The sequence below is a fragment of the Streptomyces sp. NBC_00647 genome (assembly GCF_045207245.1).
Taxonomy (GTDB): Bacteria; Actinomycetota; Actinomycetes; order Streptomycetales; family Streptomycetaceae; genus Streptomyces.
The window spans coordinates 2,750,601-2,865,943 of sequence record NZ_CP109040.1 but is presented as its reverse complement, the minus strand read 5'-3'; the positions used below and the strand labels follow the sequence as shown (position 1 = coordinate 2,865,943).

Sequence of the window (115,343 nt, the reverse complement as noted above, 5' to 3'; positions counted from 1 at the left end):
CAGCTCGATGAACCCTCCGGCGACGGGCAGTTCGGGGTGACGGCGTCCCAACTCCCCTACGAAGGAGCGGAAGGCCTCGGCTCCGGCCTCGTCCCGGGTGCCGTGTCCGGCGATGAGCAGCGCGGGGGGCGGGGTGGTCACGATGTCTCCTTGGCGGCCGAGGTGGCCTCAGCGGTCGTCGAGGCCTGGTCGGCCTGGGGAACGGGGTGGTACAGCAGGGCGTTGAGTGCGGCGGCCGCGACCGCCGAACCGCCCTTCTCGGACACGTTGCTGACGGCGGGAAGGCCGCTCTCGCGGAGCGCGGCCTTGGACTCGGCCGCGCCGACGAAACCGACGGGCAGACCGATGACGAGCGCCGGGCCGGCGTCCAGCCGCAGCAACTCCTCCAGGGCGGTGGGCGCACAGCCGATCACCCACAGCGCGCCGGGCCCGACCTCCTCGTACGCGAGCCGGACGGCGTGCGCCGAACGCGTGAGACCGGGGCCCGACTCGGCGTCCTTGAGGCGGCAGACGGTGGACCGGCGCGTGATGCCCGCCGCCACCATCTCGACGTCCACCACGACGGGTGCCCCGGCGTGCAGCGCCGCGTGCGCCCGGCGCAGGGCGTCCTCGTCGGTGACGAGGTCGTCCGCGTACTCCAGGTCCGCGGCGGAGTGGATCACCCGCTCCACCACGGCACGTGTCAGCGGCGGGAAATGCGAGGTGTCCAGGCGGGCGCGCAGCCGCCGGAAGGACTCCTGTTCGATGGGGTGCACGATCCGGGCCTCGGGGAACACCTGGCTCACTTGGACTCCTCCTGCCAGCGGTAGCCGCGCGGGGTCACCATGCGCCCGGCGATCTCGCGGGTCGCCGTGTTGCCCACGGTCACCACGGTCATCATGTCGACGATCGCCGGATCCAGGGACCCCAGCGTCGTGACCCGGCTCGACTCGTCCGGGCGGGAGGCGTTGCGCACCACACCGACCGGCGTCGCCGGCTCCCGGTGCTCCGCGAGGATCGTGAGCGCCTTGGGGAGCTGCCAGTCCCGGCCCCGGCTGCGCGGGTTGTAGAAGGTCACGACGATGTCGGCCTCGGCCGCCGCGCGCACCCGGCGCTCGATGACCTCCCACGGGGTGTGCAGGTCGGACAGGCTGATCGACACATGGTCGTGGCCGAGCGGTGCGCCCAGGATCGCCCCGGCCGCGAGCGCCGCGGTCACGCCCGGCACCCCGACGACGTCGATGTCGTCGGACGCCTCGGCCAGCGCGGGCGACGCCATCGCGTAGACGCCCGCGTCACCGCTGCCGATCAGGGCCACCGCCTGTCCGCGCCGCGCCTCGGCCACCGCCGTGCGCGCCCGCTCCTCCTCGGCACCGAGCCCCGACTCCAGGATCAGGGTGCCGGGCCGCAGCAGGTCGCGGATCTGGTCGACGTACTGGTCGAGCCCGACGAGCACCGCGGCCCGCCGCAGCTCCGCCGTCGCGCGCGGCGTCAGCAGATCGCGGGCTCCGGGGCCGAGGCCCACGACCGCGAGCCGCCCGCGGGCCGGCCGGCGCACCACCGCGCAGGTCGCCATCGCGGGCTTTCCGTCCGCCCGCACCGACTTCCGCTTGGGGACGAGGAGTTCACCCCCGCCGACGAGCGCGGCGGCCTCCGCGACGGACGGGGTGCCCACGGCGGCGAGCGGCGCCTCGGAGGGGTTCGGGACCGCCACCGCCGCCAGCTCCTCGGCGCTGTACGTGACGACCGGAACCCCGAGCCGCGCCGCGGCCCCGACGATGCCGGGCTCCTCGGACTTGGCGTCGACGGTGGCCAGTCCGGCGACCGACCGCACGGAGAGTCCGGCCTCCCGCAGAGTGCCTTCGACGAGCCCGAGGACCTCCTCCACGGGCGCGCCCCGGGAGGCGCCGACACCGACGACGAGCGACGGCGGGCGCAGGACGACCTCGCGCGCGGCAGGTTCCCGGTCGCGGTCGGAGATCCGAAGGACGGCGGCGCCCGACTCCGCCGGGCTCCCCACGTTCGGCGGCAGCGCGGGCAGCGGCCAGGGCGACTCCGCCTCCAGCACCACGGGTTCACCGTCCAGCATGGCCCGCGAGACCGTGGCGAGATCGCCTTCCACGGGGAAGCCCAGGGTGTCGAGACCGGGTACCCCCACCGCGTCGGTCGCCGTCGTCACCACCGGCTCGGCGCCGAGCAACTCAGCGACCTCGCGGGCGAGTTCGTTCGCCCCGCCCGCGTGACCGCCGACCAGCGACACGGCGAACCGTCCGGCCTCGTCGACGCACACCACCCCGGGGTCCGACCCCTTGTCGACGAGGAGGGGCGCGACGAGCCGTACGACCGCGCCCGTGGCGAGGAAGCACACCACCTGGTCGCACTCCGCGAAGGCCCGCCGCACGGCGTCCGCCACGGACCCGTCGTAGACCCGGGCACGCGTGGACCAGGCGGCGGCCAGCCGGTCACGGGCCGCCGCGCCCGCCGCCGTGGCGGAAATCAGGCCGATCACTGGGGGACTCCTTCGGTACGGGCCGGAGGCCGGAGGCCCCACAGCACAAAAACGGGATTGGTCGCCGCGAGCCGGGAGACGTCTCCCGGCAACGGGGCGAGCCGCGACGACTGCAGCAGGACGCCGTCGCAGGTGAACCCGGCCGCGGTGAGCGCGTCCCGCGCGGCCGGCACCCGGTCGAGCGAGGCCATGGCGATCACGACGGCCCGCCGGGCCCGGCGCGCGCAGACCGTGACGATGGCGGGCAGTTCGCGTCCGCCGCCGCCGATGAACACCGCGTCCGGATCGTCCAGGTCGGACAGCACCGTGGGCGCGGCCCCGTGCACGACCCGCACGTCCACGCCGTGCGCGGCGGCGTTGGCGCGGATGCGGTCGCAGCCGTCCCGGGTCTTCTCGACCGCGGTCACCGCGGCGCCGAACCGCGCGCACTCGACGGCGACGGAACCGGAGCCCGCGCCGACGTCCCAGACCAGCTCGCCGAGCCGCGGTCCGATCCGGGCCAGCGCCAGCGCCCGTACCTCGAACTTGCTGATCATCGAGTCGCGGTGGGCGAACTCGTCCTCGTCCAGGGCCCATCGGTCGGGCCCGGGACGCGGCCCGGCGACGGTCCGCACCGGAGCGAGGGCACGGGACTCGTCGAGGCACAGCACGACGCTGACCGCCGTGCCCCAGTCGCGGGCGGCGGCCTCGGCGGGCGTGACCCGCTCGACGCGCTCGCGCTCCGGGTCGCCCAGGGCGCTCGCCACGACGAGGACGCGCTCGGCGCCGCGATGGACGAGCGCGGCGCCCAGCTCGGCGGGCCCTGACCCCGGGCCGGTCAGCACGGCCACTTTGGGCTGCGACCGGCAGATCTGGACGGCCGTACGCAACGCACGCCCGTGCGCGCTGACCACCACCGCGTCGTCCCAGGGCAGCCCGAGCCGGGCGAAGGCGGTCGCCACGGACGAGACGCCGGGGCGCACGTCCAGCCGCTCCGCCCCGAACCGCTCGGCCAGCGCCCGCACGATCCCGAAGAACCCGGGGTCCCCCGAGGCGAGCACCACGACCGGGCCCCCGCGCGCACCGCCGTCCGTGTACCGCTCGATGCGGTCGAGAGCCGGGGACAGCGGGCCGAGCACGACCCGTTCGGCCCGCTCGGGCAGCGCGGCAGCCGCCAGATGCCGACCGGCACCCACGACCAGCCCGGCCCCGGCGAGCACGCGCCTGGCGTCCGGGGACAGCGGCGCCCCCGTGCCCGTACCGACGACGGTGATCACCACGGAGCGGTCCGCCGGGACGACGGACCCTCCCTCGGTACCGATCGACTCCCCCTCCGCGCCGACTACGTCGACGTTCACGACGCGGGACCCTGCGCACTGCCCCGGCGCGCCGCGCGCAGCTCGGCGCGCGCCTGCGGGTCGGCCTTGCGGAAGCCGTGGAAGTGGCCGGGGTGGTAGAGGTGCGAGCGGGTGCCGCTCGCGTCGAGCGCCGGGCCGACCAGGAAGAGGGTGTGCTTCCAGAGCTTGTGCTCCTTGACGGTCTCCTCCAGCGTGCCGATCGTGCACTTCACGATCAGCTCCTCCGGCCAGGTCGCCTGGTAGGCCACCACGACCGGCGTGGTCGTCGGATAGCCGCCCTCCAGCAGCTCCCGTACGAGCTGGCCGCTGCGGGCAGCCGACAGGAACAGCGCCATCGTCGTGCCGTGCTTCGCGAACTCCCGTACGTCCTCCCCGGGCGGCATCGGCGTCTTGCCGCCGCCGAGCCGGGTGAGGATCACGGACTGCGCGACCTCGGGAATCGTCAGCTCGCGCTGCGCGATCGCGGCGACGGCGGAGAAGGACGAGACGCCCGGCACGATCTCGGTCTCGATGCCGAGTTCGGCGCACCGGTCGACCTGCTCCTGCGTACCGCCCCACAGGGCCGGGTCGCCGGAGTGGATCCGCGCCACCCGCAGGCCTTCGGCGCGGGCCCGCTCGTACACGGCGACGACGTCCTCCAGCGACATCGTCGCCGAGTCGAGGATCTCGGCGCCCTCGCGCGCGTGGTCGAGGACCTCGGCCTGCACCAGGCTCGCCGCCCAGATCACGACGTCGGCGTCGGCGATGGCGCGCGCGGCGCGGAACGTCAGCAGGTCGGCGGCGCCGGGGCCGGCACCGACGAAGGTCACTTTGCCGGTGGGGGCATCGGCCATGGGAATCGGTCCTCTCCTACGAAAGATCTCGGGTGCTGCGACAGGTGCTGCGACAGCTTCAGTGGGCGTGGGGTCGTCGCCGGAGGTGCGCGAACGGGGGTTGATCGGATAGCAAGGGCCTATGGCGGTCCTCGTCGCGCTCGGCGCGTTCCTGATGACGCTGGCCGGCGGCTGGACGGCACAGCGGGTGACCGACCGTCGCCATCTGGTCCTCGGCCTGGCCGGCGGCCTCATGCTCGGCGTGGTCGGCCTCGACCTGCTCCCGGAGGCACTGGCCGCGGCGGGCACCGAGGTGTTCGGTGTACCGGCCGCGCTGCTTCTCTTCGTGGCCGGATTTCTGCTGGCCCATCTGGTCGAACGCCTGCTGGCGCACCGCCAGGCCGCGCACGGCGGCGAGGAGAACGACGGACGCGCGCCCGAGGTGGGCCTCACGGCGGCCGGTGCCATGGTCGGCCACAGCGCGATGGACGGCGTCGCGATCGGCGCCGCCTTCCAGGTCGGCGGCGGCATGGGGCTGGCGGTGTCCCTCGCGGTGATCGCCCACGACTTCGCGGACGGCTTCAACACGTACACGATCACGAGCCTGTACGGGAACGCCCGCCGCAAGGCCCTGCTCATGCTGTACGCGGACGCGGCGGCCCCCATGATCGGCGCCGCTTCCACCCTCTTCGTCACCATCCCCGAGCCGCTGCTCGGCGGCTATCTCGGCCTGTTCGGCGGCGCGCTCCTCTACCTCGCCGCCGCCGAGATCCTTCCGGAGGCGCACCACGAGCACCCCGCCCGCTCGACCCTGCTGTGCACGGTCGCGGGCGTGGCCTTCATCTGGCTGGTGGTGGGCATCGCGGCCTGAGCCGGCGCGCGCCGCCGGGTGTGCCGGCCGGGCCCGGCGCGCCGAGGCCGGGCGGGACGCCGTACGGGCTGGAGTCGCTCGGCGGGCGTGGGTGCGGGTCACAGTTTGCCGCCGCGTTTCCCGTCGCGGCGCGCGGGCGCGATGAGCGTCGAGAGGTAGGGGAGCGGCTCCCCGTCGAGCTCGCCCGCCGACCGGATCGACTCGTCCTCGAGGCCGAGCGCCGAACCCCAGACGGCGTCGTCGATCCGCCCGCTGTCCCGCAGCGCCTCGGCGACCTCCCGGGCCTGCCGCCCGAACTTGTACGCCACCACCGTGCCCGGCCCGTTCAGGGCGTCCTTGAGCACGGCGGCCCCCGCGGTCACCGGGACGAGCGTGAGCGGCTCGGTCCCCTCGGTGAGAACGGCCCCGGACCGCGCGGCGAGGTCCTGCATGGCGGTGATGCCCGGCACCGTCTCCACGACCGTGCCGGGAACCAGCTCCCCGATGGTGTGGGCGAGATAGGTGAAGGTCGAGTACACGTTGGGGTCGCCGATGGTGGCGAAGGCGACCGTGGCGTGCCGGCCGAGAAGGTCCGCCACCCGTGCGCCGGCGGCGTCCCAGGCGGCCTCGCGCCGGCCCCGGTCGCTCCGCTCGTTGAGCGCGAACACGACCCGGAGGACCTTCTCCTCGGGCACGTAGTGCAGGACGGTCGCCTCGGCCCGCCCCCGCTCGCCCGTGTCCATCACGGGGACGACGACGACCTCCGCGGCGCGCAGGGCGTTGACGCCCTTGACGGTCACCAGCTCCGGGTCGCCGGGGCCCACCCCGACTCCGATCAGCTTGCTGCTCATGACGTCAGGCACCTCTCCACGAACCGACGGGCCACACCGGGCTCGGACGCCCAGTGCGTGTGCAGATAACTCGCGTGCACGCCTCGCTGCACGAAACCTTCGACGCGCCGCTCCGGCGCGCGCACCCCCCAGGCGGGGGCCGCCCCGGCGCCGGGCTCCACGACGGTCCGGTGGAACTCGTGCCCGCGCATCCGGGTGCCGGCCGGGGCGAGCGCGCTGTCGCTCACGGCCACCGCGTCCCGGTAGCCGAGGGTGAGCCGCTCGTGCATCCGGGCCACGGCGTCGATCACCCCGCACATCGGCCGGCCGTCGAGTTCCCGGGCCAGGTACAGCAGTCCGGCGCACTCGGCCGCGACCGGCGCCCCGCCGAACGCCAGCTCGGCCACGGCCTTGCGCATCGGCTCGTTGGCGGACAGCTCGGGCGCGTACACCTCGGGAAACCCGCCGCCTATGACCAACCCGCCAGTCCCTTCGGGCAGTTGCTCGTCCCGGAGCGGATCGAAGGTGACGACCTCGGCCCCGGCGGCGGTCAGCAGCTCGGTGTGTTCGGCGTAGGAGAAGGTGAAGGCCTCCCCGCCGGCGACGGCCACCACGGGGGCCCGCTTCCCGTCCGGCCGGGTCGGGTGGTCGCGGTTGGGCGAAGCGACGGTCCCAGCCGCGTCCCAGGCCGCACCCGGCAACGCTCCGGCACTCCGTGCCAGTGCCATGAGCGCATCCAGATCACATCCGTCGGAGACCTGCGCGGCCATCGCCGCAACAGCGGCCTCCGCCTCCGGGCGCCGCTCGGCGACCGGCACCAGCCCCAGATGGCGTGACGGCGTGTCGACCTGCGGAGCCCGCCGCAGCACGCCGAGCACCGATACCCCGGACGCGTCCAGCGCCTCCCGCAGCATGGCCTCGTGCCGGTCGGACCCCACCTTGTTGAGGATCACCCCCGCGACCCGCACCTCGGGATCCCAGGAGGCGAACCCGTGCACCAGCGCGGCGACCGACCGCGACTGCGAGGACGCGTCGACGACCAGCACCACCGGCGCCCGCAGCAGCTTCGCCACGTGGGCCGTGGACGCGAGTTCCCCCTCGCCCGCGGCCCCGTCGTACAGCCCCATCACGCCTTCGACGACCGCGAGATCGCACCCGCGCGCCCCGTGCGTGAACAACGGCCCGATCAACTCGGCGCCGCACAGATAGGCGTCGAGATTCCGCCCCACACGCCCGGTCGCGAGCGCGTGATACCCGGGGTCGATGTAGTCCGGTCCCACCTTGTGCGGGGACACGGCGAGCCCCCGCGAGGCGAAGGCCGCCATCAGCCCCGTGGCGACGGTGGTCTTGCCGCTGCCCGAGGAGGGCGCGGCGATGACCAGCCGGGGAACGGAGGACCTCACCACTCGATGCCCCTCTGCCCCTTCTGGCCGGCGTCCATCGGATGCTTGACCTTGGACATGTCGGTCACGAGATCGGCCAGTTCCACCAGCTTCTCGGGGGCGTTGCGTCCGGTGATCACCACGTGCTGGGTGCCCGGCCGGTCCCGCAGCACCGCGACGACCTCGTCGGTGTCGATCCACCCCCAGTGCATCGGGTACGCGAACTCGTCGAGCACATACAGCTTGTACGTCTCGGCGGCGAGGTCCCGCTTGACCTGCTCCCAGCCCTCGCGGGCCTTCTCCTCGTTGTCCATCTGGGCGTCGCGCTGGACCCAGGACCAGCCCTCGCCCATCTTGTGCCAGTCGACGGTGCCGCCCTCGCCGGAGGCGCCGAGCACGCGCAGCGCGTTCTCCTCGCCGACCTTCCACTTCGCCGACTTGACGAACTGGAACACCCCGATGGGCCACCCCTGGTTCCAGGCGCGCAGCGCGAGCCCGAACGCGGCGGTGGACTTGCCCTTGCCGATCCCCGTGTGCACGACGACCAGCGGCCGGTTACGACGTTGACGGGTCGTCAGGCCGTCGTCCGGTACGACACTCGGCTGCCCCTGCGGCACTACGCGGCCCTCCTCGAAGTCCCCTGCACATCCCGTACCAGCCCGGCGATGGAATCCGCCCGCAACGCGTCCAGCGTCACCGGTGCACCGCCCAGTTCCCCCGCCAGCCGGCCGGCGAGCCCGAGCCGTACCGGCCCGGTCTCGCAGTCGACGACCACCGAGGCGACCCCGTCGGCCGCGAACAGCCGTGCCGCGCGTTCGGCCGTGGCGACCGGCTCGGCCCCGCCCGTGGCGCGCCCGTCGGTCACGACGACGACCAGCGGACGCCGGGCGGCGTCCCGCAGCCGCTCCACCCGCAGCACCTCGTGGGCCCGCAGCAGCCCGGCCGCGAGCGGCGTCCGGCCGCCCGTCGGCAGGGACTCCAGCCGGGCCGCGGCGGCGTCCACCGAGGAGGTGGGCGGCAGCGCGACCTCGGCGGCCGACCCGCGGAAGGTCACCAGGCCCACCTTGTCGCGCCGCTGGTAGGCGTCGAGCAGCAGCGACAGCACGGCGCCCTTGACCGCGCTCATCCGCTGCCGCGCCGCCATCGACCCGGAGGCGTCCACGACGAAGAGCACGAGGTTGCCCTCGCGGCCCTCGCGCGTCGCCTGCCGCAGATCGTCCCGCCGCACGACGAGACCACGTCCCGACCGTCCCCGCGCCAGCTGGTGCGGGGCGGCGGCCTGGACGGTCGCCGCCAGATGCAGCTTGGTGAGCGCCCCCCGGGGACGCCGCGACCCGGTCGTCCGGCCGTGCTCGGTCCGCGCGCGCGAACGCCGCCCGGCCGCGCCCTCACCCAGTCCGGGCACGCTCAGCATCTTCGTGCGAAAGGGCTCGGCGGCCCGTACGGGCGACTGCTCGCCGGCGCCCTGACCGGCCGGGGTCTGCCCGTCGTCCGACGGCTCGCCCTGCGCGGGGACGTCACCGGCGGGGGAGCCGTCGTCCGGCCCGTCCTGCGGCGGCTGTCCGCCGCCACCGGGACCGTCCGGATCCGGGTCGGGGTCCGGCTCGTCGTCCGGCCCGCCGTCCGAGCCGCCGAACTCCTCCAGCGTCTCGTCGAGCTTGTCCTCGTCGAGTCCCGGCGCGTCGAACGGGTTGCGCCGCCGCCGGTGCGGCAGCGCGAGCAGCGCCGCCTGCCGCACGTCCTCGGCGATCACCTCGGTCCGGCCCGCCCACGCGGCGAGCGCGGTCGCGGTCCGCGCCATCACGATGTCGGCACGCATGCCGTCCACCTCGAAGGCGGCGCAGGTCGCCGCGATCTGCCGCAGCGGCCCGTCGCCGAGCCGTACGGAGGGCAACAGCGCGCGGGCCGCCACGATCCGGGCCCGCACGGCGGACTCCTCGTCGGCCCAGCGCGCCGCGAAGGCCGCCGGATCGTCGTCGTGGGCCAGCCTGCGCCGGACGACCTCGACCCGCTGGTCGGGCTCCCGCGAGGCCGCGACCTCGACCGTCAGGCCGAACCGGTCGAGCAACTGCGGCCGCAGCTCGCCCTCTTCGGGGTTCATCGTCCCGACGAGCAGGAACCGCGCCGCGTGCCGTACGGAGACACCCTCGCGTTCGACGTACGAGGCGCCCATCGCGGCCGCGTCCAGCAGCAGATCGACCAAGTGGTCGTGCAGCAGGTTCACTTCGTCGACGTACAGGATGCCGCGGTGCGCGTCGGCCAGCAGTCCGGGCTCGAAGGCCTTCACGCCCTCCGAGAGTGCCCGCTCGATGTCCAGGGCGCCGACCAGCCGGTCCTCGGACGCGCCGACGGGCAGTTCGACCATGCGGGCCGGACGGGTCGTGGACGCCTCCACCTCGTGCGGCCCGTCGGGGCAGGCGGGGTCCGGGGCGGCCGGATCGCACGAGAAACGGCACCCGGTGACGACGTCGACCGCCGGCAGCAGCGCCGACAGGGCGCGTACGGCCGTCGACTTGGCGGTGCCCTTCTCGCCTCGGACCAGCACACCGCCGACGGCGGGTGACACGGCGTTCAGCAGCAGCGCGAGCCGCAGGTCGTCCTGGCCGACCACCGCCGTGAACGGGAACGGGGTACTCACTGGTCGTCGCCCTCCAAGTCGCCTTCGAGCTCCAGATAGGTGGCGCGCAGCCGCTCCAGCGTGTCCGCGTCCGGCTCGGCCCACAGCCCGCGCTCGGCGGCCTCCAGGAGCCGTTCGGTGATACCGCGCAGCGCCCACGGGTTGGACTTCTTCATGAAGTCCCGGTTCTCCGCGTCGAAGACGTACTCCGCGCTGAGCTTCTCGTACATCCAGTCGTCCACGACCCCGGCCGTGGCGTCGTACCCGAAGAGGTAGTCGACGGTCGCCGCCATCTCGAAGGCGCCCTTGTAGCCGTGCCGCCGCATCGCGGCCATCCAGCGCGGGTTGACCACGCGGGCGCGGAAGACACGGTGCGTCTCCTCGCCGAGCGTGCGGGTCTTCACCTGGTCGGGCACCGCCGAGTCACCGACGTACGCCTCGGGGCTCGCGCCCGTCAGATGGCGCACCATCGCGACCATGCCGCCGTGGTACTGGAAGTAGTCGTCGGCGTCGACGAGGTCGTGCTCGCGGGTGTCGACGTTCTTCGCCGCCACCGCGATCCGCCGGAACGCCGTCTCCATGTCCCCGCGCGCGGCCCGCCCGTCGAGCCCGCGCCCGTAGGCGTAGCCGCCCCACACCGCGTACACCTCGGCGAGGTCGGCGTCCGAGCGCCAGTTGCGGGCGTCGATCAGCGGCAGCAGACCGGCGCCGTACGCGCCCGGCTTGGAGCCGAAGATACGGGCCGTCGCGCGCCGCCGGTCACCGTGCTCGGCGGTGTCCTCGTCGGCGTGCTTGCGCACGTAGTTCCGGTCGGCGGGCTCGTCCAGCTCGGCGACCGCGCGCACCGCGTCGTCGAGCAGCCCGACGACGTGCGGGAACGCGTCCCGGAAGAAGCCCGAGATACGGACCGTGACGTCGATGCGCGGGCGGCCCAGCTCGTCGAGCGGGACGATCTCGAAGCCGGTCACGCGCCGCGACGCGTCGTCCCACACCGGGCGGCAGCCGAGCAGCGCGAGGATCTCCGCGATGTCGTCGCCCTGCGTGCGCATCGCGGACGTGCCCCAGACCGTCAGCCCGACGGACGTCGGGTAGTCGCCGGTGTCCTGGAGGTAGCGCTGCACGAGGGAGTCCGCGAGGGACTGCCCGACCTCCCAACTGAGCCGGGAAGGAATGGCCTTGGGGTCGACCGAGTAGAAGTTCCGGCCGGTCGGCAGCACGTTGACGAGTCCGCGCGTCGGCGAACCCGACGGACCCGCCGGGACGTAACCGCCGTTCAGCGCCTTGAGGATGTGCCCGATCTCGTCCGTCGTCCGTGCGAGCCGCGGCACGACCTCGCGGCAGGCGAACTCCAGCACCGCGACGGCGTCGGGGAGTTCGACGCCCAGCACCTCGCGCACGAGCGCGGGGACGGATGCCGTGTCCCAGCCACGCTCCTCCATGCCCAGCGCCGCCCGGCGGCACAGCTGCTCCAGCAGGTCGATCGCGTCGGCCGCCGTACGGGCCGGGCCCTCGACCAGGTCCGTCAGCTCGACGGGCACCTTCACCGGAGCGCCCGGCTCGGCGAGCAGTTCCTTCTCCACCAGGCCGAAGTACTCGGCGAGACAGGCCCGGAGACCCGGCAGCGCGTTCGCCGCGCCACCCCACACCTGCGAGGCGCGCAGCACGGCGAGCACGAGGTTCACCCGAGGCTCGGCCTCCGGACCCCCGCCCAGGATGTGCAGGCCGTCGCGGATCTGCACGTCCTTGATCTCGCACAGATAGCCGTCGATGTGCATCACGAACTCGTCGAAGTCGCCGTCGTCCGGCTGCTCGTCGACGTGCAGGTCGTGATGGAGCTCGGCGGCCTTGACGAGGGTCCAGATCTGCGCGCGGACCGCGGGGGCCTTCGTCGGGTCCAGGTCGGACACGAGCGCGTACTGGTCGAGGAGCTGCTCCAGCTTGGCGAGGTCCCCGTAGGTGTCGGCGCGTGCCATCGGAGGTACGAGATGGTCGACGACGGTGGCGTGGCCGCGGCGCTTGGCCTGTGTGCCCTCACCGGGGTCGTTGACGATGAACGGGTAGACCAGGGGGAGTTCGCCGAGGACGGCGTCGGGCGCGCAGCCGCCGCTGAGCCCGAGGCCCTTGCCCGGCAGCCACTCCATCGTGCCGTGCTTGCCCATGTGTACGACGGCGTCCGCGCCGAAACTGTTCTCCAGCCAGCGGTAGGCCGCCATGTAGTGGTGCGAGGGCGGCATGTCGGGGTCGTGGTAGATCGCGATCGGGTTCTCGCCGAAGCCGCGCGGCGGCTGGATCATCACGACGACGTTCCCGAACTGCAGGCAGGCCAGCACGATGTCGTCGCCGTCGACGTAGAGCGAGCCCGGCGGCTCGCCCCAGGCCTCCAGCATGCCCGCCCGCAGCGCGGGGTCGAGCGTCTCGAACCACGCCCGGTAGTCCGCGAGCGGCACGCGCGCCGGAGCGGCGGCGAGCTGCTCCTCGGTCAGCCACTCGACGTCGTGCCCGCCGGCCGCGATGAGCCGGTGGATCAACTCGTCGCCGTTGTCCGGGTATTCGGTGAGGGCGTAACCCGCGTCCCGGAGGGCGTCGAGGACCCGTACCGCGGACGCGGGCGTGTCGAGACCGACCGCGTTGCCGACCCGCGAGTGCTTGGTCGGGTAGGCGGTGAAGACGATCCCGAGCTTCTTCTCCGCGTTCGGCTTGTGCTTCAACAGGGCGTGCCGCAGGGCGATTCCGGCGACCCGCGCGGCCCGCTCGGGGTCGGCGACGTACACCGGGACGTCGTCCGGACCCTGCTCCTTGAACGAGAACGGCACCGTGATGAGACGGCCGTCGAACTCCGGGATCGCGACCTGCATCGCCGCGTCCATGGGGGACAGGGCCGCGTCCGAGGCGTCCCAGGCGCTCTTCGACGAGGTCAGGCAGAGACCCTGGAGGACGGGGATGTCGAGGTCGGCGAGCGCCCCGATGTCCCACGCCTCCTCGTCGCCGCCCGCCGACGCCTGCGAGGCGTGGGTGCCGCCCGCCGCGAGGACGGTGGCCACGAGCGCGTCGGCCCGGCCGAGGATCTCGTACAGTCCCGGGTCGGCTCCGCGCAGCGAACCGCAGTACACAGGGAGGGCGTTGGCGCCGCGTGACTCGATCGCGTCGCACAGCGTGTCGACGAACGCGGTGTTCCCGGACAGCTCGTGGGCCCGGTAGAACAGCACGCCGACGGTCGGCCTGCCCTCGACGAAGGCGCGCTCGCCGTGGACACCGAACTCCGCCGACTTCCGTGGTTCCTCGAAGCCCTCGCCCGTGAGCAGCACGGTGTCGGAGAGGAACCGCGCCAGTTCGGTCAGGTTGGCCGGCCCGCCTTCGACGAGATACCGCAGCGCCTCCGCCACCACACCCGCGGGCACCGACGACTCGGCCATCAGCTCGGCGTCCGGGACCGACTCACCGCCGAGCAGCACGGTCGGGATACCGGACGACTTCAGGAAGGCCAGCCCGTCCTCCCAGGCGCGCTTGCCGCCGAGCAGCCGCACGACGGCGAGGTCCGCGCCCTCGACGAGCGCGGGGAGTTCGCCCGCGACGTCCACCCGGGTCGGATTGCCGATCCGGTAGGCGGCGCCGGAGGCGCGGGCCGCCAGCAGATCCGTGTCGGCGGTCGACAACAACAACACTGTGCTCATGCGGGCGCTCCCGGTGGAATGAAAGGCAGTCCTTGCGGCGCGCCCGACTCGATGAGCCGCCACAGCGCGTCCGTGTCCGCGTGTTCCTCGATCAGATCGCCGAGCCGGTCCAGCTGCTCCTCGCGCAGCGCCGCGAACGACGTGTCGGCCGCCGGCACGAAACGGCGGCCCGCGGCGGCCGCCACCTCGCGCAGGAAGGCCCGCCGGAAACCGTCCGACTCCAGCGAGCCGTGCCAGTGCGTGCCCCAGACGGCGCCGACCCGGCACCCGTCCAGGCTGTGTCCCTGGCCATCACGGAAGAAGGCCTCGCCGCCCGTCACCTCGGCGACGCCGTGATGGATCTCGTACCCCTCGACGTGCTCGCCGAGGGCCTCGCCGACCGGCCGCGTCAGGGTCTTCTCCCGCGCGAACCGCACGCGCACGGGGAGGAGTCCGAGCCCGTCGACCTGACCGGCGCGCGACTCGACCTCGTCCTCGATGTGTTCTCCGAGGAGCTGGTAGCCACCGCAGATGCCGAGCACGGGCCGCCCCTCGGCGGCCCGGCGCGTGATCGCGTCCGCGAGGCCGCGCTCGCGCAGCCACTGAAGCGCCCTCACCGTGCCCCGGGTCCCGGGCACGACGACCAGATCCGCGTCGGCCAGTTCCTCGGCCCGGTCCACGAACCGCACGACGATGCCCGGTTCGGCGGCCAGCGCGTCCACGTCGGTGAAGTTCGACATCAGCGGGATCGCGCAGACGGCGACCCGCAGGATGTCCTCGCCGACGGGGGAGGAGACGGCCGACTCGCGGACGGCCCCGCGCAGCGAGACGCGCAGTCCGTCCTCCTCGTCGATGCCCAGACCGTGCTGGAAGGGCAGCACGCCGTACGAGCGCCGCCCGGTGAGGCCGTGCAGCATGTCGAGGCCGGGCTCCAGCAGGCTGACGTCTCCGCGGAACTTGTTGACGAGGAACCCGGCGACGAGAGCCTGGTCCTCGGGTGACAGCAGGGCGACCGTCCCGAAGAACGAGGCGAACACACCGCCCCGGTCGATGTCACCGACGACGAGCACGGGAAGCCCCGCGTTCCGTGCCACCCCCATGTTCACGATGTCGGTGCGCCGAAGGTTGATCTCGGCCGGGCTGCCGGCTCCTTCACAGATCACCGCGTCATACGTGCCCCGCAACTGGGCCAGACAGTCGAGGACGGTCCCGAGGAGTGCTTCCTGGCGCCCTCCGCGCAGCCTGTCGCCGGGGGACCCGGCGCCCGACAGCGATTCCGCCGCGGACCCGGCCGTCCCGAAGAAGCCGCGTGCGCTCATCTCGCCCACCGGACGGCCCATCAGGACCACCTGACTGCTGCGGTCGCTGCCCGGTTTGAGCAGCACGGGATTCATCAGCGCGGTCGGCTCCACCCGGGCGGCCTGTGCCTGCATGGCCTGCGCCCGCCCGATCTCGGCTCCCTCGCGCGTCACGAACGAGTTGAGGGACATGTTCTGCGCCTTGAAGGGCGCGACCTTGACACCCTGGCGCACCAGCCACCGGCAGATCCCGGCGGTCACGACGCTCTTGCCCGCGTCGGAGGTGGTCCCGGCGATCAGCAGCCCGCCGCTCATGCGGTGCGCCCCTTCCTGGTGAGCAGAACCGTGAGCAGAACCCGTCCGGCGGCGCTCACGCCGAGCGCGAGCCAGCCGACGCGGCGGGAGAGCCGTACGGCCCGCTCGATGTCGTGGAGGTGGACGGCGCGCCCCGCGTCGTTGAGGACGGGACGGTGCTCGACCCGGCCCCCGTACGACAGCGTGCCGCCGAGCCGGACGCCGAGCGCTCCGGCGAACGAGGCCTCCACGGGGCCCGCGTTGGGGCTCGGATGCTTGCGGGCGTCCGTGCGCCAGGCGCGCACGGCGCCGCGCGCGTCGTCCCCCGCCGCGGCCGCGAGGACGGCGGTGAGCCGGGCTCCGGGCCAGCCGGCGACATCGTCGAGCCGGGCGGAGGCCCAGCCGTAGCGCCGGTACCGGGGGGACTTGTGCCCGACCATGGCGTCGAGCGTGTTCGCGGCGCGGAAGGCGACGAGCCCCGGCACACCGCCGACGGCGCCCCAGACCAGAGCGCCCACCACGGCGTCGGAGGTGTTCTCGGCGACGGATTCGACGACGGCACGCGCGATGCCGTCGGCGTCCAGTGCCTGCGGGTCACGTCCGCACAGATGCGGCAGCCGTTCCCGGGCGACCTCGATGTCGCCGGCCGCGAGCGCGCCGGCGACGGCCCGCGCCTCACGGCCGAGGGAGGTCCCTCCGACGACGGCCCAGGTGGTGGCGGCGATCAGCGCGGCGGAGGCGGCAGGCGAGGTGCGGACGGAACGACGCGCGAGTGCGGCCAGTCCGGTGGCACCGCCCACGCAGACGGCCGTGTGCAGGGCGCCCCACCCGCGGTGGTCCCGCCACAGCGCCCGCTCCACGGACGCGGCGGCCCGCCCGAACGCGGCGACCGGATGCCCTCGGCGGGGATCACCGAGCAGCAGGTCGCCGAGGAGGCCGGCGGCGGCGCCGTACGCGAAGACGCGATCGGCACGCACCGGGTCAGCCGGCCGTGGGGTGGAGTGGAACCCTCGTACTCAGCGAAATGGGCAACGGGCAGGCGCGCATGGCGATATGTCCTCACTCAGGGTGTCCACGCCCTGGTTCGACGAGACCGGCGGTGAGAGTTCCTGGCTCCCGGGGAGTTTCTTCCCCGATGACAGTGGCGGGACCGCGCCGGATTCGCACCGGCTTCCTCTCATGCCGCCGTACTTGGCTCCGGCAGTCCACCACGGGGCGAGAACGGCAGTCAACTGGCTGTTGACCTGCGGAGGGAGAGTGTGCGAAGGCCCACATACGCGTGGGGTGCGGGACGGTGTTCCGTCCCGCACCCCACGTGAAGTGCTGCCCACCGCGGCCCTGTTCCGGGCCGCTCGTTCCGGGTTACTTGGTCATGATCAGGGAGATGCCGTACACCACCGCCGCGGCGCAGGCCGCGAAGCAGACGTACGCGCCCGTGGCGGCCGCGACCGCGGAACCGCCCTGGGCCGACTCCTTCTTGGAGAGTCCGGCGACGCCCAGGGTGAAGAGGGCGACGAGGGCCACGGTCACTCCGAGGCTGACCCCGAAGACGGAGCCGAGGGCTGACCAGTCGATGTGCATGCTGTTCCTTCCTTCGGTTCTCAGGCCACGGGGGACGGCGCCGACGGGGCCGCCGTGGGCTCGGCGGGAGCCGGGATGGTGGCCGTGAGGTCCTCGGCCACGGTGCCGGCCGGGGGCGGGGTGACGGCGGCGATGGCCGTGGTCACCACACCGGCGGGCTCTTCGGCGTCGTTCACGTTGGTGTGGTCGATCACCTCGCGGCGCGAGCGGCGCCAGATCGCGAAGCTGGACCCGACCAGGAAGACCGCGACGAGCGTGGTGCCCCAGGCGCCGAATCCGGTGACCCACTCGGCGAGCGCGCCGACCAGGGCGGCGGCGGGCAGCGTGAGGATCCAGGCGACGACCATCCGGGTGGCGGTGGACCAGCGGACCACACCGCCCTTGCGGCCGAGACCCGCGCCCATCACGGAACCGGAGACCGAGTGCGTGGTGGAGAGGGAGAAGCCGATGTGCGAGGAGGCCAGGATGACCGTGGCCGCGCTGGTCTGGGCCGCGAAGCCCTGCTGCGGCTGGAGGTCGGTCAGGCCCTTGCCCATCGTGCGGATGATGCGCCAGCCGCCCAGGTAGGTGCCGAGCGCGATGGCGAGACCGGCGCAGAGGATGACCCAGACCGGCGGGTCGGAGTCGGGAGCGACGGCGCCACCGGCGACCAGGGCCAGGGTGATGATGCCCATCGTCTTCTGCGCGTCGTTGGTGCCGTGGGCCAGCGAGACCAGGCCCGCGGAGGCTATCTGGCCGGCGCGGTACCCCTTCTTGGTGGCCTTGGTGTCGGCGTTACCACTGAGCTTGTACGACAGCCGGGTGGCGAACATCGCGGCCAGGCCGGCGACGATCGGGGCCGCGACGGCGGGGAGGAGCACCTTGCCGACCAGGACGTCCCCGTGCACCGCGCCGGTACCGGCGGAGGCGATGGTGGCGCCCACCAGGCCACCCATGAGGGCGTGCGAGGAGCTGGACGGGAGTCCGACGAGCCACGTCACCAGGTTCCAGAGGATCGCGCCGACGAGGGCGGCGAAGATCACTTCAGGCTGGATGCCGGATTCATCGACGAGGCCTTTGGAGATCGTGTTGGCGACCTCCACCGAGAGGAAGGCGCCGACAAGGTTCAGAGCGGCGGACATGGCCACCGCGACCTTGGGCTTGAGTGCGCCGGTCGAGATGGTGGTGGCCATCGCGTTGGCGGTGTCGTGGAAACCGTTCGTGAAATCGAACACGAGAGCGGTGACGATCACGATTCCGAGGAGGAGCGTGATGTGTTCCATTTACCCAGGCTTCTGTTGGACGTCAGTGGCAGGGGGACCGTAAGCAACCTGGGTGAACGGAAGATGAACTGGGGCGGGCTTCATGGTGACCCGAACGGCGAATCGCCCCTCCGCTTGCGCCGAAGGGGCGACGCCGTGGGTCGAACGGATGCGGAATTCCAAGCTCCGGTCCGGGTCGCTACCCCCGGGCGAGCCGCTCGAGCTGAGCCCGGGATCCATGGAAGAGATTCTGGTCACCCGGCAGGCTGCCGCCGTTGTCGTACTGCCAGAAGGTCCACACGGACCAGCCGGCGGGCAGTGTGCCGGGGTCCGCCGAGCCGTAACGGGCCAGCCACAGGGCGTGATTCGAGGCAAAAGCCCTGCTGGAGCCGGTGCAGGTGTTCCACCAATGCGTTGTGGTGTAAATCACAGGGCGCCGACCGGTCTCCCGGCGGACCTCGTCGCTGAAAGCCTTGATCCAGTTCACCATCGCGGTCTTGCCGAGGCCGTAGCACTTGCGCGTGCCGTACGGGCTGTACTCGATGTCGAGCGCCGGCGGCAGTGTCCAGCCGTCCGCGCGCCAGGCTCCGCCGTTGTGTACGAAGTGGGCGGCCTGGGCGGTGCCGGACGACTTGTCCGGCACCGCGAAGTGATAGGCGCCGTGCAGGATGCCCGCCTCGCGTGCGCCGTCGTACTGCCGGTCGAAGTAGGGGTTGCGGTAGGTGGTGGCCTCGGTCGCCTTCACGTAGACGAACCGGGCGCCCTTCGCCCTCGCGCTCCGCCAGTCCACGTTCTTCTGGTGAGAGGAGACGTCGTGCCCCTTGGTGTTGCCCGCGGCCTCGGCCGGGAGCGCGGCGAGTGCGGTGCCGCCCAGGGTGACCGTCGCCGCGACGGTGATCGCGGCGACGCGGGCGCGACGGCGGAACGGTTTGTGGTCACGGGCCATGTATCCCCCCGGAAATGGCGACGTGTGCGACAAATCCCCCAGAGGCTACGGGAAGATCGGGCGCTGTCCGTCGATTCCCGGCCCTTCGTCGCCAGGGGGTGAAATGGGCGTATATGTGCCCTTTCGGAGGCCCTGCTTCCGCACTACAGTGCGCCCGCCCGGGGTGCGCCCACGGGCATGGCTGGCAGGATCGCGGCATGGCTGAACGGCACCGGGACGCACGGGACGGGCGGGAGGATCCACGGATGGCGGACGAGCACGACGAGAGGGACGCGTCGGCCGCGAGGGACACACGGGACGCCGTCCGGCGGGCCTGGGACGAGCTCGTCGCCACGGCCCGCCGGACCGTGACCGACGGGCTGGTCGTCGGTACGTCGGGCAACGTCTCCGTCCGCGTCGGCGACACCGTCCTGGTGACACCCACGGGCGTGCCCTACGACCGGCTGACGCACGACGACATCGTCGGCGTCGGCCTCGACGGCCGGCAGGTGCTCGGTTCGCTCCGTCCGACCAGCGAACTGCCGATGCACCTCGCCGTCTACCGCGAGACCGACGCCCGGGCCGTCGTCCACACCCACGCCCCCCACGCGACGGCCGTCTCGACACTCGTCCCCGGCCTCCCGCCGATCCACTACATCACCGGCGCCCTCGGCGGCCCGGTCCGCGTCGCCCCCTACGCGACCTACGGCACGCCGGAGTTGGCCGAGAACATGCTGCGCGCGCTGACCGACCGCAGCGCCTGCCTCCTCCAGAACCACGGCACCGTCGCCCACGGAGCCTCACTGGACCAGGCGTACGACCGCACGGCCCAGCTCGAATGGATGTGCCGCGTCTGGCTCCTGGCCTCCTCGGTTCCGGGCCTGACGCCCGCCCTGCTCTCACCGGACCGGCTCGAGGAGGCGGCGGAGAGCCTGCGGGGATACGGCCAGAAGGGATAGGACCTGAAAGGGCACGGGCGGCAGGAGCACGGGCGGGAGGGGCGTGACCGGCAAGGGGTGCGGCCGTCAGATCCCGGAAAGGGTGCGGTCCGGGTGCCGTCGGCGGTCGTGATCCGGTCACCGGATCACGCCGCGCACGCGGGGTCCGGCATACCCAGCCCGTCACCCCTTGCGCCCCTCCCGCTGGCCGATGGCGGGATCCGCCGGGAAACTGGTCGAGTGCGCACCCTAAGAGCCACGGCAGCGGCCGTCACCGTAGCCATAGCCGCGGGCGCGGCCTCCGTGGCGGCAGGCCGGTTCGCCAGCGACGCCGCGCTGAAGACGAGGCCCGGCAAGCCGCTGCCCAGCGAACCCCGCCTCACCGTGCACGCCACGACGGCGGGCGGAATCACCCTGACCCGGGCCCTGGCCTCCCGGCGCCCGGGAACCTACGGCCTCGCGGGCGACGGCTCCCACGCGGTCGTCGGCCCTCTCATGAACTCCGTGCCCCACACGGCCGACACCGTCGTACGCCGGCTCGAAGGCGTCACGCACGGCTCCCTGGAACCCGGCGACAAGGTGTGGCTCACCCCGAACCTGTACGTCGGCGACCCCGGGTCCGCCCTCGGACTCGAACACGCCGACGTCGACGTGCCCGGCGAGCTCGGTGCCCTGCCCGCCTGGTTCCTGCCAGCGGTCCGCGACACCTGGGTCATCACCGTGCACGGCCTGGGTGCCACCCGGGAACACCCCATGAACCTGATGCGGTTCCTGAACAGCCGGCACTTCCCCGTCCTCGACCTCGCCTACCGGGGCGACCTCGGCGCACCCCGGCCGGCGGACGGGCTGAACCACCTCGGCGAGACCGAGTGGCGCGACCTCGACGCGGCCATCCGGTACGCCGTGCGGTTCGGCGCCGAGCGGGTCGTCCTCTACGGCTGGTCCACCGGCGCCACCATGGCGCTGCGCGCCGCCGCCCACTCCGCGCTGCGCGAGCGGATCTCCGGGCTCGTCCTGGACTCGCCGGTCCTGGACTGGGAGACCACGCTGCGCGCCCTCGCCGGGGCCCGCCACACGCCGCGCGCCCTGCTGCCGCTCGCGGTGCGCGCCGCCCAGGGCCGCACCGGCGTACGCGGAGACCGCATCGCGAGCGCCGCGCATCCCGACCAGCTCAAGGTGCCGACCCTGCTGGTGCACGGCCCGGACGACACCATCGCTCCCTGGGGACCCTCCCGTCGCCTGGCCGCGAGCCGCCCGGACCTGGTCACCCTGCACACCGTCCCGAACGCCCCGCACGGCGCCATGTGGAACGCCGACCCGGCGAGCTACGAAGAAGCCCTGCGCCGTTTCCTCACCCCCCTGATGTAGGCCACCCCCGGGCGGAGCCGGCGCGCGCCCCCGGCGAGGGCGTGGTGGCGGGCGGGCCGGGGCTCGGCGCGAGGCGCCCCGGCGGACGCGAAGGCGCGCTTCCGATTCGGTCCCGAACAACTCCGGGCACCCCATTTCCCCGCGTGTCGAGCGCCCCGAGAAGCCCCCTCTCGTGCCACTTCCACAGCCCGCGACGGCATTCCGTTTGGGTTTTCGGACTGTCAACCGGAAGACTGCACCCGTGACGTCCCGTAACCCGCGCGACTCCAGGCTCCGACTCGTCAGCCCGCGGCCCCTCGCGGCCGCTCCCCGAGCGGTGACCCAGCGCCGCACGCGCCGCCCCGCACCGCGACCGCCGGAGGGCACACCGCCTCCCGCGGAGCTCGCGCGCATGGCGCGCACCGGCCTGTCCGACGCGGCCCGGGTCGCGCGCTGGGCCGACGCGGCCCTGCGCCCGGGGCGCGACGGCGCGAACCCCGGCGGCAAAGGCGCCCTCTCCGACGCCACCGCGGAACGGGCCGCCGCCGACCTCGGGCTGACCCCCGTTCAGGCCCGCGCCGACTGGGACACCGCCCGCCTGGCCGGTCTCATCGAGGTGCACGGCGACAGCGCCCGCCCCGGCTGGCGGCTGCGCGCCTGGAGCCGTGACGACAGCGCCGTCCTGCGCGGCTGGGTCGCCCTCTTCGACGCCTGGTCCCTCGCGTACCCCGAACCCGTGGACCGCGAGCCCGCGGCCGTCGCCGAGGTCGTCTCCGCGATGCCCCAGGTGCTCTCCTTCCTCCAGCTCTCCGCCGGGCCCGTCCCGGTGGATCAGCTCCTCGACCTCCTCGGGCAGCGCGTCACCGAACTGCGCACCGAACGCTGCGAGATCTCCTACGGCCCGGACCCCGATCCCGCCCCGGAGCCCGCAGAGATCACGGACGCCCCGCTCGCCCCCCTCCTCGACTGGGCCCTGCACGCCCTCGCCTCGGTCGGCGCACTGACCTACGGCGAAGGACAGGCCACCCTCACCCCGCTCGGCAGCTGGGCGGTCTGGGTCAAGCTGGAACAGATCTGCGTCGCCGCGCAGAGCCCCGCCGGGAACATCGAGCAGTCCGCCGAGGACATGCTCCGCGGCTGCGCCCAGCTCCGCCCCAACGCGGCCCGCGCCGAGTACCGCGCCTGGCTCGCCGCCCGCCCGGTCGGCAGCGCCGTCACCGAACTCATCGCCGCCGCCCGCGGCGAGGACGCCCTCACCCGCGGCCTCGCCTTCGAGGCACTGCGCGTGGTCGGCGCCCCCGCCGAGCCCGATGTGCGCGCCGTGGTCGAGGAGACCCCGCTGCGCCCCTACGCCCTGCTGTGGCTCGCCGAGCACGACGGACACGACCCCGAGGACGCCCACGAGGTCCTCACCCGAGCCGAGTCCACCTGGCTGTGGGTCGATACGGCGGCCGCCGTCGCCGACCACGGTGAGGCCCCGCTCCTCGTCCGCCATCTGGAGTCCGCGGTGCAGCCCACCGTGCCCGCTCTCCTCCACGAGGTGCGCGCGGTCGGGCACCCGCGCACGGTGCAGGTGCTGGTCGCGCTCGCCGCCGCCCACCCGGACCCGGCTCTCGCCAAGGCCGTACGCCGGGCCGCGTTCCAGGTGCACACCGGGGGGAGCTGACCGGGGAACGGGCGGGGGAAGCCGGCCGGGAGGCCGAGCGGGGCCGCCGACCGGTCAGGGGCCCGAGCCGCCGACCGATGAGGGCCCGAGCCGCCGACCGGCGGGCGTCCTACGCGCCTATCTCCGGGGCGTAGGTGCCGAAGCTCCAGATGTTGCCCTCGATGTCGCGGGCCATGTAGTCCCGCGAGCCGTAGTCCTGGTCGGTCGGGGCCATCAGGATCTCCGCGCCGTGGTCCACGGCCCGCTGGTGGTGTGCGTCGACGTCGTCCACGACGATGTACACCCCGCACGGGCCCGCGCTCTTCATCGCCTCGTCGAAGCGGCCTCCGCGGCCTTTGGAGCCGAGCATCACCGCGCCGTTGCCCTGCACCAGCTCGGCGTGCATCACCGAGCCGTCCTCACCCTCGTAGACCGACAGCTCGGTGAAGCCGAAGGCCTCCGTGAGCTGCCTGATCGCCCCCTTCGCGTCCGAGTACAAGAGCGAGGGATAGATGCTCGGGCGCCCGCTGTTCGTGCCAGCCATGCCGATCACTCCGTCTCGTCCACTGCCGGATTCCGATCCGCTGCCCAGTCTGGCACCGGCCACTGACAACGCCCCGGGCACCGGAATCCGGTCCCGTCGCCGGACCGGACCGGGAGCCGCGGCACCCAGCACGGCTCCCGCTCAGCGGAACGTGTTGCACTGCGCCATGTCGCCGCTGCTGAAGCCCTGGTAGAACCACTGCTGCCGTTGCTGGGCCGACCCGTGCGTCCAGGTCTCCGGGGTCACCCGGCCCTGGTACCTCGCCTGGATCCGGTCGTCGCCGACGGCCGCCGCCGCGTCGAGGCCGTCACGGATGTCGGCGTCCGTCAACGAGGTCAGCAGCGGCTTGCCCGTCGACGAGGACGCCGTGGTGGTCGCGTGGCGCGCCCACACCCCGGCGTAGCAGTCGGCCTGGAGCTCCACCCGCACCGCGTTGCTGTTCGCGCCGGTCACCCCGTCCTGCGACCGGGCCAGCGTGCCCATCAGGTCCTGCACGTGGTGCCCGTACTCGTGCGCCACCACGTAGGCCTGCGCGAACGGTCCGCCGGAGGCACCGAACTCGGTGCGCAGTTCGTCGAAGAAGCCCAGGTCCAGATAGACCTTGCGGTCGCCGGGACAGTAGAAGGGCCCGACGGCGGAGGACGCGGTGCCGCACGCGGTGCCGACCCGGCCGCCGAAGAACACCGTGGGGGAGCGGGTGTAGGCGCCGGCCCTGCGCGCGAACTCCCCGGTCCAGAAGGCCTGGACGCTGTTGACCACCGCCACGACGCGGCAGTCCTCCTGGGCATTCGCGTCCCGCCCCTTCTTGCAGGTCTGCTGCACCTGCGCGAGGGAGGAGGCGGTCGCCGCGGGCTGGTCGCCGCCGGAGGAGAGACCGAGCTGGTCGGGACCGAGCCCGAACAGCAGCCCGATGACCAGGACGATCAGCCCCGCGAGGCCGCCGCCGATGGTCGCCCTGCCGCCGGGGATTCGACTGCCGCGCACATCCTGGACCTCGGAGGTGTCCAGGTCGGCGTCGTCGTCGAACTGCATGGGCGCACCACTCTCTGCCGTACGTCGCTCCGTGCCGCCATCCTCGTACGCTCCGTGATCCGCGGCCCCGGCCCGCGGTCCGAACGGGCGACGCCCCTGTCCGTGCCACCGCGTCCCGGCGTCCGCCCCGGCCGGCGGCCCGCCCTCCGTGCCCGGTCCGCGGGCCGCGTCCGGCAGCCGGACCGGCGAGATCATCCCCGTGCGGGACCGGGCAGGACAGGCCCGGACCGCGCCCCCTCGGTGACGCGCGGACGGGGCGAGCGTCACAGTGCCGGACGTCCGCGCACCGGAAAAGTGGTTGCACGGCCCCGTTAGACTTGGCCCATGGCCATTCTCCTCGCGCATTAGACGGCGGGAACGTCCTCAGCCGTCCACCCCGCCAACGACCCTGCCCTGGAGTCTGTCCGTGATTTCCGCCTCCGGTATCGAGCTGCGCGCCGGCGCCCGCATCCTCATCGAGTCCGCCACGTTCCGCATCACGAAGGGCGACCGCATCGGTCTGGTCGGCCGCAACGGCGCGGGCAAGACGACCCTCACCAAGGTCCTCGCGGGCGAAGGCCAGCCCGCCGCGGGCACCGTCGCCCGCTCCGGCGAGGTCGGCTACCTGCCGCAGGACCCGCGCACCGGCGACCTCGACGTCCTCGCCCGCGACCGCGTCCTGTCGGCCCGTGGCCTGGACGTCCTGATCCGCAAGATGCGCGAGAACGAACAGCGCATCGCCAACGGCTCGGGCGCCACCCGCGAGAAGGCCATGCGGCAGTACGAGCGCCAGGAGACGGAGTTCCTCACCAAGGGCGGCTACTCCGCCGAGGCCGAGGCCGCCACCATCGCCGCCGCGCTCAACCTCCCCGACCGCGTGCTCGGCCAGCCCCTGCACACGCTCTCCGGTGGTCAGCGCCGCCGTATCGAGCTGGCCCGCATCCTCTTCTCGGACGCCGACACCCTGCTGCTCGACGAGCCGACGAACCACCTCGACGCCGACTCCATCGTGTGGCTGCGCGACTACCTGAAGACGTACCGCGGCGGCTTCATCGTGATCTCCCACGACGTCGACCTCGTCGAGACGGTCGTCAACAAGGTCTTCTACCTGGACGCCAACCGCGCCCAGATCGACGTCTACAACATGGGCTGGAAGCTCTACCAGCAGCAGCGCGAGGCCGACGAGAAGCGCCGTAAGCGCGAGCGGCAGAACGCCGAGAAGAAGGCCGCCGCGCTGAACTCGCAGGCGGACAAGATGCGGGCCAAGGCCACCAAGACGGTCGCGGCGCAGAACATGGCCAAGCGCGCCGACAAACTGCTCGCCGGCCTCGAGGCGGTCCGCGTCTCGGACAAGGTCGCCAAGCTGCGCTTCCCCGAGCCCGCGCCCTGTGGCAAGACCCCGCTCATGGCGGAGGGCCTGTCGAAGTCGTACGGCTCCCTGGAGATCTTCACCGACGTCGACCTGGCCATCGACAAGGGCTCCCGCGTCGTCATCCTCGGCCTGAACGGCGCCGGCAAGACGACCCTCCTGCGTCTGCTCGGCGGCGCCGAGAAGCCCGACACCGGAGATGTCATCGAGGGCCACGGCCTCAAGCTCGGCTACTACGCGCAGGAGCACGAGACCCTCGACCCCGAGCGCACGGTCCTGGAGAACATGCGCTCCGCCGCCCCGGACCTGGACCTGGTCGAGGTCCGCAAGACGCTCGGCTCGTTCCTGTTCTCCGGCGACGACGTGGACAAGCCGGCGGGCGTGCTCTCCGGCGGTGAGAAGACCCGGCTCGCGCTCGCGACCCTCGTCGTCTCCTCCGCGAACGTCCTCCTGCTCGACGAGCCGACGAACAACCTCGACCCGGCCAGCCGCGAGGAGATCCTCGGCGCGCTGCGCACCTACAAGGGCGCCGTCGTCCTCGTCACCCACGACGAGGGTGCCGTCGAGGCGCTCCAGCCGGAGCGGATCATCCTGCTGCCGGACGGTGTCGAGGACCTGTGGGGCTCCGACTACGCCGACCTGGTGGCCCTCGCCTGACCCGTGCGCGGCCTCCGGGAGGGGGCCGACGCCGCTTGATCGAATGACTGATCCACTGTGTATGGATCATTCGGCCGATCCGTGATCCATCATCTGTGTGAGATCTCCTCGTACCGAGGTGTGTCCTACATCGATTTCACGGCCGAGTCCTTTGTTCCCAAGGGCTCGGCCGTCTCGCATCGCTGACCAGGCACTTCACGGAAGAACCCGTTCGGCTGTACGGACGGCACCAGCCGGAACCGTGGATTCCACTCGTGGGGACGGGCTCCTGTCGTCAAAACCTTGTCTTACGGACCTTGCCGAATGGGTGGCCATGACGCCCGGAAGGGGTGATCATGAGAGTCCAGAGCGCACTTCCCATGAGGAGGACCGGGTGGCCGAGACTCTGAAGAAGGGCAGCCGGGTAACCGGCGCCGCGCGCGACAAGCTCGCGGCAGACCTGAAGAAGAAGTACGACTCCGGTGCGAGCATCCGAGCGCTGGCCGAAGAGACCGGCCGCTCGTATGGCTTTGTGCACCGGATGCTCAGTGAGTCGGGTGTCACGCTCCGAGGGCGTGGCGGAGCGACGCGGGGCAAGAAGGCCGCCTCGGCCTGAGGCCGGGCGTCCCCATCGGCTTCGGTGGTGACCACCCGGTCGGTCGGGTGACCGACCGGGTGGTTACTGTGCAGTCACTTAGGTGCGTTCCTCGTGTCTTCGCGAGGTGCGCGTCTGATCCGACCGCACCCATCGGAGGCGCCCCATGGCTTCGCTCGACAAGGAACTCGAACCGGTACTCGACAAGGACGGCGTACGGCTCACCGTCGACGACGCGATCGCCACGGTGACGCTGACCAATCCGGCCAAGCGCAATGCCCAGAGTCCCGCGCTGTGGCGGGCGTTGGCGCAGGCCGGCAGGTCACTGCCGGGCTCCGTCCGGGTGGTCGTCCTGCGTGCCGAGGGCCAGTCCTTCTCCGCGGGGCTCGACCGGCAGGCGTTCACGCCCGAGGGATTCGACGGGGAACCGTCGTTCATCGACCTCGCGCGCGGTTCCGACGCCGAGCTCGACGCGACCATCGCCGAGTACCAGGGGGCATTCACCTGGTGGCGGCGCAGCGACATCGTGTCCATCGCCGCCGTGCAGGGGCATGCCATCGGTGCGGGGTTCCAGCTCGCGCTCGCCTGTGACCTGCGCGTCGTCGCGGACGACGTGCAGTTCGCCATGCGCGAGACCAGCCTCGGTCTCGTACCCGACCTCACGGGGACGCACCCGCTGGTGAGCCTCGTGGGCTATGCCCGCGCGCTCGAGATCTGCGCCACGGGCCGCTTCGTACTGGCCGAGGAGGCCGAGCGCACCGGGCTCGCCAACCTCGCGGTGCCCGCCGGGCAGCTCGACGACGCGGTCCGCGACCTGACCGCCGCGCTGCTTTCCGCGCCGCGGGACGCCGTCATCGAGACGAAGGCCCTGCTGCGCGGCGCGCAGGCGCGGTCCTACGAGGAGCAGCGCTCCGCCGAGCGCGCGTCCCAGGCACGCAGGCTCCGCGACCTCGCGGGCGTGGGGGACTAGACACCCCCGGGACGGGTGCGGGGGACCGGACACCCCCGGGACGGGTGTGGGGGACCGGAAACCCCTGGGACGGGTACGGGGGACCGGGGCGCGGGGGACCGGACACCCCCAGGACCAGGTGCGGGTGGAACGCCCAAGGCCCGGGGACGGGTGCCGGGCGACTGGACGCTCCTAGACGTGGACGTCCCGGCTCACGGCGGTCACCAGTACCGCGACGGACGGTGTGTCTCCGGCGGCCCGTGTGATCGCCGTTCTGACCGCCCGTGCCACGTCCACCGCCCGCTCGTCCGGGGAGACCGCCAGTTCGACGCGGATGTGGCGGCGCGGCAGGGCCGGTTCCGGGGCGGGCGCGGTCCCGATGTGGACCGGTTGGCCCAGGGCGCCCGTCAGACGGGTGACACCCGGGACGGCCAGGACGGTTGCCGCGATCCGCGCCTCCTCGGGGTCCTTCGGCACAGGAGCCCTCCGTACGTCGTCCGGCGGCGCGTCCGCGGACGCCTCCCGTCCGCCGTCCGCCGGGCGGGTGGCGGACGCATCGCCCTCCTCCAGCAGATCCGTCACCTGCAGATCCACCTCGGCGACGTCGAGACCCAGCCGCTGCGTCGCGGCGGTGGCCAAGGCCAGGCGCAGTCGGGCGGCGACGGCCGGGAGGGGCTCGCCCCCCGGGGACGTGGGATCCGCCGAGGCCCGGAACTCCGCTGTCACGCGCAGCGGGCCGGGCGGCAGCGCACTGGGCGGCGGCGGTACGGCGGGCGTGCCGGTCCGCTCCGGGTCGGCCGGCGCGATCCGGAGCGCGCCGAGGAGTACGCCGGCCACGGCCGCCGTCTCGCGCCGCAGCGCCGACTCGGCCGCGTCCTCCGTGATCCACGCGCCGTCGCGCGGGAGGCCCAGCGGCAGGATTCTGCCGAGGCCGAGCTGGTGCCGTACCGCTTGCGTCCATCGGTCCGCCGTCATTGCTCCAGCGTGCCCCATCCACGGCGCGCGACCGCGCGACCCGACCTACTGTGAGCAGAGGAGGACGACCGAAAGGGACGTACGGCGATGACCGACATGACCGAGCGGAACCGGACGGACAGCCCCGACATCGAGAAGGAGAGCCAGCAGACACGTAAGCCCACCAGGCGCGGCGGTGGAGATCCCGCCACGCGGGGACGGACCACGATCGCCGACGGAGTCGTGGAGAAGATCGCCGGGCTCGCCGCCCGTGACGTGATCGGTGTCCACACGATGGGCAGCGGGCTGAGCCGGACCTTCGGAGCGGTACGCGACCGGGTGCCGGGCGGGTCCAAATCCGTGACACGGGGTGTGAAGGCCGAGGTCGGCGAGCTGCAGACGGCGCTCGACCTGGAGATCGTCGTCGACTACGGCGTGTCGATCGCCGACGTGGCCCGCGACGTACGCGAGAACGTCGTCGCCGCGGTCGAGCGCATGACAGGCCTCGAAGTGGTGGAAGTCAACATCGCGGTGAGTGATGTGAAGCTTCCCGAGGAAGAAGACGAGGAGCCGGAGTCGCGGCTCCAGTGACCCCCGGGCCACCGGAACGCCCCGGCCACCGCACCATGAGGGAGCACGCGGCCACCGACTGCTGAGGAGCGCACCATGAGCTTGGCCGTGATCGGCATGATCGCCGGAATGGCGCTGGCCTTCGCCGGTTACTTCGGCGGTTTCGGCGCCTTCCTCCTGGTGGCCGCACTGGGGGCCGTCGGGTTCGTCGTCGGTCGGCTCCTGGAGGGAGACCTGGACATCGGCGACTTCTTCCGCGCCCGTGACGACCGGCGGCGGTGACGCGTGCCAGGTCATGTCGACCGGCTCGGTGAGACACGGCCGGGCCTGACGACCGTCGCGGCCCCCGAGCGCGGTGCCACCCGGATCGCCGACCGCGTCGTCGCGAAGATCGCGTCGCAGGCGGCGCGCGAGGCGCTGCCCCCTCCGCCGCCCGACGCCGTGCCGCCGCACGCGACGGTCGTCGTGCGGCGGCAGACGGCCGGCTCCGGCGGACCGGGTGACGCGCCGACGCACAGTGCCCAGGTCCGGGTCAGCCTGGAACTCGGCTACCCGTCCGACATCGGTGCCCACTGCAGTGCGGTGCGTCGTCATGTCGCCGAGCGGGTAAGGGCGTTGGCGGGAATGGAAGTACCGGAGGTGGCCGTCCAGGTGGAGCGGCTGCACCTGGCGCACGGGCCCGGCACGGCACAGGGGAGGACGCAATGAGCGAGCCCCAGGGCTCCGACAGCACCCGGAAACTGCCCGTACTGGAGAAGGCCGACGACGCGGGCGCGCTCGGGCAGTCCGCCTCCGCGGCCGCCTACGAACCGCTGGACACCGTGGAAGAGGAGGACGGCCGCCAGGGCCGGTTCTGGTCCGCTCGCCGTGTCCCGGCGGGCATCCTGGCGATCCTGCTCCTCGTCGCCGCGGGCGCGTTCCTGTACGACGTCGCCGCCGTGCGTGCCGGCAGGTCCGCCCTGCGCTGGCGCACCTGGCTGGCCCACCAGCTCGCCGAACGGCCGCTCGACGACACCGCGGTCCTCGTCGGTGCCGGGATCGCCGCCGCGGTGGGACTCTGGCTGATCGTCCTCGCGGCCACGCCCGGACTGCGGGACGTGCTGCCGATGCGGCGCACCCACGCCGATGTCCGGGCCGGGCTGTACCGGATGGCCGCCGCGATGGCGCTCCGCGACCGGGCCATGGAGGTCGCCGGCGTGCAGTCGGTCCGCGTGCGCGTGAAGCGCCGCAAGGTCGACGTCCGGGCGGTGTCGCACTTCCGCGAACTCGACGACGTGCGCGCCGACCTCGACACCACGCTCGCCGACGGCATCAAGGGGCTGGGGCTGGCCCGCTCGCCCGCCCTGTCGGTGCGTGTCGCGCGCCCCGGACGGAAGGGGTGAGGTCCGTGCTCCGGATCGTCAACCGCGTACTGATCGGCTTCGTCGGGCTCGTGCTGCTCGCCCTCGGCGGCTCCGTGCTGGCCATCGGACTCGGCGTACGGCCGCCCTCGTGGTGGATCCACGACGGGCGGCACGACGTGCTGCTCAGCAATGCCGAACGGACTCGGTGGCGGGACGAGGGCTGGTGGTGGCCCGCCGTCATCGCCGCGCTCGCGGTGCTCCTGCTGCTCGCTTTGTGGTGGCTGGTCGCGGACGTACGGCGCCGACGGCTCGCCGACGTGCTCGTCGACACCGGCGACGGCGAGGGCGCGCTGCTGCGCGGGCGGGCCCTGGAGAGCGTGCTGGCCGCCGAAGCGGCCCGGCTGGGCGGCGTCGACCAGGCGCAGGTGCATCTGACCGGCCGCCGCAGTCTGCCCGAGGCGCGCGTACGGCTCCTGCTGGAACCGCATGTGGACCCCGGGCACGCGCTGCATCTGCTGACCTCGGAGGCGCTCGCCCACGCCCGGGACTCGGCCGGCCTCGCCGCTCTCCCCGCGGAGGTCCGCCTGCGCGGCGTCAAGCACCGTGCGGAGCGCGTGACTTGAGGGACGCCCGCGTGCGACGCCCGCGTGCGACGCCCGCGTACGGGACGGCCTCGGCGGCCTGCCCGTTTCCTGGGGTGTCCTGCCGGGGGCGTCGTGTCCGTGGCTTCGGCGCGTTGCGCGCGGGGGTCCGGCTCGGCGGGGTCAAGCACCGTGCGGAGCACGTGACTTGAGGGACGCCCGCGTGCGACGCCCGTGTACGGGACGGCCTGGGCGGGGTCTGCCCGTTTCCTGGGGTGTCCTGCCGGGGGCGTCGTGTCCGTGGCTTCGGCGCGTTCTGCGCGGGGGTCCGGCTCGGCGGGGTCAAGCACCGTGCGGAGCACGTGACTTGAGCGGCGCGTGCTCGCGGGGCGGCCCTGGCGGGCCGCCCGTTTCCGGGACGGTCCGGATGCTCTGACCGGTTCCGGGCAGGCTTGCCCGCTCCCGGTCCGGCCTGGAGATACTCCTCCCGCTCGCGGGACGGCCCCGCAGGCTCGTCCGCGTCCGGGCGGGCGCCTGCTGGGCCCACCGCCGCCGGGCGGGCGGTCCCGGCCGGCCCGCCTGCCTCCGGGGCGGGCCCGGTGGACGGCTCTAGAACCCGCTCCGCATGCCGCCGTCCACCGGCACCATGATGCCCGTGAGGTAGGACGCCGCGGGGGAGAGCAGGAACGCGGCCGTGCGGCCGAACTCCTCCGGGGTGCCGTAGCGGCGCAGCGGGATGCGGGACTCGTTGACCGCCCGGGTGGCCTCGGGGTCGGCCGACAGGCCGTCCAGCTCGCGGACGCGGTCCGTGTCGATGCGGGACGGCAGCAGGCCGACGACGCGGATGCCCCGCGGGCCCAGCTCGTCCGCGAGGGACTTGGCGAAGCCCGCGAGCCCGGGACGCAGACCGTTGGAGATGGTCAGCCCGGGGATCGGCTCGTACACCGAGCCGGAGAGCACGAAGCCGACGACACCGCCCTCGCCGAGCTCCGCGGCGGCCGCGCGGGCCAGCCGCACCGCGCCCAGGAAGACCGACTCGAACGCCGCCGTCCACTGCTCGTCGGTGTTGTCCGCGACGAACCCGGGCGGCGGTCCGCCGACGCTGATCAGGATGCCGTCGAAGCCGCCGAAGTGGTCACGGGCGGCGGCGATCAGCCGGGCCGGGGTCTCGGGGGCGGCGTTGTCGGCCGCGATCCCGACCGCGTTCGCGCCGAGCGCGGCGGCGGTGCCGGCCGCGCTCTTCCCGTCGCGTCCGGTGACGATCACCTTCGCGCCGTCGGCGACGAGTTCACGCGCGGCGGCGTTGCCCAGGCCCCGGGTGGCTCCCGTGACGACGTACACACGATCCTTCAGTCCAAGATCCATGGCCCCCATCCTTCCCTATCCCGGTGGTGTGCCCCCTTCCGCTTCCCCCGACTTGTCGACGCCGAACAGGCTGAGGGCGGACACCACGAGGCCGATGTGGCTGAAGGCCTGCGGGAAGTTGCCGAGCTGGCGGCCCGCGACGGGGTCGTACTCCTCGGACAGCAGCCCCACGTCGTTGGTGAGGTCGAGCAGCCGTTCGAACAGCTCGCGCGCCTCCCGCGTACGGCCCGTCAGGTGCAGCGCGTCCACGAGCCAGAACGAGCAGACGACGAACGTGCCCTCACCGCCCGGGAGCCCGTCGACACCGGTCGTCGCGGCGCTGTAGCGGCGCAGCAGGAAGCCGTCGGGGGCGAGTTCCGCGCGGACCGCGTCGATCGTGCCGACCACCCGGGGGTCGTCGGGCGGCAGGAAGCCGACGCGCGGGATGAGCAGCAGGGCGGCGTCCAGCTCGGGCGAACCGTAGGACTGTGTGAACGTGTTCCGGCCGGGGTCGAAGCCGCGCTCGCACACCTCCCGGTGCACCTCGTCGCGCATCGCCCGCCAGCCCTCCAGATCGCCGTCGAGCGACGGGTCGTCCTCCAGGGTGCGCACGGCGCGGTCGGCGGCCACCCAGGCCATCACCTTGGAGTACACGAAGTGCCGGCGTGGGCCGCGCACCTCCCAGATCCCCTCGTCCGGCTGCCGCCAGGCGACCCGCAGGAATTCCATCATGGCGCACTGCACCCGCCACATGTGCGGCCTGGACGGCAGGCCCGAACGCCGGGCGAGCGACAGCGAGTCGATGACCTCGCCGTACACGTCGAGCTGCAACTGCTCGACGGCGCTGTTGCCGACCCGGACGGGCGAGGAACCGGCGTAGCCGGACAGCCAGGGGATCTCGTACTCCGGGAGCCGGCGTTCTCCCGAGAGGCCGTACATGATCTGCAGAGCGGACGGGTCGCCCGCGACCGCGCGCAGCAGCCAGTCGCGCCAGGCCTCGGCCTCCTCGTGGTAGCCGGCCGAGAGGAGCGCGCCGAGGGTGAGCGTGGAGTCGCGCAGCCAGCAGTAGCGGTAGTCCCAGTTGCGGACGCCGCCGAGTTCCTCGGGCAGCGAGGTGGTGGGGGCGGCCACGATGCCGCCGGTCGGCGCGTAGGTGAGGGCTTTGAGGGTGATCAGGGAGCGCACGACGGCATCCCGGTGCGGCCCGTCGTAACGGCAGCGCGCCGCCCACGCCCGCCAGTCCTGGACGCTGGTCTCCAGCGCCTCGAAGGGATCGCAGAGCGGCGGCCGCGGCCGGTGCGAGGGGTGCCAGGTCAGGACGAAGGCGACCTTCTCGCCGGCCGCCACGGTGAACTCCGAGTGCGTGCGGAAGTCCTGGCCCCAGGTGTGCACGGGCGGCTCGCTGCGCAGCCACACCGAGTCCGGCCCCGCGACCGCCACCCGGTGGCCGCCGGAGCGGCGCATCCACGGCACGACCGAGCCGTAGTCGAACCGCAGCTGGAGCAGACTGCGCATCCGTACCCGGCCGCTGACTCCTTCGACGACGCGTACGACATCGGGGGCGTGCTCGCGCTGCGGCATCAGGTCGGTCACCCGGACGGACCCCTCGGCGGTGTCCCACTCGGTGTCGAGTACCAGCGTGTCCGGGCGGTACGAGCGCCGGGTGCACGAGTCCGCCCCCTCGGGCGCGATCCGCCAGTGACCGTTGTCCTCGTCGCCCAGCAGGGCCGCGAAACAGGCCGCCGAGTCGAAGCGGGGCAGACACAGCCAGTCGACGGAGCCGTCGCGGCCCACCAGAGCGGCGGTCTGTTCGTCCCCGATGAGCGCGTAGTCCTCGATGCGTCGGTGCACGGAGGACGGGTTCCCGACCTGGGCGACGGCCAATCGGGCCGCCGGAGTGGCGCGAGCGGGGACGGAGCTGGTACCCCGCGCCCGTGGGGCCCGTGCCCCGGGTCACACCGCCGCGGGTTCCGCCTCCGGCGCGGTCTGCGCGGCCGCGGCCTCCGCCCGGTCGCGGCGCTCGCGACGTACCAGGATCACCCAGCCGACGGGGATGCCCGCGGAGAACAGCCACCACTGGATCGCGTACGCCATGTGGGGGCCGATGTCGCCGTGCTCGGGGTCGGGGATCAGTTCGGGGGAGCCGCCCTCGGACTCCGGCGCGGTCTGCTCGATGTAGCCGCCGAGGACCTGCTTGCCCAGCCGCCGTGCCTGCTGCTCGCTGCTGATCAGCATGACCTGACGGTCGGGCAGACCCTGGACGTTCTTGATGCCGCTGTCGGCGGTCGTCTGGTCGGCCATCAGTCGGCCGGTGACGGTGATCTCGCCCTGGGAGGGGGCCGGGATCCTGGGGAAGGCGGTCTGTGCGCCGTCGGCCGCCACCCAGCCCCGGTTGACCATGAGCACGCGGCCGTCGGCCAGGACGAACGGGGTCAGGACGTGGTAACCGACCTCGCCGTCGGAGTTGGTGCGGCGGCGGACGACCTCTTCGTGCGCGGTGTCGAAGTGCCCCTTCGCGGTCACCCGGCGGTACAGGTCGTCGTGCCGGACGCGCTGTCCCGGCGCGGTGAGCGTCTCCGCGGGTACCGGCTTCGCGGCGAGCGAGTCGGAGATCACCTTGTTCAGGGCGACCTTGTGCTCGTGCCGGTGCAGTTGCCAGAAGCCCAGCTCGATCATCGTCGGGATGAGCGCGAGGGCCACGAGGGTGAGGATCACCCACTGCCGGGACAAGAGGAAGCGGTACACCCCATTGACGTTACTCGGCACGATTCGGCCCTCGACGGGAGGGTCCCGCCGAGGGCCGGATCGATGCCCCGTCCCGGGCCCTGCCGGGACTCAGACCTTGTCGACGATCCCCGCCTTCCCCTCCGCGCGGGCGCAGTGCGCGCCGCAGTACCAGTGGCCCTCGACCTCGACGCCCTGGCCGATGACCTGGACGCGACAGTGCTCGCAGATCGGGGCCATCCGGTGGATCGCGCAGGAGAAGCAGTCGAAGACATGCACCGCGCCCTGCGCGTGCACCTCGAAGGTCATTCCGTAGTCATTGCCGCATACTTCGCATCTCGCCATGCGCCACAGGGTGGGGTGCCGGGGCGGTGCGGGCGAGCGGGTGACGGGCGAGTCGCCCGTCAATCACCCGTACGTCGTCACCCCTCCGACGCGGGTTCGACGTCCCGCAACAGTTGTCCGAACGCCGCCTCGTCGATCACCGGTGTCCCGAACTGCTTGGCCTTGACCACTTTCGACGTGCTGGAGTCCGGGTCGTTCGTCACCAGGAGGCTGGTGAGCCGGGACACGCTCGTCGCGACATGCAGTCCGGCTTCGATGGCCCGGTCCTCCAGCAGCTCGCGATCGACGGACGTGTCCCCGGAGAACGCGACCCGCATGCCCTGTTTGAGTGGTTTGTCCGAGTCGTACCGGCCTGGGTTGGGATGGGGGCATGCGGGGCGCTTGCGGGAGGGGCGCCAACTCCCCGACGGGTAGCCGCCGGACGCGAAGCTCCCGGAGGACTGCCGGCCGATCCGTGGCGCCGCGGCGCTGTCGGACCACTCCTTGAGCGGCCGGCACTCGAGGAGCGGCAGGCGCACGCCGTCGCGCGCGGCGGCCCGCAGGCTCGGCCGGAACGCCTCGGCCAGCACGCGTGCGTCGTCCAGCGCGTGGTGCGCCCGCTGCTGCACGACACCGAAGTGCGCGGCCAGCGACTCCAGCTTGTGGTTGGGCAGGGGCAGGCCCAGTTCCTTGGAGAGCGCGATGGTGCACAGGCGCTGGCGCACCGGCGCCTCGCGCTGCGCGCGCGCGTACTCCCGCGCGATCATGGACCAGTCGAAGACCGCGTTGTGCGCGACCAGCACGCGGCCGTCGAGCCGAGCGGCGAATTCCTCGGCGACGTCCTGGAAGAGCGGTGCCCCTTCGAGCATCTCGCTCGTCAGTCCGTGGATCCACACCGGACCCGGGTCCCGCTCCGGATTGACCATCGTGTACCAGTGGTCCTCGACCTCGCCGCGGGCGTCCAGCCGGTAGACGGCCGCGGAGATTATCCGGTCGTCGCGGGCCAGCCCTGTGGTCTCCACGTCAACGACCGCGTATCCCTGCGGATACGCGGCCGGCCAGGAGGCTGGGGACGCTGCGGTCGTGAGGTCTTCGAGCATGGTCAATGAGGATACGGGCCATGACTGACACTCCCGCTGCCGCCTTCCCGGTTCCGGGAGCCGGTCGGCGCCGCCACCGGGGCACGCGCGCGTGGACGCACCCAACCGCTCCGCCGGTCGCCGAGTTGACGCCGGGGGCGCGCGGACACCGGCCCCCGCTCCCCGTTCCGCCGGTGCGCCTGCTTCCGCTCCCCGTACCGCCTGCTTCCGTCGCCGTGGCCGCTCGTGACCCGCGGGGCCGGGTCAGGGTGCGAGCAGGGCGTCCACCAGGGCCCGCACCGAGGTCGTGAACAGCCTCTCCGGGTCGACCGGCCGGGCCAGCGCCCGAGCGAGGCCCGGATCGTCCTCCGCGGTCAGCGCGTCCCACAGGTCCTCCTCGCCGGGCCGCTGCAGGGGCGATCGCTCCCGGTTGCGTTCGACGAGAACGAAGCCGACGACCTGGAACTGCACCGCGCGGACGACCTCGGCGGCCCGCGCACCGCGCAGTCCCGCCGCGTGCACCTCGCGCACCAGCGCCTGCTGCGCGGGCAGGAACATGCGCTCGGTCAGCCCGCGTTCGTGGACCATCGCGACGAGATGCGGATGGTCGCGCAGCTGTCGGCGCAGGGCGCGGGCGACCGAGACGACGCGCAGGGCGGGTGTGCGCCCGGTGGGGCGGATCTCGCCGAGGTCGGCGACCGTGCGCTCGACGAGGGCGTCGAGCAGCGACTCCCGGTTGCCGACATGCCAGTAGATCGAGGTGACCGCGGTGCCCAGCTCGGCGGCGAGTCCTCGCATCGTCAGGGCGTCCGGGCCGTGCCGCTTCACCAGCCCGGCGGCGGTCTCCAGGACCTCGTCCCGCGTGAGTGCCGGTCTTCCCATGGTGCTCCCAAGTCCGTGTCCGCACGCGTATTTACCCTTCGCCGACTCTGCTGTAACTCTGTTACAGGCGCCAGTGACGGACCATCAGAAACCTGTTGTGTCTCCGGTGAAGGGCGGTACGGCATGGCACGAGTGAGGTACGGCGCGCGGACCGAGGCGGAGATCGCCGCCGCGCGTACCGCGAGCTCCAAGCTCCCCGACATCTGGTCCACCGGTGTGGTGGCCGTCTGGGAGAGCGACCCGGACGCGGTCGCGGCGGTCCTGCCGCCCCCGCTGAAACCCACCGCACGGCCCCTGGTGCGGGTCAACATCAGCAAGGTCGATCTGCCCGGATACCCGCTGGGAGCAGGCTCGTTCGCCGTCGCGGCCGCGCACGACGACGTCGAGGGCTGGTATCCGCTGGTCATGCCGATGACCCACGAGCGTGCCCTGATCGGCGGCCGCGAGGTCTTCGGAGAGCCCAAGAAGCTCGGCGAGGTGACGGTCGAGCGCGACGGTCTCGTGGTGCGCGCCGCGCTCGCCCGGCACGGCATCGCCTTCGTCGAGGTGCGCGGCGCGGTGAGCGGGGCCCTGCCGTTGCCCGAGCCCGCGCAGAAGACCGACTTCTACTTCAAGTTCCTTCCCGCGGTGGACGGTTCGGGCTTCGACGCCGACCCGGTCCTCGTGCACTGCGTGCGCAACGAGAAGGTCCGCAAGCTGGAGCGCGTCACCGGGGACGTCGTCCTGCGGGAGTCGATGTACGACCCGGTCGCCGATCTGCCCGTACGCCGGCTGCTGGAGATCACCCTCGGCGAGAAGACCACCGACCAGAAGGGCCGGGTCGCCGAACGCGTCAGCGGCCGGGCCCTGTTGCCGTACATCCACCAGCGCTACGACGATCCGCGGCAGATTCTCGACGGGCCGCCCGAGGGGAGCGTCTGATGGAGCTCCGCGCAGGGCAGGTCGCCGTCGTCACCGGCGCGGCGAGCGGTATCGGGCTCGCGATGGCACGCCGGTTCGCGGCGGACGGCCTGAAGGTGGTTCTCGCCGACGTCGAGGAGGGCGCCCTGGAGAAGGCCGCCGGGCAACTGCGCGAGGACGGCGCCGACGTCCACGCGCGCGTGGTGGACGTCGGGGAGCGCTCCGAGGTCGTCGCGCTCGCCGAGGACGTGTACGGCACCTACGGCGCGGTGCACGTCCTGTGCAACAACGCCGGGGTCGGCTCCGGTGCCGAGGGCCGCATGTGGGAGCACGACCCGAACGACTGGAAGTGGGCCTTCGCCGTCAACGTGTGGGGCGTCTTCCACGGCGTCCAGGCGTTCGTGCCCCGGATGATCGCCGGGGGCGAACCGGGCCACGTCGTCAACACCTCGTCCGGCGACGGCGGGATCGCCCCGCTGCCCACCGCCTCCGTGTACGCCGTCACCAAGGCGGCCGTGGTGACGATGACCGAGTCGCTGTACGCGCATCTGAAGGCGGAGCACGCGCGCGTCGGGGCCTCCGTGCTGTTCCCCGGACCCCACATGCTCCGCACGGGTCTGTGGGAGTCGCACCGCAACCGGCCCGCGCGGTACGCGAAGGCACGGCCCCGGAAGACCCCGTACCGCAGCCTCGCCCAGTGGGAGGCCGCGATGGAGCAGGCGGGCCACGACGTGCGGTTCACCCCCGTCGAACAGGTCGCCGACCTCGTCGCCGAGGGGATCCGCGAGGACCGCTTCTGGCTGCTGCCCGAGAGCGAGCACAGCGACGGCCAGATCCGGGCGCGGTCGCAGTCGATGCTCGACCGGGCGAATCCGTCGTACCTCGAAGACTTCATCCTCGACTGAGGGGGCGCGGTGAACGAACAGGACCCGTATCTGATCATCTCCTCCGACTGCCACGCCGGACTTCCCACCGAGGAGTACCGGCCCTATCTGGACCCCCGCTTCCACCGGGACTTCGACGAGTTCCTCGCGGGCCGCGACCGGCGCCGCGAGGAGATGACCCGCCTCGGCGTCCGCAACGAGGCGTTCGCGGACAAGTGGTTCCACGACAACGAGGAGGGACTGCGCGGCGGTTGGGACACCGCGCAGCGCCTCAAGGAGCTGGACGGCGACGGGGTGGCGGGCGAGGTCGTCTTCCCCGACGCTGACGCCGTGGACAGCCGGACCGCCGCGCCGTTCGGCGTGGGCCTCGGCCTCTCCGGCGACCAGGATCCGGAACTCGGCATGGCGGGCGCCCGGGCGCACAACCGCTGGCTCGCCGACTTCGTCTCCCAGAACCCCGAACGGCACTGCGGGGTCGCGCTGTTGCCGGTGACCGGCGAGACGGGGCGCGTCGTCGCGGAGGTGTACCGGGCCAAGGAGTCGGGCCTCGGCGCCCTGATGATCCCCTCCATGTGGGTCGACAAGGAGCCTTACCACGACCGCCGTTACGACCCCGTGTGGGCGGCGGCCGCCGAGTGCGGGATGCCCGTCGTCACCCACTCCGGCGCGGCACCGCGGCACGAGTACGGCGACCACCTGGGGATCTACGTCTCCGAAGTCACCTGGTGGCCCGCGCGCCCCCTCTGGTTCCTGCTCTGGTCGGGGGTCTTCGAGCGGCACCCCGGACTCCGGTTCGGCGTCGCGGAGTCCGGCTGCTGGTGGCTGCCCAACCTGCTGTGGTTCATGGACCGGCTCTACCTCGGCGCGCACGGCGGCAAGAAGCTGTCGCCCTTCGCGGAGCTGAAACGGCCCCCGCACGAGTACCTCGACCGGCAGGTCTTCATCTGTGCGACCAACACCAAGCGCCGCGAACTCGCCCAGCGCTACGAGATCGGCGTCGACAACATCCTCTGGGGCAGCGACTTCCCGCACCCCGAGGGCACCTGGCCCGACACCCGCGCCTGGCTGGCGAAGACCTTCCACGACATCCCGGTGGCGGAGACGCGCCGCATGCTGGGCCTCGCGGCGGCCGAGGTCTTCGGCTTCGACCTCGCCGAACTGGCGCCGCTCGCCCGGCGGATCGGCCCCACGCCGGCCGAACTGGGGCAGCAGCAGGACCAGTCGGCGGTCGAGGCGTCCTGGGCGCGCTCGCGCGAGGTGGGCCGCCACTGGCTGACGGACCACGACTTCCCCGTGCTGGGGGTGAACCCATGACCGCCGAGGACCGCTACACCGTCATCTCCGCCGACTGCCACGCCGGCGCCGATCTCCTCGACTACAAGCCGTACTTGGAGCGCCGGTACCACGACGACTTCGACGCCTGGGCGGCCGGCTACGTCAACCCGTACGAGGACCTGCTCGCCGACACCGCCGACCGGAACTGGAACTCCGGCCGGCGCGTCGCGGAGCTGGAGGAGGACGGCATCGTCGCCGAGGTGGTCTTCCCGAACACCATCCCGCCGTTCTTCCCGTCCGCCGCCCTGATGGCACCGGCCCCCACGGCGCAGGAGTTCGAGCGGCGCTGGGCGGGGCTGCGGGCTCACAACCGCTGGCTCGCGGACTTCTGCGCGGCGGCGCCCGGCCGGCGCGCGGGCGTCTTCCAGATCCTCCTGAACGACGTCGACGAAGCGGTCGAGGAGATCCGCCGGTCGGTGGACGCCGGCCTCCGCGGCGGTCTGCTGCTGCCCGGCACGCCCCCCGGGTCGGGCCTGCCCGAGCTGTACTCGTCGGCGTACGACCCGATCTGGGCGGCCTGCGCCGAGCTGGGCGTCCCGGTGAACCACCACGCGGGCTCGGCCTCGCCGCCGCTCGGGGACGAACCGGCGGCCCGGGCGGTCTTCATGGTGGAGACGACCTGGTTCTCGCACCGGGCGCTGTGGCACCTGGTGTTCGGCGGCGCGTTCCGCCGCCACCCCGGACTGCGACTGGTGCTGACCGAGCAGGGATCGGGCTGGATCCCCGGTGTGCTCGACATGCTGGACTACTACCACGGGCGGCTGGTCGCGGCGGTCGGCAAGGCGTCCACGGCCGAGTCGAAGTTCGGCGCGGGGCTGGCCGCGGCGATGGGCGAGAGGCCCTCGCGGGTCTGGCGCGACAACTGCTTCGTCGGCGCCAGCTTCATGCGCCCCCACGAGGTACCGCTGCGCGACCGCATCGGCCTGGACAAGATCATGTGGGGCAGCGACTACCCGCACGACGAAGGCACCCACCCCTACACCCGCGAGGGCCTGCGCATCTCGTACGCGGGACTGCCCCGCGCGGAGATCGCGGCCATGGTCGGCGGCAACGCGGCCCGCGTCTACGGCTTCGACCTGGCGTATCTCGACGAGATCGCCGCGAAGGTCGGCCCCACGGTGGCCGAGATCGCCGAACCGCTGGACACCCCGCCCGCCGACGCGACGAGCCCGGTGTTCGCGAGAGGAGGCTCGGTGCGTGTGTGGTGAGCGCCGCGGCGGCCGTCCCCCGGTGAAGTGCGGCCCGGGGGAGTGCGGTTCGGTGGCCTCCGGGCGCTGTGCGGCCGGGGGAATCGCCGGGTCGGTGCGGCGTCGGCCGTGCCCCGGGTGCGATCCTCCCCGTGTGACGGAACCGACGCACGACGAGGCCCACGGCGGCACGCTCGGCTCGCGGCTGAACTGGCTGCGGGCCGCCGTCCTGGGCGCCAACGACGGCATCGTCTCCACCGCGGGACTCGTCGTCGGGGTGGCCGGCGCCACGAGCGACCGTGCGGCGCTGTTCACCGCGGGCCTCGCGGGACTGCTCGCGGGGTCGATGTCCATGGCGGCGGGCGAGTACGTGTCCGTCTCCACCCAGCGGGACTCCGAGCTGGCGGCCCTGGCCACGGAGAAACGGGAGCTCAAGGAACAGCCGGAGGCCGAACTGGAGGAGCTGACCGAGCTCCTGGAGCAGCGCGGCCTGTCCCGGGAGGTGGCCCGCGAGGCGGCCGAACAGCTCACCGAGCGGGACGCGCTGAAGGCCCACGCCTCCGTGGAACTGGGCATCGACCCCGACGACCTGACCGATCCGTGGCACGCGGCCTGGGCGAGCTTCCTCGCGTTCACCGCCGGAGCGCTGCTGCCGCTGCTGGCGATCGTGCTGCCGCCGGCCGGCCTTCGCCTCGGCGTCACCGTGGTCTCGGTGCTGGCCGCGCTCGCCCTCACCGGCTGGAGCAGCGCACGGCTGGGCTCGGCGGATCCGCGGCGCGCGGTGCTGCGGAACATGGCCGGGGGGGCGCTTGCCATGGCGGTGACGTACGCGGCCGGAGCCCTGCTCGGAGCGGCGGGGGTGTGAGGGCGGGCCGGGCGCCGGACGGCCTTTGGCGGAGATCACCAAGAAGCAAGCGCGTACCGGCGGTAATACTTGTCGGTAACAGCCCCTGGTCGCAGCCGACCAGCGCATCTACGGTTCACCCATGCCGAACCTGCCCGACGTCGTGCTGTGGTCGATACCCGCCTTCATCCTGCTCGCCGTGATCGAGATGGTGAGCGTCCGGATCCATCCCGACGACGATGCCGCGGGATACGAGACGAAGGACGCCGCGACGAGCGTCGGCATGGGACTCGGCAGCCTCGTCTTCGACTTCCTGTGGAAGATCCCGATCGTCGCGGTCTACACGGCGGTCTACGAATTGACGCCCCTGCGGGTCCCCGTCCTGTGGTGGACGATCCCGCTGATGCTGCTCGCGCAGGACTTCTTCTACTACTGGGCCCACCGTGGCCACCACGTGATCCGCGTCCTGTGGGCCTGCCACGTCGTGCACCACTCCAGCAGGAAGTTCAACCTCACCACCGCGCTGCGCCAGCCCTGGACGGGCTGGACGTCCTGGCCCTTCTACGTCCCGATGGTCGCCCTCGGTGTCCACCCGGCCGCCCTCGCGTTCTGCTCGTCGGTGAACCTCGTCTACCAGTTCTGGATCCACACCGAGCGCATCGACAGGATGCCGCGCTGGTTCGAGTTCGTCCTCAACACCCCGTCGCACCACCGCGTCCACCACGCCTCCCAGGGCGGCTACCTGGACCGCAACTTCGGCGGCATCCTCATCCTCTGGGACCGGCTCTTCGGATCGTGGGTCGCCGAGACCGAGCGGCCCGTCTACGGGCTCACCAAGAACATCACCACGTACAACCCCCTGCGCGTGGCCACCCACGAGTACACCGCCATCGCCCGGGACGTGCGGGCTGCGGGGAGCTGGCGGGAGCGCGCCGGGCGGGTCCTCGGCGGGCCCGGCTGGCAGCCCGCCGCGCCTTCCGGGGCGCGGACCCCGGCCACGGAGCCCGCCCCGCCGTCCGTCACGCAGGCACCGGCCACGGAGCCCGTCGCGTGACCCCACGTCTCGCCCGCCCCCTGCTCGTCGCCTTCGCTCTCGCGACAGCGGTGGACGTCCTCTCCCTGGCCGCCGGGTACGACGCCGGGCACACGGTCGCCAAGCCGCTCCTGATGCCGCTGCTCGCCGTGTACGCGGGTGCGCGCGGCGGACCCCGGCTGCTCGTGGCGGCCCTGCTCCTCGGCTGGTGCGGCGACCTGGCGCTCATGTCCGACGCCGACCTCGCCTTCCTCGTCGGCATGGCCTCCTTCGCGGCGGGGCACGTGTGCTACCTCGTGCTCTTCCGGAGAACGGCACGCGTGCGGAGCGCATGGCTCCTCGGCGCGTACGCCACCGCCCTCGTCGCCCTCGTCGTCCTCCTGTGGCCCGATCTGCCGGCCGGCCTCCGCGTCCCCGTCGCGGGCTACAGCCTGCTGCTGACCGCGATGGCGTACGGCGCCACGCGGCTCGGTCCCGTCGCGGGGCTCGGCGGCGCCCTCTTCATGCTCTCGGACACCCTCATCGCCACCGGCGTCGCCGGCTGGCCGCAGCTGCCGAACGCGGACTTCTGGATCATGTTCACCTATGCCACGGCCCAGTTCCTGCTGGTCCGAGGCGTGCTGAGCCCCCTCGGCGCGCGACGCGCGCCGAGGGCGGCGTACGGTGAGATGCGCTCAACCACCCCCTGAGCGCATCTCACCGACGCTCCGCACGAGAGGGACCCTCGCCATGCGCGCCACCACCATCCACGCCCCGTACGACATGCGCGTGGAGGACGTCCCCGAGCCCATGGTGCAGCTGCCGACCGACGCGATCGTGCGGGTGCTGCGGTCCTGCATCTGCGGCAGCGACCTGTGGGCGTACCGCGGCGAGGCGGCCCGGCAGCCGGGGCAGCGGATCGGGCACGAGTTCCTCGGCATCGTCGAGGAGACGGGCTCCGCGGTGAGCGGCGTCCGACGCGGTGACCTGGTGGTCGCGCCCTTCATGTGGTCGGACGGCGTGTGCGAGTACTGCCGTGACGGACTCACCACGTCGTGCCGGCACGGCGGCTTCTGGGGCTCCGTCGGCTACGACGGCGGCCAGGGCGAGGCCGTGCGCGTTCCCTTCGCCGACGGCACCCTCGTACAGCTGCCCAAGGAGGCGGCCTCCGACGACCACCTGCTGTCCGCGCTGCTGACGCTCTCCGACGTCCTCGGCACCGGCCACCACGCGGCACTCGGCGCGGGTGTCGTCAAGGGCTCGACGGTCGCCGTCGTCGGCGACGGGGCCGTCGGACTGTGCGCCGTGCTCGCCGCCCAGCGGCTCGGCGCCGAGCGGATCATCGCGCTCGGCCGCCACCAGACGCGTACGGACATCGCCCGTCGCTTCGGCGCCACGGACGTCGTCGCCGAGCGCGGCGAGGCGGCCGTCGAGGCCGTGCGCGAACTGACCGGTGGCCAGGGCGCGCACTGCGTCGTCGAGGCGGTGGGCACCGAGCAGTCCATGCGTACGGCCGTGAACATCACCCGTGACGGCGGCGCCATCGGCTTCGTCGGAGTGCCTCACGGCAGCGGTACGGGTCTCGACCTGGGCGTCATGTTCGACCGCAACATCGCCCTGCGCGGCGGAGTCGCCCCCGTGCGCGCGTACATCCCCGAGCTGCTGCCCGACGTCCTGGACGGGACCATCGACCCCTCGCCGGTCTTCGACCTGACCATCGGCCTGGAGAGCGTGCCCGAGGGCTACAAGGCGATGGACGAGCGGACCGCGCTGAAGGTCCTCGTCACCCACTGACGCAGGGCGCCGGCCCCCGCGTGCTCACCGTCCGGTGGTGGGAAGCCCTCGGCGGACTCACCACCGGACGGGCGGGCACCGGCCGGCCCGGGACTCACCACCGGATGGGCAGCGGCAGCGCCGTCAGCAGGCCCGACACCGCGACGACCATGCCCAGCGCCACGACCTCCGCGCGCGCGGGGGAGCGGGCGGCGACCGGGTCTCCCGCGCGGCGCAGCCGCAGTCGTGCCCAGAGCGCCAGGACGGCGACGGCGGCCACGAGGAGGACCTTCGCGAGCAGGGCGCGCCCGTACGCCGTCGACGTCAGCTGGTCCACGATCGTGCCGGGCGGCATCCGGCGCAGCGCGCTCCAGACGCCCGTGGCGGTGATCGCCGCGAACAGAACGGCCGCCACGCGCGCGTAGAGCCCGAGCAGCGCGGCACCGGCCGGTGAACTCCCGTCCGCCCCCGGCCCTTTGGCGACGTCCGGCGCGGCCCGCCAGCCGCCCAGCAGCCGCAGGACGTGCAGCAGACCGCCCGCCCACAGCGCCGCGCACGTCATATGGACGAGCGTCAGGGCCGAGCCGACCGGCGTACCGTGCTCCGTCGCGGGATGCGCGCGCAGCGCCTCCGCCAGCACCACCGCGGCCAGCGGCCACACCTGGGCGGCCGGCCGGCGTGACCGGGCGCAGAGCCAGGCCACCGCGAACGCGTTGACCTCCAGGAGCGCCAGTCTGCCGTCCCGGGTCTGGTAGAGGCCGCCCACGTCCATGTCGGAGAGACGACGCGGCAGCAGATTGCCCGTCGCCACGAGCGAGGCCAGGCCCAGCGCGACCACGAACCCGGCGGCGGCCGCGTACACCGCCCAGCTGCGCGGCGCCTCCACCCGCGGCGCACCGGGCACCCGGCGGGCCAGCCGGGCCGCGAACAGTTCCCCCGCGGGGACGCAGAGCGCCGCGAACAGCACCGTCCGCAGCAGGGCGATCCCACCGGTGGCGGGCGCCGCGGCCTCTCCGGTGTCCGTGAGCGCGGCGCTCGGGCCGAGCAGCGGGATCAGGGCCGCGACGGCCACCAGGCCGAGCACGGCGACGGCCCGGCGGGTGGCCTGCCGTCGCTCCGCCCCGCTCGCGTCCGCCGCCTCGGCGGCCGTCGGTCGTGTCAACGTCGCCCCGCGATCCTCGTCAGCCGTCACGTATCCGGGCAAGTCACCGTAGCCCGTGCGGCGTTCGAGAACGAGCGTGCGAGGAAAGGGCTTCGCCGCCTGAGGTGACAACGGCGCCGCAGCCCCCGCACCCCGACCGGCCCTCACTCTGGTCCGACTCGGCGTCCAGGCCGCCGTGTTCGGCCCGACCGCGCGGGCCCGACCGCACCGGCCCGGTACACCGGCACCCGGTCCGGCGCCGCAGTGCGTGGCCCGGCCCGGCGCGCTCGGCTCACGCCCAGCGGGCCGCGTCCGTCCCCCAAGGTCCCGGCGGGCGTGACCAGTCGGCGGGGCCGCCCGTGAACGAGACCGGGGACAGGGCGTGGCGGAGGCGGCCGATGGGGCTGTCCCGCTCGGACAGCCAGGCGTCCGGGCGGTCGTACGACGCCCCGGCCACGCGATGCTCGTACGGCAGCTCCGCCGCAGGGCGGATGTACGGCGATCCGGCCACGCGGTGCTCGGACGGTACTTCCGCCGTGGGGTCCGTCGCCGCGCCGGGCGCGTCCCCCCGCTCGATCCCGTCCGTCAGCCACGCCGCCGTCCGCGCCAGCGCCAGCCGTACGAGGCTCCCGCGGCCGTCCTCCGCCCGCTCGGTCAGCGCGCGCAGGACGGCCGCCGCCAGCAGATACCCGGTGCCGTGGTCGAGGGCCTGTGCGGGCAGTGCGCCGGGCCGCTCCGGTGATCCCTCGGTCACGGCGATCCCGGTGGCCACCTGCACCAGACTGTCGAAGCCCCGCCGCCCGCCCCAGGGCCCGTACGTCCCCCACGCCGACAACTGCGCGACGATCAGTCCGGGGTAGCGCTCGGCCAGTGCCTCGGGGGAGAGCCCGAAGCGGTCCAGAGCGCCGGGCCGGTACCCGGTGACGACGACGTCCGCCGCCGCCAGCAGTCCGTCGAAGGTGTGCCGGTCGGCCGTCAGGTCCAGCACCGTCGAGCGCTTCCCGAAGCCCGTGTCCGCGTGCGCGTCCGGGTCCTCCGGCAGCCCCGGCGCGTCCACCCGGAGCACATCGGCGCCCAGCAGGGCGAGCGTGCGGGTGGCGACCGGGCCCGCGATGACCCGGGTCAGGTCCAGGACGCGAACCCCGGCGGCGGGCAGCAGCGGCCCGCCGCCGACCGGGGCGAGGGCGCGCGAGCCCGCCGTGCCCGGCCGGCCGCGCTCGATCAGCGGCCGCCGCGCCACGGCGACGCCCTGTTCGTGAGCGGCCCACTCCTTCGCCGTGCGCAGTGCGACGGCGAGGCCACCGGCGGCGTACACCGTCTCCTCGACCTCCCGCGCGGACCGCCCGGCGAGCGCGCCGGCCACGTCCTCCGCGGTCGCGTCGGGCGCCGCGCCCAACGCGTCCAGCAGTCGCGCCCGGTGACGGGGATAGTTGGCGTGCGTCCGCACCCAGCCGTCCGCGGTCCGCCAGAACCGGGACAGCGGCGCGAACGAGACCGGTGCGCGCCCGTCGATCGTCAGATGCCGTTCGCTGACGAACGCCGTGGCGACGGCGCCGTCGTCCAGGGTCACCAGCGGCACCTGCGCGAGCCCGGCCCGGCGGGCCCCCAACTCGGCGGCGGCCAGCGCGCACACGCCCACGCAGGCGCGCGCCGATGCGCGTACGGGCAGCCGGGCTTCCAGCGCACCCGCACGCACCACGGTCGAGACCCCGGGAAGCAGCGCGGGGTCTCCGCCCAGCTCCTGCCACGCGGCGGCCATCGGTGAATGTGTCATACCGGCACTATGCAGCGTGGACCCGATCAACAGGGGAGGCGCCCGGGGACGACGCGGCCCCGGCCGCCGCGGTGGCGGGCCGGGGCCGTGGAGCATCGGCAGCTGCTACTTGACCGCCCGCAGGGCGTTGACGATGCCGAATCCGTAGAAACCGTTCACGTGCTTGCCGCCCACGCAGGTCGCGTCGACGACGCCGTCACCGTTCCCGTCGTACGGGTCCGTCGGGCAACCCGGGTTGTCCGCCTGGGCCTTGAGGAGGACCTGGAGCTGAGCGGGCGTCGCCCAGGGGTACTTGGACTTCAGCAGCGCGGCCACGCCGGCGACGTGCGGCGTCGCCATCGAGGTGCCCTGGAGGTAGGCGTACTGGTTGTTCGGCATCGTGGACAGGATGCGGCCGTTCTGCGACGGCGTGTCCGGGATCTGGTACCGGTCGCCGCCGGGCGCCGCGACGTCGATGACGCCGTCGCCGTAGCTGGAGAAGTACGACTTGGCGCCCTTGACGCCGGTCGAGGAGACCGTGACGACACCGGGCAACTGGGTCGGGATGTCGGAGCACTTGTGCGGGTCGACCGTCCGCGTGGTCGGGGTCGAGTCGTCGGGGCTGGAGGCGTCGGTCAGCGCGTCCGCGTCGAGGTCGTCGTTGGAGTTGCCCGCCGCGGCGACATTCAGCGTGCCCTTCTTCTGGGCGTACAGCTGGGCCCGGTTGACGGCGTCGACGATGGCCTTCTGGTCGGGGTCGTCGAGGCAGTTGTACAGCCACGGGTCCACGTAGTAGCTGTTGTTGGTGATCTCGACGCCGTGGTCGGCGGCGAACACGAAGGCGCACACGACGCTCTCCGGGAAGAACAGCTGGGTGGAGTCGGGCTCGGCCACGGTGATGCCGGAGACCTTCACGCCGGGCGCGACACCCGCGACGCCGATGCCGTTGCGGGCCGCCGCGATCTCCCCCGCCACATGCGTGCCGTGATAGTGGTCGGCGTCCACCGGGCGCCACGCACCGAACGAGGTGTCCGGCTTCCCGCCCACACAGTTCGCGGACTGCGAGGGGGAGAAGTTCGGCGCGATGTCCGGGTGTGTGTCGTCGACGCCGACGTCGATCACGGCGACGGTCACCTTCTTGCTGCCCGGGTTGATCGCGGCCGCCTTGTCGGCGCCTATCGCGCGCAGATCCCACTGATCGGCCTCGAGGGGCTCCTCGCCGACGCCGGCGGTCTTCGCGACCCTGGCGGCCTCGGCGGCCGACAGCACCTGCGCCGCGCCCTCGTCCGTCGTCGCCGCGGGGGCCAGCGGCGAGGTACGGGTGGCACCGGCCGACTGCACCCCGCGCGCCGTCCGGATCTGCCGGCCGAAGTCCGGGTTCGCCGAGTGGACGACGATCACGCCGATCTGCTCGTAGGCGATGACGACACTGCCGCCGGCCGCGCCGATCGCCTTCTTCACCGACTCGATCGTGCGGTGGTCCGTCTTCGTATTGACCACGTACGAGAGGTTCGGCCCGTCCGCGGTCGTCGCGGCGGGCGCGGTGAGCGGGGCGGCCGATGCGGCACCCGGGAGGAAACCGAGTGAGGCGGTGAGCGACACAACGACCGGCACGGCGAGGGCAAGACGGCGTCTGGAACGCAGATGAGCCATGGGATCTCCACATCATCCGGAAAACGGAGCTGCCCGAACACGGATGGTGCTCGGGCAGGTACATGACGGAATGTGCAGGCCGAAGCTATCCTCCCGGCGCCCGGGCCAGCAATGACTTGCGGCGACGACTTCCGAAAGAAGTCGGGGGAGTTGAACCGGTCCACGCGTGGCGCCGTGACCTTGAGCAGGGAGCCCGTGGACGATCGAGCCCCCTGTTCGGATCACGGAACGGATGCGCGTCCTCGCACTCCGTGACGTGAACCCACGCCACTGTGAGGTCGAAGCCGCATGTCCGTACCCGAACCGCCCCCGCCCCCGTCCTCGTCGGCGAGCCCCGATTCGCCACCGCCCCCGTCCCCGTCGGCGAGCCCCGACTCGCCCCCGCCCACCGTCGTATCCGCACCCGCAACGCGAGGAGACACCGTGGCCACCGACGCACCGCCACCCTCGAAAACCGGAGCCCCGCTTCCTTCCACCGCGGAGTTCGTCGAGATGCAGGAGAGCGCCGAATTCGGTGAACTCCGCAGCTCCCACCGCTCCTTCGCCTTTCCGCTGACCGTCGGATTCATCCTCTGGTACCTGCTGTACGTGCTGCTCTCGAACTACGCGGGCGACTTCATGGGCACCAAGCTGTTCGGCAACGTCAACGTCGCCCTGGTCCTCGGCCTCGCCCAGTTCCTCACCACGTTCCTCATCGCCTGGTGGTACTCGCGGCACGCCGCCAGTCAGCTCGACCCCAAGGCCGACGCCATCAAGTCCCGGATGGAGGGCGGCGCATGAGCTCCGTACAGACCACCGCGCACACGACCGTGCTGGCCGCGGGCGAGGCGAGCGAGCACCGCCCGCTGATCATCACCCTGTTCGCGGTGTTCGTCGCCGCGACGCTCGTCATCACCGTCTGGGCGGGCCGCCAGACCAAGGACGCCGCCGACTTCTACGCGGGCGGCCGCCAGTTCACCGGCTTCCAGAACGGACTCGCCGTCTCCGGCGACTACATGTCCGCCGCGTCCTTCCTCGGCATCGCCGGCGCGATCGCCCTCTTCGGCTACGACGGCTTCCTCTACTCGATCGGCTTCCTGGTCGCCTGGCTGGTCGCCCTGCTCCTGGTCGCCGAGCCGCTGCGCAACTCCGGCCGGTACACGATGGGTGACGTCCTCGCCTACCGCATGCGCCAGCGCCCGGTCCGTACGGCCGCGGGCACCTCGACCATCGTCGTGTCGATCTTCTACCTGCTGGCCCAGATGGCGGGCGCGGGCGTCCTCGTCTCGCTGCTTCTCGGCATCACCAGCGACGCCGGAAAGATCGGCATCGTCGCGCTCGTCGGCGTCCTGATGATCGTGTACGTCACCATCGGCGGCATGAAGGGCACCACCTGGGTGCAGATGGTCAAGGCGGTCCTGCTGATCGCCGGCGCACTGCTGCTCACCTTCCTGGTGCTGCTGAAGTTCAACTTCAACATCTCCGACCTGCTCGGCAAGGCCGCCGAGAACAGTGGCAAGGGCTCCCCCTTCCTTGAACCGGGCCTCAAGTACGGCGCCACCTCCACCACCAAGCTGGACTTCATCTCCCTCGGCATGGCGCTGGTCCTCGGCACCGCGGGCCTGCCGCACATCCTGATCCGTTTCTACACCGTGCCCACCGCCAAGACCGCGCGGAAGTCGGTCAACTGGGCGATCGGCCTCATCGGCGCCTTCTACCTGATGACCCTCGCGCTCGGCTTCGGCGCCGCCGCGCTGATCAAGCCGGACGAGATCATCGCCTCCAACAAGGCGGGCAACACGGCGGCACCCCTGCTCGCCCTGCACCTCGGCGGCGTCGACTCCAGCTGGGGCGCGATCCTGCTCGCCACGATCTCCGCCGTCGCCTTCGCCACGATCCTCGCGGTCGTCGCGGGACTGACGCTGGCCTCGTCCTCGTCGTTCGCGCACGACATCTACGCGAACGTCATCAAGAAGGGGCAGGCGTCGGAGAAGCAGGAGATGAGGGCCGCCAGGTACGCGACGGTCGGCATCGGCGCCGTGTCGATCCTGCTCGGCGCCCTCGCCCGCGACCTCAACGTCGCCGGTCTGGTCGCGCTCGCCTTCGCGGTCGCCGCCTCCGCCAACCTGCCGACGATCCTCTACAGCCTGTTCTGGAAGAAGTTCACCACCCAGGGCGCGCTCTGGTCGATCTACGGCGGTCTGGTCACGGCCGTCGGCCTGGTGCTGTTCTCCCCGGTGGTCTCGGGCAAGCCCACCTCGATGTTCCCGGACGTCGACTTCCACTGGTTCCCGCTGGAGAACCCGGGCCTCATCTCCATCCCGGTCGGCTTCCTGCTCGGCTGGCTGGGCACCTTCCTGTCCAAGGAGGAGCCGGACGCCGGGAAGTACGCCGAACTGGAGGTCCGCTCCCTGACGGGCACCGGAGCACACTGAGGCACCGGCATCGCGCGGGCTCGTCGTGGGCCACCGGTGGGACCACCACTGGTAGGTCCCTACGACGGGCCCGCGCCGCGTCTCGTGGGATCGGGCCACTGTCGTCGTCAGTCCCGTCACGTAGGCTCACAGGTGTTCGGGAAATGTGATCGGCAACGAGGGAGGGGGCCCACGTGCTCATCGACACCTACGGCCGGGTGGCCACCGACCTGCGCGTCTCACTGACGGATCGGTGCAACCTCCGCTGTACGTACTGCATGCCCGAAGAGGGCCTGCAGTGGCTGGCCAAGCCCGACCTGCTCACGGACGACGAGATCGTCCGCCTGATAGAGATCGCGGTCACCGGCCTCGGCATCGAAGAGGTCCGTTTCACCGGAGGCGAGCCCCTGCTGCGCCCCGGCCTCGTCGGCATCGTCGAGCGGGTCGCGGCGCTCGCCCCCCGCCCCCAGATGTCCCTCACGACCAACGGCATCGGCCTCAAGCGCACCGCGGCCGCCCTGAAGGCCGCGGGCCTGGACCGGGTGAACGTCTCGCTGGACACCCTGCGCCCCGACGTCTTCAAGACCCTCACCCGCCGAGACCGCCACAGGGACGTCATCGACGGCCTCGAAGCGGCCCGCGACGCCGGCCTGACCCCCGTCAAGGTCAACTCGGTCCTCATGCCGGGCCTGAACGCCGACGAAGCCCCGGACCTGCTGGCCTGGGCCGTGGAGCACGACTACGAACTCCGCTTCATCGAGCAGATGCCCCTGGACGCCCAGCACGGCTGGAAGCGCGACGGCATGGTCACCGCCGGGGACATCCTGGCCTCGCTGCGCACCCGTTTCGAGCTCACCGAGGAAGGCGCCGACGAGCGGGGTTCCGCACCCGCCGAGCGGTGGATCGTCGACGGCGGACCGCAGCGCGTCGGCGTGATCGCCTCGGTCACCCGCCCGTTCTGCTCGGCCTGCGACCGCACCCGCCTCACCGCCGACGGACAGGTGCGCACCTGTCTCTTCGCGACCGAGGAGACCGATCTGCGCGCCGCGCTGCGCTCGGGAGCGCCCGACGAGGAGATCGCCCGTATCTGGCGCGTCGCGATGTGGGGAAAGAAGGCGGGCGCGGGCCTGGACGACCCGTCGTTCGTCCAGCCCGACCGCCCGATGTCGGCGATCGGCGGCTGACGAGGTCCGCCGCCTAGTCCTCGCCGCGCTCCGCCGACGGCGAAGCGTCCCACTCGTCCAGCTTCACGACGTCCTTCAGGAACCCGCGTACACCGAGGAACTGCGACAGGTGCTCGCGGTGCTCCTCGCACGCGAGCCAGGTCTTCCTGCGCTCGGGCGTGTGCAGCTTCGGGTTGTTCCAGGCGAGCACCCACACGGCATCCGCACGGCAGGCCTTGGCCGAGCAGACGGGGGAGGCGGGATCGGATCCGGGGGCGTTCAGGTTCACGCTGCCGACCCTAGCCGAGGCCTCACATCACGCGTTCCGCACGGTCGGCCGGCTGTCCGTGGAAGCGACCCCTGTCGCACATAAAGGCGACGCCGAGCAGCCACGGGGGGAGCTGCCCGGCGTCGGTCCGTCGCTCCGACGGGGGATGCGGAGCGCGTAAGAAGTATGTCACGGGTAACCCGCCGCCCGGCACTGGAACAACATGATTGATCTGAGCTTTTCTTGAGCTTGCCGGGCCCCGGTATTCCGCTTTCGGAGGATCCTCCGCCGCCGTCACAGGGCCGATCCGGCAAGGGTCCGCAGCACGATCGGGGGTGGACCGAGCCCGGCTCGGCCTCAGCTCAGGTCGTGCGGCTCGGTCCGCAACGGCACCCCGGGATCGGCCGCCGCGTCCTGGGGAACCGACTCCCCGGAGTCGTCCGCCCGAGGCGGCGTGATCATCGGACGCGACGGCGCGGCGACGAACGTCGAGGGGAGCGAGGGCGTGTTCTCGCGGCCCGCGTTGGCGATGACCACGGCGATGTACGGCAGGACGAGCCCGAGGACCAGAGCGACGATGGCGACATGGCGTTCGACGTTCCACAGAGTGGCCGCCAGGATCACGGACACCGTACGGACGGACATGGAGATGACGTAGCGGCGCTGCCGGCCGCGGACGTCGTCGTCCAGTCCCTGCCTGGCTCCGGTGATCCGGAAGACCTGGACGTTGCTGTGCTTCCTGATCACGCTCCACCACCCGCCTGCGTCGGACGCTCCCCGGTCCGTACCTGGTACGAACCCGTCGAGGAAGAGGGCCCGGACTCCTTCCACGGTACGCCGCGCCTGCGCCGCCTTCGAGACCGGGGCATGTCCTGACCGGCTGGACACGGTGCGTCGTAGCGCGTATGGCTCCGCCCGACATGCGCCGTATGGCTGACGGCAAGAAACTGACGGTACTGCTCACACAGAGCGGCACTAGGAGGCAGACATGGGCTGGTTGTGGGCGATCATCGTCGGGTTCGTGCTGGGCCTGATCGCCAAGGCGATCATTCCCGGCAAGCAGCACAGCCCGCTCTGGCTGACCACCATCTTCGGCATCCTCGGAGCGATCGTCGGCAACGCGATCGCCCGGGGCATCGGCATTGGCGAGACACGCGGCATCGACTGGGGCCGGCACGCTCTGCAGCTGGCCGCCGCGATCGTCCTCGTGTTCCTCGGCGACATGCTCTACATGGCCGTACGGGGCGACAAGGCGAAGGCCTGAGACCGGCGGTCGGGAGAAGGTCTGAGACTGCGCCCGACCGCCCGACCGCCCGACCGCCCGACCGCCCGACCGACCGCCCGGGAGACGGCGTGAGTACCGCGGTACGGCGAAGGGGGCGGCCCCCGTCAGGGAGCCGCCCCCTTCCCGTGCGCGGAGCAGGCTCAGACGCCCGTGACCTCGACCGCGGCCAGGCTCTTCTTGCCCCGGCGCAGCACCAGCCAGCGTCCGTGCAGCAGGTCCTCCTTGGCGGGGACCGCGTCCTCGGTGGCGACCTTCACGTTGTTCACGTAGGCCCCGCCCTCCTTGACCGTGCGGCGCGCGGCGGACTTGCTGGCCACCAGGCCGACCTCCGCGAAGAGGTCCACGACGAGACCCGCCTCGGCGACCTGGATGTGCGGCACCTCGGACAGGGCCGCGCTGAGCGTCCGCTCGTCGAGCCCGGTCAGCTCGCCCTGCCCGAACAGGGCCTTGGACGCGGCGATCACGGCGGCGGTCTGGTCGGCGCCGTGCACCAGCGTCGTCAGCTCCTCGGCCAGCGCGCGCTGGGCGGCACGGGCCTGGGGACGCTCCTCGGTCTGCTTCTCCAGCTCCTCCAGCTCCTCGGGCGACCTGAACGACAGGATCCGCATGTACGTCGAGACGTCACGGTCGTCCACGTTCAGCCAGAACTGGTAGAAGGCGTACGGCGTCGTCATCTCGGGGTCGAGCCAGATGGCGCCGCCCTCGGTCTTGCCGAACTTGGTGCCGTCCGCCTTGACCATCAGCGGCGTCGCCAGCGCGTGCACGTGGGCCCCCGGCTCCAGGCGGTGGATCAGATCCAGGCCCGCCGTGAGGTTGCCCCACTGGTCGCTGCCGCCCTGCTGCAACGTACAGCCGTAGCGCCGGTACAGCTCCAGGAAGTCCATGCCCTGGAGCAGCTGGTAGCTGAACTCCGTGTAGCTGATGCCCTCCTCGGATTCCAGGCGACGGGCCACCGAGTCCTTCGTCAGCATCTTGTTGACGCGGAAGTGCTTGCCGATGTCCCGCAGGAACTCGATGGCCGACAGGCCGGCCGTCCAGTCGAGGTTGTTCACCATGACCGCGGCGTTCTCGCCCTCGAAGGACAGGAACGGCTCGATCTGCGAACGCAGGCGCGTCACCCAGTTCGCGACCGTCTCCGGGTCGTTCAGGGTGCGCTCGGCCGTCGGGCGCGGGTCGCCGATCTGGCCCGTGGCCCCGCCGACCAGGGCGAGCGGGCGCAGCCCCGCCTGCTGGAGGCGACGCATGGTGAGCACCTGCACCAGGTGCCCGACGTGCAGGCTGGCCGCGGTCGGGTCGAAGCCGCAATAGAACGTGACGGGACCGTCCGCGAGCGCCTTGCGCAATGCATCTTCGTCGGTGGACAGGGAGAACAGCCCCCGCCACTTCAGCTCGTCGACGATGTCCGTCACGGTTCTCGTATCTCCTTGGGTGGTCTCGTGAATCAGGTACGAGGTTATACGCCCTGGCTGACAGAGCTCATATTGAAGTCCGGCACCCGCAGGGCGGGCATCGCGGCCCTGGTGAACCAGTCGCTCCATTCCCGGGGCAGCGTCTTCTCCGTCCGCCCCGCTTCCACGGCCCGTCCCAGCAGCCCCACGGGCGACTCGTTGAACCGGAAGTTGTTCACCTCGCCCACGACCTGGCCGTTCTCGACGAGGTAGACCCCGTCCCGGGTGAGCCCGGTCAGCAGCAGCGTCGCCGGGTCGACCTCACGGATGTACCAGAGGCAGGTCAGCAGCAGACCGCGCTCGGTGGCGGCGACCATCTCCTCCAGCGAGCGGTCCTCGCCGCCGTCGAGGACGAGGTTCCCGATCGACGGGGTCACCGGCAGCCCGGTCAGGTCGGCGCTGTGCCGGGTGGTGGACAGATGCCGCAGCTCGCCCTCGCGGATCCAGTCGGTGGCCTTCAGCGGGAGCCCGTTGTCGAACACGGAGGCGTCGTCGCCCGAGGAGTGGGTGAGGACGAAGGGGGCGGACTCCAGGCCCGGCTCGTTCGGGTCACTGCGGAGCGTCAGCGGCAGCTCGGTGAGCCGCTCGCCGATCCGGGTGCCGCCCCCGGGCTTGCTGAAGACGGTCCGGCCCTCCGCCGCGTCCCGGGCGGCGGCCGACCACATCTGGTAGATCAGCAGGTCCGCCACGGCGGTCGGCGGCAGCAGCGTCTCGTAGCGCCCGGCGGGCAGGTCGATGCGCCGCTGCGCCCAGCCCAGCCGTACGGCCAGTTCCGCGTCCATCGCCGCCGGGTCGACGTCCTTGAAGTCCCGCGTCGAGCGGCCGGCCCAGGCCGAGCGCGTACGGTCCGGGGACTTGGCGTTGAGCTCCAGCGTGCCGTTCGGCTGGTCGTGCCGCAGCCGCAGCCCCGTCGACGTGCCGAGGTAGCTGGAGACGAGTTCGTGATTGGCGAAGCCGTACAGCTCGCGGCCGCCGGCACGCGCGCGTGCGAACGATTCGCCGAGCGCCGGAGCGAAGTCGGCGAAGACGGTGGAGGAGGTCTCCGCGGGCGCGTCCGTGAAGTCGGGGGACTCCGGCACGCCCGTGACCAGCGGCCGGCCGTCCTCGGCGGGACCGGCGCCCCGCGCCGCGGCCTCGGCCGCCCGCACGAGGGGCTCCAGCTCGTCGGCGGTCACCGCCGAGCGCGAGACCACACCGGACGAGGTGCCCTCGCGGCCGTCGACGGTGGCGATCACGGTGAGCGTGCGCCCGCGTGTGACCCCGTTCGTGGTGAGGGCGTTGCCCGCCCAGCGCAGGTTGGCGGTGGACTGCTCGTCGGCGATCACCACACAGCCGTCGGCGCGGGACAGTTCGAGGGCGCGCTCGACGACCTCGTGGGGCTTGCTCGTACGGGTGCTCATCGACCGGCCTCCGACGTGGTGTTGAGGATGTTGACACCCTTGAAGAGGGCGGACGGGCAGCCGTGCGACACCGCGGCGACCTGGCCCGGCTGAGCCTTGCCGCAGTTGAAGGCGCCGCCGAGGACATACGTCTGCGGGCCGCCCACCGCGGCCATCGAACCCCAGAAGTCGGTGGTCGTGGCCTGGTAGGCGACATCGCGGAGCTGACCCGTGATCCGGCCGTTCTCGATCTTGAAGAAACGCTGACCGGTGAACTGGAAGTTGTAGCGCTGCATGTCGATGGACCAGGACCGGTCGCCGACGACGTAGATGCCGCGGTCGACGCCCCCGATCAGGTCCTCGGTGGCCAGCCCGCCGGGGTCCGGCTGGAGGGACACGTTGGCCATGCGCTGCACGGGCACATGCCCGGGGGAGTCGGCGTACGCGCATCCGTTGGAACGGTCGAAGCCGGTCAGCCTCGCGATCCGCCGGTCCAGCTGGTAGCCGACGAGCGTGCCGTCCTTCACCAGGTCCCAGGACTGGCCCGCGACGCCCTCGTCGTCGTACCCGACGGTCGCCAGGCCGTGCTCGGCGGTGCGGTCGCCGGTCACGTTCATCAGCTCGGAGCCGTACCTGAGCTTGCCGAGCTGGTCGAAGGTGGCGAAGGACGTCCCGGCGTACGCGGCCTCGTAGCCGAGCGCGCGGTCCAGCTCGGTGGCGTGCCCGATGGACTCGTGGATGGTCAGCCACAGGTTGGACGGGTCGACGACGAGGTCGTACAGCCCCGCCTCGACGCTCGGCGCCCGCATCTTCTCCGCGAGCAGCTCGGGAATCCGTTCCAGCTCGGAGTCCCAGTCCCAGCCCGTGCCCCTCAGGTACTCCCAGCCGCGCCCGACGGGCGGCGCGATCGTCCGCATCGAGTCGAACTCGCCGCTGGACTCGTCGACGGCGACCGCGGTGAGCTGCGGATGCAGCCGCACCCGCTGCTGCGTGGTCACGGTCCCGGCGGTGTCGGCGTAGAACTTGTTCTCGTGCACGGTCATCAGCGAGGCGTCGACATGGTTGACGCCGTCGGCCGCCAGCAGCCGCGCGCTCCAGTCCGAGAGCAGCCCCGCCTTCTCCTCGTCCGGCACGGAGAAGGGATCGATCTCGTACGAGGAGATCCACGTCCGGTCGGCGTGCACCGGCTCGTCCGCCAGCTCGACGCGCTCGTCGGAACCGGCAGCCTTGATCACCTGGGCCGACAGCTTCGCCATCGCCACGGCCTGCGAGGCGACCTTCGCGGCCGCGTCCATCGTCAGGTCCACGCCCGACGCGAACCCCCAGGTGCCGCCGTGCACGACCCGTACCGCGTACCCCAGGTCGGTGGTGTCCGACGATCCGGCCAGCTTGGCGTCGCGCAGCCGCAAGGACGCGCTGCGCACCCGCTCGAACCGGAAGTCCGCGTGGTCGGCGCCCAGCGCCCGCGCCCGCGCGAGCGCGGCGTCGGCGAGTGCGCGCAGCGGTAGCGCCGTGAAGGCTTCGTCGATGGAATGAGGCACCGAGGTCTCCCTGCTGTCGTGGCCCGTCGGGTCCGATCATGTCGCGCCTGCGGGTCCGGCGGCCACGCCTTTGCCGTCACCGGGCGCGTCTTTCGGCCTTGCCGCCTCGGCTTTCTGTAGGGATCCGACAGCAGGCACCCGGAGCCACTGTCGGTGCCCGATTCTCTGAGAGGCCGAGCGGACCGATAGGTTTTCGTGGAAGGCGCCTGTAATGCAGGGGTTTCATTCCGCTATCGAAAGGGTGATCCGTTGAGCCGCTCGGTTCTCGTCACCGGAGGCAACCGGGGCATCGGCCTCGCCATCGCCCGCGCATTCGCCGACGCAGGCGACAAGGTCGCGATCACGTACCGGTCCGGTGAGCCGCCGGCCGGCTTCCTGGCGGTCAAGTGCGACATCACCGACACCGAGCAGGTGGAGCAGGCCTACAAGGAGATCGAGGCCGAGCACGGCCCGGTCGAGGTCCTGGTCGCCAACGCCGGCGTCACCAAGGACCAGCTCCTGATGCGCATGTCCGAGGAGGACTTCACCTCGGTCATCGACACGAACCTCACCGGCGCCTTCCGCGTCGTCAAGCGCGCCAACCGTGGCATGCTGCGGGCCAAGAAGGGCCGCGTCGTCCTCATCTCGTCGGTCGTCGGGCTGCTCGGCTCCGCGGGGCAGGCGAACTACGCCGCGTCCAAGGCCGCCCTTGTCGGCTTCGCGCGTTCGCTCGCCCGGGAACTCGGCTCGCGCAACCTCACCTTCAACGTCGTCGCGCCCGGCTTCGTCGACACCGACATGACGCAGGCGCTCACCGACGAGCAGCGCGCGAACATCGTGTCGCAGGTGCCGCTTGGCCGCTACGCGCAGCCCGAGGAGATCGCCGCGACGGTGCGGTTCCTCGCCTCGGACGACGCTTCGTACATCACTGGAGCCGTCATCCCGGTTGACGGCGGACTGGGAATGGGTCACTGATCACCATGAGCGGAATTCTCGAGGGCAAGCGCGTCCTCATCACCGGTGTGCTGATGGAGTCCTCCATCGCCTTCCACACCGCCAAGCTGGCCCAGGAGCAGGGCGCCGAGATCATCCTGACCGCGTTCCCGCGGCCCACGCTGACCGAGCGCATCGCCAGGAAGCTCCCGAAGCCCACCAAGGTCATCGAGCTCGACGTCACCAACGACGAGCACCTCGGCCGCCTCGCCGAAGTCGTGGGCGAGGAGCTGGGCAACCTCGACGGCGTCGTGCACTCCATCGGCTTCGCGCCGCAGGACGCCCTCGGCGGCAACTTCCTCAACACGCCGTTCGAGTCGGTCGCCACGGCCATGCACGTGTCGGCGTTCTCCCTGAAGTCGCTGACCATGGCCTGCCTGCCGCTGATGCAGAACGGCGGCTCCGTCGTCGGCCTCACCTTCGACGCGCAGTACGCCTGGCCGCAGTACGACTGGATGGGCCCGGCCAAGGCCGCCCTGGAGGCCACCAGCCGCTACATGGCGCGCGACCTGGGCAAGCAGAACATCCGCTGCAACCTCATCTCGGCGGGCCCGATCGGCTCCATGGCCGCCAAGTCCATCCCGGGCTTCGGCGAGCTCGCCTCGGTGTGGGACAGCCGCGCGCCCCTGGAGTGGGACCTCAAGGACCCGGAGCCGGCCGGCAAGGGCGTCGTCGCCCTGCTGAGCGACTGGTTCCCGAAGACCACGGGCGAGATCATCCACGTGGACGGCGGTCTGCACGCCATCGGCGCGTAAGCGCCCACGCACGGCGTCGACGCCCCGTTTCCCGCAGCGCGCGGGGAGCGGGGCGTCGCCCGTTCGGCCCATTCGACCGGGCGCCCCGGACCCCGTGGCCCGCAGGCTGGAAGGACGCACCGCCCCGCAGCCGTACGGCCGAGGAGGTCCCCTTGTGCGCCTGTCCCGCCGCTTTGCTCCGGTGTTCGCCGCTGTCGCTCTGGTGATGGCCGTGCCGTACGACGCGATGCCCCACCCACGCGTGGAGGGCGTGAACGCGGGGTCCCGGCCCGCCGCGCCCCAGCCGTTCGGCGCCGCGTGCCGGACCACGGTCACCGGCTCCCATGTCGTCGCGTACTGCCACAACCCCTATGTGGACACCGACCGCGTCCGGCTGCACATCGAGTGCGCCCGCTGGTGGGACATCGACACCGACAGCGCCCCGGTCGACGTGGGACCCGCGGCCACGGTGCGGCTGACCGGCCGGTGCTGGAAGGAGGTCCGCGCGGTCTGGATCACCCACGGGACCTGACGTGAGCCGCCGGGACCTGGGACCTGTCGGTCAGCCGCCGGGGCGGATGCCCTGCGCCTGTCCCGGGCCGCCCGGCCGTCCCGGCCGGCACTGGAACGGATAGCTCGCGGCTTCCGCGGCCGCGGCCTCCGCGTCGCCCGTGCGGATCGCGTCGACCAGTCGCGCGTGGTCCATGTACGTCTCCGGCGTCAGTTCCTTGCCGACGTCCTCGCGCAGCCAGTCGCGCAGCACCTCTCCCAGATCCGCGTACATCGCCGTCATGACGTCATTGCGGGACGCGGCCACCACCGCCATGTGGAAAGTCGCGTCGGCGGCCACGAAGGCCTCCGCGTCGCCCGATTCCCAGGCCTCCTCGCGGCGTACGAGGAGCGCGTCCAGCTGCTTGAGATCGCGCTCGGTGCGCCGCTCGGCGGCCAGCCTGGCGGCGCTCGACTCCAGGGTGGAACGCAGTTCGGCGATGTGCCGCGGGTCGGCGTCCGCGAACCGGCGGTGCATCACGCCCGCCAGCTCGCTGGTCGCCACGACGTAGGTGCCGGAGCCCTGCCGGATGTCCAGCAGCCCGTTGTGGGCGAGCGCCCGGACCGCCTCACGCACCGTGTTGCGGGCGACACCGAGCTGATCGACGAGCTCCGGCTCGGTGGGGATACGGGACCCCACCGGCCACTCGCCCGAGGTGATCTGGTTCCGCAGCTCGGAGATGACCTGCTCGGACAGGGCCGAACGGCGGGGGTGGCTCAGCGGCATGACGGTCCTTCGTACGGGCCCGAGTGTGGTCGTTCGCGCCGGGCTACAGGATCCGGAGATTAACGCAGCGGGTTGGACAGCCAATCATCCCATGATTCTATGATGGGGAGCATGGCCCCCGAGGAAACCCGGACGACGATGACGTCCCCAGCGATACGTCGCTCCACCGAGAGCACGGCACCCGGAACGCCCGCCACGCGCGCGTGGACGACGCGGCTCGTGGTCGTCGGCATCGTCCTCACCGCGCTCAACCTGCGCCCGGCCATCACCAGCCTCGGCGCCCTCCTCGAAGAAGTGCGCGACGGGCTCGGCATGAGCGGCAGCGTCGCCGGCCTGCTCACCTCCGTGCCGCCCCTCTGCTTCGCCGTCTTCGGGGTGACGGCCCCCCGGCTCGCCCGCCGCTTCGGGCCCGCCGCCGTCGTCTGCGCGGGCATGGTCGCCATCACGACGGGCCTGGCCCTGCGCCCGTACATCGGGGGCACGGCCGGCTTCCTGGCCGCCAGCGCGCTCGCGCTCATGGGCATCGCCGTCAGCAACGTCCTGATGCCCGTCATCGTCAAGCGCTGGTTCCCCGACCGGGTCGGGTCCATGACGGGCCTGTACTCGATGGCCCTCGCGCTCGGCACCTCGACCGCGGCCGCGGTGACCGTCCCCATGACCGGCGCCCTGGGAGGCGACTGGCAGTCCGGGCTCGTGGTCTGGGCCGGACTCGCGGCGGCGGCCGTCCTCCCGTGGATTGCGCTGGTACGCACGCGGGGCGCCGTATCCCGCCCCGACGACCGCGCGTCTGCCGCGTCCGGCAGCACCCGGCACGAGCCCGACGGCCTGCGCATCACCCGCAGCCGTACCGCCTGGGCGCTCGCCGTCTTCTTCGGCCTCCAGGCCACCGCCGCCTACATCACGATGGGCTGGATGGCGCAGATCTTCCGCGACGCGGGCGTCGCCGCCGGCACCGCCGGACTGCTCCTCGCTGTCACGATGGTGATGGGTGTGCCGCTGGCCTTCGTCATCCCGCGCCTCGCCACCCGCCTGGCCCACCAGGGGCCCATCGTGGTCGCCCTCGGCGTCTGCGGGCTCGCCGGTTACGCGGGCCTCTATCTGGCACCTGCGGCGGGTGCCTGGGCCTGGGCCCTGCTGCTCGGCGTCTCCAACTGCGCCTTTCCGCTGGCCCTCACCATGGTCGGCATGAGGGCCCGGACCGGCGCGGGCGTCGCCAAGCTGTCGGCGTTCGCCCAGAGCACCGGCTATCTGCTCTCGATCCCGGGCCCCCTGCTCGTGGGCGTGCTCTACCAGCACAGCGGCGGCTGGGGCCTGCCGCTCGCGATGATGGCGGCGCTGATGATTCCGCAGATCGGCGTCGGCATCCTGGCGGGCCGCGACCGCACGGTGGAGGACGAGGCGGCGGGCTGACCCCTGGCCCGGCCGCCGCCGGGGAGGCGGGCCCCGGCGGCGGCCGGGCGCACCCGTGGTGCGAGAATGACCGCATGCCTGTGCTCGACCCGAACCCCCCGAACGGTCAGAAGAAGCTGCTCCTCGTGTTCGGCGCGATGCTGGCCATCACGGTGATCATCGGCATCGTCGCGTCCATCGCGTCACCGTGAACGGCGAAGCCCCGCGCCCGGCGGCGTCGCGCTGACCGCCGCGGCATCCGTGCCGTGACGCCCCGCTCGCCCCTCCGGGACACGTCGTCCCCGACGGCGACCCGCTCTCGGGCCCGGGGGTGGGGCTAACCCCCCGTCCCCTAGGGGGTGAGTGTCAGGGTCAAGTGGGTGGATCACCGGATGGGTTGAGGACCGCGGAGTCCGTAGTTTCGAGTTGTGGCCGCGAGAGGCGGCCCAGGGACCACTCGAAGACTCACGGAGGCGGCATGTCGGCCCATACGCACACCCGGCCCCACCCGGCGACCACGGGCCGCGTGGACATCCGACTGCCCTGGTGGGCCCTCGCCCTGCCGGTGCTCGCCTTCGTTACCCTGCTGCTCATGATCCTCAACCCGGCGGACGCGCATGCCGCGGGCAGCGACCCGGCGATCACGCACGTGTTCGAACGTATCCAGCAGACCGTACTGAACAACACCCCGTGAGCCGCTCCGGCCCCGCGCCCCGTCGCACCCCCTGGCGCCCCTGAGCCCCACCACTCGCCCCACCGGCTCACCACGGCAGCCCATGCCACCTCGGCAGACCGCGCCGGAACAGCCGTACGGCCGCCGAACCGCCGCCCGCCGCCGAACCGTCCCCGGTCGAACCGCGCCCTCCCCGGTCGAACCGCGCCCTTCCCCGAAGACGGGCGCCGCCCCGCTCCCGGGCAGACCTCTTCACCCATGAAGGGGTACGGCATCACCCCTGACGGGGCAGGGCATCACCCCCGCCGGGGGAGCGCATCAACTCCCTGCGCCCCATGGCATGTTTCGTGCGAAGCTGGGACGCATGAGCGTCGCAGAACCCCGCAGGATTGTCCTCTTCCGGCATGCGAAAGCCGACTGGCCGCAGATGTCCGACCATGAGCGGCCGCTCGCCGACCGGGGCCGCATGGACGCCGCCGTCGCCGGACGCAGGCTGGCCGACACCGGCATCCCCTTCGACCTGGCCCTCTGCTCCACCGCGATCCGGACCCGCGAGACGTGGAAGCACGCCGTCCAGGAGCTCCCGCACCGGCCGAAAACGGTCTATGAGGAGCGGCTCTACGAAGCCTCGCCCGGCGAGCTGATCGCCGTGCTCAACGAAACCCCGGACGACGCGACGGACGTGATCCTCATCGGTCACAACCCGGGCGTACACGGCCTCGCCGACATCCTGGCGGGCCGGGCCGAGGGCGACACCCGCGCCCGGATGAACGCCCATGGTTTCCACACCGCCGCTTTCGCGGTGCTCTCCTTCGACGGCCCGTGGAAATCGCTGGAGCCCGGATCGGCCGCCCTGACCGACTACTGGGCGCCGACGGAGTGAACCCACCCCTACGTCGACGGGGGCCCGGCACCACCACGGTGCCGGGCCCCCGTCCGTCGTAGGACGTCACTCAGTGGGCGATGTCGTCCTTGTGCATGTCGGCGGCCTCGACCTCTTCACGGGTGACGCCCAGCAGATACAGGACCGTGTCGAGGAACGGGAAGTTCACCGCGGTGTGCGCGGCCTGCCGCACCACCGGCTTGGCGTTGAACGCGACCCCGAGGCCGGCGGCGTTGAGCATGTCGAGGTCGTTGGCGCCGTCGCCGATCGCCACGGTCTGGGCCAGCGGCACCCCGGCCTCGGCGGCGAACCGGCGCAGCAGCCGCGCCTTGCCCGCCCGGTCCACGATCTCCCCGGTGACCCGGCCGGTCAGCTTCCCGTCGACGATCTCCAGCGTGTTGGCCTGGGCGAAGTCGAGCCCGAGCCGCTCCTTCAGATCGTCGGTCACCTGCGTGAACCCGCCGGAGACGACGCCGACTTGGAAGCCGAGCCGCTTCAGCGTACGAATCAGTGTGCGTGCGCCCGGAGTGAGCCGCACCTCCTCACGCACCTTCTGCACCACCGACGCGTCCAGCCCCTCGAGGAGCGCGACACGGGCGTGCAGGGACTGCTCGAAGTCCAGCTCACCACGCATCGCGGCCGCGGTGACCCCGGCGACCTCGTCCTCGCACCCGGCGTGCGCGGCGAAGAGCTCGATCACCTCGTCCTGGATGAGAGTGGAGTCCACGTCCATCACGACAAGACGCTGGGCCCGCCGGTGCAGGCCCGCCGCCACCACGGCGATGTCCACACCGAGTGCCGCGGCCTCGGTCACCAGCGCGGTGCGCAGGGCCTCGGTCTCGGTACCGGACACGGCGAACTCGACCGCGGTCACCGGGTACTTGGCCAGCCGGAAGATACGGTCGATGTTGCCGCCGGTCTTCGTGATCCGCGCGGCGATGGCGGCCGTCGACTCCGCGGTGAGGGGATGCCCGAGCACCGTGACGAGCGAACGTCCGGATCCGCGGGGACGGTTGTCGCCGAGGCCGGAGATGATCTCCGCCTGCATCTTCATCGATTCCGCCCAGCTGTGGACGGTGGACCGCAGATCGCCTTCGAGGCCGGAGGGCGGCTCGGTCACGAGCGCGCACAGCACGATCCGGCCGCGGGTGACGACCTGCTCGATGTCGACGACGTCGACCGAGAAGGCGGCGAGGGTGTCGAAGAGTCCGGCGGTGATGCCCGGCCGGTCCTTGCCGAAGATCTTGACAAGAAGAGTGGGCACATCAGGGGTCTGCGAAGCGCTCATGGTGCTCCCACCGTATCCGGCACCCAGTGCCGCCCGCCCGCCCGGTCCGCCTAGCGGACACAGAACACTGGGTGACACCCGAGCGGCACACCGGTGACATTTTGCCGCTCCCCCTGACGGGGCGCGACATCAACCCCCACAACCCCACTCCTACGCCTCCCGAACCCCGGCCCCAGATCCCCCGAACCACCCCGACCCACTGAACCCCGGGTTTCCCAGCCCCCGAACCCAGGGCCTCCCGGACCCCCGGCCCCCGGGGACCCCTCCCTGGCCCCCCGGACCCCCGGACCCCACAAGCTTCTTTCGCCCCCTCCGCCCCTACCCTTCCCACCCCTGGGGCTCCGCCCCAGACCCCGCTCCTCAAACGCCGGAGGGGCTGAAATTTTCCCCGGCCGGGCTGATAGGAACTTCCACGGACCGGGCTGACAGGACCTTCCACCGGCCGGGGCTGCCAGGGCCTTCCACCGGGCCGGGGCTGCCAGGGCCTTCCACCGGGCCAGCGATGAAAGGGAATCTCGCCTCGGCCGGGGCGGGAAAGCGGAATCGCACCCGCAGCCACAAAGTGCACCAGTAGGGCGACGCCGGAGCCACGAAGCACCCGCACTCGTCCACGCCCCGGTGGGGCAACGCAGCCGCGAAGCACCCGCTCCCGTCCCCGCACCAGTAGGGCGACGCCGGAGCCACGAAGCACCCGCACTCGTCCACGCCCCGGTGGGGCAACGCAGCCGCGAAGCACCCGCTCCCGTCCCCGCACCAGTAGGGCGACGCCCGAGCCGCGAAGCACCCGCACCCGTCCACGCACGGGAGGGGCCGTGCCGGTACATCCCTGATGTCCGTCGCTTACGTTCGGATCGAGCAGCAGTTCGCACAGGTAGCCCACGTCTGATCCAGCGGCGACGGACTGGGATGTACCGGCACGGCCCCGACCCACCCACCGGACCGCAGCCCGTAACGCCAGCGCGAGCGAATCCGTACCCGTACCCGCCGCACGAGGCGAACCCTCAACGCCGAGGCCTGCGCGGCGGAGGCGGCGGCCCCTCGTCCGGCGGGGGAGGAGGCGGCGGAGGCCCGTCCTGCCTCCGCTTCGGCGGGGGCCCGACCGGCCCCACCACCGTGGGCGCCCCGTACACATCACCGGGCGCCCGTGAACCCCCCGGCGCCGGCCCCCGATCCTCCTGCTCCCGCAACTCGTCCGGCACCCTCAGATAGGGATTGGTCTCCGGGTTGGGCGCCCGATACGACCGCTGAGGCCGATACGGCCCGGCCCCAGCCCCAGCCCCCGCACCCAAACCCACCCCAGTACCCGCACCCGCACCCACACCCGAACCCGAACCAACCCCCCCAACCCCCCCAAGCCCCCCACCAACCAAGTCACCCCGTGCCAGCCCAGCCGCCCTCCGCCCCGCAGCCCCACTCGCACAAGCCAGCAACGCCCCCGCCGCCCCTGCCCCCGCCCCCCACCCGACACCGAGCAGCAACGCCACCCCCAGTCGCCCGTGCAACTCGATCCCCGCCCCGAACGCGTCGAAGCCGAGTACGGACAGCGAGGCGTCCACCGACACCTCCGTCAGCCAGGCGAGCAGCGGCAGCGCCAGCGCCGTCACGGCCCCGAGCCGCAAGGCGCACCGCCCCGCGAACCGCAGCGCACTGTCGCCCCGTACATCTGAGGCACCCGGTGCTCCCGCAACGGTGGCACCCCCAGCCCGTACAAATGGCGTACGCGCGGCCGTCAGGACGCCCGCGTACAGCATCATGAGTGCGGCGGCGACCCCCAACAGCCATACGCGCCCGTCGAGTTCGGCGAGCCGCCCGAGGGTGACGGGCCGGTCGGTGTCGACGGCCAGCAGCTTGTCGAGCGGGTCGGGCAGCAGCTTGGCGAGCTCGCCCGTCGCCTTGCCGTCCCAGGGCACGAAGAGCCCGACGGGGATGCCCAGCCACACACCGTTGGGGGCGCCGAGCAGCGCCGCTCCCGCGATCCGCTTCGGATGGTCGTCCCCGATCGCCGCGTACGCCGCCGCCGCGAGCCCCGCCAGGACCGCGACCAGCAGGACCGCGACGAGCGAGGAGACGGCCGGCCGCACCGCGCGGTGCACGACGTCCCAGCCGCGGGGCAACGGCGTACGCCGGGAGGCCAGCAGGGCGATCAGCAGGACTCCGGCGGCCCACGCGGCCCCGCCGAGCAGCGTCGGCGCGGTGTCCACGGAGAAGCCCACCGCCGCCTTCGCGTCCACCAGGTCGCCGATCTTGTCGGGCAGCAGACCGCCCAGATCCCCGAGCCCGCCCGGGAGTTTGTCCGTGATGTCCCCGAGTCCGCCGCCACCGCCCGTGACCTTGTCGAGCCCGAGCTCCCCGCCGTCGATGGTGATGACGTCGTGGCCGGCCCAGGCGAGCCCGCCCAGTGTCGCCACGAAGAGGACGATCACCGATCCGGCCCGCGCCAGGAGTTCGGAGGGCGTGATGACAACTCCGGCCCCGCGCAAGGACCGTAGGAAGAACCACGACATCAGCAGCGCGCCGACCAGCCCGACACCCAGTGGCGTGATCTGGATGGCGGTGTGCGCCTCCGCTCCCTTCAGGCCGAAGGCGGAGACATCGCCGGACGGCGTCACCGCACCATTGGCCCCAAGGGCCACCACCGCCGCGGTCATCGGGCCGAGCGAGGCCGTCGCATCGGCCCCGAGCAGGTGCAGACCGAGCGCGGCGGTGCCCGCCATGCCGATCAACGCCCAGCTCACGGAGGCGATCGCGGACAGCAGGACATCCCCCCACGGCACACTCCTGGTGCTCCCGCCGTGGTGTGTCGTTCCGATGCTCATCGCAAGACCCCCCGATCCGCGCAGCGGCGATCCCCGCGTATGTCCCCCTCGCGTGGGATTACCACTCTCCGGGCCGGTTTCAACCCCGTCAACGGAAACGGGCAACTCGCCCGTACCCATCCTTCACATGGCCCGACTTTCGGTCAGGGGGCCTCTACTGAAATAGTTCCCCACGATGTTCGACATCCCTAGACTCCCTGCGATGGGGTAACTCGGGGGACAACTCAGTGGGGCTGGAGTGCCGGAACTCGTACTGGAATTGAATGGACGGACCTGGACGCTCGATGCGACCAGGCCCTACGCCCTCGGACGTGATCCGCAGGGGGACATCGTGCTCGAGGACGCCAGGGTCTCCTGGCGTCACGCCACGATCAGCTGGAACGGCCGTAGTTGGGTCATCGACGACCACGGGAGCACCAACGGCACGTTCGTACAGGGGCAGCGGATCCACCAGATGGAGATCGGCCCCGGTTCGGCCGTGCACCTCGGCAACGCGACCGACGGACCCCGCCTGAGCCTGTCCGGCGCGGCGGCCTCGGTGGCGCAGCCGCAGCAGCAGCCGTTCGCGGCTCAGGGCGCCGGACCCGGCTGGGCTCAGCAGCCGACGCCGCAGTCGCCGGAGCAGGCCCGGTCGCCGCAGCAGGCGGGGAGCATCCCGCAGCAGCAGGGACCCGGTGGTGGCGCGGGGGCGCCGCCGGTCTACGGCGACCGCAGCCCGACGACGTTCCACCAGTTCTCGCTCGGCCGTGTGATGCGCATCGGCCGTGCGCTGGAGAACGAACTGGTGGTCTCCGACCTCCAGGTCTCGCGCAATCACGCCGAGTTCCACGCGACGCCGGACGGCCGCTTCGAGATCCGCGACCTCGGCTCGCACAACGGCACGTACGTCAACGGTATGCCGATCGCCAAGGGCGGCTCAGCGCTGCTCGGCCCGAACGACATCGTCGGCGTCGGCCACTCGACGTTCCGCCTGGTCGGCGACCGTCTCGAGGAGTTCGTCGACACCGGTGAGGTCTCCTTCTCGGCCCGCCATCTGACGGTCACCGTCGACGGCGGCAAGCAGATCCTCAAGGACGTCTCCTTCGGCGTACCCGAGAAGTCGCTCGTCGCGGTCATCGGCCCGTCGGGCTCCGGCAAGTCGACGCTCCTGAAGGCGCTCACGGGCTACCGCCCCGCCAACCAGGGCGATGTCCTCTACGACAACCGGAACCTGTACAAGCAGTTCGCCGAGCTGCGTCAGCGCATCGGTCTGGTCCCGCAGGACGACATCCTGCACAAGGAACTGACCGTCAAGAAGGCCCTCAAGTACGCGGCCAAGCTGCGCTTCCCCGCGGACACCACGGTCCAGGAGCGCGAGGCCCGCATCGACGAGGTGCTGCGCGAGCTGAAGCTGGACATCCACAAGGAGAAGAAGGTCACCTCCCTCTCCGGTGGCCAGCGCAAGCGTGTCTCGGTGGCCCTGGAGCTGCTCACCAAGCCGTCGCTGATCTTCCTGGACGAGCCGACCTCCGGTCTCGACCCGGGCATGGACCGCGATGTCATGCAGCTGCTGCGCGGCCTCGCCGACGACGGCCGTACGGTCCTGGTCGTCACCCACTCGGTGGCCGAGCTGGCGATCTGCGACAAGCTCCTCGTGATGGCGCCGGGCGGCTCCGTCGCCTACTTCGGTCCGCCGGAAGAGGCGCTGAACTTCTTCGGCTACGAGACCTGGGCCGACGTCTTCTCCGCGTTCGAGAACTACCGCGACTACGACTGGGCGGGCCGCTGGAAGGGCTCGCAGCACTACCAGATGTACGCCGCGGACATCGACGCGGTGGCTCCGCAGTCGACGCAGATGCCGTCCGCGCAGGCGATGAAGCCGCCGAAGCCGCAGAGCTGGGGCTCCCAGCTGATGACGCTGATCCGCCGCTACACCTCGGTGATCGCGTCGGACAAGGGCTTCCTGGCGCTGACGGTGATCCTGCCGGCGGTCCTGGGCTCGGTCAGCCTGCTCATCGACAGCGGCAAGACGCTGCTGGTCAACGACAAGGTGCTGCCCTCGGGCGCGCATGTCGCGAACGGCACGGCCACGACCGTGCTCCTGATCCTCGCGGTCGGAGCGTGCTTCGCGGGCGCCGCCAACTCGGTGCGTGAGCTGATCAAGGAACGGGTGATCTACGAGCGGGAACGCGCGACGGGTCTGTCACGCTCGGCCTACCTGATGTCCAAGGTGATCGTCCTCGGCGTGATCACCCTGCTGCAGGGTGCTCTGGTCGGTGCCATCGGCTTCGGCAGCCGCGAGGTCCCGTCCGAGGGGCTGATCCTCAAGAGCCTGCCCAAGCTCGAACTCACCCTGCCGATCATGGCTCTCGGCTTCGTGTCGATGATGTTCGGACTGATCATCTCTTCGCTGGTGAAGACCGCGGAGAAGACGATGCCGCTCCTGGTCATGTTCGCGATCGTCCAGGTCGTCTTCACCGGCTGCCTGTTCATCCTGAACGGCACACTCGGTGTCAACCAGTTCTCGTACCTGATGCCGGCCCGCTGGGCGGTGGCCGCCTCGGGCGCCACGCTGGACCTGAACAACATCTTCCCGAACCAGGACGACCCGACGAGCACGGACCCGTTGTGGGACCACACGGCCGGGGCCTGGACGATCGACATGATCGCCCTGATCGCCCTCGGTGTGATCTGCGGCTTCTTCGTGGCCCGCTTCCTGCGCCGCCACGAGCCCGAGGTCATGCGCAAGTAGAGGCCCGGGAACGACGCGAGGGCGGCACCCCTGATCGGGGTGCCGCCCTTCGGCGTCTGTGGGGAACTCCGCGCTGAGTCCTCAGTACGCGCTGTTCACGTTGTCCATGGAACCGTACTTGTCGGCGGCGTAGTTGCAGGCGGCGGTGATGTTGGCGACCGGGTTGTAGATGTCCCACGAGGTGCCGGCCACGTGGTACGCCTTGAACGTCGGCGGGATGACCTGCAGCAGGCCCTTCGACGGGATGCCGTTGATGGCGTTGATGTCCCAGTTGTTGATGGCCATCGGGTTGCCCGAGGACTCACGCATGATGTTCTTGTGCAGCCCCTGGTAGGTGCCGGGGATGCCCTTGGCCTTCATGATGTCGAGGGACTCGCGGATCCAGCCGTCGAGGTTGTTCGCGTACGTCTTCGCGGCGACCGTCTCGATCTTGATGCGCTGCGTCGAGCGGCTCGCGGCAGCGGCCTTGGCACGCGACGCGGCGGCCTTCTTCTTCGCGGCGGCCTGGGCGGCCGCCTTCTTCTTCGCGGCCGCGGCGTCTGCGGCCTTCTTCTTCGCGGCGGCCGTGGCGTCGGCTGCGGCGTCGGCCGCGGCCTTCTTCTTCGCCGCGATCGCCTGGGCCTTCAGGTCGGCGCCGGCCAGCTGGTCGGTGACGCTGGCCTTGACGTCCTTGATCTGCTGCTCGCTGTAGGCGACCTTCGCCGAGGAGACGGCGGCGTCGTCCGTGGTGGTCTGGGAGTTGCCCGGTACCAGGGAGAACGCGAGGGCGGCGGCACCGAGGGTGGCCACACCGGCGATCGAGAGCTTGTGAAGCTTGGTCAGCTTCGGAGTATGTCCAGGAGTGGTGATGTTCTTGGGCATGACTGATAGACCTCTTCGAATAGCGCGGAGGTCGCTCTTCGTCCCGGCGGGGGACAGTGTGTTTCCGGAACAAACGCCGCGGGGTTGAACCCGCGGCGCTGAGCGACAACGCAATTCTTAGCGGCCGCAAAATGCTCTGGCAAAGGTGTGACCTACGAAGCCAGGTAGTGGACACGGAAGGGGCAAATCGGGGCAGACTGGCACGTCTTCCCTGCTCACCTTGTCCCTTTTATCTCCTATGCTCCTTCGTACGTGACCTGGACCCTATGCGCGGGCTCACACGGGCCTCAGGTCATTCTGACCGGCAGTTGCGAGAGCAATGCTCAGAGTGAGGCTCCTCGTCCGGGAGGATGAGGTGCACGTCCCCGAACTCGTGCCAGAGGTAGCGCAAGCGCAGTGCCTCCTCGTACCCGCGGTCGATCGCCGCCCCTCCGGCGATCGCCTCCAGCATCAGCAGATGCGAGGCCTCCGGCTCGTGCAGCCCGGTCAGCAGCCCGTCGACCGCCCGTACGCCGCGCTCCGGGGTCACCACGAGCCCGGTCCAGCCCTTCGCCGCCCGGACCAGCCCGTCGGACCCGGTCGCGGATTCCACGGCCCGCACGGCCGTCGTACCGACCGCGACGATCCGGCCGCCGCCGGCCCGCGCCGCGTTGATCATCCGGGCCGACGCCTCCGGCACCTCGTACCGCTCCGGATACGGCGGCTCGTGCGCCTCCGCCGACGCGACACCCGTGTGCAGCGTGATCGGCGCGAACTGCACACCCCGGCTCACCAGCTCCGCCACCAGGCGCGCGGTGAAGGGGCGCGCCGCGCTCGGCATCTCCGCGCTCCCCGCGCCGTCGTCCGACGGCAGCGCGAACACCGTCCGGTACACGGACAACGGCTGGTCCCGTTCCGTATAGGAGTAGCGAATGGGCCGCCCGTACCGCCGCAGCATCCCCAGCACGTCCGCGTCCGGAGCCCGCCCCCACCACAGCCGCGGACTGCGCGCGGTCAGCGGCTCCTCCAGGACGAGGTGTACGTCCCCGGGCAGCCGCACCACTGTCCCCGCGGGTCCGCCCGCACGCGCACGCGTGGTCCCCGTGCCGTCGGGATCCCGCAGCTCGACCGCCCACCGTCCGTCGTCGCCCCGCGTGGAGAAATGGACCACCACGCGCGCGTGGCCGATCCGCCCGTCCACGGCCGCCGCCAGCGTGGCCGAGGTGTTGACGATCAGCAGATCACCGGCCCTCAGCAGCCGGGGCAGCTCCACGAACGCGTGATGGGAGACCTCGGTACCGCGCGACACCAGCAGCCGTACGGAATCCCGGTCGCGACCCGGACCGCGCTGCTCGGCGGGCACCCGCGCCGACAGCTCCTCCGGCACCGTTCCCCACTCCCGGCCGCGCCCGACCGGAGGAACCCCCATCGCCGTGGTCATCGCCCCTCCAGCAGGGCCGGAGCCGCGTAGCGCCCACTGGCCGGCCGTTCCTCCAGCAGGCGCAGAAAAGCCGGCACCACACTGTCCGGCGCCGGCCGCGGATCGTCGTCCTCCGGTACGGCCGCCGTATAGAGGTCCGTGCCCATGTCCCCGGGGTCCACGGCCCAGACCCGCAGGCCGGGCTCCTCCTCACCGAGAACCGCCGAGAGATGGTCGAGCGCGGCCTTCGAGGCGCCGTAGCCGCCCCATGTCTCGTACGCCTCCGCCGCGGCGTCCGAGCTGATGTCGACCACCGTGCCCGCCCCGGCCGCCCGCAGCAGCGGCAGCGCCTCCTGGATCAGGCCCAGCGCGGCGACCACGTTGACCTCCAGGGCCCGCCGCAACCCGTCCAGACCCAGCTCCTCCAGGCGCACCAGCGGCTCGGCACCCAGCGCGCTCGCGTTGTTCACCAGGAGGTCGACACCACCCAGCTTCCGGGCCGCCGCCACCAGCTCGGCACGGTGACCGGCGTCCGTCACGTCCCCGGGCAGGGCCTCCACACGCCCCCCGTACGCGGACAGGGCCACCGCGGTCTCCTCCAGCACCCCGGCCGTCCTGGCGTCGAGCACCAGATCCCAGCCGCGCTCCGCCAGAGCCGCGCCGAGCGCCCTCCCCAGTCCCTTCGAGGCCCCCGTGATGATCGCTACCGGCATGACATCCGTCCCCTCGTCCCTGGCCCGCCTTCCCGGCGGGTGTCCTCACGGTAGGAACGGGGACCGCCCGGGCGCCTCGTGCGCGGGCCGCAATGATCAGGGGTCCTTCGGCCTAGGCCCAATGGCCCGGGCGAGCGCCATCACGGGTCCGATACGCGCTGTCACACCCCGCCGGTAGTTTGGGGTCATGAGTCATGGACCCCGGTCCGGCCTGTACGCGGTGAGCTCCGCGCTGCTGGCCATGAGCAGGCACCTCGAAGTGCGCGACGTCCTCAAGACGATCGTCGCTTCGGCCCGCGAGCTGCTGGACGCGCAGTACGCGGCGCTCGGTGTGCCCGACGACCACGGCGGCTTCGCCCAGTTCGTCGTCGACGGGGTCAGCGACGCCCAGTGGAAGGCCATCGGACCGCTCCCGCGCCAGCACGGCATCCTCGCCGCGATGCTGCGCGAGGCCCGCCCCGAGCGCCTGGCGGACGTGCGCAAGGACCCCCGCTTCGAGGGCTGGCCCGAGGCCCACCCCGACATGTCCGACTTCCTGGGCCTGCCCATCCGCGACGGCGACGAGATCATCGGCGCGCTCTTCCTCGCCAACAAGCTGCGCCCCACGGAGGAGCACCACCCACACCCCCCGGGTCCCGGGAAGGCCGGTGGCTGTGGATTCACCGAGGACGACGAGGAACTCCTCACCATCCTCGCCCAGCACGCGGCGATCGCCCTGACCAACGCCCGGCTCTACGAACGCAGCCGCGAGCTCACGATCGCCGAGGAGCGCTCCCGGCTCGCGCACGAACTGCACGACGCCGTCAGCCAGAAGCTGTTCTCCCTGCGCCTCACCGCGCAGGCCGCCGCCACCCTCGTCGACCGCGACCCCTCCCGCGCGAAGGGCGAACTCCAGCAGGTGGCCGCCCTGGCCGCGGAGGCGACCGAGGAACTGCGCGCCGCCGTCGTCGAGTTGCGCCCCACGGCTCTCGACGAGGACGGCCTGGTCGCCACCCTGCGCACCCAGATCCAGGTCCTCGACCGCGCCCACACCGCGCGCGTCACCTTCTCCAGCAACGGTGTACGGGCGCTGCCCGCCTCCCAGGAGGAGGCGATGCTGAGGGTCTCCCAGGAGGCCCTGCACAACGCGTTGCGGCACTCCGGCGCCACCCGCGTCGCCGTCATCCTGGAGCGACGCGGCCCCGGCGCCGTCCTGCGCGTCACCGACGACGGCAGCGGCTTCGACCCCACCGCGATACGCAGCGCCGGCCGCCACCTCGGCCTGGTGTCGATGCGGGACCGGGCGAGCGGGGTCGGCGGCACACTCACCGTGGAATCGGCGCCCGGAAAGGGCACCATGATCGAGATGGAGGTCCCTGGTGGCTGACGCAATCAAGGTGCTGCTCGTCGACGACCACCAGGTCGTCCGCCGGGGCCTGCGTACCTTCCTCGAAGTGCAGGACGACATCGAGGTCGTCGGAGAGGCGTCCGACGGTGCGGAAGGAGTCGCCCGCGCCGAGGAGCTGAAACCCGACGTCGTCCTCATGGACGTGAAGATGCCGGGGATGGACGGCATCGACGCGCTGCGCAAGCTCCGTGAACTCGCCAACCCCGCACGGGTGCTGATCGTCACCAGCTTCACCGAGCAGCGCACGGTGGTGCCGGCTCTGCGCGCGGGTGCCGCCGGTTACGTCTACAAGGACGTGGATCCCGACGCGCTGGCCGGAGCCATCCGCTCGGTCCACGCCGGGCACATCCTGCTCCAACCCGAGGTCGCGGGCGCCTTGTTGTCCCAGGAGGAGGCCAACTCGGGTCAGGGGAGAGGTGGTTCTCTCACCGAGCGGGAGCGCGAGGTGCTCGGCCTGATCGCGGACGGCCGCTCCAACCGGGAGATCGCCCGCGCCCTCGTCCTCTCCGAGAAGACGGTGAAGACCCACGTTTCGAACATCCTGATGAAGCTCGACCTCGCCGACCGCACCCAGGCCGCCCTCTGGGCCGTCCGTAACGGGATCGCGGGCTGATCGCCGAGGGGCCGCCGAGGGGCCGCCGAGGTGCCGCCCAGCTGGGGAGCAGGCTTCGGCGTACCCCCTCGGCGCTCGGGCGGGACGGCGCGACCGGGCGGCAACTCGGAGGGTTCCGCTCCGGGATGAGATTCATACCGTCGTGTGTATGTCACCCGGATGGCGCATCCTCCGGGAGGCTCGGCCGTTCTCCAGTGCGCTGCGGCGATCTGCCGCGGTGTTCGCGAGGAGGGGTTTCAGAAGTGAAGAACCTGAAGAAGGTCACAGCTGTCGCGATGGTGGCCGGTGGCCTGGTCGCCGCCGGTGCGGGCATGGCGTCGGCGACCGACGGCTCATGGGCGGGCGGCAAGGCCGCGGGCTCCCCGGGCGTCGTCTCCGGGAACGTCGTCCAGGCTCCGGTTCACATCCCCGTGAACGCGGTGGGCAACAGCGTGAACGTCATCGGCCTCCTGAACCCGGCCTTCGGCAACCTCGGCCTCAACCACTGAGGTTCCCCACCGGAACGATCACGACCACCGGCCTTTCGGGGACTCCCCGGGAGGCCGGCCGGGTTGTCGGCTCATCGGCGGACTGAACCGCACGGGGCAATCGGAACGGCCTTCCCGTGCCGTTCCCGGCTTCCCGGCGTTGCTCAGCGTACGACCCGCGGCCGGGTCGGATTCATCACCGCAAGAGGAGCATTTCCCATGAACATCGCCAAGAAGGCCGCCCTGGCCATCACCGTCGCCGGGATCGCCGCGGGCGCCGGCGCCGGTGCCGCTGTCGCCGACGCGGGTGCCGAGGGCGCGGCCGTGAAGTCGCCCGGCGTCGGCTCGGGCAACGTCGTCCAGGTCCCGGTCCACATCCCCGTGAACCTCGTCGGGAACAGCGTGAACGTCATCGGCGCCCTGAACCCGGCGTTCGGCAACACGGGTGTCAACGACTGAGCCACCACCAGCCACAGGGGCCCCGCGAACGGAAACGTTTCGCGGGGCCCTTCCGCGTCGCACAGGCCCATGCGCCGAAGGCCCCCGAGCGTCCGGACACCCAGGGCCCGGCGCCATCGCCGACCGGAACGTCCGGGCACGTGAACCGAGCAGAGGCCCGGCGGTCCCCAGGCGCCGGGGCGACCGAAGCCCCTGGGCACGCGGAGGCCGACTCACCCAGGGACGCGAGCCGCGCAAGTCCCCGACCGGGCGGGGTACCCGAGTGCCCCGCACCTGCGGAACCCGGGGCACTCAGGGCATCCGCGCTCCGCGCCGGGCCGAGCTCAGCGCACGCCGCGCTCGCGCTCCTCCACGAACGCGTTGTACGCGGCCACCTGCGCCCGCCGGGCCGTCCGCTCCACCGGCCGCAGGGCCTCGGCCCGAGCGGCCATCTCCGACGCGCTCACCGCCCCGCCGTGCCCGCTCTCGTGCGCGACGGAAATCAGCGTCCCGACCCGCTGGGCCAGCTCCAACACACGCACCGCACGCGGTGGGTACCCGGGGGCCAGCAGCTCCCGTCCCCGCTCCGCCCGTGCCCGGTACGCCTCGATCGCCGCCTCCGCGACCGGCCCCGACCCGGCCACGTCCAGCCGCGCCAACACCTCCGTGGCCTCGCGGAGGGCCTCCGCCAGCTCCCGCTCGGCCTCCCCGAGCGAGGGCACATCGGCGGGCGGCGCCTCGCGTACGGCGAGACAGCGCCAGACGACCTCGACGTGCACATCACCGTCGGGCCCGGCCTCGTACACCTCCGGCACGAGCCCCAGCGCCGAGCCGTGGCAGACCACGGCCTCCTCGGCTTCGAGCGCGCGCGCATTGAACGCGGGCGGGCCGCTGAGCCCGAGCGGATGCCCCGGCGCGGGCAGCGCGACCCGCAACCCGGTCACCCCGAGCGTGCGCAGCCGGCCGAGGGCGAGCGTGAGCCCGACGGGCCCCGACTCGCCCGGCAACCCCTCGACCCGGTGCACCGCGTCGTCCCCGACGATGGCGAGCACGGCGTCGTCCGGAGAAACAAATCCGGCCAATAGGGCATTTCCCCATGAGGTCAGTTGTCCTGAGCGTGGTTCCGAGAGCATGCCCCCACCCTAAGGACCGGCCGATGGATCGGTGTGGCCGACCGGTGGCGTAGGTTTTCCCTGGGGGCTGCGTCCACAGACGTCAGCGACGGCCGAGACTGCAATGGGAGACAACGCGCTCATGAGCGATGTACTGGAGCTGGAGGACGTATCCGTGGTCCGCGAGGGCCGGGCTCTGGTGGACCAGGTCTCCTGGTCGGTCAAGGAGGGGGAGCGCTGGGTCATCCTCGGCCCCAACGGCGCCGGGAAGACGACCCTCCTGAACGTCGCCTCCAGCTACCTCTTCCCCAGCTCGGGCACCGCCACCATCCTCGGCGAGACCCTCGGCCAGGTCGACGTCTTCGAGCTGCGCCCGCGCATCGGCATCGCCGGTATCGCGATGGCCGAGAAGCTCCCCAAGCGCCAGACGGTCCTGCAGACGGTCCTCACCGCCGCGTACGGCATGACCGCCGGGTGGCACGAGGACTACGAGGACATCGACGAGCAGCGCGCCCGCGCCTTCCTCGACCGCCTCGGCATGAGCGACTACCTGGAGCGCAAGTTCGGCACCCTCTCCGAGGGCGAACGCAAGCGCACCCTGATCGCCCGCGCCCTGATGACCGACCCCGAGCTGCTGCTCCTCGACGAGCCCGCGGCCGGCCTCGACCTCGGCGGCCGTGAGGACCTCGTGCGCCGGCTCGGCCGTCTCGCCCGCGACCCGATCGCCCCCTCCATGATCATGGTCACGCACCATGTCGAGGAGATCGCTCCCGGCTTCACCCACGTCCTGATGATCCGTCAGGGGAAGGTGCTCGCCGCGGGCCCGCTCGAGCTCGAGCTCACCTCGCGCAACCTCTCCCTCTGCTTCGGCCTCCCGCTCGTCGTCGAGCAGGTCGGCGAGCGCTGGACCGCGCAGGGCCTGCCGATGGCCTGAACGGCCACGGCACACGCGGACGCACACCCCTCACCCGGCGTACCCGACTTGATCGCGCGCTCTGTCCGCCGGGGGAGCGCGGTCCTACCATGACCATGTGAACGACATCAACGCATGGGTGTGGTGGCTGATCGGCGCGGCCGGACTCGGCATCCCGCTCGTGGTGACCGCGATGCCGGAGTTCGGCATGCTCTCCGTGGGCGCCGTAGCAGCCGCGGTCGCCGCGGGTCTCGGCGGCGGTGTCGTCATTCAAGTACTGGTCTTCGTGGCCGTTTCGGTCGCGCTCATCGCCGTCGTACGCCCCATCGCCGCCCGGCACAGCGCGCAACGCCCTCAACTCGCCACCGGCGTAGAGGCGTTGAAGGGAAAGCAGGCCATCGTCCTGGAACGCGTGGACAGTTCGGGCGGCGGTCGCATCAAGCTCGGCGGAGAGATCTGGTCGGCGCGCTCCCTCGACGCCGGACAGGCCTACGAGGTGGGCCAGGAAGTGGACGTCGTGGATATCGACGGAGCCACGGCGATCGTCATGTGACCTCGTACAACGCAAGTGAACCGAACGCCCCACGTGGCAGACGACGTTCTGTCACACTCGTCCAGCAAGATCTTCAACTGCCATAAGATCTTTCGGAATTACCGAGTGGAGAAGGGTACGGGGAGCATCGATGGAACCGATCATCATCGTCCTGATCATTCTGGTGGTGTTGGTCTTCATCGCCCTGATCAAGACCATCCAGGTCATCCCACAGGCCAGCGCGGCCATCGTCGAACGCTTCGGCCGCTACACGCGGACACTGAACGCCGGCCTCAACATCGTCGTCCCGTTCATAGACTCGATCCGCAACCGCATCGACCTGCGTGAACAGGTCGTCCCGTTCCCCCCGCAGCCGGTGATCACCCAGGACAACCTGGTCGTCAACATCGACACCGTCATCTACTACCAGGTCACCGACGCACGAGCCGCGACGTACGAGGTCGCCAGCTACATCCAGGCGATCGAGCAACTCACCGTCACCACGCTCCGCAACATCATCGGCGGCATGGACCTGGAGCGGACCCTGACCTCCCGCGAGGAGATCAACGCGGCCCTGCGCGGAGTCCTCGACGAGGCCACCGGCAAGTGGGGCATCCGCGTCAACCGCGTCGAACTCAAGGCGATCGAACCGCCCACCTCCATCCAGGACTCGATGGAGAAGCAGATGCGCGCCGACCGCGACAAGCGCGCCGCGATCCTCACCGCGGAAGGCATCCGGCAGTCGCAGATCCTCACCGCCGAGGGCGAGAAGCAGTCCGCGATCCTCCGCGCCGAGGGTGAGGCCAAGGCCGCGGCCCTGCGCGCCGAGGGTGAGGCCCAGGCCGTCCGTACGGTCTTCGAGGCCATCCACGCCGGAGACCCGGACCAGAAGCTCCTCTCCTACCAGTACCTCCAGATGCTCCCGAAGATCGCCGAGGGCGACGCCAACAAGCTCTGGATCGTGCCCAGCGAGATCGGCGACGCGCTCAAGGGCCTGAGCGGAGCCATGGGTAACTTCGGCAACCTGGGCGGGGGTTCGGGCAACCGGGGCTCCTCCGGGGATTCCGGCGGCAGCAGCGAGCGCCGCGAGAAGCCGTCCATCACGGACTGACGCGCACGACGCTACGACGATGGGGCCCACCTCCCGGGGGAGGTGGGCCCCATCGTCGTACGGGCTACGCGGCCGGCTGGGCCAGCCACTCCGGCAGCGCGTCGAAGTCGTCCTGGCCGAGGGCCAGCAGCATGGCGTCCGCGGGCGTCGGCTCGAACGGCTCCCGCAGCAACGGCATTTGAGCCTGCTCCGGAGTACGGTCCGCCTTACGGTGATTGTCCTCCGCGCAGGAGGCCACCGTGTTCAGCCATGAGTCCTGACCGCCCTGGGCACGCGGGACCACGTGGTCCACGGTCGTGGCCCGGCGCCCGCAGTAGGCGCACCGGTGCCGGTCACGCACCAGCACCCCCCGCCTCGACCACGGCGCTTGTCTTCGAAACGGCACCCGGACGTAGCGGCAGAGCCTGATCACCCGGGGCACGGGTATGTCCAGGGCGGCTCCGCGCATGCGCAGTTCGGGGTGGGCCTGCTCGACGACGGCCTTGTCCTGCAGCACCAGAACGACGGCTCGGTTCAACGTCACCGTCGACAGCGGCTCAAAGCTCGCGTTCAGTACCAGCGTGTCCCGCATCCAGCCCACCTCCTATGCGCACCGGCCCACCCATCGGCGGGCTGGGATCAACTTTGGCCGGGCACGCCGAGATGGACAACGCAATAAAAAATGCCCGCCCCTGATCACTTCCAAGACCAGAGGCGGGCAAACGTTCTGTGAACGTCAGTCTTCCGCGGGAGCCGCGTACTCGCCGATCAGCTGGGCGCGCGCCAGCGTGTGGAACCGCAGATTGAAGCCGGCCACGGCGGGAGAGACATCGGCGTCGGGGCCGAGCTTCTCCTGATCCACGGCGTACACCGTGAAGACGTACCGGTGCGCGGGATCACCGGCCGGCGGCGCGGCGCCGCCGAAGTCCCGGGACCCGTAGTCGTTGCGCACCTGGACGGCCCCCTCGGGCAGACCCTCGAACTTGCCGCTGCCCGCGCCCGTCGGCAGCTCCGTCACCGAGGCCGGGATGTCGAACACGACCCAGTGCCAGAATCCGCTGCCCGTAGGAGCGTCCGGATCGAAGCACGTCACGGCGAAGCTCCTGGTCTCCGGCGGGAAACCCTCCCAGCTCAGCTGCGGGGAGGTGTTCCCGGCCGCGTGGACCTGAGCGTCCTTCAGTACCGCGCCCGGCTCGACGTCCTCACTGGTGACCGTGAACGCCGGCACCGGCGGATGGAAGTCGTGCGGGAGCGGCGGCCTCTTGAGCTCGGTCACGTCAGTACCTCCTGGAACGGCGGAATCTCTGCTCCGAGCCTAGAACCAGCTGCGCTTGCTGCCGACCTCCGACAGCCACTGGTTCAGGTAGGCGGCCCAGTCCGTGCCCTGGTAGTCGTGCAGACCCACCTGGAAGGAACGGAACGAGTCGCTGCCCTCGCTGAAGAGGCCCGGCTTCTTGTCCATCTCCAGGATGACGTCCATCGCACGGTCGTCCGCGACGAAGCTCAGCTCCACCTGGTTCAGCCCGCGGTACTGCGACGGCGGGTAGAACTCGATCTCCTGGTAGAACGGCAGCCGCTGACGCGTGCCCCGGATCTGGCCGCGCTCCATGTCCGCGTTCTTGAAGCGGAAGCCCAGCTGGATGAAGGCGTCGAGAATCGCCTTCTGCGCCGGCAGCGGGTGCACGTTGATCGGGTCGAGGTCACCCGAGTCGATCGCGCGGGCGATCTCCAGCTCGGTGGTCACCCCGATGTGCATGCCCCGCAGGCTCTGCCCGTCGATCGTGGTGATCGGCGTCTCCCACGGAATCTCGAGCCCGAACGGGACCGAGTGCACGGCACCGGCCTGCAGCTCGAAGGCCCCGCCGAGCCGCAGCTTCGTGAACTCGATGTCCTGCTTGTACTCCTGGTCGTCGTGTCCCTCGACCTCGACCTTGGCCTGCAGGCCGACCGACAGCCCCTCGATCGACTGGTTGACCGAGCCGCCCTGGATCCGCACCTCACCCTGGACGACGCCGCCCGGAACGGTGTTGGCCTCGGTCAGCACCGTCTCGACCGAAGCCCCACCGGCCCCCATGCTCGCAAGCAGCCGCTTGAACCCCATGTCGTCACTTCCTCCCCAGGCAACGCCTGTTCCGTCCTGTGTCTGTCAGGATCCCTTGATCCCTACAAACGCGATCCGGCCCCGACCGGTTCCGCGTCCTCACCCTTACAAGGGAGAGGACGCCTGACCACCCCGCCGACAAGCATCCGTCCGGACTGCTTCGTACCGCTCCGGACTCCTCCGCAGCGGCGGGACGACTGGACTACGCTCGTACGCCATGATCGCGGCCCCTGACCGTACGCCCCTGACGCGGGACTTCTTCGACCGCCCCGTGCTGGACGTCGCCCCCGACCTCCTGGGACGCGTCCTCGTACGCGTCACCCCGGACGGTCCGATCGAACTGCGCCTCACAGAGGTCGAGGCCTACGACGGTCCCGACGACCCCGGCTCGCACGCCTACCGCGGCCGCACGGCCCGCAACGGCGTGATGTTCGGCCCGCCCGGTCATGTGTACGTCTACTTCACCTACGGCATGTGGCACTGCATGAACCTGGTGTGCGGTCCGGAAGGCAGGCCCAGCGGGGTCCTGCTCCGGGCGGGCGAGGTCATCGAGGGCGCTGACCTCGCCCGCAAACGTCGACTCTCGGCCCGAAACGACAAGGAACTGGCCAAAGGGCCGGCACGCCTCGCGACGGCACTCGGGGTGGACCGGTCGCTCGACGGCGCGGACGCCTGCGGCCCCCACGGCTCGCCGCTGACCCTGCTCAGGGGTACGCCTGTCCCCTCCGACCAGGTACGCAACGGACCACGCACCGGAGTCTCCGGCGACGGAGGCGTCCACCCCTGGCGTTTCTGGACCGCCAACGACCCCACCGTGAGCCCCTATCGAGCCCATGCGCCCCGCCGCCGCTCAACTTGACGCGCCCCTGGGGGATCCGTAATGTAGCCCGAGCCGCTTGAACCGGTTACGGCGTTCAGCCAGCAGCCGAGAGCGACCAACCCACTACCTACCACTTCCCCGCAGCGGGGGCTTATTCGGCGTGCCTGCATGCCTGAATTCGAACCCGCGGAACTCGATTATGAGTCGCCGAGGGAATCGGCTAACGTAGTGAATGTCGAAAGGCCGCGAAACGCGAAAGCGCTAAAGGCCCGAAGACAACCCCGCTGACTGGGAGTCAGGCCCGAAAGGATCTGATAGAGTCGGACTCGCCGGAAAGGGAAACGCGAAAGCGGGAACCTGGAAAGCACCGAGGAAATCGGATACGGAAACGGTCTGATAGAGTCGGAAACGCAAGACCGAAGGGAAGCGCCCGGAGGAAAGCCCGAGAGGGTGAGTACAAAGGAAGCGTCCGTTCCTTGAGAACTCAACAGCGTGCCAAAAATCAACGCCAGATATGTTGATACCCCGTCTCCGGCCGATCGGTCGGGACGAGGTTCCTTTGAAAAAGTCCTGTCCCCTTGGGGGCAGGCGCATCAGCGAGGACGCTGTGAACGCCGGTCCTATTCCGACCGGTTGTTCCGCTCTCATGATGTTTCACCGGATTACCGGTAAACATTCACGGAGAGTTTGATCCTGGCTCAGGACGAACGCTGGCGGCGTGCTTAACACATGCAAGTCGAACGATGAAGCCCTTCGGGGTGGATTAGTGGCGAACGGGTGAGTAACACGTGGGCAATCTGCCCTTCACTCTGGGACAAGCCCTGGAAACGGGGTCTAATACCGGATAACACTCCTGCCTGCATGGGCGGGGGTTAAAAGCTCCGGCGGTGAAGGATGAGCCCGCGGCCTATCAGCTTGTTGGTGAGGTAGTGGCTCACCAAGGCGACGACGGGTAGCCGGCCTGAGAGGGCGACCGGCCACACTGGGACTGAGACACGGCCCAGACTCCTACGGGAGGCAGCAGTGGGGAATATTGCACAATGGGCGAAAGCCTGATGCAGCGACGCCGCGTGAGGGATGACGGCCTTCGGGTTGTAAACCTCTTTCAGCAGGGAAGAAGCGAAAGTGACGGTACCTGCAGAAGAAGCGCCGGCTAACTACGTGCCAGCAGCCGCGGTAATACGTAGGGCGCAAGCGTTGTCCGGAATTATTGGGCGTAAAGAGCTCGTAGGCGGCTTGTCACGTCGGTTGTGAAAGCCCGGGGCTTAACCCCGGGTCTGCAGTCGATACGGGCAGGCTAGAGTGTGGTAGGGGAGATCGGAATTCCTGGTGTAGCGGTGAAATGCGCAGATATCAGGAGGAACACCGGTGGCGAAGGCGGATCTCTGGGCCATTACTGACGCTGAGGAGCGAAAGCGTGGGGAGCGAACAGGATTAGATACCCTGGTAGTCCACGCCGTAAACGGTGGGAACTAGGTGTTGGCGACATTCCACGTCGTCGGTGCCGCAGCTAACGCATTAAGTTCCCCGCCTGGGGAGTACGGCCGCAAGGCTAAAACTCAAAGGAATTGACGGGGGCCCGCACAAGCAGCGGAGCATGTGGCTTAATTCGACGCAACGCGAAGAACCTTACCAAGGCTTGACATACACCGGAAAGCATTAGAGATAGTGCCCCCCTTGTGGTCGGTGTACAGGTGGTGCATGGCTGTCGTCAGCTCGTGTCGTGAGATGTTGGGTTAAGTCCCGCAACGAGCGCAACCCTTGTTCTGTGTTGCCAGCATGCCCTTCGGGGTGATGGGGACTCACAGGAGACTGCCGGGGTCAACTCGGAGGAAGGTGGGGACGACGTCAAGTCATCATGCCCCTTATGTCTTGGGCTGCACACGTGCTACAATGGCAGGTACAAAGAGCTGCGAAGCCGCGAGGCGGAGCGAATCTCAAAAAGCCTGTCTCAGTTCGGATTGGGGTCTGCAACTCGACCCCATGAAGTCGGAGTTGCTAGTAATCGCAGATCAGCATTGCTGCGGTGAATACGTTCCCGGGCCTTGTACACACCGCCCGTCACGTCACGAAAGTCGGTAACACCCGAAGCCGGTGGCCCAACCCCTTGTGGGAGGGAGCTGTCGAAGGTGGGACTGGCGATTGGGACGAAGTCGTAACAAGGTAGCCGTACCGGAAGGTGCGGCTGGATCACCTCCTTTCTAAGGAGCATCTAGGCCGCCGAGTTCGCTTGGTGGTCCAGGGCCATTACGTCGGCACACGTTCGACGGTGGTTGCTCATGGGTGGAACGTTGATTATTCGGCACTCTCAGTCATCTCGGGCTGCAAGTACTGTTCTTCGGAGCGTGGAAAGCTGATCATGAGTGGCGAGGGTGTCGGGCACGCTGTTGGGTGTCTGAAGGTACGGCCGAATGTTGGCTGCCTTCAGTGCCGGCCCCAGTGCACTCCGGTGGAAACCGGGGGTGATGGGTGGTTGGTCGTTGTTTGAGAACTGCACAGTGGACGCGAGCATCTGTGGCCAAGTTTTTAAGGGCGCACGGTGGATGCCTTGGCACCAGGAACCGATGAAGGACGTGGGAGGCCACGATAGTCCCCGGGGAGCCGTCAACCAGGCTTTGATCCGGGGGTTTCCGAATGGGGAAACCCGGCAGTCGTCATGGGCTGTCACCCACTGCTGAACACATAGGCAGTGTGGAGGGAACGCGGGGAAGTGAAACATCTCAGTACCCGCAGGAAGAGAAAACAACCGTGATTCCGGGAGTAGTGGCGAGCGAAACCGGATGAGGCCAAACCTTGTATGTGTGAGACCCGGCAGGGGTTGCATGCAAGGGGTTGTGGGATCTCTCTTTCACAGTCTGCCGGCTGTGAGGCGAGTCAGAAACCGTTGATGTAGGCGAAGGACATGCGAAAGGTCCGGCGTAGAGGGTAAGACCCCCGTAGTCGAAACATCAACGGCTCGTTTGAGAGACACCCAAGTAGCACGGGGCCCGAGAAATCCCGTGTGAATCTGGCGGGACCACCCGCTAAGCCTAAATATTCCCTGGTGACCGATAGCGGATAGTACCGTGAGGGAATGGTGAAAAGTACCGCGGGAGCGGAGTGAAATAGTACCTGAAACCGTGTGCCTACAAGCCGTGGGAGCGTCGCGCATTGAGTTTACTCAATGCGTCGTGACTGCGTGCCTTTTGAAGAATGAGCCTGCGAGTTTGCGGTGCGTTGCGAGGTTAACCCGTGTGGGGAAGCCGTAGCGAAAGCGAGTCCGAATAGGGCGATTCAGTAGCGCGCTCAAGACCCGAAGCGGAGTGATCTAGCCATGGGCAGGTTGAAGCGGCTGTAAGAGGTCGTGGAGGACCGAACCCACCAGGGTTGAAAACCTGGGGGATGACCTGTGGTTAGGGGTGAAAGGCCAATCAAACTCCGTGATAGCTGGTTCTCCCCGAAATGCATTTAGGTGCAGCGTCGTGTGTTTCTTGCCGGAGGTAGAGCACTGGATAGGCGATGGGCCCTACCGGGTTACTGACCTTAGCCAAACTCCGAATGCCGGTAAGTGAGAGCGCGGCAGTGAGACTGTGGGGGATAAGCTCCATGGTCGAGAGGGAAACAGCCCAGAGCATCGACTAAGGCCCCTAAGCGTACGCTAAGTGGGAAAGGATGTGGAGTCGCACAGACAACCAGGAGGTTGGCTTAGAAGCAGCCACCCTTGAAAGAGTGCGTAATAGCTCACTGGTCTAGTGATTCCGCGCCGACAATGTAGCGGGGCTCAAGCGTACCGCCGAAGTCGTGTCATTGCAGCAATAGGGCCAACGCCCGCTGTGATGGGTAGGGGAGCGTCGTGTGCCGGGTGAAGCCGCGCCGGAAGGCAGTGGTGGACGGTTCACGAGTGAGAATGCAGGCATGAGTAGCGATACACACGTGAGAAACGTGTGCGCCGATTGACTAAGGGTTCCTGGGTCAAGCTGATCTGCCCAGGGTAAGTCGGGACCTAAGGCGAGGCCGACAGGCGTAGTCGATGGATAACCGGTTGATATTCCGGTACCCGCTGTGAAGCGTCAAACATTGAACCAGGCGATGCTAAGTCCGTGAAGCCGCCCCGGAGCCTTCGGGCAAAGGGGAGTGGTGGAGCCGACGGACCAGACCTGCAGTAGGTGAGTGATGGGGTGACGCAGGAAGGTAGTCCATCCCGGGCGGTGGTTGTCCCGGGGTAAGGGTGTAGGCCGTGTGATAGGCAAATCCGTCATACATTAAGGCTGAGACCTGATGCCGAGCCGATTGTGGTGAAGTGGATGATCCTATGCTGTCGAGAAAAGCCTCTAGCGAGTTTCATGGCGGCCCGTACCCTAAACCGACTCAGGTGGTCAGGTAGAGAATACCGAGGCGTTCGGGTGAACTATGGTTAAGGAACTCGGCAAAATGCCCCCGTAACTTCGGGAGAAGGGGGGCCATCACTGGTGATCCGATTTACTCGGTGAGCTGGGGGTGGCCGCAGAGACCAGCGAGAAGCGACTGTTTACTAAAAACACAGGTCCGTGCGAAGCCGTAAGGCGATGTATACGGACTGACGCCTGCCCGGTGCTGGAACGTTAAGGGGACCGGTTAGTCACTCTTCGGGGTGGCGAAGCTGAGAACTTAAGCGCCAGTAAACGGCGGTGGTAACTATAACCATCCTAAGGTAGCGAAATTCCTTGTCGGGTAAGTTCCGACCTGCACGAATGGCGTAACGACTTCTCGACTGTCTCAACCATAGGCCCGGTGAAATTGCACTACGAGTAAAGATGCTCGTTTCGCGCAGCAGGACGGAAAGACCCCGGGACCTTTACTACAGTTTGATATTGGTGTTCGGTTCGGCTTGTGTAGGATAGGTGGGAGACTGTGAAGTCATGGCGCCAGCCATGGTGGAGTCGCCGTTGAAATACCACTCTGGTCGTGCTGGATGTCTAACCTGGGTCCGTGATCCGGATCAGGGACAGTGTCTGATGGGTAGTTTAACTGGGGCGGTTGCCTCCTAAAGAGTAACGGAGGCGCCCAAAGGTTCCCTCAGCCTGGTTGGTAATCAGGTGTTGAGTGTAAGTGCACAAGGGAGCTTGACTGTGAGACCGACGGGTCGAGCAGGGACGAAAGTCGGGACTAGTGATCCGGCGGTGGCTTGTGGAAGCGCCGTCGCTCAACGGATAAAAGGTACCCCGGGGATAACAGGCTGATCTTCCCCAAGAGTCCATATCGACGGGATGGTTTGGCACCTCGATGTCGGCTCGTCGCATCCTGGGGCTGGAGTCGGTCCCAAGGGTTGGGCTGTTCGCCCATTAAAGCGGTACGCGAGCTGGGTTTAGAACGTCGTGAGACAGTTCGGTCCCTATCCGCTGTGCGCGTAGGAATATTGAGAAGGGCTGTCCCTAGTACGAGAGGACCGGGACGGACGAACCTCTGGTGTGCCAGTTGTCCTGCCAAGGGCATGGCTGGTTGGCTACGTTCGGGAGGGATAACCGCTGAAAGCATCTAAGCGGGAAGCCTGCTTCGAGATGAGTATTCCCACCCCCTTGAGGGGTTAAGGCTCCCAGTAGACGACTGGGTTGATAGGCCAGATCTGGAAGGCGGGCAACCGCTGGAGGTGACTGGTACTAATAGGCCGAGGGCTTGTCCTCAGTTGCTCGCGTCCACTGTGTAGTTCCCAGACAACGAACGGTTGTGCTGGCTGAACAGTTCCACTTAATTAATTGAAAAGTGTGCTTGTTCGCTGCCCGTTCGAGGCCTCGCTTTTGGCGAGGTGTCTGACAGGGTTTCGGTGGTCATAGCGTGAGGGAAACGCCCGGTTACATTCCGAACCCGGAAGCTAAGCCTCACAGCGCCGATGGTACTGCAGGGGGGACCCTGTGGGAGAGTAGGACGCCGCCGAACAATCTTTGGAGGACCCCTGGTCCCAGCGACTCGCTGGAACCAGGGGTCCTTTTTTTGTTTTTCCGAAGCGCGCCGGGTACCCGGCTGCGCGAGAATGACTTGCGGTACCGATGACAGGAGTCACCATGTCCACCAACTCTCCCGACGAGCGACCGGAGCGCGACCAGCGCCGTCGTGACAGTGGTGACCGCGGTGACAACCGCGGGGGCCCGCGCCGAGACAACGACCGCGGCGGCTCCGGCCGGCGTGACGATCGCGGCGGTGACCGCGGTGGCTTCCGTCGTGATGACAACAGCCGCCGTGATGACAACCGCGGTGGCGGTGGCGGCTTCCGCCGTGACGACAACCGTGGCGGCGGCAGTGGCAGCCGCCCGCCGTTCCGTCGTGACGACCGTCCGACCGGAGGACCGCGTCGTGACGACCGTCCGACCGGCCCGCGTCGCGATGACCGCGACCGTGGCTTCCGCCGGGACGGAGACCGGCCGGCCTTCAACCGTGACGACCGGCCCAGCAGCCCACGCCGTGACGACGACCGTGGCGGTTTCCGCCGTGACGACAATCGTGGTGGCGGTAGTGGTGGCGGGTTCCGTCGCGACGACCGTGGTAGCAGCGGTGGTGACCGCGGCGGTTTCCGTCGTGATGACAACCGTGGTGGTGGCAGTGGCGGTGGCTTCCGTCGTGACGACCGGCCCAGCAGCCCGCGTCGCGATGACGACCGTGGCGGTTTCCGCCGTGACGACAATCGTGGTGGCGGTAGTGGTGGCGGGTTCCGTCGCGACGACAGCCGTGGTGGCGGCAGCGGCGGCGGTTTCCGTCGTGACGACCGGCCCAGCACCCCGCGTCGCGATGACGACCGCGGCGGGTTCCGCCGTGACGACCGTGGTAGCAGCGGTGGTGACCGCGGCGGTTTCCGTCGTGATGACAGCCGTGGTGGCGGCAGTGGCGGCGGGTTCCGTCGTGACGACCGGCCCAGCAGCCCGCGTCGCGATGACGACCGTGGCGGTTTCCGCCGTGACGACAATCGTGGTGGCGGTAGTGGTGGCGGGTTCCGTCGCGACGACAGCCGTGGTGGCGGCAGTGGCGGCGGGTTCCGTCGTGACGACCGGCCCAGCAGCCCGCGTCGCGATGACGACCGTGGCGGTTTCCGCCGTGATGACAACCGTGGTGGCGGCAGCGGCGGTGGCTTCCGTCGCGACGACCGCGGTAGCGGTGCCGGTGACCGCGGCGGGTTCCGTCGCGATGACAACCGCAGTGGTGGAGGCAGTGGCGGCGGGTTCCGTCGTGACGAGCGTGGCGGCGACGATCGTGGCGGTTTCCGTCGTGACGACCGGCCGAGCACCCCGCGTCGCGATGACGACCGCGGTGGGTTCCGCCGTGACGACAACCGTGCCGGTGGCGACTTCCGTCGTGACGAGCGCAGGGACGGCGACCGTCCGCCCTTCCGCCGTGACGACAACCGTGGTGGCGGCGGTGGCGGCGGCTTCCGTGGCCGTGACGACCGAGGACACGACGACCGTGGCCGCGGTGGACCCCGTCGTGACGACAGGGGAGGCCGCCCCGGTGGCTTCCGTGGTCGTGACGACCGCGGAGGCGACGACCGGCGCGGTGGCAGCCGTTTCCGCGACGAGCGGGACCGCGACCGTGAGCCGATCAAGCGGCTGCCGATCCCGGACGACATCACGGGCGAGGAGATCGACAAGGACGTACGGCAGGAGCTCATGAGCCTGCCCAAGGGTCTTGCCGAGGACGTCTCGCGCAACCTGGTGATGGTTGCCCGGCTCATCGACGAGGACCCCGAGAGCGCCTACGCGTACTCGAGGATCGCCCTGCGTCTGGCGTCGCGTGTCGCCGCCGTGCGCGAGGCGGCCGGGTTCGCCGCGTACGCGAACCAGAAGTTCAGTGAGGCGCTCGCCGAGTTCCGTGCCGCGCGCCGGATGACCGGCGGTGTCGAGCTGTGGCCCGTCATGGCGGACTGCGAGCGTGGTCTCGGCCGGCCCGAGAAGGCGCTGGAGATGGCCGGGGCGCCCGAGGTGCAGAAGCTGGACAAGGCGAGCCAGGTCGAGATGCGGCTCGTGGCGGCCGGTGCCCGGCGTGACATGGATCAGCTGGAAGCTGCCATCGTCACCCTGCAGAGCCCGGAGCTCGCCTCGAACTCCGTCCAGCCCTGGACCGCGCGACTGCGGTACGCCTACGCCGACGCGCTTCTCGCCGCAGGGCGCGAGGGCGAGGCACGCGAGTGGTTCGCCAAGACCGTCGAGTCCGACAAGGACGGCAGCACCGATGCCTCCGACCGGCTCGCCGAGTTGGACGGCGTCGAGTTCGTCGACGCGCTCGTCGAGGACGAGGACGCGGGCGAAGCCGGGCAGGTGACCGCGCCCGAGGCCGGGACCGAGGTCCACGCCGAGGAAGAGCACCGGGACGAGGACGAGGACGAGGACGACGAGATCGAGTCCGTGACCACGGACGGGGTCTCGGACGACGTCGACGACATCGAGGACGAGGACGAGGACGACGACCAGGACGACAGCGAGGACGACGCTCCTCACCGTTCCGAGAGCTGACGCCGGGTACTGAGGCGGAACACGTGGGCGGCGGGACACCGGAAGGTGACCCGCCGCCCACGTGGCGTTTCCGCAGCTTGCGAGGCTTCAGGGGGTGAGCGCCCGCAGGACCAGTCCCGACGCCGGTTTCGGGCCGAAGGACGTCGACTTGCGCGGCATCGTGACGCCCTGGCGGGCGAGATCGCGTACGACCTCCTCGTGGACCGGGTGCATCAGGACGGCCGTGCCTCCGTCGTGCTCCGCCTTCTCGACCGTGGCGGTCGTGTCGTGGATGTACGCGATGTGCGCCGGGGAGTCCTCCGGGATGCGCCACACATGGTCGAGGAGTACGGCGTGCAGGACCGTGGCGTCCAGGGTGCGCCAGGCCTCCGGGCGGTCGGCCGGGATCGTACGGGCGAGGAGCTCCGGCGACGGACGGTCGACGAGGTGGAAGGAGCCGTCACCCGCGAGGAGGAAGGCGTTCCCCTCGGCGGCCGCCGAGGAGAGGGCCTCCAGTGCCTCCGCGAGGGGCACGTCGAGTCGGCGCACCCGGAAGGAGTCCCCGAGGGCGGCCAGCGCCTCGGCGACCGGCAGGCGGTGCAGCAGGCGGTGGATGGCCCGGACGCGCAGCGGGTAGCGGGCGGTGTCCACCAGGAGGACCAGTCCGTAGTCCCAGGGGCTGGGCGAGGGGTGCTCCGCGCGTAGACGTAGGTAGGTCGCCCAGCGGTGATGGCCGTCGGCGATCAGGGCCTGGTGCCGGCCGAGATCTGTCCGGATCTCCGAGAGCTCCGCCGGATCCGTGACCGCCCACAGGCGGTGGCTGATGCCGTCCTCGGTGGTCGTGGACAGCAGCGGTGGGCGGGTGGCGGTGCGTTCGATGACGGCGGCCGTACCGAACCCGGTGCCGTTGCCGCGGTAGGTCAGCAGCAGGGGTTCGAGGTTGGCGGACGTGGCGCGCATCAGGGCCGCGCGGTCCGCGATGACGTGGGGCATCACGTCCTCGTGCGGAAGGACGACGCCGTCGGCCGGCTCGGACAGGCGCAGGGTGCCGATCACGCCCCGTTGCAGCAGGTCGCCGTCGCGCTGTTCGTACACGTACAGACCCGGCTCGGGGTCGGTCGTCAGGACGCCCTCGGACCGCCAGTGGCGCAGAGTGTCGGCGGCCTGCTGGTTGCGCGCGGCGGGGGTGCCGTCCTGCGGGAGGATCAGCCGGACGATGTTGTACGGGTCGGCCGATTCGAGCTCGAGCACTCCGTCGGGCCGCACGACGACGTCGTACGGCGGGGACGTCACGGCGGCCAGGCTGCCGACCCGGTCGGGGTCGTAGCGCAGGCCTCGGAACGGGGTGAGTTCGAGGCCGCCCCCTGCCGGTGTTTCCTCCTCGGGACCTGCATAGTTCATTGGGGCATCGTAAGTGTGTCAGTGGCATGCGCGATGATCGGGGCAAAGGGATCGAACGAGGAGCGATGTGCAATGAGCCAGACCGTCAGGACGCGGCCCGAAGGCAGTGGCCAGGCCCTGAGCGAGGCGTACGACACCGCGCTGCTGGATCTGGACGGGGTGGTGTACGCGGGCGGTAACGCCATCGCGTACGCCGTGGAGTCCCTCGGGACGGCGCGCGCGGGCGGCATGCACCTCGCGTACGTCACCAACAACGCGTTGCGCACCCCGGACGCGGTGGCCGAGCACCTCACGGAGCTGGGCATACCGACGGTGGCCTCGGACGTCATCACCTCGGCGCAGGCCGTGGCCCGGCTCATCAGCGAACAGGTGCCCGCGGGGGCGCGTGTGCTGGTCATCGGCGGTGAAGGTCTGCGGGTCGCGCTCCGTGAGCGCGGGCTGGAGCCGGTCGACTCGGCGGAGGACGAGCCCGTGGCGGTCGTGCAGGGGTACGGCGGTCCCGATCTGACCTGGTCGCGGTTCGCGGAGGCGTGCTACGCCATCGCGCGGGGGGTGCCCTGGTTCGCGTCCAACACCGATCTGACGATTCCCGGCGCGCGCGGGATCGCGCCCGGGAACGGCGCGGCGGTGGAGGTCGTGCGGATCGCCACGGGCGGCGAACCGCAGGTGGCGGGCAAGCCGTTGCCCCCGATGCACCGCGAGACGATTCTGCGGACCGGGGCCGAGCGGCCGCTGGTGGTCGGCGACCGGCTGGACACCGACATCGAGGGCGCGTTCAACGGACAGGTGGACTCGCTGCTGGTCCTCACCGGCGTGACGGACGGCGCGCAGCTTCTCGCCGCGCCTCCGCAGCACCGGCCGACCTATGTCGACGCCGATCTGCGCGGGATGCTCACGGGGCAGCCCGAGGTCGTCGAGGCGGGCGACGGGTTCCGCTGTGGCGGCTTCACGGCGACGGCGGGGAGCGAGGAGCTCGAGCTGGCGGGCGACGGCGAGGCTCTCGACGGTCTGCGGGCCCTGTGCGCGGCGGCCTGGACGGCCGCGGGAGAGGGCAGTTGCGAGCTGGACGGAGGGAAGGCGCTGGCGCGGCTGGGGCTTTAGGCGCGGGCGGCGCCGAGGACGCCGGCGCGAGGCGGGTCCGACCGGCCCGACTGCGGGCACCGGCCTGGCCGTTGCTCTCGGGGTGGTGCGAACCTCGGCCCGCTGTGGTGCGGATCTCGGCCCCCTGTGGTGCTGACCTGGGCGGCGGTGGCGGGCTGAGTGCGCAGGGCGCATCGATGGGTAATGCGAGGGTAGGCTAACCTAACCTCGTGTTGGTCGACAGTCCTCCTGAACAGTGCGCGGAGACCGCCCCCGCGCCCCCGAACCGCCGGGCGATTCGGACCCTTGGGCTCCTCGTCTCGGTGGGTGTCCTGTTGCTCGTCGCGGTGGCGAGTATCGCGATCGGGGCGAAAGCGCTGCCCTTGGACCAGGTGTGGCACGGCCTGTTCCACGACTCGGGGACGTATTCCGACGTCGTGGTCGGAGACCGGATCTCCCGCACCGTCCTCGGGCTGCTGGTCGGCGCCGCGCTCGGGCTGTCCGGTGCCGTCCTCCAGGCACTCACCCGCAATCCGCTGGCCGATCCCGGTCTGCTCGGGATCAACGCGGGCGCGTCCGCCGCGGTCGTCACCGCGATCACCTACTTCGGTGTCACCTCGCTGAGCGGCTACGTCTGGTTCGCCTTCGTCGGAGCGGCCGCGGTCGGCGCGCTGGTCTGGTTCCTGGGAGGCAGCCGGGGCGCGACGCCGGTGCGGCTCGCGCTGGCCGGAACCGCCATCAGCGCCGCGCTCTACGGCTATCTGCAGGCCGTGATGATCATGGATGACGCGGCGCTGGGCAAGATGCGCTTCTGGACGGTCGGTTCGCTCGCATCGGCCACCGACTCGACGATCGAACAGGTAGCCCCCTTCCTCGCCTTCGGCACCCTTCTCGCGCTGGCACTCGCCCGGCCCCTGAACGCCGTGGCCATGGGTGACGACACCGCCCGCGCCCTCGGCGCGAACCTGAATCGCACCCGGGCGCTGTCCATGGCCGCAGCGACCGTGCTGTGCGGGGCCGCGACAGCCGCCTGCGGACCGATCGTGTTCGTCGGGCTGATGGTCCCGCACGTGGTGCGGTCCTTCACCGGTCCCGACCTGCGGTGGATCCTCCCGTACGCCACGGTCCTGTCGCCCGTGCTGCTCCTCGGCGCCGATGTTCTCGGGCGGATGATCGCCCGGCCGGCGGAGCTTCAGGTCGGCATCGTCACCGCGGTCCTCGGCGGTCCGGTCTTCATCTTTCTCGTACGGCGACGGAGGACGGCGCAGCTGTGACGACCCCACGTATCCGAAAGGTCCGCGCGCCGCGTGGCCGGACCCTTCCCCCGCGGCGCCTGCGGGCCGTCCGCACGGGCGGCGGGCTGTCCGTCCGCCTCGACGTCCGGACGTTCACCGTGGTCGTGCTGCTGCTGGTGGCCGCTGCCACCGCGAGCGTGGTGCTCATCGGCACCGGCGACTTCCCGATCCCGGCCGGCGACGTGCTCAAGACCTTGGCCGGCAACGGCAGCCCGAGCCAGGAGTTCATCGTCAACGACCTGCGGCTGCCCCGTGTTCTCGTCGGGCTGCTGGTGGGGGCCTCGCTCGGACTGGGCGGAGCGCTCTTCCAGTCCATCTCCCGCAATCCGCTGGGCAGCCCGGACGTGCTCGGGCTCGGACAGGGATCCACGGCCGGCGCCCTCATCATGATCGTGCTGTTCTCGGGCAGCGCCGGCGAGGTCGCCCTCGGCGCGCTCGTCGGCGGACTCGTGACCGGGCTCGCCATCTATCTGCTCGCGTGGAAGCGGGGAGTGCACGGCTATCGGCTGGTCCTGGTCGGCATCGGTGTCTCCGCGATCGTCACGGCGGTCAACGGCTATCTCCTCACGAAGGCCGACATCGTCGACGCGACCCGCGCCGTCGTCTGGATGACCGGCTCCCTCAACGGCCGCGACTGGGCGCAGGTCTGGCCGCTGCTCATCATGTGCGCCGTCCTCGTCCCCCTCGTCCTCGGCAACGCGCGCGGGCTGCGGATGATGGAGATGGGCGACGACGTGTCGTACGCCCTCGGCGTGCGCGTCGAGCGGACCCGGCTGCTGCTGATGGTGGCCGCCGTCCTGCTCACCGCCGGTGCCACGGCCGCCGCGGGACCGGTCGGTTTCGTGGCGCTCACCTCGCCGCAGCTGGCCCGGCGGCTCACAAGGTCGCCCGGACCGAACCTGGTGCCGTCGATGTGCATGGGCGCGACCCTGCTCATCGTCGCGGACTGGGCCTCGCAGCGCGCCTTCGGCGCCGACCAGCTGCCCGTCGGCGTCGTGACCGGAGTCCTCGGCGGCGTCTATCTGCTGTGGCTGCTGGTCACCGAGCGCAAGGCGGGCCGGATATGAGCGGCCCGGCGAACCCGGCCGTGAGCGGGGCGAAGAACGCGGTGCGTACGGACGACCAGGCGCACGAGAACATCCAGAGGAGCACTGTGAACCGCCTGTCCGCCGACAACGTCACCCTCGGCTACGACCAGCGCGTCATCGCGGAGAAGCTGTCGGTGGAGATTCCCGACAACTCCTTCACGGTGATCGTCGGTCCGAACGCCTGCGGCAAGTCCACGCTGCTGCGCGCCCTTTCGCGCATGCTGAAGCCCTCCGAGGGGCGTGTGCTGCTCGACGGACAGGCCATCCAGTCGATGCCCGCGAAGAAGGTGGCGCGCACCCTCGGGCTGCTGCCGCAGTCGTCGATCGCGCCGGACGGGATCACGGTCGGCGACCTGGTCGGCCGGGGCCGCTACCCGCACCAGGGCCTGCTCCGCCAGTGGTCGGCGGAGGACGAGCGCGTGGTCCGGGAGTCGATGGCCTCGACCGGTGTCGCCGACCTCGCCGATCGCTATGTCGACGAATTGTCGGGCGGTCAGCGCCAGCGCGTGTGGATCGCGATGGCGCTCGCGCAGCAGACCCCGCTGCTCCTCCTGGACGAGCCGACGACCTACCTCGACATCCAGCACCAGATCGACGTCCTCGACCTGTGTGCCGAGCTGCACGAGACGCAGGGCCGCACCCTGGTCGCCGTACTGCACGATCTCAACCACGCGGCCCGCTACGCCACCCACCTGATCGCCCTGCGCGGCGGCGAGGTCATCGCCGAGGGCGCGCCGAGCGACATCGTCACGGCCGGCCTGGTCGAGGAGGTCTTCGGGCTGCGCTGCCAGGTCATCGACGACCCGGAGACGGGGACGCCCCTCGTGGTGCCCGCGGCACGCAGGGCACGGATGGGCGCCGCGGCGGCCGTGGCCGTTACAGAAGCGTCCTGAGCCGGAACAGGTCGCGCAGGCCCGCCTCCAGCTTCACCCGGCCCGAGCCCCAGGCCTTCGCGAAGTTCAGTTCGCCGTTCACCATCGACACCAGGTCGTCGCCGTTCATGGTGAGACGGATCTGAGCCTTTTCGGGGGGCGGGCCCTGGAGCGTGTCGAGCACCTTGATCCGGCCGTCCTTGAGACGGCCGACGAAGGTGATGTCCAGGTCGGTGATACGGCAGCTCAGCGACCGGTCCAGGGCCGCAGCGGTGCGTACGTCCCCTTCGGCGTTCGCCATGTTGTCCGAAAGCTTGTCGAGTGCGGTACGGCACTCCTCAATCGTCGCCATCGTGATCGACGGTACCGCAGCCCTTCGCGGTAGCGTCGGGGCATGAGCGACTCAGTCCCCGAGGGAGAGGTCCCGCAGCCCGTGCCGGCGGCGGACCCCGGCGTGCCCGCCGAAGCGGAGCAGGGACCCGCGTACGACCCCGCGGCACCGGCCCCGCTGAACGTCCCGCGGGTCCCCACGGGCAACGCGGACGTCGACGCCCGGCTCGACCGGCTGGCCGACGCCGACCACCTCGCCACGGACGGACACGTCGAGGTGTACGAGGATGTGCACCGGGGGCTGCGCGACGAGCTCACCGCGCTGGACGTCCGCCAGGGCCCTCAGGCTCCCGCCCTTGCCCGGCCTCCGCTGGGTGGTGCCCCGAACCCGACAGCCGGCCCTCAATGAGATCCTTCGGGGCACACCCGGAGATCCTTCGGGGGCACCCCCTTCCATCGCCGTACGACCGCAGGAGCTGAACCGAACGTGGCAGGAGTGGCACGCCGCCGCCTCGACGCCGAGCTGGTCCGCCGGAAGCTCGCCCGATCGCGCGAGCACGCCGGACAGCTGATCGCCGCGGGCAGGGTCAGCGTGGGCAAGACCCTCGCGACCAAGCCCGCCACGCAGGTCGAGACCGCCGCGGCGATCGTGGTCAGCAAGGACGACAGCGACCCCGACTACGTCTCGCGCGGTGGACACAAGCTCGCCGGAGCCCTCGCCGTCTTCGTGCCCGAGGGGCTGAAGATCGAGGGGCGGCGGGCGCTGGACGCCGGCGCGTCCACCGGCGGATTCACCGACGTCCTGCTGCGCGCGGGCGTCTCGCATGTCGTCGCCGTCGACGTCGGTTACGGACAACTCGCCTGGTCTCTTCAGAGCGATGAACGCGTCACCGTCAAGGACCGTACGAACGTACGCGAGTTGACGTTGGAGGCGATCGATGGGGAGCCCGTGGACCTTGTTGTCGGGGATCTGTCCTTCATCCCGCTCGGACTGGTGCTGCCCGCCCTTGTGCGGTGCGCGGCGCCGGATGCCGACCTGGTGATGATGGTCAAGCCACAGTTCGAGGTGGGGAAGGACCGGCTGGGCAGCGGCGGTGTCGTGCGCAGCCCGGAGCTGCGCGCCGAGGCGGTGCGCGGTGTGGCGGAGCGAGCCCGCGGGCTGGGGCTCGGAGTGAAGGGCGTGACCGCAAGTCCGTTGCCCGGACCCTCGGGCAATGTCGAGTATTTTCTGTGGCTGCGTGCCGGGGCACCCGAACTCGACCCGGCCGACGTTGACCGTGCAGTGGCGGAGGGGCCGCGTTGACACAGACCCGAGCTCGTACTGTTTTCCTGCTGGCCCACACCGGGCGGCCGGCAGCCATCCGCAGCGCCGAGCTGGTGGTCCAGGGGCTGCTGCGCTCCGGGATCGGCGTGCGGGTCCTCGCGGCCGAGGCGGCCGATCTGCCTCTGCCGGACGAGGTGGAGCTGGTCCAGGAGGCGACTCCGCAGTGCCTCGACGGCTGCGAGCTGCTCATCGTCCTCGGCGGTGACGGCACGCTGCTGCGCGGCGCCGAGTTCGCCCGGGCCTCCGGGGTGCCGATGCTCGGCGTCAACCTGGGACGGGTCGGTTTCCTCGCCGAGGCCGAGCGCGACGACCTGGACAAGGTCGTCGACCGGGTCGTCACCAAGGCGTACGAGGTCGAGGAACGCATGACCGTCGATGTCGTCGTGCACCAGAACGGCGACATCGTGCACACCGACTGGGCGCTGAACGAGGCGGCCGTGCAGAAGGTGTCCGCCGAGAAGCTCCTCGAAGTGGTGCTGGAGATCGACGGGCGCCCCGTCACCGGGTTCGGCTGCGACGGGATCGTCTGCGCGACCCCGACCGGGTCGACGGCGTACGCCTTCTCCGCGGGCGGCCCCGTGGTCTGGCCCGAGGTCGAGGCGCTGCTGATGGTGCCGATCAGCGCGCACGCCCTGTTCGCCAAGCCGCTGGTCACCTCACCGGACTCGGTGCTCGCCGTCGAGGTGCTGCCGCACATTCCGCCGGGCGTGCTGTGGTGCGACGGCCGGCGGACGGTGGAGCTGCCGCCCGGCGCGCGGGTCGAGGTGCGGCGCGGGGCCGTGCCCGTGCGGCTGGCCCGGCTGCACCACGCGTCCTTCACCGACCGGCTCGTCGCCAAGTTCGCGCTGCCGGTCTCCGGGTGGCGCGGAGCGCCGCACTAGTCGTGCGCCCGGCCCCGGGTTCCGCCCGGGGCCGGGCCGCCCGGCGCGGGAGATGACCGACGCGCCCGATCACACCTTTGCGGCTCACACCTTCGTGGCTCACACCTCTCCGGCTCACTCCGCCACGCCCGGGCCGACCCGTCGTCCTCCGCACGCTCGGGGAGAACCGGCGAACGAAACCACCCCCGGAAGGTAACGCTCGGTTCTCTTTGCGGGGGGCGGCGTCGCACGGGGCTGGGAAAACCTCGTATGGTCGGGGGCGTGTTGGAGGAGATGCGGATACGGTCGCTCGGAGTCATCGACGACGCGGTCGTCGAGCTGTCACCAGGCTTCACCGCCGTGACCGGTGAGACCGGTGCGGGCAAGACGATGGTGGTCACCAGCCTCGGGCTGCTGCTGGGCGGGCGCGCGGACCCGGCCCTCGTCCGGATCGGCGCCAAGAGCGCGGTCGTGGAGGGGCGGATCACCGTACCCCCGGGCGGGACGGCCGTCGTACGGGCGGAGGAGGCCGGTGCCGAGCTCGACGACGGTGCGCTGCTGATCAGCCGTACCGTTTCGGCGGAGGGGCGCTCACGGGCCCATCTGGGCGGGCGTTCGGTGCCGGTGGGCGTGCTCGCCGAACTCGCCGACGAGCTCGTCGCCGTGCACGGCCAGACCGACCAGCAGGGGCTGCTCAAGCTGTCCCGGCAGCGGCAGGCCCTGGACCGGTACGCGGGTGACGCGGTCGCCGTGCCGCTCGCCAAGTACGCGGGCGCCCACCGCCGGCTGCGGGCCATCGTCGCCGAGCTGGACGAGATCACCACGCGCGCGCGGGAACGGGCCCAGGAAGCCGACATGCTGCGCTTCGGACTCGACGAGGTCGCGGCCGTGGAGCCGCGCGCGGGCGAGGACGTGGAGCTGGCGGCGGAGGCGGAGCGGCTCGGCCACGCGGAGGCGCTGGCATCGGCCGCCACGGCCGCGCACGCCGCGCTGGCCGGCAATCCCGAGGACCCGGAGGGCATCGACGCGGCCACGCTCGTCGCGGGCGCTCACCGGGCGCTGGAGGCCGTACGGTCGCACGACTCGGCCCTCGCCACGCTGTCCGGGCGGATCGGGGAGATCGCCATCCTGCTCGGCGACGTGGCAGGGGAACTCGCGGGCTACGCCGACGACCTCGACGCCGACCCGCTGCGGCTGTCTGCCGTCGAGGAGCGCCGGGCCGCACTCACGCAGCTGACCCGGAAGTACGGCCAGGACATCGACGCCGTGCTCGCCTGGGCCGAGCAGAGCACCGCGCGGCTCACCGAACTCGACGGCGACGACGACCGGCTCGACGAGCTGACCGCCGAGCGGGACGCACTGCGCGGCGAACTGGGCGGGCTCGCCCAGGCGTTGACGGACGCCCGTACGGAGGCGGCCGAGCGGTTCGCCGCCGCCGTGACCGCCGAGCTGGCCTCGCTCGCCATGCCGCACGCGCGCGTGTCGTTCGAGATCCGGCAGACCGAGGACCCGGAGGGGGTGGAGGTCGGCGGACGCACGGTGGCCTACGGCCCGGCCGGTGTCGACGAGGTGGAGCTGCTGCTCGCCCCGCACCCCGGAGCGCCGCCGCGGCCCATCGCCAAGGGGGCGTCCGGCGGTGAACTCTCGCGGGTGATGCTCGCGGTGGAGGTGGTGTTCGCGGGGGTGGACCCTGTGCCGACGTATCTCTTCGACGAGGTCGACGCCGGGGTCGGTGGCAAGGCCGCGGTCGAGATCGGGCGACGGCTGGCGCGGCTCGCCAGGACCGCGCAGGTCGTCGTCGTGACGCATCTGCCGCAGGTGGCCGCGTTCGCCGACCGGCAGTTGCTGGTCGAGAAGACGAACGACGGGTCGGTGACCCGGTCCGGCGTGAAGGTGCTGGAGGGCGAGGAGCGGATTCGCGAGCTGTCCCGGATGCTCGCCGGCCAGGAGGACTCCGAGACGGCCCGCGCCCACGCGGAGGAACTGCTGGCGACGGCACGCTCCGACGTGTAGCGGCGCGTCCGCCACTCGGTGGGGCGGCGTTGCACGCTCGACCGGCGGGTCTTCCCCTCACTCCGGTGGGCGGGCCTCCCTGGGCCGGCGCCTGTCGACAAGGTGCTCGCGGGAGTCGTGAGCGCCTTTACCGCGTACGCGCTGGGCGCGACACCGGGTACGGCCGTCGTCCTGGGCAACGGGAGGGCGGGCGCGCCGCTCACGCGGCGGCGCCGGTGGCCGCGACGGGGCTCGGGGAGAAGGCCGGCGAAGCGGCGAGGACGTTGGGGCGCGCCGGGGAGTGAGGCGACCGCGACGCGCCGGGTGATGCAGGATGCGCCTCGCGCAGCGCGGATGCCTCATGGACGCCGGGACGGCCCGGCGCTGTGCGGATGAGTCGTGGCCGGTCGGTCGGCTCGCGAGCGGGCGCGGTTCTTGGGTACCGGGAGGGCCTTCGTCGGGCGGGTGTGTCTTCGCGTCGCGGTGGCCGACGATCCGTGGGCGCCGCACGGCAACTGGAGTTGCTCGCGATACGGGGGTGGCTCGCGGTGGGTTGGTGGCGCTCGGGTGTTGGGGTGGCGCACGATGCGCGAGGGGCCAGGGGTGTGCCGGGTGGGTCCTGTTGTGGTTCGGACCTCCCCAGAATGGCCTATTCCTCACTCGTCCGGGTGACCGTCGTCGCCGAGTTGCCCCGTCTGACGTGCCCTCGTCGCGATGGCGGTGCCGGAACGTCCGTGCGGCCTGGCATCCTTGGCCTAGTACGCGGTGCACGACGTCCGGTACACCCCCTCAGCCCGATCCTTCTGTACGTTCCTTCGCGACCGTCCGACGCCGAACCAGGAGCCCTGGCCACGTGAGCCACGTGAGCAGCCACTCACCGCACGGCCAGTCGCCGCTGCGCACCGTGCAGGTGCTCGGCGGCGGAAGCGCGGGCAGTAGCGCGCATGTGCGGTCGCTGGCCTCGGGTCTGGTCGCCCGGGGGGTGCGGGTCACCGTGTGCTCTCCCGCCGAGGCGGATCGCGTGTACGGGTTCACCGGAGTGGGCGCGCACCACGTTCCCGTGCCCCGCAGCAGCGATCCCGCCTCCGTGTCCGCGCTGCGGGCGGCCTGCGCGGACGCCGATCTCGTGCACGCGCACGGGCTGCACGCGGCGCTGCGGGCGACCCTGGCACTCAGCGGGCGGCGCGTTCCGCTCGTCGTCACCTGGCACACGCGCTCGGAGGCCGACGGTGCGCGGGCCCATGTGCTGCGGCTCCTCGAGCGGCGGGTCGCCAGAGCCGCCGCCGTGGTGCTCGGGACCTCGTCCGACCTGGTGGACCGGGCCCGCACCAGGGGAGCACGCGACGCGCGGCTCGCCGCCGTCGCGCTTCCCGCGCCGCGCCCGCCCGTGGAGCCCGTGGAGCCCGACGGGTTCCGGCACAAGGCGCGGGCCGAACTCGGCTCGACCGACCGTCCGTTGCTCATGGCGGTCGGTTCGCTCGACCGGCACCGCGGCTACCACACGCTGCTCGACGCCGCGCGTGCGTGGTGCCGCCTCGATCCCGTGCCGCTGCTGGTCATCGCGGGGGAGGGGCCGCTGCGCGCCGTTCTCCAGCGCCGGATCGAGGACGAGGAACTGCCGGTCCGGCTCATCGGGCGGCGCGACGACGTCACGGAGCTGCTCGCCGCCGCCGACCTCGCGCTGCTGCCGAGCAGATGGGAGTCACGCTCGGTGCTGGTGCAGGAGGCCCTCCACGCGCGCGTGCCGCTCGTGGCCACCGCGGTCGGGGGCATCCCCGAAATGGTCGGCGACGCGGCCGAACTCGTCCCGTACGGGAACGCGAAGGCGCTCGCCGACGCCGTCGTACGACTGCTCGCCGACCCGGCGCGCCAGGAGACCCTGCGCGAGAAGGGTGCCTGGCAGGCCGCCACCTGGCCGACCGAGGACGATACGGTCGCCCAAGTGCTGAGCGTCTACGACGAGTTGACCCAGCCCCGGCCGCTGGGCTGACCCGGGGTGCAGGCCGCCGGCTAGGGAACATGCCTGCGCGCCCGCAGCGCCAGGCTCAACGCCAGTACCGTCTGCGGGTCGTCGAGGTCCGTGCCCAGCAACTCACCGATCCTGGCAAGGCGGTTGTAGAGGGTCTGCCGGTTGAGATGCAGCTCGCGGGCGGTCTCCGCCTTGCGGCCCGCGTGCGCCAAGTACGTCTGCAGGGTGGGGAGCAGCGGCGGCTTGGAGCGGTTGTCGTGGTCGCGGAGCGGGCCGATCGCGCGGTCCACGAAGGCGGCCAGGTCGGGGTGTTCGCGCAGCCGCCACAGCAGCAGGTCGATGTCCAGGCGGCGGGCGTCGTACCAGGGGCGGTCCGACAGGCCCTGCGCCGCCGTCGCCGTCTCCGCCGCGTGCCGCAGACCCGCCGACGCGGCCGCCCAGCCGCCCGCGACCCCGACCACCACCACCGGCGGCTGTGCTCCGGGCCGCTGCATGCCCGCCCGCTCCACACCGGCGCGCAGTGCCGCCGCGACGCGGTCCGCTACGGCTCCTCGTTCCGATTCCGAGCGCAGACCGAGCAGCAGCGGGACACGGCCCTCGACGGGACGTACGCCCAGCAGGACCGGAACACCCACAGAGGCCAGTTCCTCGGCGACCGCGCGGGCCAGGACCGCCCAGCCGCCCCCGGGGGCGAGGCCGTCGGCGAGCCGCATCACGACCGGCAGGAGCGGGCCGGCGCCGGGCTTGAAGCCGAGCACACGGGCCTGCGCGGGCGCGTCCTCGGCCTCGATACGGCCCTCGGCGAGGTCGGTGAGGAAGTCGCCGCGCCCTCGCGCGGCCAGTTCCTCCTCCTGGCGGGCCTGCATCAGGACGACGGCCAGGATGCCGGCGGCCCGCTCGGCGGCGATCCGGTGCACCGGGGCGACCGGGGCACCGACCGGCAGGAGGACCAGCCGGGCCCGTACGGAACCGGTGCCCGGGCCGCCCCCGGGAACGTCCACCAGGGTGGTCCCCGCGGGCGGCTCCTCCTTGTGCTGGCCGCGCAGCCCCTCCCAGACCTGCAGCGGGTCGGCGCCCGCGGATCCGGCCCCGGCGGCGTACAGGAGCTGCCCGTCTGCGGTCTCCAGGAAGACCGGGTTGCCGCTGAACTCGGCGAGAATGCGCAGGACCTGGGGGACCCCGCCGCCGCCGAGGAGGGCCTCGGTGCAGTGCCGGTGCACCTCCTCGGCCTGCTGGAGCAACGCGTAGTGGCCGTTGACGATCTCGGTGTGGATCTCCTCCGTGACGGCCACGAAGGGCACCTCGCGGTGCAGCTGCACCAGTGGCAGACCGGTGGATTTCGCCGTCTCCACGAGCGCGGCGGGCAGCCGGGCGAACCGTGGCCCGAGTTCCACGACGAGCGCCGCGATACCGCGCTCGGCGAGGGTGCGGACGAATGCCCGCTGTTCGGCCGGGCGGGTGCCGAGCCCGTATCCCGTGGTCAGCAGCAGTTCACCGCCCTTGAGCAGCGAGGCGATGTTCGGTACCTCGCCCGCGTGCACCCAGCGCACGGTCCGGTGCAGCCGGTCGGCCCCCGCGATGATCTCCGGCAGCCCGCTGCGGAGCCCGGGCAGCTCGAGGGCCCGCTGCACGGTGATTCCGGCGCCTTGGGTGTCGTAACGGCTGTCCATGCAGCGGACGCTACCCGCGGACGGGTTCCGGAGGCATCTCCGGCCGGTGACGAGAGCCGCCGCGGGCGGCGCGCGCCGGGGCGTGCCGCGGTCAGGCGACCGGTACCGGGGCGATGTTGTGGTTGAAGCGGAAGACGTTGTCCGGGTCGTACTCGGCCTTCACCGCGGCCAGCCGCCGGAGGTTCTCGGTGCCGAGGCCGGCCACGACGCGGTCCGCGCCCTCGTCCCCGATGAAGTTCAGATAGACCGCGCCGGTGCTCCACGGCTGGACATCGGCGCGGACCTTCCTGACCCACTCGATGCACCGTTCGTCGTCGGCGGGGTCCTCCCAGACCCCGAAGGGGTGCACGGCCCAGGGCGCGTCCCGGTAGGGGACCGGGAACCGGGACGGTCCGGCGGCGATCGCGCCGCCCTGGGGGAACAGCACGTGCTGGTTGCCCGTGGGGACGGGCATGGCGTCGCCGAGGGCGCAGAAGACGTCCACGAAGTCGTCGGGCGCGCCGGTCAGGTACTCGGCCGACCAGTAGTTCCGCATGCCGGGCGGGTCGTCGAGCATGCACTGGAAGTCGGCGTAGGGCAGGGCGGTGACGATCTCGACCTCGTGCGGCAGGGCCAGCAGCGGCTGGGCGATCTTGCGCATGTCGTCCTCGCCGCCGGCGTACGCGACGAGCGCGCCGCACAGCCGCTTGCCGACCAGGTGCTCGGGTATGAACTCCTCGGGCGGGCCGGTCAGATAGATGATGCCGCCGCTCGCCTCCGGCGGCCCGTTCTCGATGATCTCGCGGTAGATGCGGACCACGTCGGGGCCGGAGTCCGGCTGGTACAGCATCAGGGCGATCGAGAACTCGGGCAGCGGGTGCAGCTTGAGGGTCAGCGCCGTGGCGACACCGAAGTTCCCGCCGCCGCCGTGCAGGGCCCAGAACAGCTCCGGGTTCTCCCGGTCGGTGGCGCGCACCGGCGAACCGTCGGCGGTCACCAGCTCGACGCCGAGGAGGTTGTCGGCGGCGAGGCCGAGGGACCTGTCCAGCCAGCCGCTGCCGCCGCCGAGGACGAAGCCGCCGACACCGGTCGTCGAGACACGGCCGCCGGTGGTCGCCAGGCCGTACGGCTGGGTGGCCCGGTCGAGATGGCTCATCAGGGCCCCGCCCCCGACCCGTACGGTCTCGGAGCCGGGGTGGACGGTGACCGTGTGCATCCTGCTGAGGTCGATGACCAGACCGCCGTCGTTGAGCGACATGCCGGAGACGCTGTGGCCGCCGCCGCGTACCGCGATCGCCAGATCCAGTTCACGCGCGAAACGCACCGAACGTGTCACGTCGGCTTCGCCCTCGCACAGCGCGATCACGGCGGGCCGCCGGTCGATCATCGCGTTGAAGATCGTCCGGGCTTCGTCGTACCCCGGATCGTCGGGGACGACCACGTCACCGGACAGATCGGCGCGGAGCGTGGCAAGTGCCACGCCCGCCTTCGAAAGGGGAGCCATGGCAGCCGCCCCCTTCCACGAGGGGACAGGACTCCTTCAAGGCTAGGCGGGTGGGGCGGATCGGGCGCGCCGGGACGAAGTCCGCCCCGGCGCGCCCGGTCCGGGCCGGCTCAGCCGCCGTACGCCCCGCTCGCCGTCAGCCGCAGGGCCGTGTCGATCAGCGGAACGTGGCTGAAGGCCTGCGGGAAGTTCCCGACCTGGCGCTGGAGAACCGGGTCCCACTCCTCGGCGAGCAGCCCGAGGTCGTTGCGAAGGGCCAGCAGCCGTTCGAAGAGCTTGCGGGCCTCGTCGACCCGCCCGATCATCGCGAGGTCGTCGGCCATCCAGAACGAGCAGGCGAGGAACGCGCCCTCGTCGCCCTCCAGGCCGTCCACGCCCGCGTCCTCGCCGGCCGTCGGGTAGCGCAGGATGAAGCCGTCCGGGGTGGACAGCTCGCGCTGGATCGCCTCGATGGTGCCGATCACGCGCTTGTCGTCCGGCGGCAGGAACCCCATCTGCGGGATGAGGAGCAGCGAGGCGTCGAGTTCCCTCGAGCCGTACGACTGCGTGAACGTGTTCCGTTCCTTGTCGTAGCCCTTCTCGCACACGTCCCGGTGGATGTCGTCGCGCAGTTCGCGCCACTTCTCCAGCGGGCCGTCCGCGTCCCCGGACTCGATGAGCTTGATGGTGCGGTCGACGGCCACCCAGGCCATCACCTTGGAGTGCACGAAGTGCCGCCGCGGGCCCCGGACTTCCCAGATTCCCTCGTCGGGCTGGTCCCAGTGGTCCTCCAGGTAGCGGATCAGCTTCAACTGGAGCAGCGAGGCGTAGTCGTTGCGGGACAGGCCCGTCATGTGGGCCAGGTGCAGGGCTTCGGTGACCTCGCCGTAGACGTCGAGCTGGAGCTGGTGAGCGGCGCCGTTCCCGACGCGGACGGGCGCCGAACCCTCGTACCCGGGAAGCCAGTCGAGCTCGGCCTCGCCCAACTCCCGTTCCCCCGCGATGCCGTACATGATCTGGAGGTTCTCCGGGTCGCCCGCGACCGCGCGCAGCAGCCATTCGCGCCAGGCACGGGCCTCCTCGCGGTAGCCGGTGCGCAGCAGCGAGGAGAGGGTGATGGCCGCGTCGCGCAGCCAGGTGTAGCGGTAGTCCCAGTTGCGTACGCCGCCGATCTCCTCCGGGAGGGAGGTGGTGGGCGCGGCGACGATGCCGCCCGTGGGCGCGTACGTCAGGGCCTTCAGCGTGATCAGCGAGCGGACGACGGCCTCGCGGTAGGGGCCGTGGTACGTGCACTGGTCGACCCAGTCGCGCCAGAACTCCTCGGTCGCCTCCAGGGACTGCTCCGGCTCGGGCAGCGCGGGCGGCACCTTGTGCGAGGGCTCCCACGAGATCGTGAAGGCGATCCGGTCGCCCGGCGCCACCGTGAAGTCGGCGTACGTGGTCAGATCCTTGCCGTACGTCTCGCAGTCCGTGTCGAACCAGACCGAGTCGGGTCCGGCGACCGCGACCGTGCGCCCCTCGTGCTTGTGCACCCAGGGCACCACGCGGCCGTACGAGAAACGCATCCGCAGCGCGGAGCGCATCGGCACCCGGCCCGTGACGCCCTCGACGATCCGGATCAGCTGCGGGGCGCCGTCACGCGGCGGCATGAAATCGGTCACCCGGACCGTGCCGCGCGGGGTGTCCCATTCGGACTCGAGAATCAGCGAGTCGCCGCGGTACCGGCGGCGCGCCGCCGTGGGTGGTTCGGCGTCGGACGCGTGGGCGGGTCCGAGCCGCCAGAATCCGTGTTCCTCCGTGCCGAGCAGTCCTGCGAAGACGGCATGGGAGTCGAAGCGGGGCAGGCACAGCCAGTCGACTGTGCCGTCCCGGCAGACCAGCGCGGCTGTCTGCATGTCTCCGATGAGTGCGTAGTCCTCGATGCGCCCGGCCACGTGCATCTCCAGTCGAACGGCCACGTCGCCCCTTCGCGGGGCGGTCGCTCTTGCGGTCAAAGGGAACGTAGGTACTGCGGAACAGTAGGCAATGGGGAAGGTCGGTAACTGCGGAACGTCGATGGTGGGGACGTCGGTCGTGCGTCGCTGCGAAACGTCAGTTGTCGGTGCTACGGGCGATGCGAATCTCGTCTCGAAACGAACTGACAAGCCCTCTTTGTTCCGGGGTACGGACGGGGATGGTGCCGTGCGCCGGACAGGCTCGGCAGCGAGTGTCCGAGCAGGATACGACGCACGTGGAAGATCCGCGTGCCGCTCCGGGCAACCCGGCTGAGCCGATCGAGTGAGCGGTGTGCGAGGTCTGTGCCCAGGTGTGCGCGGAGCGTGGCCGGAAGCGGTCTCGTTCTGTCGCTGATACCCTGGTAGCCCGTGGACCGGTGGGCAAGAAACCCCCGAACCGCAGCGACGGCACCTCCGGAAATTCTCCGGAACCCACGCCGGCACGCACCCCAGACCGCGACCACGGGAGCCCCCTCTTGGCCATGCCGCCCAGTGCTTTTCGAAACAGCACAGCCACGACGACCAAGCACATCTTCGTCACCGGGGGTGTCGCCTCCTCTCTCGGCAAGGGGCTGACCGCCTCCAGCCTGGGCGCGCTGCTCAAGGCCCGCGGTCTGCGGGTCACGATGCAGAAGCTCGACCCTTACCTGAACGTCGACCCGGGCACCATGAACCCGTTCCAGCACGGCGAGGTGTTCGTCACCAACGACGGCGCCGAGACGGACCTGGACATCGGTCACTACGAGCGCTTCCTCGACGTGGACCTGGACGGCTCGGCCAACGTGACCACCGGACAGGTGTACTCCACCGTCATCGCCAAGGAGCGGCGCGGCGAGTACCTCGGTGACACCGTGCAGGTCATCCCGCACATCACCAACGAGATCAAGCACCGTATCCGACGTATGGCCACCGACGACGTCGACGTCGTCATCACCGAGGTCGGCGGCACGGTCGGCGACATCGAGTCCCTGCCCTTCCTGGAGACGGTCCGCCAGGTCCGTCACGAGGTCGGCCGCGACAACGTGTTCGTCGTGCACATCTCGCTCCTCCCGTACATCGGCCCGTCCGGGGAGCTGAAGACCAAGCCGACGCAGCACTCGGTCGCGGCCCTGCGCAACATCGGTATCCAGCCGGACGCGATCGTGCTGCGGGCCGACCGTGAGGTGCCCACCGCCATCAAGCGCAAGATCTCGCTGATGTGCGACGTGGACGAGGCCGCCGTGGTCGCCGCGATCGACGCCAAGTCGATCTACGACATCCCGAAGGTCCTGCACACCGAGGGTCTGGACGCCTACGTCGTGCGCAAGCTGGACCTGCCGTTCCGCGACGTGGACTGGACGACCTGGGACGACCTGCTGGACCGCGTCCACAACCCGGTCCACGAGATCACCATGGCGCTCGTCGGCAAGTACATCGACCTGCCCGACGCGTACCTCTCGGTGACCGAGGCGCTGCGCGCCGGCGGGTTCGCCAACAAGGCCCGCGTCAAGATCAAGTGGGTCACGTCGGACGACTGCAAGACCCCCGCGGGCGCGGCCAAGCAGCTCGGCGACGTCGACGCGATCTGCATCCCCGGCGGCTTCGGCGACCGAGGTGTGTCCGGCAAGGTCGGCGCGATCCAGTACGCCCGCGAGAACAAGATCCCGCTGCTCGGCCTCTGCCTGGGCCTGCAGTGCATCGTGATCGAGGCCGCGCGGAACCTGGCCGACATCCCCGACGCCAACTCCACCGAGTTCGACTCCGGCACCGGCCACCCGGTCATCTCCACGATGGCCGAGCAGCTCGACATCGTGGCGGGCGAGGGTGACATGGGCGGCACCATGCGCCTCGGCATGTACCCGGCCAAGCTCGCCGACGGCTCGATCGTGCGCGAGGTGTACGACGGCAAGGAGTACGTCGAGGAGCGCCACCGCCACCGCTACGAGGTGAACAACGCCTACCGCGCCGAGCTGGAGAAGAAGGCCGGTCTGCAGTTCTCCGGCACCTCTCCGGACGGCAAGCTCGTCGAGTACGTCGAGTACCCGCGCGACGTCCACCCGTACCTGGTCGCGACCCAGGCGCACCCCGAGCTGCGCTCCCGTCCGACCCGGCCGCACCCGCTCTTCGCGGGCCTGGTCAAGGCCGCGGTGGAGCGCAAGACGGGCAAGTAGTACCAGGGCTGTACGGTGATCGGGGTGCGTGTCCGCGGGTTCTCCCGCCGGGCGCGTGCCCCGGTTCCGTCACCGGACCGGTTTCTTTTTGCGCGTGTGGGAGGACAGGCCATGACGATCAAGGACACCCCCGAGGAGTGGGAGGTCCGGGCGACCGAGACTCCCTTCAAGGGCAACAAGACCTCGGTGCGCACCGACGACGTGGTCATGCCCGACGGATCGGTCGCGCGCCGTGACTACCAGGTCCACCCGGGCTCCGTGGCGGTCCTCGCCCTCGACGACGAGGACCGTGTCCTGGTCCTTCGCCAGTACCGCCACCCCGTGCGCCACAAGCTGTGGGAGATCCCGGCGGGCCTGCTCGACATCCCCGGCGAGAACCCGCTGCACGCCGCGCAGCGCGAGCTCTACGAGGAGGCGCACGTCAAGGCGGAGAGCTGGCGCGTGCTGACCGACGTCTACACCACGCCCGGCGGATGCGACGAAGCCGTCCGGATCTTCCTGGCCCGTGACCTCTCCGCGGCGGAGGGCGAGCGGTTCGACGTCGAGGACGAGGAGGCCGACATGGAGCTGGCCCGCGTTCCCCTCGACGAACTCGTCCGCGGTGTGCTCGCCGGTGACCTGCACAACAACTGCCTGGTCGTGGGAGCCCTCGCGCTCCTCGCCGCGCGGCAGGGCGACGGACTGGACGCGCTGCGCCCGGCCGAGGCGCCGTGGCCCGCGCGTCCCTTCGAGGCCTGACCCGCTTCCGCGGAGCATCCGCCGCTTTTCCGCCCCTCCCCGGACGGGCCACCGTGCGCCCGTCCGGGGGGTGCCGGTCCTACGATCGCTTGATCCGATCGGGGGACGTCTCCGCCGCGCTCCGCCCGGATCGTCGCAGAGCGTGAACTAGGCTCTGGAAACGCCCGAACCGGAGTCCCGGCGGGCTTGCGCGCGCAGTGGAACGGGAGCGTGGCCCGTGACGGATCAGGCGGTGGACGACGGCGGCACCAAGGTGTCGGCCAAGGGGCAGCGCCCGGCTGCCGGGTCCGCTCCTACGAAGAGTCAGTTCCTGGGCCGTACAAGAGAGTTGAAGGAACTCCGGGCGGACATCGAGCGCGCGGGCCTCGACACCCTCTCCGGCCGCAAGGCACCGCGGGCGCGGGTGCTGCTCATCGCGGGCAAGCCCGGCTCCGGCCGCACCGCGCTCGCCGCCCAGCTCGCCGCGCAGGTCGCCGAGAGTTACCCCGACGGCCTCCTGCGTGCCCGGCTCACCGAACCCGACGGCACCCCGGTGCCCACCGAGGCCACCGCGCGGGAACTGCTCACCGCCCTCGGACTGGCCACACCTCCCGGCGCCGGGGCAGACGACCTCGGCGAGCGGTTGCGCGAGGCACTCGCCGTCCGCCGGGCGGTGCTCCTGCTCGACGACGCGGCCGACGCCGAACAGGTCGACGCACTGCTGCCCGACTCCCCGGAATGCCTGGTCATCGCCGTCTCCGGCGGGCCGCTGACCGGTATCGCGGACGTCCGCCCGTGCACCCTCGGCGGCCTGGACACCAAGTCCGCCCTCGAACTCCTCGGCCAGTTCACCGGTTCGGTGCGCATCACCGTCGATCCGCTCGCCGCCGAAGGGCTGGTCGAACTCTGCGCGGGTCAGCCCACCGCACTGGTACTGGCCGGCGGCTGGCTCGCCGCGCGCCCCGCCTCCGCCGTCGCCGACCTCGCCAAACAGCTGCGCACCGAGGGTGAGGACGGCCCCCCGCTGGCGCGGGTCTTCCGGCATGCGTACGCCTCGCTGCCGAGCAGCGCCGCGCGGATACTGCGACTGCTCGCGCTGGCCCCCGCGGGCCTCGTCGATCCGCACACCGCCTCGGCGCTGGCCGGCTGCTCGGTCCAGGCGGCGCAGACCACGCTGGACGACTTCGTCGCCCTCGGCCTGTTGCGAGCGATTCCGTCGCCGCTGCCGCAGTACGAGGTCCCCGGCTGCCTCCTGCCCGTCCTCCAGACGCTGGTCGAGACCCACGACCGGCCCGCCGAGGTGCAGCTGGCCCGCGCCCGGATGCTGGAGCGGACCGTACGGCTGCTGGTGTCCTGCCGCGCCATCACCGAGACCGACAGCTCGCCCGCCCGCGAGAAAC

At 71.2% G+C, this 115,343-nt stretch carries 100 protein-coding genes, 3 rRNA genes, 1 pseudogene and 1 riboswitch (2 of these 105 cut by a window edge); of the genes and pseudogenes, 57 read left to right on the top strand and 47 right to left on the bottom strand.

The window, feature by feature from the left end; genetic code table 11:
• The 5 genes from OG788_RS12640 to cobM all read right to left on the bottom strand — a co-directional run.
• Nucleotides 1–141, bottom strand: the start of a protein-coding gene (locus tag OG788_RS12640) for a sirohydrochlorin chelatase (RefSeq protein ID WP_406370770.1). Its footprint begins 795 nt before the window's first position; 141 of the gene's 936 nt are visible here — the first part of the coding sequence; it begins with the start codon at nt 139–141; its stop codon lies off the left edge, out of view.
• Nucleotides 138–776, bottom strand: coding sequence for a precorrin-8X methylmutase (locus OG788_RS12635; RefSeq protein ID WP_406376735.1), 639 nt, complete (start codon nt 774–776; stop codon nt 138–140). Before OG788_RS12635 ends, OG788_RS12640 begins: the two co-directional genes overlap by 4 nt.
• A 5-nt stretch (nt 777–781) precedes the next feature.
• Nucleotides 782–2,488, bottom strand: coding sequence for a precorrin-3B C(17)-methyltransferase (gene cobJ / locus OG788_RS12630; protein ID WP_406370768.1), 1,707 nt, complete (start codon nt 2,486–2,488; stop codon nt 782–784).
• Nucleotides 2,485–3,744 (bottom strand): precorrin-6y C5,15-methyltransferase (decarboxylating) subunit CbiE, encoded by a 1,260-nt coding sequence (gene cbiE, locus OG788_RS12625; RefSeq protein ID WP_406376734.1) that lies wholly within the window; start codon nt 3,742–3,744, stop codon nt 2,485–2,487. The genes cobJ and cbiE overlap by 4 nt, the downstream gene beginning before the upstream one ends.
• 77 nt (nt 3,745–3,821) lie before the next feature.
• The gene (cobM, locus tag OG788_RS12620) at nt 3,822–4,658 is read right to left on the bottom strand and encodes a precorrin-4 C(11)-methyltransferase (RefSeq protein ID WP_351537553.1); all 837 of its coding nucleotides are present in this window, start codon (nt 4,656–4,658) and stop codon (nt 3,822–3,824) included.
• 121 nt (nt 4,659–4,779) lie between these two features.
• Between cobM and OG788_RS12615 the strand changes: the two genes are divergently transcribed.
• On the top strand, nt 4,780–5,508 hold the full coding sequence (locus OG788_RS12615; protein ID WP_266757258.1) for a ZIP family metal transporter: 729 nt from the start codon (nt 4,780–4,782) through the stop codon (nt 5,506–5,508).
• Between the two features lie 98 nt (nt 5,509–5,606).
• Here OG788_RS12615 and cobI read toward each other — a convergent pair whose 3' ends face one another.
• The 10 genes from cobI to OG788_RS12565 all read right to left on the bottom strand — a co-directional run bounded on the left by cobI (nt 5,607) and on the right by OG788_RS12565 (nt 19,326).
• Nucleotides 5,607–6,338, bottom strand: a complete 732-nt coding sequence (gene cobI, locus OG788_RS12610) for a precorrin-2 C(20)-methyltransferase (RefSeq protein WP_406370767.1) — start codon at nt 6,336–6,338, stop codon at nt 5,607–5,609.
• Nucleotides 6,335–7,720: a cobyrinate a,c-diamide synthase gene (locus tag OG788_RS12605; protein ID WP_406370765.1), complete on the bottom strand. Its 1,386-nt coding sequence runs from the start codon at nt 7,718–7,720 to the stop codon at nt 6,335–6,337. The genes cobI and OG788_RS12605 overlap by 4 nt, the downstream gene beginning before the upstream one ends.
• Nucleotides 7,717–8,316: a cob(I)yrinic acid a,c-diamide adenosyltransferase gene (gene cobO, locus OG788_RS12600; protein WP_351537561.1), complete on the bottom strand. Its 600-nt coding sequence runs from the start codon at nt 8,314–8,316 to the stop codon at nt 7,717–7,719. Before cobO ends, OG788_RS12605 begins: the two co-directional genes overlap by 4 nt.
• A complete protein-coding gene (locus OG788_RS12595; protein WP_406370763.1) occupies nt 8,316–10,337 on the bottom strand; it encodes a putative cobaltochelatase in 2,022 nt (673 codons plus the stop codon). The genes cobO and OG788_RS12595 overlap by 1 nt, the downstream gene beginning before the upstream one ends.
• Entirely contained in the window at nt 10,334–13,987 is a 3,654-nt protein-coding gene (gene cobN / locus OG788_RS12590; protein WP_406370762.1) for a cobaltochelatase subunit CobN, read from the bottom strand. Before cobN ends, OG788_RS12595 begins: the two co-directional genes overlap by 4 nt.
• Nucleotides 13,984–15,579 carry a cobyric acid synthase gene (locus tag OG788_RS12585; protein WP_406370760.1) on the bottom strand — a complete coding sequence of 532 codons (1,596 nt, stop codon included), beginning with the start codon at nt 15,577–15,579 and terminating at the stop codon, nt 13,984–13,986. The genes cobN and OG788_RS12585 overlap by 4 nt, the downstream gene beginning before the upstream one ends.
• Nucleotides 15,576–16,535, bottom strand: coding sequence for a cobalamin biosynthesis protein (locus OG788_RS12580; protein WP_406370759.1), 960 nt, complete (start codon nt 16,533–16,535; stop codon nt 15,576–15,578). The genes OG788_RS12585 and OG788_RS12580 overlap by 4 nt, the downstream gene beginning before the upstream one ends.
• A gap of 104 nt (nt 16,536–16,639) precedes the next feature.
• Nucleotides 16,640–16,785: riboswitch (cobalamin riboswitch) on the bottom strand.
• A 135-nt stretch (nt 16,786–16,920) separates the two neighbouring features.
• Complete coding sequence (locus OG788_RS12575) at nt 16,921–17,139, bottom strand: hypothetical protein (RefSeq protein WP_266757244.1); 219 nt, start codon at nt 17,137–17,139, stop codon at nt 16,921–16,923.
• A 20-nt stretch (nt 17,140–17,159) separates the two neighbouring features.
• Nucleotides 17,160–18,401, bottom strand: a complete 1,242-nt coding sequence (locus OG788_RS12570; protein ID WP_406370758.1) for an anion permease — start codon at nt 18,399–18,401, stop codon at nt 17,160–17,162.
• 178 nt (nt 18,402–18,579) lie between these two features.
• The gene (locus tag OG788_RS12565) at nt 18,580–19,326 is read right to left on the bottom strand and encodes a lysozyme (RefSeq protein ID WP_406370756.1); all 747 of its coding nucleotides are present in this window, start codon (nt 19,324–19,326) and stop codon (nt 18,580–18,582) included.
• 197 nt (nt 19,327–19,523) lie between these two features.
• Between OG788_RS12565 and OG788_RS12560 the strand changes: the two genes are divergently transcribed.
• From OG788_RS12560 to OG788_RS12550, 3 genes are all read left to right on the top strand, one after another.
• Nucleotides 19,524–20,264, top strand: a complete 741-nt coding sequence (locus OG788_RS12560; protein ID WP_351537586.1) for a class II aldolase/adducin family protein — start codon at nt 19,524–19,526, stop codon at nt 20,262–20,264.
• A 219-nt stretch (nt 20,265–20,483) separates the two neighbouring features.
• Nucleotides 20,484–21,611 carry an alpha/beta hydrolase family protein gene (locus OG788_RS12555; protein WP_406370754.1) on the top strand — a complete coding sequence of 376 codons (1,128 nt, stop codon included), beginning with the start codon at nt 20,484–20,486 and terminating at the stop codon, nt 21,609–21,611.
• A 241-nt stretch (nt 21,612–21,852) separates the two neighbouring features.
• Entirely contained in the window at nt 21,853–23,256 is a 1,404-nt protein-coding gene (locus OG788_RS12550; RefSeq protein WP_406370752.1) for a hypothetical protein, read from the top strand.
• Between the two features lie 109 nt (nt 23,257–23,365).
• Here OG788_RS12550 and OG788_RS12545 read toward each other — a convergent pair whose 3' ends face one another.
• On the bottom strand, nt 23,366–23,779 hold the full coding sequence (locus OG788_RS12545; RefSeq protein WP_406370750.1) for a VOC family protein: 414 nt from the start codon (nt 23,777–23,779) through the stop codon (nt 23,366–23,368).
• Between the two features lie 141 nt (nt 23,780–23,920).
• Entirely contained in the window at nt 23,921–24,811 is an 891-nt protein-coding gene (locus OG788_RS12540; protein WP_406370748.1) for a neutral zinc metallopeptidase, read from the bottom strand.
• A 406-nt stretch (nt 24,812–25,217) separates the two neighbouring features.
• Between OG788_RS12540 and OG788_RS12535 the strand changes: the two genes are divergently transcribed.
• The 3 genes from OG788_RS12535 (at nt 25,218) to OG788_RS12525 (ending at nt 28,360) form a co-directional block, all read left to right on the top strand.
• Complete coding sequence (locus tag OG788_RS12535) at nt 25,218–26,816, top strand: ABC-F family ATP-binding cassette domain-containing protein (protein ID WP_356468948.1); 1,599 nt, start codon at nt 25,218–25,220, stop codon at nt 26,814–26,816.
• 373 nt (nt 26,817–27,189) lie between these two features.
• Nucleotides 27,190–27,411: a helix-turn-helix domain-containing protein gene (locus OG788_RS12530; protein ID WP_006123601.1), complete on the top strand. Its 222-nt coding sequence runs from the start codon at nt 27,190–27,192 to the stop codon at nt 27,409–27,411.
• A gap of 145 nt (nt 27,412–27,556) precedes the next feature.
• A complete protein-coding gene (locus OG788_RS12525) occupies nt 27,557–28,360 on the top strand; it encodes an enoyl-CoA hydratase/isomerase family protein (RefSeq protein ID WP_406370747.1) in 804 nt (267 codons plus the stop codon).
• A gap of 171 nt (nt 28,361–28,531) precedes the next feature.
• Here the strand turns inward: OG788_RS12525 and OG788_RS12520 are convergent, their stop codons facing one another.
• Nucleotides 28,532–29,314 (bottom strand): nucleopolyhedrovirus P10 family protein, encoded by a 783-nt coding sequence (locus OG788_RS12520; RefSeq protein ID WP_406370745.1) that lies wholly within the window; start codon nt 29,312–29,314, stop codon nt 28,532–28,534.
• Nucleotides 29,315–29,401: 87 nt separating this feature from the next.
• Here OG788_RS12520 and OG788_RS12515 point away from each other — a divergent pair, with 87 nt between their 5' ends.
• From OG788_RS12515 to amaP, 5 genes are all read left to right on the top strand, one after another.
• On the top strand, nt 29,402–29,884 hold the full coding sequence (locus OG788_RS12515) for an Asp23/Gls24 family envelope stress response protein (protein ID WP_406370744.1): 483 nt from the start codon (nt 29,402–29,404) through the stop codon (nt 29,882–29,884).
• A 75-nt stretch (nt 29,885–29,959) separates the two neighbouring features.
• Complete coding sequence (locus tag OG788_RS12510) at nt 29,960–30,145, top strand: hypothetical protein (RefSeq protein ID WP_261703263.1); 186 nt, start codon at nt 29,960–29,962, stop codon at nt 30,143–30,145.
• Nucleotides 30,146–30,148: 3 nt separating this feature from the next.
• A complete protein-coding gene (locus OG788_RS12505) occupies nt 30,149–30,571 on the top strand; it encodes a hypothetical protein (RefSeq protein ID WP_406370742.1) in 423 nt (140 codons plus the stop codon).
• Nucleotides 30,568–31,245 (top strand): DUF6286 domain-containing protein, encoded by a 678-nt coding sequence (locus OG788_RS12500; protein WP_406370740.1) that lies wholly within the window; start codon nt 30,568–30,570, stop codon nt 31,243–31,245. Before OG788_RS12505 ends, OG788_RS12500 begins: the two co-directional genes overlap by 4 nt.
• Entirely contained in the window at nt 31,242–31,829 is a 588-nt protein-coding gene (amaP, locus tag OG788_RS12495; protein ID WP_406370738.1) for an alkaline shock response membrane anchor protein AmaP, read from the top strand. The genes OG788_RS12500 and amaP overlap by 4 nt, the downstream gene beginning before the upstream one ends.
• A 567-nt stretch (nt 31,830–32,396) precedes the next feature.
• Here amaP and OG788_RS12490 read toward each other — a convergent pair.
• From OG788_RS12490 to OG788_RS12465, 6 genes are all read right to left on the bottom strand, one after another.
• Nucleotides 32,397–33,152: an SDR family oxidoreductase gene (locus OG788_RS12490; protein WP_406370736.1), complete on the bottom strand. Its 756-nt coding sequence runs from the start codon at nt 33,150–33,152 to the stop codon at nt 32,397–32,399.
• A 15-nt stretch (nt 33,153–33,167) separates the two neighbouring features.
• Complete coding sequence (locus OG788_RS12485; RefSeq protein ID WP_406370734.1) at nt 33,168–34,982, bottom strand: glycoside hydrolase family 15 protein; 1,815 nt, start codon at nt 34,980–34,982, stop codon at nt 33,168–33,170.
• A gap of 102 nt (nt 34,983–35,084) precedes the next feature.
• Nucleotides 35,085–35,876, bottom strand: coding sequence for an SURF1 family protein (locus tag OG788_RS12480; protein ID WP_406370732.1), 792 nt, complete (start codon nt 35,874–35,876; stop codon nt 35,085–35,087).
• A gap of 90 nt (nt 35,877–35,966) precedes the next feature.
• Nucleotides 35,967–36,200, bottom strand: a complete 234-nt coding sequence (locus tag OG788_RS12475; RefSeq protein ID WP_078943477.1) for a hypothetical protein — start codon at nt 36,198–36,200, stop codon at nt 35,967–35,969.
• Nucleotides 36,201–36,277: 77 nt separating this feature from the next.
• A complete protein-coding gene (locus OG788_RS12470) occupies nt 36,278–37,279 on the bottom strand; it encodes a DEDDh family exonuclease (RefSeq protein ID WP_351537632.1) in 1,002 nt (333 codons plus the stop codon).
• Between the two features lie 243 nt (nt 37,280–37,522).
• On the bottom strand, nt 37,523–38,140 hold the full coding sequence (locus OG788_RS12465; protein WP_406370730.1) for a TetR/AcrR family transcriptional regulator: 618 nt from the start codon (nt 38,138–38,140) through the stop codon (nt 37,523–37,525).
• 123 nt (nt 38,141–38,263) lie between these two features.
• Between OG788_RS12465 and OG788_RS12460 the strand changes: the two genes are divergently transcribed.
• The 8 genes from OG788_RS12460 to OG788_RS12425 all read left to right on the top strand — a co-directional run bounded on the left by OG788_RS12460 (nt 38,264) and on the right by OG788_RS12425 (nt 46,096).
• Nucleotides 38,264–39,061 carry an acetoacetate decarboxylase family protein gene (locus OG788_RS12460; protein ID WP_351537638.1) on the top strand — a complete coding sequence of 266 codons (798 nt, stop codon included), beginning with the start codon at nt 38,264–38,266 and terminating at the stop codon, nt 39,059–39,061.
• Nucleotides 39,061–39,945 (top strand): SDR family NAD(P)-dependent oxidoreductase, encoded by an 885-nt coding sequence (locus tag OG788_RS12455; RefSeq protein WP_406370728.1) that lies wholly within the window; start codon nt 39,061–39,063, stop codon nt 39,943–39,945. Before OG788_RS12460 ends, OG788_RS12455 begins: the two co-directional genes overlap by 1 nt.
• 9 nt (nt 39,946–39,954) lie before the next feature.
• Complete coding sequence (locus OG788_RS12450) at nt 39,955–41,238, top strand: amidohydrolase family protein (protein WP_406370726.1); 1,284 nt, start codon at nt 39,955–39,957, stop codon at nt 41,236–41,238.
• Nucleotides 41,235–42,467: an amidohydrolase family protein gene (locus OG788_RS12445; protein ID WP_406370725.1), complete on the top strand. Its 1,233-nt coding sequence runs from the start codon at nt 41,235–41,237 to the stop codon at nt 42,465–42,467. The genes OG788_RS12450 and OG788_RS12445 overlap by 4 nt, the downstream gene beginning before the upstream one ends.
• A gap of 133 nt (nt 42,468–42,600) precedes the next feature.
• Nucleotides 42,601–43,311: a VIT family protein gene (locus OG788_RS12440; protein ID WP_351537650.1), complete on the top strand. Its 711-nt coding sequence runs from the start codon at nt 42,601–42,603 to the stop codon at nt 43,309–43,311.
• Nucleotides 43,312–43,432: 121 nt separating this feature from the next.
• Nucleotides 43,433–44,344, top strand: a complete 912-nt coding sequence (locus OG788_RS12435) for a sterol desaturase family protein (RefSeq protein ID WP_406370723.1) — start codon at nt 43,433–43,435, stop codon at nt 44,342–44,344.
• Nucleotides 44,341–45,012 carry a lysoplasmalogenase gene (locus OG788_RS12430; RefSeq protein WP_406370721.1) on the top strand — a complete coding sequence of 224 codons (672 nt, stop codon included), beginning with the start codon at nt 44,341–44,343 and terminating at the stop codon, nt 45,010–45,012. Before OG788_RS12435 ends, OG788_RS12430 begins: the two co-directional genes overlap by 4 nt.
• 40 nt (nt 45,013–45,052) lie before the next feature.
• Nucleotides 45,053–46,096, top strand: a complete 1,044-nt coding sequence (locus tag OG788_RS12425) for a zinc-dependent alcohol dehydrogenase family protein (RefSeq protein ID WP_406370719.1) — start codon at nt 45,053–45,055, stop codon at nt 46,094–46,096.
• Nucleotides 46,097–46,190: 94 nt separating this feature from the next.
• Here OG788_RS12425 and OG788_RS12420 read toward each other — a convergent pair whose 3' ends face one another.
• The 3 genes from OG788_RS12420 to OG788_RS12410 all read right to left on the bottom strand — a co-directional run bounded on the left by OG788_RS12420 (nt 46,191) and on the right by OG788_RS12410 (nt 50,622).
• Nucleotides 46,191–47,237: a CopD family protein gene (locus OG788_RS12420; protein ID WP_406370718.1), complete on the bottom strand. Its 1,047-nt coding sequence runs from the start codon at nt 47,235–47,237 to the stop codon at nt 46,191–46,193.
• A 271-nt stretch (nt 47,238–47,508) separates the two neighbouring features.
• The gene (locus tag OG788_RS12415) at nt 47,509–48,990 is read right to left on the bottom strand and encodes a CoA transferase (RefSeq protein WP_406370717.1); all 1,482 of its coding nucleotides are present in this window, start codon (nt 48,988–48,990) and stop codon (nt 47,509–47,511) included.
• A 105-nt stretch (nt 48,991–49,095) separates the two neighbouring features.
• Entirely contained in the window at nt 49,096–50,622 is a 1,527-nt protein-coding gene (locus tag OG788_RS12410; protein ID WP_406370715.1) for a S8 family peptidase, read from the bottom strand.
• Nucleotides 50,623–51,045: 423 nt separating this feature from the next.
• Here OG788_RS12410 and OG788_RS12405 point away from each other — a divergent pair, with 423 nt between their 5' ends.
• From OG788_RS12405 to moaA, 3 genes are all read left to right on the top strand, one after another.
• Complete coding sequence (locus tag OG788_RS12405) at nt 51,046–51,402, top strand: DUF485 domain-containing protein (protein ID WP_356759026.1); 357 nt, start codon at nt 51,046–51,048, stop codon at nt 51,400–51,402.
• Nucleotides 51,399–53,036 (top strand): cation acetate symporter, encoded by a 1,638-nt coding sequence (locus tag OG788_RS12400; protein ID WP_406370713.1) that lies wholly within the window; start codon nt 51,399–51,401, stop codon nt 53,034–53,036. The genes OG788_RS12405 and OG788_RS12400 overlap by 4 nt, the downstream gene beginning before the upstream one ends.
• A gap of 173 nt (nt 53,037–53,209) precedes the next feature.
• On the top strand, nt 53,210–54,199 hold the full coding sequence (gene moaA / locus OG788_RS12395; RefSeq protein ID WP_406370712.1) for a GTP 3',8-cyclase MoaA: 990 nt from the start codon (nt 53,210–53,212) through the stop codon (nt 54,197–54,199).
• Between the two features lie 13 nt (nt 54,200–54,212).
• Here moaA and OG788_RS12390 read toward each other — a convergent pair whose 3' ends face one another.
• Together OG788_RS12390 and OG788_RS12385 are read right to left on the bottom strand one after the other, a co-directional pair.
• Nucleotides 54,213–54,467: a hypothetical protein gene (locus tag OG788_RS12390; RefSeq protein ID WP_406370710.1), complete on the bottom strand. Its 255-nt coding sequence runs from the start codon at nt 54,465–54,467 to the stop codon at nt 54,213–54,215.
• A 336-nt stretch (nt 54,468–54,803) separates the two neighbouring features.
• Nucleotides 54,804–55,190, bottom strand: coding sequence for a DUF3099 domain-containing protein (locus OG788_RS12385; protein ID WP_406367630.1), 387 nt, complete (start codon nt 55,188–55,190; stop codon nt 54,804–54,806).
• A gap of 244 nt (nt 55,191–55,434) precedes the next feature.
• Between OG788_RS12385 and OG788_RS12380 the strand changes: the two genes are divergently transcribed.
• Complete coding sequence (locus tag OG788_RS12380) at nt 55,435–55,710, top strand: GlsB/YeaQ/YmgE family stress response membrane protein (protein WP_351537681.1); 276 nt, start codon at nt 55,435–55,437, stop codon at nt 55,708–55,710.
• A 161-nt stretch (nt 55,711–55,871) separates the two neighbouring features.
• Here the strand turns inward: OG788_RS12380 and tyrS are convergent, their stop codons facing one another.
• The 3 genes from tyrS to OG788_RS12365 are packed head-to-tail and all read right to left on the bottom strand — an operon-like array spanning nt 55,872 to nt 60,099.
• On the bottom strand, nt 55,872–57,140 hold the full coding sequence (gene tyrS, locus OG788_RS12375) for a tyrosine--tRNA ligase (RefSeq protein WP_406370708.1): 1,269 nt from the start codon (nt 57,138–57,140) through the stop codon (nt 55,872–55,874).
• Between the two features lie 44 nt (nt 57,141–57,184).
• The gene (locus OG788_RS12370) at nt 57,185–58,579 is read right to left on the bottom strand and encodes a metallopeptidase TldD-related protein (protein WP_406370706.1); all 1,395 of its coding nucleotides are present in this window, start codon (nt 58,577–58,579) and stop codon (nt 57,185–57,187) included.
• Nucleotides 58,576–60,099: a TldD/PmbA family protein gene (locus tag OG788_RS12365; RefSeq protein WP_406370704.1), complete on the bottom strand. Its 1,524-nt coding sequence runs from the start codon at nt 60,097–60,099 to the stop codon at nt 58,576–58,578. Before OG788_RS12365 ends, OG788_RS12370 begins: the two co-directional genes overlap by 4 nt.
• 249 nt (nt 60,100–60,348) lie before the next feature.
• Between OG788_RS12365 and fabG the strand changes: the two genes are divergently transcribed.
• The 3 genes from fabG to OG788_RS12350 all read left to right on the top strand — a co-directional run bounded on the left by fabG (nt 60,349) and on the right by OG788_RS12350 (nt 62,337).
• A complete protein-coding gene (gene fabG / locus OG788_RS12360; RefSeq protein WP_351127958.1) occupies nt 60,349–61,053 on the top strand; it encodes a 3-oxoacyl-[acyl-carrier-protein] reductase in 705 nt (234 codons plus the stop codon).
• A 5-nt stretch (nt 61,054–61,058) separates the two neighbouring features.
• Nucleotides 61,059–61,826 (top strand): enoyl-ACP reductase FabI, encoded by a 768-nt coding sequence (fabI, locus tag OG788_RS12355; protein WP_406370702.1) that lies wholly within the window; start codon nt 61,059–61,061, stop codon nt 61,824–61,826.
• A 154-nt stretch (nt 61,827–61,980) separates the two neighbouring features.
• Complete coding sequence (locus OG788_RS12350; protein ID WP_406370700.1) at nt 61,981–62,337, top strand: hypothetical protein; 357 nt, start codon at nt 61,981–61,983, stop codon at nt 62,335–62,337.
• Nucleotides 62,338–62,367: 30 nt separating this feature from the next.
• Here OG788_RS12350 and OG788_RS12345 read toward each other — a convergent pair whose 3' ends face one another.
• On the bottom strand, nt 62,368–63,081 hold the full coding sequence (locus tag OG788_RS12345; protein WP_406370699.1) for a FadR/GntR family transcriptional regulator: 714 nt from the start codon (nt 63,079–63,081) through the stop codon (nt 62,368–62,370).
• 99 nt (nt 63,082–63,180) lie between these two features.
• Here OG788_RS12345 and OG788_RS12340 point away from each other — a divergent pair, with 99 nt between their 5' ends.
• The 4 genes from OG788_RS12340 to OG788_RS12325 all read left to right on the top strand — a co-directional run bounded on the left by OG788_RS12340 (nt 63,181) and on the right by OG788_RS12325 (nt 66,026).
• Nucleotides 63,181–64,491 carry a CynX/NimT family MFS transporter gene (locus tag OG788_RS12340; RefSeq protein WP_406370697.1) on the top strand — a complete coding sequence of 437 codons (1,311 nt, stop codon included), beginning with the start codon at nt 63,181–63,183 and terminating at the stop codon, nt 64,489–64,491.
• A 74-nt stretch (nt 64,492–64,565) separates the two neighbouring features.
• Nucleotides 64,566–64,682: an SGM_5486 family transporter-associated protein gene (locus OG788_RS12335; RefSeq protein WP_351537703.1), complete on the top strand. Its 117-nt coding sequence runs from the start codon at nt 64,566–64,568 to the stop codon at nt 64,680–64,682.
• Between the two features lie 266 nt (nt 64,683–64,948).
• Nucleotides 64,949–65,164: a hypothetical protein gene (locus OG788_RS12330; protein WP_356759045.1), complete on the top strand. Its 216-nt coding sequence runs from the start codon at nt 64,949–64,951 to the stop codon at nt 65,162–65,164.
• Nucleotides 65,165–65,507: 343 nt separating this feature from the next.
• Nucleotides 65,508–66,026, top strand: coding sequence for a histidine phosphatase family protein (locus tag OG788_RS12325; protein ID WP_351537713.1), 519 nt, complete (start codon nt 65,508–65,510; stop codon nt 66,024–66,026).
• Between the two features lie 70 nt (nt 66,027–66,096).
• On the opposite strand, the gene serB is transcribed toward OG788_RS12325, so the two are convergent.
• Nucleotides 66,097–67,314, bottom strand: a complete 1,218-nt coding sequence (serB, locus tag OG788_RS12320; protein WP_406370694.1) for a phosphoserine phosphatase SerB — start codon at nt 67,312–67,314, stop codon at nt 66,097–66,099.
• A 1,001-nt stretch (nt 67,315–68,315) separates the two neighbouring features.
• Entirely contained in the window at nt 68,316–70,130 is a 1,815-nt protein-coding gene (locus tag OG788_RS12315) for a streptophobe family protein (protein WP_406370692.1), read from the bottom strand.
• Between the two features lie 238 nt (nt 70,131–70,368).
• On the opposite strand from OG788_RS12315, the gene OG788_RS12310 reads away from it, so the two are divergent.
• Complete coding sequence (locus OG788_RS12310; protein WP_406370690.1) at nt 70,369–72,861, top strand: FHA domain-containing protein; 2,493 nt, start codon at nt 70,369–70,371, stop codon at nt 72,859–72,861.
• Between the two features lie 81 nt (nt 72,862–72,942).
• Here the strand turns inward: OG788_RS12310 and OG788_RS12305 are convergent, their stop codons facing one another.
• The 3 genes from OG788_RS12305 to OG788_RS12295 form a co-directional block, all read right to left on the bottom strand.
• On the bottom strand, nt 72,943–73,722 hold the full coding sequence (locus OG788_RS12305; RefSeq protein ID WP_406370688.1) for a transglycosylase SLT domain-containing protein: 780 nt from the start codon (nt 73,720–73,722) through the stop codon (nt 72,943–72,945).
• 292 nt (nt 73,723–74,014) lie between these two features.
• Nucleotides 74,015–75,142: an S-adenosylmethionine:tRNA ribosyltransferase-isomerase gene (locus tag OG788_RS12300; RefSeq protein WP_406370686.1), complete on the bottom strand. Its 1,128-nt coding sequence runs from the start codon at nt 75,140–75,142 to the stop codon at nt 74,015–74,017.
• Entirely contained in the window at nt 75,139–75,834 is a 696-nt protein-coding gene (locus OG788_RS12295; RefSeq protein WP_351556228.1) for an SDR family NAD(P)-dependent oxidoreductase, read from the bottom strand. The genes OG788_RS12300 and OG788_RS12295 overlap by 4 nt, the downstream gene beginning before the upstream one ends.
• A 187-nt stretch (nt 75,835–76,021) precedes the next feature.
• Here OG788_RS12295 and OG788_RS12290 point away from each other — a divergent pair, with 187 nt between their 5' ends.
• The 4 genes from OG788_RS12290 (at nt 76,022) to OG788_RS12275 (ending at nt 78,760) form a co-directional block, all read left to right on the top strand.
• On the top strand, nt 76,022–77,200 hold the full coding sequence (locus tag OG788_RS12290) for a GAF domain-containing sensor histidine kinase (RefSeq protein ID WP_406370684.1): 1,179 nt from the start codon (nt 76,022–76,024) through the stop codon (nt 77,198–77,200).
• Nucleotides 77,193–77,834, top strand: a complete 642-nt coding sequence (locus OG788_RS12285; RefSeq protein WP_266757150.1) for a response regulator transcription factor — start codon at nt 77,193–77,195, stop codon at nt 77,832–77,834. The genes OG788_RS12290 and OG788_RS12285 overlap by 8 nt, the downstream gene beginning before the upstream one ends.
• A 242-nt stretch (nt 77,835–78,076) precedes the next feature.
• Nucleotides 78,077–78,322, top strand: a complete 246-nt coding sequence (locus tag OG788_RS12280; protein WP_351556234.1) for a chaplin — start codon at nt 78,077–78,079, stop codon at nt 78,320–78,322.
• Between the two features lie 198 nt (nt 78,323–78,520).
• Nucleotides 78,521–78,760: a chaplin gene (locus OG788_RS12275; RefSeq protein WP_351556237.1), complete on the top strand. Its 240-nt coding sequence runs from the start codon at nt 78,521–78,523 to the stop codon at nt 78,758–78,760.
• Between the two features lie 323 nt (nt 78,761–79,083).
• On the opposite strand, the gene OG788_RS12270 is transcribed toward OG788_RS12275, so the two are convergent.
• Complete coding sequence (locus OG788_RS12270; RefSeq protein ID WP_406370682.1) at nt 79,084–79,872, bottom strand: hypothetical protein; 789 nt, start codon at nt 79,870–79,872, stop codon at nt 79,084–79,086.
• 121 nt (nt 79,873–79,993) lie between these two features.
• On the opposite strand from OG788_RS12270, the gene OG788_RS12265 reads away from it, so the two are divergent.
• From OG788_RS12265 to OG788_RS12255, 3 genes are all read left to right on the top strand, one after another.
• Entirely contained in the window at nt 79,994–80,785 is a 792-nt protein-coding gene (locus OG788_RS12265; RefSeq protein WP_266757144.1) for an ABC transporter ATP-binding protein, read from the top strand.
• Nucleotides 80,786–80,882: 97 nt separating this feature from the next.
• A complete protein-coding gene (locus tag OG788_RS12260) occupies nt 80,883–81,317 on the top strand; it encodes an NfeD family protein (RefSeq protein WP_351556244.1) in 435 nt (144 codons plus the stop codon).
• 130 nt (nt 81,318–81,447) lie between these two features.
• Nucleotides 81,448–82,407 (top strand): SPFH domain-containing protein, encoded by a 960-nt coding sequence (locus tag OG788_RS12255; RefSeq protein WP_328668065.1) that lies wholly within the window; start codon nt 81,448–81,450, stop codon nt 82,405–82,407.
• A 64-nt stretch (nt 82,408–82,471) separates the two neighbouring features.
• Here OG788_RS12255 and OG788_RS12250 read toward each other — a convergent pair whose 3' ends face one another.
• The 3 genes from OG788_RS12250 to OG788_RS12240 all read right to left on the bottom strand — a co-directional run bounded on the left by OG788_RS12250 (nt 82,472) and on the right by OG788_RS12240 (nt 84,487).
• Entirely contained in the window at nt 82,472–82,978 is a 507-nt protein-coding gene (locus tag OG788_RS12250) for an HNH endonuclease (protein ID WP_351556249.1), read from the bottom strand.
• Nucleotides 82,979–83,122: 144 nt separating this feature from the next.
• A complete protein-coding gene (locus OG788_RS12245; protein WP_406370679.1) occupies nt 83,123–83,662 on the bottom strand; it encodes a YbhB/YbcL family Raf kinase inhibitor-like protein in 540 nt (179 codons plus the stop codon).
• 39 nt (nt 83,663–83,701) lie between these two features.
• Nucleotides 83,702–84,487, bottom strand: a complete 786-nt coding sequence (locus tag OG788_RS12240; RefSeq protein ID WP_351556255.1) for a sporulation protein — start codon at nt 84,485–84,487, stop codon at nt 83,702–83,704.
• A 217-nt stretch (nt 84,488–84,704) separates the two neighbouring features.
• Here OG788_RS12240 and OG788_RS12235 point away from each other — a divergent pair, with 217 nt between their 5' ends.
• From OG788_RS12235 to OG788_RS12210, 6 genes and pseudogenes are all read left to right on the top strand, one after another.
• Entirely contained in the window at nt 84,705–85,346 is a 642-nt protein-coding gene (locus tag OG788_RS12235; protein ID WP_406370677.1) for a DNA-3-methyladenine glycosylase, read from the top strand.
• A gap of 636 nt (nt 85,347–85,982) precedes the next feature.
• Nucleotides 85,983–87,508 (top strand): 16S ribosomal RNA (locus OG788_RS12230).
• A 315-nt stretch (nt 87,509–87,823) separates the two neighbouring features.
• Nucleotides 87,824–90,946: ribosomal RNA gene (locus OG788_RS12225) — 23S ribosomal RNA — on the top strand.
• 136 nt (nt 90,947–91,082) lie between these two features.
• Nucleotides 91,083–91,199: ribosomal RNA gene (gene rrf / locus OG788_RS12220) — 5S ribosomal RNA — on the top strand.
• Together the 16S, 23S and 5S rRNA genes form the textbook arrangement of a ribosomal RNA operon.
• Nucleotides 91,200–91,720: 521 nt before the next feature.
• A pseudogene (locus OG788_RS12215) lies at nt 91,721–92,686 on the top strand (hypothetical protein); the annotation flags it as partial.
• Nucleotides 92,687–92,917: 231 nt separating this feature from the next.
• Nucleotides 92,918–93,760, top strand: a complete 843-nt coding sequence (locus OG788_RS12210; RefSeq protein ID WP_406376733.1) for a hypothetical protein — start codon at nt 92,918–92,920, stop codon at nt 93,758–93,760.
• 87 nt (nt 93,761–93,847) lie between these two features.
• Here OG788_RS12210 and OG788_RS12205 read toward each other — a convergent pair whose 3' ends face one another.
• Nucleotides 93,848–95,140, bottom strand: coding sequence for a DUF1015 domain-containing protein (locus OG788_RS12205; RefSeq protein ID WP_406370676.1), 1,293 nt, complete (start codon nt 95,138–95,140; stop codon nt 93,848–93,850).
• Between the two features lie 72 nt (nt 95,141–95,212).
• Between OG788_RS12205 and OG788_RS12200 the strand changes: the two genes are divergently transcribed.
• The 4 genes from OG788_RS12200 to OG788_RS12185 all read left to right on the top strand — a co-directional run bounded on the left by OG788_RS12200 (nt 95,213) and on the right by OG788_RS12185 (nt 99,496).
• Nucleotides 95,213–96,241, top strand: a complete 1,029-nt coding sequence (locus OG788_RS12200) for an HAD hydrolase-like protein (RefSeq protein ID WP_351551884.1) — start codon at nt 95,213–95,215, stop codon at nt 96,239–96,241.
• Between the two features lie 209 nt (nt 96,242–96,450).
• Nucleotides 96,451–97,494: a FecCD family ABC transporter permease gene (locus OG788_RS12195; protein ID WP_406370673.1), complete on the top strand. Its 1,044-nt coding sequence runs from the start codon at nt 96,451–96,453 to the stop codon at nt 97,492–97,494.
• A gap of 11 nt (nt 97,495–97,505) precedes the next feature.
• Nucleotides 97,506–98,582, top strand: coding sequence for a FecCD family ABC transporter permease (locus OG788_RS12190; protein ID WP_406376732.1), 1,077 nt, complete (start codon nt 97,506–97,508; stop codon nt 98,580–98,582).
• The gene (locus OG788_RS12185; protein ID WP_406370671.1) at nt 98,579–99,496 is read left to right on the top strand and encodes an ABC transporter ATP-binding protein; all 918 of its coding nucleotides are present in this window, start codon (nt 98,579–98,581) and stop codon (nt 99,494–99,496) included. Before OG788_RS12190 ends, OG788_RS12185 begins: the two co-directional genes overlap by 4 nt.
• On the opposite strand, the gene OG788_RS12180 is transcribed toward OG788_RS12185, so the two are convergent.
• Nucleotides 99,480–99,827, bottom strand: a complete 348-nt coding sequence (locus tag OG788_RS12180; RefSeq protein ID WP_351551875.1) for an SCP2 sterol-binding domain-containing protein — start codon at nt 99,825–99,827, stop codon at nt 99,480–99,482. The two genes, OG788_RS12185 and OG788_RS12180, sit on opposite strands and share 17 nt — an antisense overlap.
• A 42-nt stretch (nt 99,828–99,869) precedes the next feature.
• Here OG788_RS12180 and OG788_RS12175 point away from each other — a divergent pair, with 42 nt between their 5' ends.
• The 5 genes from OG788_RS12175 to OG788_RS12155 all read left to right on the top strand — a co-directional run bounded on the left by OG788_RS12175 (nt 99,870) and on the right by OG788_RS12155 (nt 105,971).
• The gene (locus OG788_RS12175; protein ID WP_406370669.1) at nt 99,870–100,214 is read left to right on the top strand and encodes a hypothetical protein; all 345 of its coding nucleotides are present in this window, start codon (nt 99,870–99,872) and stop codon (nt 100,212–100,214) included.
• 78 nt (nt 100,215–100,292) lie between these two features.
• Entirely contained in the window at nt 100,293–101,108 is an 816-nt protein-coding gene (locus tag OG788_RS12170) for a TlyA family RNA methyltransferase (RefSeq protein WP_406370667.1), read from the top strand.
• The gene (locus OG788_RS12165) at nt 101,105–102,010 is read left to right on the top strand and encodes an NAD kinase (RefSeq protein WP_406370665.1); all 906 of its coding nucleotides are present in this window, start codon (nt 101,105–101,107) and stop codon (nt 102,008–102,010) included. The genes OG788_RS12170 and OG788_RS12165 overlap by 4 nt, the downstream gene beginning before the upstream one ends.
• Nucleotides 102,011–102,259: 249 nt before the next feature.
• Nucleotides 102,260–104,002: a DNA repair protein RecN gene (gene recN / locus OG788_RS12160; RefSeq protein ID WP_406370663.1), complete on the top strand. Its 1,743-nt coding sequence runs from the start codon at nt 102,260–102,262 to the stop codon at nt 104,000–104,002.
• Between the two features lie 832 nt (nt 104,003–104,834).
• On the top strand, nt 104,835–105,971 hold the full coding sequence (locus OG788_RS12155) for a glycosyltransferase family 4 protein (RefSeq protein ID WP_406370661.1): 1,137 nt from the start codon (nt 104,835–104,837) through the stop codon (nt 105,969–105,971).
• Nucleotides 105,972–105,991: 20 nt separating this feature from the next.
• Here the strand turns inward: OG788_RS12155 and OG788_RS12150 are convergent, their stop codons facing one another.
• The 3 genes from OG788_RS12150 to OG788_RS12140 form a co-directional block, all read right to left on the bottom strand.
• Entirely contained in the window at nt 105,992–107,620 is a 1,629-nt protein-coding gene (locus OG788_RS12150; RefSeq protein ID WP_356758150.1) for a PucR family transcriptional regulator, read from the bottom strand.
• Nucleotides 107,621–107,711: 91 nt separating this feature from the next.
• Nucleotides 107,712–109,103, bottom strand: a complete 1,392-nt coding sequence (locus OG788_RS12145) for an FAD-binding oxidoreductase (RefSeq protein ID WP_406370659.1) — start codon at nt 109,101–109,103, stop codon at nt 107,712–107,714.
• A gap of 110 nt (nt 109,104–109,213) precedes the next feature.
• Nucleotides 109,214–111,022 carry a glycoside hydrolase family 15 protein gene (locus OG788_RS12140; protein WP_351551895.1) on the bottom strand — a complete coding sequence of 603 codons (1,809 nt, stop codon included), beginning with the start codon at nt 111,020–111,022 and terminating at the stop codon, nt 109,214–109,216.
• A 536-nt stretch (nt 111,023–111,558) separates the two neighbouring features.
• On the opposite strand from OG788_RS12140, the gene OG788_RS12135 reads away from it, so the two are divergent.
• The 3 genes from OG788_RS12135 to OG788_RS12125 all read left to right on the top strand — a co-directional run.
• Entirely contained in the window at nt 111,559–113,226 is a 1,668-nt protein-coding gene (locus tag OG788_RS12135; RefSeq protein WP_406376731.1) for a CTP synthase, read from the top strand.
• A gap of 111 nt (nt 113,227–113,337) precedes the next feature.
• Nucleotides 113,338–113,964, top strand: coding sequence for an NUDIX hydrolase (locus tag OG788_RS12130; protein ID WP_351551851.1), 627 nt, complete (start codon nt 113,338–113,340; stop codon nt 113,962–113,964).
• Nucleotides 113,965–114,181: 217 nt separating this feature from the next.
• Nucleotides 114,182–115,343: the 5' portion of a tetratricopeptide repeat protein gene (locus OG788_RS12125; protein ID WP_406370657.1), read on the top strand. Its footprint extends 920 nt past the window's final position; the window shows 1,162 of its 2,082 coding nt (coding positions 1–1,162); its start codon is at nt 114,182–114,184; its stop codon lies off the right edge, out of view.

Bases quoted from the DNA above. Each gene is read 5' to 3' on its own strand.
- cobM (WP_351537553.1), bottom strand. From the start codon at position 4,658: ATGGCCGATGCCCCCACCGGCAAAGTGACCTTCGTCGGTGCCGGCCCC.
- OG788_RS12615 (WP_266757258.1), top strand. From the start codon at position 4,780: ATGGCGGTCCTCGTCGCGCTCGGCGCGTTCCTGATGACGCTGGCCGGC.
- cobI (WP_406370767.1), bottom strand. From the start codon at position 6,338: ATGAGCAGCAAGCTGATCGGAGTCGGGGTGGGCCCCGGCGACCCGGAG.
- cobN (WP_406370762.1), bottom strand. From the start codon at position 13,987: ATGAGCACAGTGTTGTTGTTGTCGACCGCCGACACGGATCTGCTGGCG.
- OG788_RS12585 (WP_406370760.1), bottom strand. From the start codon at position 15,579: ATGAGCGGCGGGCTGCTGATCGCCGGGACCACCTCCGACGCGGGCAAG.
- OG788_RS12575 (WP_266757244.1), bottom strand. From the start codon at position 17,139: ATGCACATCGACTGGTCAGCCCTCGGCTCCGTCTTCGGGGTCAGCCTC.
- OG788_RS12570 (WP_406370758.1), bottom strand. From the start codon at position 18,401: ATGGAACACATCACGCTCCTCCTCGGAATCGTGATCGTCACCGCTCTC.
- OG788_RS12565 (WP_406370756.1), bottom strand. From the start codon at position 19,326: ATGGCCCGTGACCACAAACCGTTCCGCCGTCGCGCCCGCGTCGCCGCG.
- OG788_RS12560 (WP_351537586.1), top strand. From the start codon at position 19,524: ATGGCTGAACGGCACCGGGACGCACGGGACGGGCGGGAGGATCCACGG.
- OG788_RS12545 (WP_406370750.1), bottom strand. From the start codon at position 23,779: ATGGCTGGCACGAACAGCGGGCGCCCGAGCATCTATCCCTCGCTCTTG.
- OG788_RS12540 (WP_406370748.1), bottom strand. From the start codon at position 24,811: ATGCAGTTCGACGACGACGCCGACCTGGACACCTCCGAGGTCCAGGAT.
- OG788_RS12525 (WP_406370747.1), top strand. From the start codon at position 27,557: ATGGCTTCGCTCGACAAGGAACTCGAACCGGTACTCGACAAGGACGGC.
- OG788_RS12520 (WP_406370745.1), bottom strand. From the start codon at position 29,314: ATGACGGCGGACCGATGGACGCAAGCGGTACGGCACCAGCTCGGCCTC.
- OG788_RS12515 (WP_406370744.1), top strand. From the start codon at position 29,402: ATGACCGACATGACCGAGCGGAACCGGACGGACAGCCCCGACATCGAG.
- OG788_RS12510 (WP_261703263.1), top strand. From the start codon at position 29,960: ATGAGCTTGGCCGTGATCGGCATGATCGCCGGAATGGCGCTGGCCTTC.
- OG788_RS12500 (WP_406370740.1), top strand. From the start codon at position 30,568: ATGAGCGAGCCCCAGGGCTCCGACAGCACCCGGAAACTGCCCGTACTG.
- OG788_RS12490 (WP_406370736.1), bottom strand. From the start codon at position 33,152: ATGGATCTTGGACTGAAGGATCGTGTGTACGTCGTCACGGGAGCCACC.
- OG788_RS12475 (WP_078943477.1), bottom strand. From the start codon at position 36,200: ATGGCGAGATGCGAAGTATGCGGCAATGACTACGGAATGACCTTCGAG.
- OG788_RS12470 (WP_351537632.1), bottom strand. From the start codon at position 37,279: ATGCTCGAAGACCTCACGACCGCAGCGTCCCCAGCCTCCTGGCCGGCC.
- OG788_RS12465 (WP_406370730.1), bottom strand. From the start codon at position 38,140: ATGGGAAGACCGGCACTCACGCGGGACGAGGTCCTGGAGACCGCCGCC.
- OG788_RS12460 (WP_351537638.1), top strand. From the start codon at position 38,264: ATGGCACGAGTGAGGTACGGCGCGCGGACCGAGGCGGAGATCGCCGCC.
- OG788_RS12455 (WP_406370728.1), top strand. From the start codon at position 39,061: ATGGAGCTCCGCGCAGGGCAGGTCGCCGTCGTCACCGGCGCGGCGAGC.
- OG788_RS12445 (WP_406370725.1), top strand. From the start codon at position 41,235: ATGACCGCCGAGGACCGCTACACCGTCATCTCCGCCGACTGCCACGCC.
- OG788_RS12435 (WP_406370723.1), top strand. From the start codon at position 43,433: ATGCCGAACCTGCCCGACGTCGTGCTGTGGTCGATACCCGCCTTCATC.
- OG788_RS12425 (WP_406370719.1), top strand. From the start codon at position 45,053: ATGCGCGCCACCACCATCCACGCCCCGTACGACATGCGCGTGGAGGAC.
- OG788_RS12415 (WP_406370717.1), bottom strand. From the start codon at position 48,990: ATGACACATTCACCGATGGCCGCCGCGTGGCAGGAGCTGGGCGGAGAC.
- OG788_RS12410 (WP_406370715.1), bottom strand. From the start codon at position 50,622: ATGGCTCATCTGCGTTCCAGACGCCGTCTTGCCCTCGCCGTGCCGGTC.
- OG788_RS12400 (WP_406370713.1), top strand. From the start codon at position 51,399: ATGAGCTCCGTACAGACCACCGCGCACACGACCGTGCTGGCCGCGGGC.
- OG788_RS12380 (WP_351537681.1), top strand. From the start codon at position 55,435: ATGGGCTGGTTGTGGGCGATCATCGTCGGGTTCGTGCTGGGCCTGATC.
- OG788_RS12370 (WP_406370706.1), bottom strand. From the start codon at position 58,579: ATGAGCACCCGTACGAGCAAGCCCCACGAGGTCGTCGAGCGCGCCCTC.
- fabI (WP_406370702.1), top strand. From the start codon at position 61,059: ATGAGCGGAATTCTCGAGGGCAAGCGCGTCCTCATCACCGGTGTGCTG.
- OG788_RS12345 (WP_406370699.1), bottom strand. From the start codon at position 63,081: ATGCCGCTGAGCCACCCCCGCCGTTCGGCCCTGTCCGAGCAGGTCATC.
- OG788_RS12340 (WP_406370697.1), top strand. From the start codon at position 63,181: ATGATGGGGAGCATGGCCCCCGAGGAAACCCGGACGACGATGACGTCC.
- OG788_RS12335 (WP_351537703.1), top strand. From the start codon at position 64,566: ATGCCTGTGCTCGACCCGAACCCCCCGAACGGTCAGAAGAAGCTGCTC.
- OG788_RS12330 (WP_356759045.1), top strand. From the start codon at position 64,949: ATGTCGGCCCATACGCACACCCGGCCCCACCCGGCGACCACGGGCCGC.
- OG788_RS12325 (WP_351537713.1), top strand. From the start codon at position 65,508: ATGAGCGTCGCAGAACCCCGCAGGATTGTCCTCTTCCGGCATGCGAAA.
- serB (WP_406370694.1), bottom strand. From the start codon at position 67,314: ATGAGCGCTTCGCAGACCCCTGATGTGCCCACTCTTCTTGTCAAGATC.
- OG788_RS12315 (WP_406370692.1), bottom strand. From the start codon at position 70,130: ATGAGCATCGGAACGACACACCACGGCGGGAGCACCAGGAGTGTGCCG.
- OG788_RS12305 (WP_406370688.1), bottom strand. From the start codon at position 73,722: ATGCCCAAGAACATCACCACTCCTGGACATACTCCGAAGCTGACCAAG.
- OG788_RS12300 (WP_406370686.1), bottom strand. From the start codon at position 75,142: ATGACCACGGCGATGGGGGTTCCTCCGGTCGGGCGCGGCCGGGAGTGG.
- OG788_RS12295 (WP_351556228.1), bottom strand. From the start codon at position 75,834: ATGCCGGTAGCGATCATCACGGGGGCCTCGAAGGGACTGGGGAGGGCG.
- OG788_RS12290 (WP_406370684.1), top strand. From the start codon at position 76,022: ATGAGTCATGGACCCCGGTCCGGCCTGTACGCGGTGAGCTCCGCGCTG.
- OG788_RS12275 (WP_351556237.1), top strand. From the start codon at position 78,521: ATGAACATCGCCAAGAAGGCCGCCCTGGCCATCACCGTCGCCGGGATC.
- OG788_RS12270 (WP_406370682.1), bottom strand. From the start codon at position 79,872: ATGCTCTCGGAACCACGCTCAGGACAACTGACCTCATGGGGAAATGCC.
- OG788_RS12265 (WP_266757144.1), top strand. From the start codon at position 79,994: ATGAGCGATGTACTGGAGCTGGAGGACGTATCCGTGGTCCGCGAGGGC.
- OG788_RS12255 (WP_328668065.1), top strand. From the start codon at position 81,448: ATGGAACCGATCATCATCGTCCTGATCATTCTGGTGGTGTTGGTCTTC.
- OG788_RS12250 (WP_351556249.1), bottom strand. From the start codon at position 82,978: ATGCGGGACACGCTGGTACTGAACGCGAGCTTTGAGCCGCTGTCGACG.
- OG788_RS12240 (WP_351556255.1), bottom strand. From the start codon at position 84,487: ATGGGGTTCAAGCGGCTGCTTGCGAGCATGGGGGCCGGTGGGGCTTCG.
- OG788_RS12235 (WP_406370677.1), top strand. From the start codon at position 84,705: ATGATCGCGGCCCCTGACCGTACGCCCCTGACGCGGGACTTCTTCGAC.
- OG788_RS12210 (WP_406376733.1), top strand. From the start codon at position 92,918: ATGAGCCTGCCCAAGGGTCTTGCCGAGGACGTCTCGCGCAACCTGGTG.
- OG788_RS12205 (WP_406370676.1), bottom strand. From the start codon at position 95,140: ATGAACTATGCAGGTCCCGAGGAGGAAACACCGGCAGGGGGCGGCCTC.
- OG788_RS12200 (WP_351551884.1), top strand. From the start codon at position 95,213: ATGAGCCAGACCGTCAGGACGCGGCCCGAAGGCAGTGGCCAGGCCCTG.
- OG788_RS12185 (WP_406370671.1), top strand. From the start codon at position 98,579: ATGAGCGGCCCGGCGAACCCGGCCGTGAGCGGGGCGAAGAACGCGGTG.
- OG788_RS12180 (WP_351551875.1), bottom strand. From the start codon at position 99,827: ATGGCGACGATTGAGGAGTGCCGTACCGCACTCGACAAGCTTTCGGAC.
- OG788_RS12175 (WP_406370669.1), top strand. From the start codon at position 99,870: ATGAGCGACTCAGTCCCCGAGGGAGAGGTCCCGCAGCCCGTGCCGGCG.
- recN (WP_406370663.1), top strand. From the start codon at position 102,260: ATGGTCGGGGGCGTGTTGGAGGAGATGCGGATACGGTCGCTCGGAGTC.
- OG788_RS12150 (WP_356758150.1), bottom strand. From the start codon at position 107,620: ATGGACAGCCGTTACGACACCCAAGGCGCCGGAATCACCGTGCAGCGG.
- OG788_RS12145 (WP_406370659.1), bottom strand. From the start codon at position 109,103: ATGGCTCCCCTTTCGAAGGCGGGCGTGGCACTTGCCACGCTCCGCGCC.
- OG788_RS12140 (WP_351551895.1), bottom strand. From the start codon at position 111,022: ATGCACGTGGCCGGGCGCATCGAGGACTACGCACTCATCGGAGACATG.
- OG788_RS12135 (WP_406376731.1), top strand. From the start codon at position 111,559: ATGCCGCCCAGTGCTTTTCGAAACAGCACAGCCACGACGACCAAGCAC.
- OG788_RS12130 (WP_351551851.1), top strand. From the start codon at position 113,338: ATGACGATCAAGGACACCCCCGAGGAGTGGGAGGTCCGGGCGACCGAG.